Annotated in this window: 100 protein-coding genes, 4 tRNA genes and 1 riboswitch (1 of these 105 running past the window's edge); of the genes, 33 read left to right on the top strand and 71 right to left on the bottom strand. The window is 68.3% G+C overall.

Translation table 11 applies throughout. From position 1 onward, the window contains the following. On the bottom strand, positions 1–646 hold the start of the coding sequence (locus tag KUV62_RS13155; RefSeq protein ID WP_222604165.1) for a TonB-dependent receptor plug domain-containing protein. It extends 1,217 nt beyond the left edge of the window; the window shows 646 of its 1,863 coding nt (coding positions 1–646); it begins with the start codon at positions 644–646; the stop codon falls past the left edge of the window. A 149-nt stretch (positions 647–795) separates the two neighbouring features. Continuing rightward, positions 796–984: riboswitch (cobalamin riboswitch) on the bottom strand. Positions 985–1,676: 692 nt separating this feature from the next. Between KUV62_RS13155 and mraZ the strand changes: the two genes are divergently transcribed. The 7 genes from mraZ to mraY all read left to right on the top strand — a co-directional run bounded on the left by mraZ (position 1,677) and on the right by mraY (position 9,386). Next, positions 1,677–2,186, top strand: coding sequence for a division/cell wall cluster transcriptional repressor MraZ (gene mraZ, locus KUV62_RS13150; RefSeq protein ID WP_222604164.1), 510 nt, complete (start codon positions 1,677–1,679; stop codon positions 2,184–2,186). Position 2,187: 1 nt separating this feature from the next. Next, positions 2,188–3,180, top strand: a complete 993-nt coding sequence (gene rsmH, locus KUV62_RS13145; RefSeq protein WP_222604163.1) for a 16S rRNA (cytosine(1402)-N(4))-methyltransferase RsmH — start codon at positions 2,188–2,190, stop codon at positions 3,178–3,180. Further along, positions 3,180–3,524, top strand: a complete 345-nt coding sequence (locus KUV62_RS13140; RefSeq protein ID WP_222604162.1) for a cell division protein FtsL — start codon at positions 3,180–3,182, stop codon at positions 3,522–3,524. Before rsmH ends, KUV62_RS13140 begins: the two co-directional genes overlap by 1 nt. Next, positions 3,521–5,311 carry a peptidoglycan D,D-transpeptidase FtsI family protein gene (locus KUV62_RS13135; RefSeq protein WP_222604161.1) on the top strand — a complete coding sequence of 597 codons (1,791 nt, stop codon included), beginning with the start codon at positions 3,521–3,523 and terminating at the stop codon, positions 5,309–5,311. Before KUV62_RS13140 ends, KUV62_RS13135 begins: the two co-directional genes overlap by 4 nt. A 64-nt stretch (positions 5,312–5,375) precedes the next feature. Then, complete coding sequence (locus tag KUV62_RS13130; protein ID WP_222604160.1) at positions 5,376–6,860, top strand: UDP-N-acetylmuramoyl-L-alanyl-D-glutamate--2,6-diaminopimelate ligase; 1,485 nt, start codon at positions 5,376–5,378, stop codon at positions 6,858–6,860. After that, a complete protein-coding gene (gene murF / locus KUV62_RS13125) occupies positions 6,857–8,290 on the top strand; it encodes a UDP-N-acetylmuramoyl-tripeptide--D-alanyl-D-alanine ligase (protein ID WP_222604159.1) in 1,434 nt (477 codons plus the stop codon). Before KUV62_RS13130 ends, murF begins: the two co-directional genes overlap by 4 nt. A 13-nt stretch (positions 8,291–8,303) precedes the next feature. Then, on the top strand, positions 8,304–9,386 hold the full coding sequence (gene mraY, locus KUV62_RS13120; protein WP_222604158.1) for a phospho-N-acetylmuramoyl-pentapeptide-transferase: 1,083 nt from the start codon (positions 8,304–8,306) through the stop codon (positions 9,384–9,386). 403 nt (positions 9,387–9,789) lie between these two features. Here the strand turns inward: mraY and katG are convergent, their stop codons facing one another. Continuing rightward, positions 9,790–11,994 (bottom strand): catalase/peroxidase HPI, encoded by a 2,205-nt coding sequence (katG, locus tag KUV62_RS13115; protein WP_222604157.1) that lies wholly within the window; start codon positions 11,992–11,994, stop codon positions 9,790–9,792. A gap of 171 nt (positions 11,995–12,165) precedes the next feature. On the opposite strand from katG, the gene KUV62_RS13110 reads away from it, so the two are divergent. Continuing rightward, positions 12,166–13,110, top strand: coding sequence for a hydrogen peroxide-inducible genes activator (locus KUV62_RS13110; protein WP_222604156.1), 945 nt, complete (start codon positions 12,166–12,168; stop codon positions 13,108–13,110). Between the two features lie 270 nt (positions 13,111–13,380). Here KUV62_RS13110 and KUV62_RS13105 read toward each other — a convergent pair whose 3' ends face one another. Genes KUV62_RS13105 through ectA form a run of 4 tightly spaced genes read right to left on the bottom strand, consistent with a single transcriptional unit; the run spans position 13,381 to position 17,076 of the window. Then, complete coding sequence (locus KUV62_RS13105) at positions 13,381–14,811, bottom strand: aspartate kinase (RefSeq protein ID WP_222604155.1); 1,431 nt, start codon at positions 14,809–14,811, stop codon at positions 13,381–13,383. Positions 14,812–14,814: 3 nt separating this feature from the next. Next, entirely contained in the window at positions 14,815–15,207 is a 393-nt protein-coding gene (locus KUV62_RS13100) for an ectoine synthase (protein WP_222604154.1), read from the bottom strand. A gap of 5 nt (positions 15,208–15,212) precedes the next feature. Further along, positions 15,213–16,487, bottom strand: coding sequence for a diaminobutyrate--2-oxoglutarate transaminase (ectB, locus tag KUV62_RS13095; protein ID WP_222604153.1), 1,275 nt, complete (start codon positions 16,485–16,487; stop codon positions 15,213–15,215). Positions 16,488–16,539: 52 nt separating this feature from the next. Beyond that, the gene (gene ectA, locus KUV62_RS13090; protein ID WP_222604152.1) at positions 16,540–17,076 is read right to left on the bottom strand and encodes a diaminobutyrate acetyltransferase; all 537 of its coding nucleotides are present in this window, start codon (positions 17,074–17,076) and stop codon (positions 16,540–16,542) included. 279 nt (positions 17,077–17,355) lie between these two features. Here ectA and KUV62_RS13085 point away from each other — a divergent pair, with 279 nt between their 5' ends. After that, complete coding sequence (locus KUV62_RS13085) at positions 17,356–17,844, top strand: MarR family winged helix-turn-helix transcriptional regulator (protein WP_222604151.1); 489 nt, start codon at positions 17,356–17,358, stop codon at positions 17,842–17,844. A gap of 12 nt (positions 17,845–17,856) precedes the next feature. On the opposite strand, the gene KUV62_RS13080 is transcribed toward KUV62_RS13085, so the two are convergent. Next, positions 17,857–19,458: a transcriptional regulator gene (locus tag KUV62_RS13080; RefSeq protein WP_222604150.1), complete on the bottom strand. Its 1,602-nt coding sequence runs from the start codon at positions 19,456–19,458 to the stop codon at positions 17,857–17,859. A 450-nt stretch (positions 19,459–19,908) separates the two neighbouring features. On the opposite strand from KUV62_RS13080, the gene KUV62_RS13075 reads away from it, so the two are divergent. Beyond that, positions 19,909–20,742 (top strand): phosphatase PAP2 family protein, encoded by an 834-nt coding sequence (locus KUV62_RS13075; RefSeq protein ID WP_222604149.1) that lies wholly within the window; start codon positions 19,909–19,911, stop codon positions 20,740–20,742. Between the two features lie 99 nt (positions 20,743–20,841). Here KUV62_RS13075 and KUV62_RS13070 read toward each other — a convergent pair whose 3' ends face one another. Next, on the bottom strand, positions 20,842–22,905 hold the full coding sequence (locus tag KUV62_RS13070) for a S8 family serine peptidase (protein WP_222604148.1): 2,064 nt from the start codon (positions 22,903–22,905) through the stop codon (positions 20,842–20,844). Positions 22,906–23,180: 275 nt separating this feature from the next. On the opposite strand from KUV62_RS13070, the gene KUV62_RS13065 reads away from it, so the two are divergent. The 3 genes from KUV62_RS13065 (at position 23,181) to KUV62_RS13055 (ending at position 25,606) form a co-directional block, all read left to right on the top strand. After that, entirely contained in the window at positions 23,181–24,677 is a 1,497-nt protein-coding gene (locus tag KUV62_RS13065) for a bromoperoxidase (protein ID WP_222604147.1), read from the top strand. Positions 24,678–24,761: 84 nt separating this feature from the next. After that, entirely contained in the window at positions 24,762–25,169 is a 408-nt protein-coding gene (locus KUV62_RS13060) for a c-type cytochrome (protein WP_222604146.1), read from the top strand. Between the two features lie 14 nt (positions 25,170–25,183). Next, positions 25,184–25,606, top strand: coding sequence for a L,D-transpeptidase (locus KUV62_RS13055; RefSeq protein ID WP_222604145.1), 423 nt, complete (start codon positions 25,184–25,186; stop codon positions 25,604–25,606). Between the two features lie 10 nt (positions 25,607–25,616). Here the strand turns inward: KUV62_RS13055 and KUV62_RS13050 are convergent, their stop codons facing one another. From KUV62_RS13050 to rlmB, 10 genes are all read right to left on the bottom strand, one after another. Continuing rightward, positions 25,617–26,300, bottom strand: a complete 684-nt coding sequence (locus KUV62_RS13050) for a hypothetical protein (protein ID WP_222604144.1) — start codon at positions 26,298–26,300, stop codon at positions 25,617–25,619. A 54-nt stretch (positions 26,301–26,354) separates the two neighbouring features. Beyond that, positions 26,355–27,059, bottom strand: a complete 705-nt coding sequence (locus KUV62_RS13045; RefSeq protein WP_222604143.1) for a DUF1194 domain-containing protein — start codon at positions 27,057–27,059, stop codon at positions 26,355–26,357. Positions 27,060–27,177: 118 nt separating this feature from the next. Next, positions 27,178–27,831, bottom strand: coding sequence for an adenosylcobinamide amidohydrolase (locus KUV62_RS13040; RefSeq protein ID WP_222604142.1), 654 nt, complete (start codon positions 27,829–27,831; stop codon positions 27,178–27,180). Between the two features lie 525 nt (positions 27,832–28,356). Further along, the gene (parE, locus tag KUV62_RS13035) at positions 28,357–30,315 is read right to left on the bottom strand and encodes a DNA topoisomerase IV subunit B (RefSeq protein WP_222604141.1); all 1,959 of its coding nucleotides are present in this window, start codon (positions 30,313–30,315) and stop codon (positions 28,357–28,359) included. Positions 30,316–30,427: 112 nt separating this feature from the next. Continuing rightward, positions 30,428–30,622 carry a hypothetical protein gene (locus KUV62_RS13030; RefSeq protein WP_261395619.1) on the bottom strand — a complete coding sequence of 65 codons (195 nt, stop codon included), beginning with the start codon at positions 30,620–30,622 and terminating at the stop codon, positions 30,428–30,430. A gap of 213 nt (positions 30,623–30,835) precedes the next feature. After that, on the bottom strand, positions 30,836–31,327 hold the full coding sequence (nusB, locus tag KUV62_RS13025) for a transcription antitermination factor NusB (protein ID WP_222604139.1): 492 nt from the start codon (positions 31,325–31,327) through the stop codon (positions 30,836–30,838). Continuing rightward, positions 31,324–31,875: a 6,7-dimethyl-8-ribityllumazine synthase gene (locus KUV62_RS13020; RefSeq protein ID WP_222604138.1), complete on the bottom strand. Its 552-nt coding sequence runs from the start codon at positions 31,873–31,875 to the stop codon at positions 31,324–31,326. Before KUV62_RS13020 ends, nusB begins: the two co-directional genes overlap by 4 nt. Further along, positions 31,875–32,999 (bottom strand): 3,4-dihydroxy-2-butanone-4-phosphate synthase, encoded by a 1,125-nt coding sequence (ribB, locus tag KUV62_RS13015; RefSeq protein ID WP_222604137.1) that lies wholly within the window; start codon positions 32,997–32,999, stop codon positions 31,875–31,877. The genes KUV62_RS13020 and ribB overlap by 1 nt, the downstream gene beginning before the upstream one ends. Before the next feature lie 284 nt (positions 33,000–33,283). Then, positions 33,284–33,583 carry a hypothetical protein gene (locus KUV62_RS13010; protein ID WP_222604136.1) on the bottom strand — a complete coding sequence of 100 codons (300 nt, stop codon included), beginning with the start codon at positions 33,581–33,583 and terminating at the stop codon, positions 33,284–33,286. A 42-nt stretch (positions 33,584–33,625) separates the two neighbouring features. Beyond that, a complete protein-coding gene (gene rlmB, locus KUV62_RS13005; RefSeq protein WP_222604135.1) occupies positions 33,626–34,414 on the bottom strand; it encodes a 23S rRNA (guanosine(2251)-2'-O)-methyltransferase RlmB in 789 nt (262 codons plus the stop codon). Between the two features lie 130 nt (positions 34,415–34,544). Between rlmB and KUV62_RS13000 the strand changes: the two genes are divergently transcribed. Both KUV62_RS13000 and KUV62_RS22825 read left to right on the top strand, forming a co-directional pair. Continuing rightward, positions 34,545–34,628, top strand: a tRNA-Tyr gene (locus KUV62_RS13000). A gap of 436 nt (positions 34,629–35,064) precedes the next feature. After that, a complete protein-coding gene (locus KUV62_RS22825; RefSeq protein ID WP_222604134.1) occupies positions 35,065–36,660 on the top strand; it encodes a GMC oxidoreductase in 1,596 nt (531 codons plus the stop codon). 4 nt (positions 36,661–36,664) lie between these two features. Here KUV62_RS22825 and KUV62_RS12990 read toward each other — a convergent pair whose 3' ends face one another. After that, on the bottom strand, positions 36,665–36,979 hold the full coding sequence (locus tag KUV62_RS12990; protein WP_222604133.1) for a DUF6476 family protein: 315 nt from the start codon (positions 36,977–36,979) through the stop codon (positions 36,665–36,667). Here KUV62_RS12990 and KUV62_RS12985 point away from each other — a divergent pair. The 4 genes from KUV62_RS12985 (at position 36,978) to phaR (ending at position 40,939) form a co-directional block, all read left to right on the top strand. Then, positions 36,978–38,009 carry an RluA family pseudouridine synthase gene (locus KUV62_RS12985; RefSeq protein ID WP_222604132.1) on the top strand — a complete coding sequence of 344 codons (1,032 nt, stop codon included), beginning with the start codon at positions 36,978–36,980 and terminating at the stop codon, positions 38,007–38,009. The two genes, KUV62_RS12990 and KUV62_RS12985, sit on opposite strands and share 2 nt — an antisense overlap. A gap of 241 nt (positions 38,010–38,250) precedes the next feature. Continuing rightward, positions 38,251–39,147 carry an RNA polymerase sigma factor RpoH gene (rpoH, locus tag KUV62_RS12980; RefSeq protein ID WP_222604333.1) on the top strand — a complete coding sequence of 299 codons (897 nt, stop codon included), beginning with the start codon at positions 38,251–38,253 and terminating at the stop codon, positions 39,145–39,147. Between the two features lie 166 nt (positions 39,148–39,313). Then, positions 39,314–40,285 carry a Gfo/Idh/MocA family protein gene (locus tag KUV62_RS12975; protein WP_222604131.1) on the top strand — a complete coding sequence of 324 codons (972 nt, stop codon included), beginning with the start codon at positions 39,314–39,316 and terminating at the stop codon, positions 40,283–40,285. Between the two features lie 93 nt (positions 40,286–40,378). Then, positions 40,379–40,939 carry a polyhydroxyalkanoate synthesis repressor PhaR gene (gene phaR, locus KUV62_RS12970; RefSeq protein ID WP_222604130.1) on the top strand — a complete coding sequence of 187 codons (561 nt, stop codon included), beginning with the start codon at positions 40,379–40,381 and terminating at the stop codon, positions 40,937–40,939. Positions 40,940–41,039: 100 nt separating this feature from the next. Here phaR and KUV62_RS12965 read toward each other — a convergent pair whose 3' ends face one another. From KUV62_RS12965 to KUV62_RS12885, 17 genes are all read right to left on the bottom strand, one after another. Beyond that, positions 41,040–42,251: a DegT/DnrJ/EryC1/StrS family aminotransferase gene (locus tag KUV62_RS12965; protein ID WP_222604129.1), complete on the bottom strand. Its 1,212-nt coding sequence runs from the start codon at positions 42,249–42,251 to the stop codon at positions 41,040–41,042. A 120-nt stretch (positions 42,252–42,371) separates the two neighbouring features. Further along, positions 42,372–43,673, bottom strand: a complete 1,302-nt coding sequence (locus KUV62_RS12960) for an NAD(P)/FAD-dependent oxidoreductase (protein ID WP_222604128.1) — start codon at positions 43,671–43,673, stop codon at positions 42,372–42,374. A 93-nt stretch (positions 43,674–43,766) separates the two neighbouring features. After that, positions 43,767–45,128, bottom strand: a complete 1,362-nt coding sequence (locus tag KUV62_RS12955) for a glutamine synthetase family protein (RefSeq protein WP_222604127.1) — start codon at positions 45,126–45,128, stop codon at positions 43,767–43,769. Next, entirely contained in the window at positions 45,125–45,805 is a 681-nt protein-coding gene (locus KUV62_RS12950) for a type 1 glutamine amidotransferase (protein ID WP_222604126.1), read from the bottom strand. Before KUV62_RS12950 ends, KUV62_RS12955 begins: the two co-directional genes overlap by 4 nt. 63 nt (positions 45,806–45,868) lie before the next feature. Beyond that, positions 45,869–47,212, bottom strand: a complete 1,344-nt coding sequence (locus tag KUV62_RS12945) for a glutamine synthetase family protein (protein ID WP_222604125.1) — start codon at positions 47,210–47,212, stop codon at positions 45,869–45,871. 108 nt (positions 47,213–47,320) lie between these two features. Beyond that, positions 47,321–47,737 (bottom strand): hypothetical protein, encoded by a 417-nt coding sequence (locus tag KUV62_RS12940; protein ID WP_222604124.1) that lies wholly within the window; start codon positions 47,735–47,737, stop codon positions 47,321–47,323. A 123-nt stretch (positions 47,738–47,860) separates the two neighbouring features. Further along, positions 47,861–48,667, bottom strand: a complete 807-nt coding sequence (locus tag KUV62_RS12935; RefSeq protein WP_222604123.1) for an ABC transporter permease — start codon at positions 48,665–48,667, stop codon at positions 47,861–47,863. A gap of 247 nt (positions 48,668–48,914) precedes the next feature. Beyond that, positions 48,915–49,796, bottom strand: a complete 882-nt coding sequence (locus KUV62_RS12930) for an ABC transporter permease (protein WP_222604122.1) — start codon at positions 49,794–49,796, stop codon at positions 48,915–48,917. Positions 49,797–49,898: 102 nt separating this feature from the next. Beyond that, positions 49,899–50,621: a transporter substrate-binding domain-containing protein gene (locus tag KUV62_RS12925; protein WP_222604121.1), complete on the bottom strand. Its 723-nt coding sequence runs from the start codon at positions 50,619–50,621 to the stop codon at positions 49,899–49,901. A 38-nt stretch (positions 50,622–50,659) separates the two neighbouring features. Further along, the gene (locus tag KUV62_RS12920; protein WP_222604120.1) at positions 50,660–51,436 is read right to left on the bottom strand and encodes an ABC transporter ATP-binding protein; all 777 of its coding nucleotides are present in this window, start codon (positions 51,434–51,436) and stop codon (positions 50,660–50,662) included. A 191-nt stretch (positions 51,437–51,627) separates the two neighbouring features. Next, a complete protein-coding gene (locus KUV62_RS12915; protein ID WP_222604332.1) occupies positions 51,628–52,068 on the bottom strand; it encodes a TerB family tellurite resistance protein in 441 nt (146 codons plus the stop codon). Positions 52,069–52,135: 67 nt separating this feature from the next. Next, entirely contained in the window at positions 52,136–52,579 is a 444-nt protein-coding gene (locus KUV62_RS12910; RefSeq protein WP_222604119.1) for a TerB family tellurite resistance protein, read from the bottom strand. 62 nt (positions 52,580–52,641) lie between these two features. Further along, positions 52,642–53,052 (bottom strand): hypothetical protein, encoded by a 411-nt coding sequence (locus KUV62_RS12905; RefSeq protein WP_261395613.1) that lies wholly within the window; start codon positions 53,050–53,052, stop codon positions 52,642–52,644. Positions 53,053–53,269: 217 nt separating this feature from the next. Then, complete coding sequence (locus KUV62_RS12900) at positions 53,270–53,956, bottom strand: hypothetical protein (RefSeq protein WP_222604117.1); 687 nt, start codon at positions 53,954–53,956, stop codon at positions 53,270–53,272. Positions 53,957–53,989: 33 nt separating this feature from the next. Continuing rightward, positions 53,990–54,775 carry a 23S rRNA (adenine(2030)-N(6))-methyltransferase RlmJ gene (locus KUV62_RS12895; RefSeq protein ID WP_222604116.1) on the bottom strand — a complete coding sequence of 262 codons (786 nt, stop codon included), beginning with the start codon at positions 54,773–54,775 and terminating at the stop codon, positions 53,990–53,992. Next, positions 54,775–55,851: a hypothetical protein gene (locus KUV62_RS12890; protein ID WP_222604115.1), complete on the bottom strand. Its 1,077-nt coding sequence runs from the start codon at positions 55,849–55,851 to the stop codon at positions 54,775–54,777. The genes KUV62_RS12895 and KUV62_RS12890 overlap by 1 nt, the downstream gene beginning before the upstream one ends. A gap of 81 nt (positions 55,852–55,932) precedes the next feature. After that, positions 55,933–56,829 (bottom strand): LysR family transcriptional regulator, encoded by an 897-nt coding sequence (locus KUV62_RS12885; RefSeq protein ID WP_222604114.1) that lies wholly within the window; start codon positions 56,827–56,829, stop codon positions 55,933–55,935. A gap of 161 nt (positions 56,830–56,990) precedes the next feature. Here KUV62_RS12885 and KUV62_RS12880 point away from each other — a divergent pair, with 161 nt between their 5' ends. The 3 genes from KUV62_RS12880 (at position 56,991) to KUV62_RS12870 (ending at position 59,286) form a co-directional block, all read left to right on the top strand. After that, positions 56,991–57,401, top strand: a complete 411-nt coding sequence (locus KUV62_RS12880) for a DoxX family protein (protein WP_222604113.1) — start codon at positions 56,991–56,993, stop codon at positions 57,399–57,401. Between the two features lie 80 nt (positions 57,402–57,481). Then, complete coding sequence (gene ygiD, locus KUV62_RS12875) at positions 57,482–58,303, top strand: 4,5-DOPA dioxygenase extradiol (protein WP_222604112.1); 822 nt, start codon at positions 57,482–57,484, stop codon at positions 58,301–58,303. Positions 58,304–58,326: 23 nt separating this feature from the next. Beyond that, positions 58,327–59,286 carry a glutathione S-transferase family protein gene (locus KUV62_RS12870; RefSeq protein ID WP_222604111.1) on the top strand — a complete coding sequence of 320 codons (960 nt, stop codon included), beginning with the start codon at positions 58,327–58,329 and terminating at the stop codon, positions 59,284–59,286. 240 nt (positions 59,287–59,526) lie between these two features. Here KUV62_RS12870 and KUV62_RS12865 read toward each other — a convergent pair whose 3' ends face one another. From KUV62_RS12865 to KUV62_RS12805, 13 genes are all read right to left on the bottom strand, one after another. Continuing rightward, on the bottom strand, positions 59,527–59,847 hold the full coding sequence (locus KUV62_RS12865) for an antibiotic biosynthesis monooxygenase family protein (RefSeq protein ID WP_222604110.1): 321 nt from the start codon (positions 59,845–59,847) through the stop codon (positions 59,527–59,529). Positions 59,848–59,881: 34 nt separating this feature from the next. Continuing rightward, positions 59,882–60,670: a heme ABC transporter ATP-binding protein gene (locus KUV62_RS12860; protein WP_222604109.1), complete on the bottom strand. Its 789-nt coding sequence runs from the start codon at positions 60,668–60,670 to the stop codon at positions 59,882–59,884. Continuing rightward, on the bottom strand, positions 60,670–61,749 hold the full coding sequence (locus tag KUV62_RS12855) for a FecCD family ABC transporter permease (protein ID WP_222604108.1): 1,080 nt from the start codon (positions 61,747–61,749) through the stop codon (positions 60,670–60,672). The genes KUV62_RS12860 and KUV62_RS12855 overlap by 1 nt, the downstream gene beginning before the upstream one ends. A gap of 4 nt (positions 61,750–61,753) precedes the next feature. Continuing rightward, entirely contained in the window at positions 61,754–62,632 is an 879-nt protein-coding gene (locus KUV62_RS12850; protein WP_222604107.1) for a hemin ABC transporter substrate-binding protein, read from the bottom strand. Further along, on the bottom strand, positions 62,629–63,675 hold the full coding sequence (locus KUV62_RS12845; RefSeq protein WP_222604106.1) for a hemin-degrading factor: 1,047 nt from the start codon (positions 63,673–63,675) through the stop codon (positions 62,629–62,631). Before KUV62_RS12845 ends, KUV62_RS12850 begins: the two co-directional genes overlap by 4 nt. Positions 63,676–63,855: 180 nt before the next feature. Further along, a complete protein-coding gene (locus KUV62_RS12840) occupies positions 63,856–64,971 on the bottom strand; it encodes an energy transducer TonB (RefSeq protein WP_222604105.1) in 1,116 nt (371 codons plus the stop codon). Further along, positions 64,968–65,357 (bottom strand): ExbD/TolR family protein, encoded by a 390-nt coding sequence (locus tag KUV62_RS12835; protein ID WP_222604104.1) that lies wholly within the window; start codon positions 65,355–65,357, stop codon positions 64,968–64,970. Before KUV62_RS12835 ends, KUV62_RS12840 begins: the two co-directional genes overlap by 4 nt. Continuing rightward, a complete protein-coding gene (locus KUV62_RS12830; protein ID WP_222604103.1) occupies positions 65,357–65,752 on the bottom strand; it encodes a biopolymer transporter ExbD in 396 nt (131 codons plus the stop codon). The genes KUV62_RS12835 and KUV62_RS12830 overlap by 1 nt, the downstream gene beginning before the upstream one ends. Next, on the bottom strand, positions 65,745–66,413 hold the full coding sequence (locus KUV62_RS12825) for a MotA/TolQ/ExbB proton channel family protein (RefSeq protein ID WP_222604102.1): 669 nt from the start codon (positions 66,411–66,413) through the stop codon (positions 65,745–65,747). Before KUV62_RS12825 ends, KUV62_RS12830 begins: the two co-directional genes overlap by 8 nt. After that, a complete protein-coding gene (locus tag KUV62_RS12820) occupies positions 66,410–66,853 on the bottom strand; it encodes a hypothetical protein (RefSeq protein ID WP_222604101.1) in 444 nt (147 codons plus the stop codon). The genes KUV62_RS12825 and KUV62_RS12820 overlap by 4 nt, the downstream gene beginning before the upstream one ends. A gap of 321 nt (positions 66,854–67,174) precedes the next feature. Beyond that, positions 67,175–67,249 (bottom strand) — tRNA-Gly (locus KUV62_RS12815). Positions 67,250–67,283: 34 nt separating this feature from the next. Next, positions 67,284–67,358: transfer RNA gene (locus tag KUV62_RS12810), tRNA-Gly, on the bottom strand. Between the two features lie 46 nt (positions 67,359–67,404). Beyond that, positions 67,405–67,479: transfer RNA gene (locus KUV62_RS12805), tRNA-Gly, on the bottom strand. Between the two features lie 175 nt (positions 67,480–67,654). On the opposite strand from KUV62_RS12805, the gene KUV62_RS12800 reads away from it, so the two are divergent. Then, positions 67,655–68,161 carry a DUF4405 domain-containing protein gene (locus tag KUV62_RS12800; RefSeq protein ID WP_222604100.1) on the top strand — a complete coding sequence of 169 codons (507 nt, stop codon included), beginning with the start codon at positions 67,655–67,657 and terminating at the stop codon, positions 68,159–68,161. Between the two features lie 4 nt (positions 68,162–68,165). On the opposite strand, the gene KUV62_RS12795 is transcribed toward KUV62_RS12800, so the two are convergent. Both KUV62_RS12795 and KUV62_RS12790 read right to left on the bottom strand, forming a co-directional pair. Further along, the gene (locus tag KUV62_RS12795; protein WP_222604099.1) at positions 68,166–68,567 is read right to left on the bottom strand and encodes a rhodanese-like domain-containing protein; all 402 of its coding nucleotides are present in this window, start codon (positions 68,565–68,567) and stop codon (positions 68,166–68,168) included. Positions 68,568–68,726: 159 nt separating this feature from the next. Then, positions 68,727–72,170: a pyruvate carboxylase gene (locus KUV62_RS12790; RefSeq protein ID WP_222604098.1), complete on the bottom strand. Its 3,444-nt coding sequence runs from the start codon at positions 72,168–72,170 to the stop codon at positions 68,727–68,729. Between the two features lie 365 nt (positions 72,171–72,535). On the opposite strand from KUV62_RS12790, the gene KUV62_RS12785 reads away from it, so the two are divergent. Further along, positions 72,536–74,986, top strand: coding sequence for an ATP-dependent helicase (locus tag KUV62_RS12785; protein WP_222604097.1), 2,451 nt, complete (start codon positions 72,536–72,538; stop codon positions 74,984–74,986). A 78-nt stretch (positions 74,987–75,064) separates the two neighbouring features. On the opposite strand, the gene KUV62_RS12780 is transcribed toward KUV62_RS12785, so the two are convergent. Further along, positions 75,065–77,818 carry a hypothetical protein gene (locus KUV62_RS12780; protein ID WP_222604096.1) on the bottom strand — a complete coding sequence of 918 codons (2,754 nt, stop codon included), beginning with the start codon at positions 77,816–77,818 and terminating at the stop codon, positions 75,065–75,067. Positions 77,819–77,985: 167 nt separating this feature from the next. Here KUV62_RS12780 and KUV62_RS12775 point away from each other — a divergent pair, with 167 nt between their 5' ends. Further along, a complete protein-coding gene (locus tag KUV62_RS12775; RefSeq protein ID WP_222604095.1) occupies positions 77,986–78,672 on the top strand; it encodes an SIMPL domain-containing protein in 687 nt (228 codons plus the stop codon). A 67-nt stretch (positions 78,673–78,739) separates the two neighbouring features. Here KUV62_RS12775 and KUV62_RS12770 read toward each other — a convergent pair whose 3' ends face one another. The 9 genes from KUV62_RS12770 to metH all read right to left on the bottom strand — a co-directional run bounded on the left by KUV62_RS12770 (position 78,740) and on the right by metH (position 90,986). Beyond that, a complete protein-coding gene (locus KUV62_RS12770) occupies positions 78,740–80,017 on the bottom strand; it encodes an O-acetylhomoserine aminocarboxypropyltransferase/cysteine synthase family protein (RefSeq protein ID WP_222604094.1) in 1,278 nt (425 codons plus the stop codon). Between the two features lie 284 nt (positions 80,018–80,301). Beyond that, the gene (locus KUV62_RS12765) at positions 80,302–81,312 is read right to left on the bottom strand and encodes a hypothetical protein (RefSeq protein WP_222604093.1); all 1,011 of its coding nucleotides are present in this window, start codon (positions 81,310–81,312) and stop codon (positions 80,302–80,304) included. Positions 81,313–81,383: 71 nt separating this feature from the next. Beyond that, positions 81,384–82,076 carry a metal-dependent hydrolase gene (locus tag KUV62_RS12760; protein WP_222604092.1) on the bottom strand — a complete coding sequence of 231 codons (693 nt, stop codon included), beginning with the start codon at positions 82,074–82,076 and terminating at the stop codon, positions 81,384–81,386. Positions 82,077–82,267: 191 nt separating this feature from the next. Further along, complete coding sequence (locus tag KUV62_RS12755; RefSeq protein ID WP_222604330.1) at positions 82,268–82,963, bottom strand: N-acetylmuramoyl-L-alanine amidase; 696 nt, start codon at positions 82,961–82,963, stop codon at positions 82,268–82,270. After that, the gene (locus tag KUV62_RS12750; protein ID WP_222604331.1) at positions 82,924–83,619 is read right to left on the bottom strand and encodes a hypothetical protein; all 696 of its coding nucleotides are present in this window, start codon (positions 83,617–83,619) and stop codon (positions 82,924–82,926) included. The genes KUV62_RS12755 and KUV62_RS12750 overlap by 40 nt, the downstream gene beginning before the upstream one ends. A 31-nt stretch (positions 83,620–83,650) precedes the next feature. Next, positions 83,651–85,138, bottom strand: coding sequence for an Asp-tRNA(Asn)/Glu-tRNA(Gln) amidotransferase subunit GatA (gatA, locus tag KUV62_RS12745; RefSeq protein ID WP_222604091.1), 1,488 nt, complete (start codon positions 85,136–85,138; stop codon positions 83,651–83,653). Continuing rightward, positions 85,135–85,422, bottom strand: a complete 288-nt coding sequence (gene gatC / locus KUV62_RS12740; protein WP_222604090.1) for an Asp-tRNA(Asn)/Glu-tRNA(Gln) amidotransferase subunit GatC — start codon at positions 85,420–85,422, stop codon at positions 85,135–85,137. Before gatC ends, gatA begins: the two co-directional genes overlap by 4 nt. A gap of 304 nt (positions 85,423–85,726) precedes the next feature. Then, positions 85,727–87,118 carry a short-chain fatty acyl-CoA regulator family protein gene (locus KUV62_RS12735; protein ID WP_222604089.1) on the bottom strand — a complete coding sequence of 464 codons (1,392 nt, stop codon included), beginning with the start codon at positions 87,116–87,118 and terminating at the stop codon, positions 85,727–85,729. A gap of 94 nt (positions 87,119–87,212) precedes the next feature. Next, positions 87,213–90,986 carry a methionine synthase gene (gene metH, locus KUV62_RS12730; RefSeq protein WP_222604088.1) on the bottom strand — a complete coding sequence of 1,258 codons (3,774 nt, stop codon included), beginning with the start codon at positions 90,984–90,986 and terminating at the stop codon, positions 87,213–87,215. A 219-nt stretch (positions 90,987–91,205) separates the two neighbouring features. On the opposite strand from metH, the gene KUV62_RS12725 reads away from it, so the two are divergent. From KUV62_RS12725 to KUV62_RS12705, 5 genes are all read left to right on the top strand, one after another. After that, the gene (locus KUV62_RS12725) at positions 91,206–92,105 is read left to right on the top strand and encodes a metal ABC transporter substrate-binding protein (RefSeq protein WP_222604087.1); all 900 of its coding nucleotides are present in this window, start codon (positions 91,206–91,208) and stop codon (positions 92,103–92,105) included. A 23-nt stretch (positions 92,106–92,128) separates the two neighbouring features. Further along, the gene (locus KUV62_RS12720) at positions 92,129–93,043 is read left to right on the top strand and encodes a manganese/iron ABC transporter ATP-binding protein (protein ID WP_261395611.1); all 915 of its coding nucleotides are present in this window, start codon (positions 92,129–92,131) and stop codon (positions 93,041–93,043) included. 214 nt (positions 93,044–93,257) lie between these two features. Then, on the top strand, positions 93,258–94,133 hold the full coding sequence (locus tag KUV62_RS12715; protein WP_222604086.1) for a metal ABC transporter permease: 876 nt from the start codon (positions 93,258–93,260) through the stop codon (positions 94,131–94,133). Further along, a complete protein-coding gene (locus KUV62_RS12710) occupies positions 94,130–94,963 on the top strand; it encodes a metal ABC transporter permease (protein ID WP_222604085.1) in 834 nt (277 codons plus the stop codon). The genes KUV62_RS12715 and KUV62_RS12710 overlap by 4 nt, the downstream gene beginning before the upstream one ends. Before the next feature lie 309 nt (positions 94,964–95,272). Then, positions 95,273–96,040, top strand: coding sequence for a DeoR/GlpR family DNA-binding transcription regulator (locus KUV62_RS12705; protein ID WP_222604084.1), 768 nt, complete (start codon positions 95,273–95,275; stop codon positions 96,038–96,040). Positions 96,041–96,083: 43 nt separating this feature from the next. On the opposite strand, the gene KUV62_RS12700 is transcribed toward KUV62_RS12705, so the two are convergent. The 10 genes from KUV62_RS12700 to KUV62_RS12655 all read right to left on the bottom strand — a co-directional run bounded on the left by KUV62_RS12700 (position 96,084) and on the right by KUV62_RS12655 (position 105,990). Beyond that, a complete protein-coding gene (locus KUV62_RS12700; protein WP_222604083.1) occupies positions 96,084–96,536 on the bottom strand; it encodes a MarR family winged helix-turn-helix transcriptional regulator in 453 nt (150 codons plus the stop codon). An 86-nt stretch (positions 96,537–96,622) separates the two neighbouring features. Beyond that, positions 96,623–97,324, bottom strand: coding sequence for an ABC transporter ATP-binding protein (locus tag KUV62_RS12695; RefSeq protein ID WP_222604082.1), 702 nt, complete (start codon positions 97,322–97,324; stop codon positions 96,623–96,625). Next, positions 97,317–98,087, bottom strand: coding sequence for an ABC transporter ATP-binding protein (locus tag KUV62_RS12690; protein WP_222604081.1), 771 nt, complete (start codon positions 98,085–98,087; stop codon positions 97,317–97,319). Before KUV62_RS12690 ends, KUV62_RS12695 begins: the two co-directional genes overlap by 8 nt. Then, positions 98,087–99,943, bottom strand: a complete 1,857-nt coding sequence (locus tag KUV62_RS12685) for an ABC transporter permease (protein WP_222604080.1) — start codon at positions 99,941–99,943, stop codon at positions 98,087–98,089. Before KUV62_RS12685 ends, KUV62_RS12690 begins: the two co-directional genes overlap by 1 nt. A 204-nt stretch (positions 99,944–100,147) precedes the next feature. Then, a complete protein-coding gene (locus KUV62_RS12680) occupies positions 100,148–101,356 on the bottom strand; it encodes an ABC transporter substrate-binding protein (protein ID WP_222604079.1) in 1,209 nt (402 codons plus the stop codon). Between the two features lie 67 nt (positions 101,357–101,423). Continuing rightward, a complete protein-coding gene (locus KUV62_RS12675; protein ID WP_222604078.1) occupies positions 101,424–102,494 on the bottom strand; it encodes an aromatic ring-hydroxylating dioxygenase subunit alpha in 1,071 nt (356 codons plus the stop codon). Between the two features lie 53 nt (positions 102,495–102,547). Continuing rightward, on the bottom strand, positions 102,548–103,126 hold the full coding sequence (locus KUV62_RS12670; protein ID WP_222604077.1) for an amino acid synthesis family protein: 579 nt from the start codon (positions 103,124–103,126) through the stop codon (positions 102,548–102,550). After that, positions 103,123–103,707 (bottom strand): amino acid synthesis family protein, encoded by a 585-nt coding sequence (locus KUV62_RS12665; RefSeq protein ID WP_222604076.1) that lies wholly within the window; start codon positions 103,705–103,707, stop codon positions 103,123–103,125. The genes KUV62_RS12670 and KUV62_RS12665 overlap by 4 nt, the downstream gene beginning before the upstream one ends. Further along, complete coding sequence (locus KUV62_RS12660; RefSeq protein ID WP_222604075.1) at positions 103,700–104,563, bottom strand: UPF0280 family protein; 864 nt, start codon at positions 104,561–104,563, stop codon at positions 103,700–103,702. The genes KUV62_RS12665 and KUV62_RS12660 overlap by 8 nt, the downstream gene beginning before the upstream one ends. Then, complete coding sequence (locus KUV62_RS12655) at positions 104,560–105,990, bottom strand: 6-hydroxynicotinate reductase (protein ID WP_261395654.1); 1,431 nt, start codon at positions 105,988–105,990, stop codon at positions 104,560–104,562. Before KUV62_RS12655 ends, KUV62_RS12660 begins: the two co-directional genes overlap by 4 nt. A gap of 371 nt (positions 105,991–106,361) precedes the next feature. On the opposite strand from KUV62_RS12655, the gene KUV62_RS12650 reads away from it, so the two are divergent. Genes KUV62_RS12650 through KUV62_RS12640 form a run of 3 tightly spaced genes read left to right on the top strand, consistent with a single transcriptional unit; the run spans position 106,362 to position 112,025 of the window. Then, positions 106,362–107,210 (top strand): FAD binding domain-containing protein, encoded by an 849-nt coding sequence (locus tag KUV62_RS12650; RefSeq protein WP_222604073.1) that lies wholly within the window; start codon positions 106,362–106,364, stop codon positions 107,208–107,210. Continuing rightward, complete coding sequence (locus KUV62_RS12645) at positions 107,200–109,917, top strand: molybdopterin-dependent oxidoreductase (protein ID WP_222604072.1); 2,718 nt, start codon at positions 107,200–107,202, stop codon at positions 109,915–109,917. The genes KUV62_RS12650 and KUV62_RS12645 overlap by 11 nt, the downstream gene beginning before the upstream one ends. A gap of 47 nt (positions 109,918–109,964) precedes the next feature. After that, on the top strand, positions 109,965–112,025 hold the full coding sequence (locus tag KUV62_RS12640; protein WP_222604328.1) for a hydantoinase/oxoprolinase family protein: 2,061 nt from the start codon (positions 109,965–109,967) through the stop codon (positions 112,023–112,025). Positions 112,026–112,248: the final 223 nt, after the last annotated feature.

The following is a 112,248-nucleotide window of genomic DNA, read 5'->3' as shown; positions in this document are numbered from 1 at the left end:
CCTCGTCGTAGCCATCGGCTTCCACGGCGGAGAAACCGTCGGTCACGAAGCGGGTCGCGCTGATCGCAACGCCGGCGCGCTCGGTCGCGGCGCCGTAGCTGAGGGCGGCGCTCTTGGTGTTGTAGGTGCCGGCCTCGGCGGAGAGCCCAACGGTCTGGCCGGGCTCTTCCGGCGCGCGGGCGAGATCGATCGCGACGATCCCCGCCACGGCGTCGGCACCATAGAGCGCCGATTGCGCGCCCTTCAGGAGCTCGACACGGCTGACGCCGCCGGGAAGGATGTTGCCGAAGTTGAAGCCGGTCTGGGTGGCCGAGCTGTCGGTGACCTCGATGCCGTTGATATAGACCGGCGCATAGTAGGAAGGCAGGCCGCGGATGCTGAGCGAGCTGCGGGTGCCGGGGCCGCCATTGCTGATGACGTTGACACCCGGCAGGGTGTCGAGCCTGTCGGCCAGCGTGGTCTCCGCGCTGTCTTCGAGATCGCTCTCGGTGAGCACCGAGACGGAGGTGCCGGTCCGCCCGAGCTCGGAGGGCACGCTGTTAGCGTAGAGCGTCAGCGTCGGCAGCTGGTAATACTCGGCATCCTGCGCGAGGAGCGGGGTGGTGCTCAGAGCCAGCACCGAGGCGGAGGTGAGGACGTGCTTCATCCCTGTCCATCCTTTCCATGTCGGCCCCCGGGGCGCGGGGGCGGCTGTCGTGGTGTTCACGGAAAGGAAGGACCGAGTCCGGCTCCCGTGAACGGTGCAGTTGTCACCACGAACGGAAAGACCGTACCCCGAAGCGCAACCCCGCGCATGGGGAGGGTGATCACCTTGGCAGGTCTCCTGACTTGCGGGTCATCGCGCGACGCGGGCCTTCCCGGGCGTCTTGCCCAGTGGCATATGCCGGTCGCACTCGCCGCTCACAGTTGCGGGGGCAGTCGCGGGTTTGCACCGCGTTCCCTATTCTCCGGACATGGCCCGGAACCGAGGCCCGCTCCGCTTAATGCGGCGCGACCCACCGCACAAGTGCTTCCTTGGTGCCATCCCCGGCGGGCGTGGTTTCGGCACCTCATGGGATTGGATGGCACCTGCCATGGGATTGCATGGAACTGATTTGGGAAATACTGCCTCCGCGCGGCTCCAAACGCGAAGCCGCGCCGAATTGACGGGCGATTCACCGGGTTTTCGGGCGTCGAATCTGGGTGATCGTGGGGATGCCTAAAAAACTGTATCGCGCAACAAAACAAATATGGGATTTTGCGGCCCGTGACATCTTCACGACAGCGTGACTACATATAGTTGCGTGCAGGTTCCCGCTCACCACATGTTTGTGAGTTTTGGCAAAACGGGCCCCTACATCTTGTTTTCCACAGGGGGTGTGGACAAGAACTTGTGTCGGGGTGCGAAATTCCCCGTTGCCTCCCATGAAATCCCATGTCATACCTTTAACCACGATGAGGGACGGGACAGAGGGCAAACAACAAAGCCCCGGCAAACACCCAAAACAATAAAAGAGCAGGTTCATACAGGCACCCGCCCTCATCGAAACACAGAGATCCGGCGCGCGAGCGAGCAGACATCCCCCCAGGTGGCGCGCGCAGCTGGACCAGCCCGCAAAGCGGGTCAAGGCGGCGGGTTGATCGGTGGCAGCAGATCAACCCGCCGTATTTCGTTTCAGGGGGCGAGAGTAGGGACAGTGGGCCGCAGGCTTAGGTTCAGAGGCGAAAGTCGGCACAAGGTCGACAGCAAGGGTAGGGTGTCCATCCCGGCCTCTTTTCGCCGTGTGCTCGAAGCCGGTGACCCGGACTGGACCGAAGGTCTCAACCCCAATTTCGTGATCGTCTATGGCGACCAGCGCCGCAAGTATCTCGAATGCTTCACCATCCAGGAAATCGAGGCCATCGAGGACCGCATCAGCAACATGAAGCGGGGCTCGCGCAAGCGGCGCCTGCTCGAGCGGCTGATCTCCGGCCAGTCGGTGACGTCGAGCGTTGACGACACCGGGCGGATCGTGATTCCTGTCAAGCTGCGCGAAAAGATCGCGCTCGAGAACGAAGCGCAGTTCATCGGCACCGTCGACACGTTCCAGATCTGGGAGCCCGCGGCCTACGAGGCCGATCTCGAGGAGACCGAGGACGAACTGGCCGATTTCGACGGCGACCCGCTGGAACTGCTCGATGAAGACGACGAGGACGAGGAGATCTGAGATGGCACCTGCGGCGGATCACGATAACGGCGCGCCGCATGTTCCGGTTCTCCTGCGGCCTCTGCTCGAGGCCGTGGCGCCGGTTAGCGGCACCTGGGTCGACGGCACCTTCGGGGCAGGGGGCTATTCCCGCGGCCTGCTCGACGCCGGCGCCGACAAGGTCATCGGCATCGACCGCGATCCGCTGGCGCACCAGATGGCGCAGGAGTGGATCGGCACCTATGGCGGCCGGCTCGAGCTGGTCGAGGGCAATTTTGCCGACATGGACAAGGTTGTCACCGGCGCCGATGGCGTGGTGCTGGACCTTGGTGTGTCGTCGATGCAGCTCGACATCGCCGAACGTGGCTTCTCCTTCATGAAGGACGGCCCGCTCGACATGCGCATGGAGCAGTCGGGCGAGAGCGCCGCCGATCTGGTTAAGCGGCTCGACGAGACGGCGCTGGCCGATGTTCTCTATACCTACGGCGAAGAGCGCGCCTCACGCCGCATCGCCCGCGCCATCGTCAAGGCCCGCGACCAGGAGCCGATCGAGACCACCGCGCGTCTCTCGGCCATCGTCGAGGCCTGCCTGCCGCGCCCCAAGCCCGGTCAGTCGCACCCCGCCACCCGCAGCTTCCAGGCGCTGCGCATCGCGGTGAATGACGAGTATGGCGCGCTCTGGCGCGGGCTTATGGCCGCCGAGCGCGCGCTGAAGCCCGGCGGCTGGCTCTGCGTCGTCACCTTCCACTCGGTCGAGGACCGCATGGTCAAGCGCTTCTTCCAGGCGCGCTCGGGCAAGCTCAACACGGTGAGCCGCTACGCCCCCGTGACCGAAACCGAGGATCCGCAATTCGTCCTCGTCACCCGCAAGGCCGTCGGCCCGGACGACGAGGAACTGGCCGCCAATCCGCGCGCCCGCTCGGCGCGGCTCCGGATCGGCAAGCGCACCGACGCCGCCGCCGGCGAGATTGGCGCGGACAAGCTCAACATGCCTCAGCTCAAGGGGAAACGCTGATGCGAACGCTGCTCTACGTGACCACGTTCCTCGGCCTGATCGGCCTCGCCTTCTGGGCCTATCGCGAGAATTACGACACCAAGGAAGCGCTCGACACTGTCGACCAGCTGCACCGCAACATCGCCGACGCCCGCGCAAGGCTGGCGATCCTCAAGGCGGAGTGGGCCTATCTCAACCGCCCCGACCGGCTGCGTGACCTGGCCGAGATCAACTTCCAGCGGCTCGAGCTGCTGCCGATGCGGCCCGACCAGTTCGGCCGCGTCGACCAGGTCGCCTACCCGGTGATCCAGCCGCTGGTGGTGACTGAGCCGATCGACGTCTCGAGCGCGGGGCTGACGCAATGACCCGCACGCCGCTTCGTCCGCTCGCCCGCATCCTCGAAGCCCGCCAGAAGGGCGAGAACCCCGACGCCATCGAGCGCGAGAACCTGCGCATCCGCCACGAGCAGATGCGCGACAAGGCCCGCGTGCGCGCCGAGGGCCGCCTGCTGGTGATGAGCGTGATGTTCCTGGTGGCGTTCGGCGTCGTCGGCGCCCGCATGGGCCTGCTCGCCGCCTCCGAGCCGGCCGAGCCTCGCGCCCATGCCAGCGGCGCCTCGATCATCGCCAGCCGCGTCGACATCACCGACCGCCACGGCCGCATCCTCGCGACCAACATGGAGACCCATTCGCTCTACGCCCATCCGCAGCAGATGATCGAACCGCTGCGCGCCGCGAAGGAGCTGAAGGCGATCTTCCCGGATCTCGACGAAGAGCGCATGGTGAAGGATTTTACCGACGAGAAGCGCAAGTTTCTCTGGGTGAAGAAGAAAATCAGCCCCGAGCAGATGCAGGCGGTGCATGATATCGGCGAGCCGGGCCTGCTCTTCGGCCCGCGCGAGATGCGGCTCTATCCCAATGGTGCGCTGGCCTCGCACATCCTCGGCGGCTCGAGCTTCGGGCGCGAGGGCGTGGCCTCGGCCGAGGTGATCGGCACCGCCGGCATCGAGAAGTTCTTCGACGAGGAGCTGCGCGATCCGGCCCGCGCCGGCGCGCCACTCGAGCTGTCCATCGACCTCAGCGTGCAGGCGGCCTCGGAGCGTGTGCTCGACGCCGGCATGCGGCTCTTGAACGCCAAGGGCGCGGCCTCGGTGCTGATGGACGTACATACAGGCGAGGTCATCGCGCTGGCCTCGCTGCCCGATTTCGATCCCAACGATCGCCCGCGCCCGCCCACCAAGGGCAGCCCGTCGGACAGCCCGCTGTTCAACCGCGCGGTGCAGGGGGTCTACGAGCTCGGCTCGACCTTCAAGATCTTCGCCGCGGCGCAGGCGATGGAGCTGGGCCTCGTCGGGCCGCAGACGGTCATCGACACGCGTCCGCCCTTCAAGGTCGGCGGCCACCGCATCGGTGAATTCGAGGGCCACAATTACGGTGAGATCCCGGTCGAGGAGATCATCATCAAGTCGTCGAACCGCGGCACCGGCAAGATGGCGCTGGCCATCGGCATCGAGCGCCAGCAGGACTTCCTCAAGAAGCTCGGTTTCTTCGAGCCGACCCCGCTTGAGATCGTCGAGGCGGCGGGCGGCAAGCCACTGCTGCCGGCCCGCTGGACTGATCTGTCCTCGGTGACAATCTCCTACGGCCACGGCCTCTCCTCCTCGCCGCTGCACCTCGCGGCGGCCTATTCGGCGATCGCCAATGGCGGCACGCTGGTGAAGCCGACGCTGCTCAAGCAGCAGGGCGCCCAGTTCGGCGAGCGGGTGATGTCGCAGAGCGTCGCCGCGGCCTCGCGCGACATGCTGCGCAAGGTGGTGAGCAGCGGCACGGCGAGCTTCGGCGAGGTGCCGGGCTACCATGTCGGCGGCAAGACCGGCACCGCTGACAAGCCGCGCGAGCAGGGTGGCGGCTATTACAAGGACAAGGTCATCGCCACCTTCGCCGCGATGTTCCCGGCGCATGATCCGAAATACGTGCTGATCGTGACCCTCGACGAGCCGGTCGAAACCTCGGGCTCGAAGCCGCGCCGCACCGCCGGCTGGACCGCCGTGCCGGTGGCCGCCGAGATGATCGGCAGGATCGCGCCGCTTCTGGGCTTGCGTCCGGAATACGATATGGGAGAAGTGGCAGAGGTCACGCTGATCCGGCAGTGACGCCGCCCAAGGCCCCTGCCGGTTCCGGATCTGCGCAAACCAAGAATACGCATCGGGGGCAGATATGAGCGCTGAGGAAAAGAGCCTGTCGGATCTCGGCCTGACGGCGCGCGGCGGCCGCGAGGCCCGGGTCACGGGCATCTCGGTCGACAGTCGCGCGGTGATGCCGGGCCATCTCTTCGCGGCGATGCCGGGCACCAAGATCCACGGTGCGAGTTTCATCGAGACAGCACTGGCGCAGGGCGCCGTGGCGGTGCTGACCGATGCCGAGGGCGCCCGCCTTGCCGAGGCGGCGCTGGCCGAGAGCGACGCGGCGCTGGTTATCGCGGCCGAGCCGCGCGCCGCGCTGGCCTACGCCTGCGCACTGTTCTTCGGCGCCCAGCCCGCGACGATGGTCGCCGTCACGGGCACCAACGGCAAGACCAGCGTGGCTAGCTTCGTGCGCCGTCTCTGGCAGGAGCTGGGCTTCCGTGCCGTCAATCTCGGCACCACCGGGGTCGAGGGCGACTGGCAGGCGCCGCTGCGCCACACCACTCCCGAGCCGATCACCCTCCACAAGGCGCTTGCCGACGCGGCGGGGGCCGGCGTCGATCATGCGGCGATGGAGGCGTCCTCGCACGGGCTCGACCAGCGCCGCCTCGACGGCGTCCAGCTGGTGGCCGCGGGCTTCACCAACTTCACCCAGGATCACCTCGATTATCACGCCGATTTCGAGGAATATTTCGCCGCCAAGGCCGGGCTCTTCGCCCGGGTGCTGCCGGAAGATGGTACTGCCGTGGTCAATATCGACGACGCTCGCGGCATCGACATGCTCGCCATCGCCCGCGCCCGCGGGCAGGAGGTCCTGACGGTCGGCGAGAGCGAGGGCGCCGACCTGCGCCTGCTCGGCCAGCGTTTTGACGCCACCGGGCAGGAGCTGCGGCTGAGCTGGCACGGCGTGGTCGAGCAGCTGCGCCTCAACCTGATCGGCGGCTTCCAGGGGCAGAACGCGCTGGTTGCGGCGGGGCTCGTGATTGCCTGCGGCGCTGAGGCCGAAGACGTGTTCCGCGCGCTGCCCCGGCTCGAGACGGTGCATGGCCGGATGCAGCTCGCCGCCACCCGCGACAGCGGCGCGGCGGTCTATGTCGATTACGCCCACACGCCGGACGCGGTGGCCACCGCGATCAAGGCGCTGCGCCCGCATGTCATGGGCCGTCTCATTGCCATCATCGGCGCCGGCGGCGACCGCGATGCCGGCAAGCGCCCACTGATGGGCCGCGCCGCGGCCGAGAATGCCGACCTGGTCATCGTCACCGACGACAACCCGCGCTCCGAGGACCCCGCGGCGATCCGCGCGCAGGTGCTCGCGGGGGCGCCCGAGGCCACCGAGGTGGGCGATCGCGCCGAGGCGATCCTGCGCGGCGTCGATCTGCTGCAGCCGGGCGACGCGCTGCTGGTCTGCGGCAAGGGCCACGAGACCGGCCAGATCGTCGGCGATACGGTCTACCCGTTCGACGATGTCGAGCAGGCCAGCGTGGCCGTGGCCGCACTAGACGGGAGGGGCCTGTGACACTCTGGACGGCACAGGACGCCGCCGCCGCCACCGGCGGCACGGTCGCGGGCGACTGGGAGGCCAATGGCGTCTCGATCGACACCCGCACCATCGCCAGGGGCGATCTCTTCGTGGCGCTGAAGGCGGCGCGGGACGGGCATGATTTCGTGGCGCAGGCGCTCGAGAACGGCGCGAGCGCCGCTCTGGTGAGCCGCATCCCCGAGCGCGTCGACCCGGCCAAGCTGCTGATCGTCGACGACGTGCAGACCGGGCTCGAGGCGCTTGGACAGGCGGCGCGGGCGCGCACCCGGGCAAAGGTCGTGGCGGTGACCGGCTCGGTCGGCAAGACCTCGACCAAGGAGATGCTGCGCGTGGTGCTCGGCGCGCAGGGCAGCGTCCACGCTGCCGAGAAGAGCTACAACAACCACTGGGGCGTGCCGCTGACGCTGGCGCGGATGCCGGCGGATGTGGATTTCGCGGTCATCGAGATCGGCATGAACCACCCCGGCGAGATCGCGCCGCTGTCGCGCATGGCGCGGCCCGACGTGGCGATGATCACCATCGTGGCGCCGGCCCACCTTGCCGCCTTCGAGAGCCTCGAGGGCATCGCCCGCGAGAAGGGCGCGATCTTCGAGGGGCTCGAGCCCGGCGGCACCGCCGTGGTGAACGGCGACCTGACGGTCTCGTCGCTGCTGATCGAGATGGCCGAGGCGAAGGCGCAGCACGTGATCACCTTCGGCGAGGCCGAGGGCAATCACCACCGCGTCACCCATGTCGATGTCGGCGACACCACCACCGTGGCGCAGGGCCGGGCCTGGCGCTCGCCGGTGCTCTACAAGGTGGCGGTGCCGGGGCGGCATTTCGCGGTCAACGGTATGGGCGTGCTGGCGGTGGCGCATGCGCTGGGGCTCGACCGGGCGCTGGCGGTGACCGCGCTGGGGCAGTGGACGGCGGGCGCCGGGCGCGGCCTGCGCGAGACCATCCTGCTCGACCCGGTGGAGACCCATCTCTCGCTCGAGTTGATCGACGATGCCTACAACGCCAACCCGGCCTCGCTGGCCGCCTCGCTCGAGGTGCTCGCGAGCGCCAAGACCCGCGACGGGGTGGGGCGCGTGGCGCATGGTCGGCGCATCGCCTATCTCGGCGACATGAAGGAGCTCGGCGCCACCGAGGCGGCGCTGCACCGCGCCGTGGCGGATCTGCCGGCGATGGGGGAGATCGATCTCGTGCATTGCGTCGGGCCGCTGATGCGCAATCTCTGGCAGGCGCTGCCGCAGCAGAAGCGCGGCCACTGGACCGAGACCGCCGACGGCATGGCGGCGCGGGTGCGGCACGATATGGATGCGGGGGATGTCGTGCTGGTGAAGGGCTCGCTCTCCACCGGGCTGGGACGCGTGGTTGACGCGATCCGGCGCATGGGCGTATCCCCCGCGGGCGGCAACGGGTAACGAGGACCACAGCATGCTCTACTGGCTCACCGAACTGAGCGACGGCGGCGATCTGTTCAACCTGTTTCGCTACATCACGTTCCGCGCCGGCGGCGCCTTCCTGACGGCGCTGATCTTCGGCTTCATCTTCGGACGGCCGCTGATCGATGTGCTGCGCAAGCGGCAGGGCAAGGGGCAGCCGATCCGCGATGACGGCCCCGAGGGGCATTTCGTCAAGGCCGGCACACCGACCATGGGCGGTCTGCTGATCGTCGGCGCGCTGCTGACCTCGACGCTGCTCTGGGCCCGGCTCGACAATCCCTTCGTGTGGATGGTGCTCTTCGTGACCATGGGCTACGCCGCCATCGGCTTCGCCGACGATTATGCCAAGGTGGCCAAGCAGAACACCGCAGGTGTCTCGGGCAAGGTGCGGCTTTTGCTGGGCTTTCTCATCGCCGGCCTGGCGGCGGGCTGGGCGGCGTGGTTCCACCCGGCGGAGCTCACCGGGCAGCTCGCCTTCCCGGTGTTCAAGAACGCGCTGCTCGATCTCGGCATCTTCTTCGTGCCGTTCGCGATGATCGTCATCGTCGGTGCCGCCAACGCGGTGAACCTGACCGACGGGCTCGACGGGCTGGCCATCATGCCGGTGATGATCGCCGCCGGCACGCTCGGCATCATCGCCTACGCGGTGGGCCGCACCGACTTCACCGAGTATCTCGACGTTCACTACGTTCCCGGCACCGGCGAGATCCTGATTTTCTGCGCCGGGCTGATCGGCGGTGGTCTCGGATTCCTGTGGTACAACGCGCCGCCCGCGGCGGTGTTCATGGGCGACACCGGCTCGCTGGCGCTCGGCGGCGCTCTGGGCGCGATCGCGGTGGCCACCAAGCACGAGATCGTGCTGGCCATCGTCGGCGGCCTCTTCGTGGTCGAGGCGCTCTCGGTGATCATCCAGGTGTTCTACTTCAAGCGCACCGGCAAACGGGTCTTCCTGATGGCGCCGATCCACCATCACTACGAGAAGAAGGGCTGGGCGGAGCCGCAGATCGTGATCCGCTTCTGGATCATCTCGCTGATCCTCGCCCTGATCGGCCTCGCCACCCTGAAGCTGCGCTGATCTCGCGGCGCGCGGCCCGAGGGCCACGCACAGGCTGCGTCGCCCGGGGGCAGGCCCCCGGTCTCCACGGCTCTGGCCGACCTGACGCCCTTGCCGTGAACCCGCGCCTGCGGCACGGTCCGGCCTGCCTCCGGCGGGAGTATTTCTGACGAAGAGAAGACGGGGCGCGGCGCTGCTGTCTTCTCTGGTTTCAAAATACCTCGGGGGTGAATTGGCGCATCGCGCCAAGAGGGGGCAGCGCCCCCTGCACGCCGTCAAAGAGCCGCGGCGCGTCGCATTTCCGGGAGCCGAGAGCAAAGAAAAACCCCGCCGGCACGCGAGGTGCGGCGGGGTCTGCAGGTCCCGTGAGTGGCAATGCCGGACCCGTCGCAGGGCGGCGAACCGCCCTGCAAAATGCTGGTGCTTACGCCGCGACGTCGAAGCGGTCGGCGTTCATCACCTTGGTCCAGGCGGCCACGAAGTCGTTGACGAACTTCCCGGCATTGTCGTCCTGGGCGTAGACCTCGGCATAGGCGCGCAGGATCGAGTTCGAGCCGAACACCAGGTCGACGCGGGAGGCGGTGTACTTGACCTCGCCCGACTTGCGGTCGCGGATCTCGTAGCTGCCACCGGCCACCGGCAGCCACTGGTAGGCCATGTCGGTGAGCACGTCGAAGAAGTCGGTGGTCAGGGCGCCAGCGCGCTCGGTGAACACGCCGAGCTTGCTGCCGCCGTAGTTGGTTCCGATGGCGCGCATGCCGCCCACCAGCACGGTCATTTCCGCCGCCGTCAGGCCCATCAGCTGGGCGCGGTCGAGCAGCATCTCTTCCGGGCTGACCACGTAGTCGGTCTTCTGGAAGTTGCGGAACCCGTCGGCCAGCGGCTCGAGCGGCTCGAAGCTGTCGGCGTCGGTCATCTCTTGGGTCGCATCGCCGCGGCCCGGGGTGAACGGCACCTCGAGATCGACGCCCGCGGCCTTCGCCGCCTGCTCGACACCGAGGTTGCCGGCCAGCACGATCACGTCGGCGATCGAGGCACCGGTCTCGGCCGCGATCGGCTCGAGCTTGGCCAGCACCGCGGCGAGGCGCTCGGGCTCGTTGCCGACCCAGTCCTTCTGCGGGGCCAGGCGGATGCGGGCACCGTTGGCACCGCCGCGCATGTCGGAGCCGCGATAGGTCCGCGCGCTATCCCAGGCGGTGGAGACCATGTCGGCGACCGAGAGGCCGGCCTCGGCGATCTTCGCCTTGACGGCGGCGACGTCGTAGGAGGTCGAGCCGGCGGGCACCGGATCCTGCCAGATCAGGTCTTCCTGCGGCACGTCCGGACCGACCCAGCGCGCCTTCGGGCCCATGTCGCGGTGGGTCAGCTTGAACCAGGCGCGGGCGAAGGTCTCTTCGAAATACTTCGGGTCGGCCATGAACTTCTGGCAGATCTCGTTGTAGATTGGGTCGACCTTCATCGCCATGTCGGCATCGGTCATGATCGGCATGGTCTTGATCGAGGGATCCTCGACATCGGCCGGCATGTCCTCTTCCTTGATGTCGACCGGCATCCACTGGCTGGCGCCGGCGGGCGATTTCTTCAGCTCCCACTCGTGACCGAAGAGCATCTCGAACCAGCCCATGTCGAACTTGGTGGGGTTGGTGGTCCAGGCGCCCTCGATGCCGGACACCACGGTGTCACGGCCAACGCCGCGGCCCTTGGTGTTCATCCAGCCGATGCCCTGGTACTCGGGTCCGGCGGCCTCGGGCTCGGGCGAGAGATCATCCGCGCTGCCATTGCCGTGGCACTTGCCGATGGTGTGGCCGCCGGCGGTCAGCGCCGCGGTTTCCTCATCGTTCATCGCCATGCGGGCGAAGGTCTCGCGCACCTGGTCCGCGGTCTTCTGCGGATCGGAGACGCCGTTGACGCCCTCCGGGTTCACATAGATCAGACCCATCTGCACGGCTGCGAGCGGGTTCTCCATGGTGTCGGGCTTGGAGACTTCCTCGTAGCGGGTGTCGGACGGCGCGAGCCACTCCTTCTCGGAGCCCCAGTAGGTGTCCTTCTCGGGGTGCCAGATATCCTCGCGGCCGAAGGCGAAGCCATAGGTCTTCAGCCCGGCGACCTCGTAGGCGATGGTGCCCGACAGGATCATCAGGTCGGCCCAGGAGATCTTGTTGCCGTATTTCTTCTTGATCGGCCACAGCAGGCGGCGGCCCTTGTCGGTGTTGACGTTGTCGGGCCAGCTGTTGAGCGGCGCGAAGCGCTGGTTGCCGGTGCCGCCACCGCCACGGCCGTCGGACAGGCGATAGGAGCCCGCGGCGTGCCATGCCACGCGGGCGAACATCCCGACATAGGAGCCCCAGTCGGCCGGCCACCACTCCTGGCTGTCATTCATCAGCTGGCGCAGGTCGTCCTTCAGGGCCTCCACGTCGAGCGTTTTGAGCTCTTCTTGGTAGTCGAAATCCGGACCCATCGGGTTGGTCTTGAGATCGTGCTGGTGCAGGATGTCGAGGTTGAGCGCATTCGGCCACCAGTCCATCACGGTGGTGCCGAGCGCGGTCAGGCTGCCATGCATCACCGGGCACTTGCCGCCGCTGCCGCGGGTGCTTTCGTTGAGGTCGCCTTCGACTGTATGTCCGTCCATGATGTCCTCCAGGGGCTTTCTTGTTGGTCGATATGGGGCTCGGGGCGGCCGATTGCGCGGGTCGCGATGACCCGGCCGCGCGCGGCGTTTCCCTGTTTGCTAGAATCGTTCTAGCAAAGCCGCACCATAAAGCCCAATTGCATTTTCTTAAGCATCCGATAAGAGGGGCTTATGGCAAATATCTCGATGAAACACCTGCGCTACTTCGATGCGCTGGCGCGGCTCGGCCATTTCGGACGCGCGGCCGAGATCTGCGCGATCAGCCAGCCGGCGCTGTCGATGCAGATCCGCGAGCTCGAGGATCTGATCGGGGCGCCCCTGGTCGAGCGGGGCGCCCGGCAGATCCGGCTGACCTCGCTGGGAGAGGAATTCGCCGCCCGCACCGGCGAGATCCTGCGCTCGGTCGATGACCTTGCCGATCTGGCGCGCGCCGCGCAGGGGCCGTTGGTGGGCCGGCTGCGGATCGGCGTGATCCCGACGGTGGCGCCGTACCTGCTGCCCAAGGTGATCACCACGCTGGCGCAGGAATATCCCGGGCTCGACCTGCGCCCGCGGGAGGCTGTGACGAAGACGCTGATCCAGGATCTGCACGAGGCCAAGCTCGACACCGCCATCGTGGCGCTGCCGATCTCGGAGCCGGGGCTCGAGGAGGTGGCGCTGTTCGACGAGGAGTTCGTGCTGGTGCGCGGGCCCGCGGAGGCCAACAAGCCGGTGCCGGATCCGAGCATCCTGCACGAGATGCGCTTGCTGTTGCTCGAGGAGGGGCACTGCTTCCGCGATCAGGCGCTGTCCTATTGCAAGCTCTCGCCCTCGGTCACGCGCGACCTGATGGAGGGCAGCTCGCTCTCGACGCTGGTGCAGATGGTGGGCGCTGGGATCGGCATCACGCTGATCCCGGAGATGGCGCTGCCGATCGAGACCCGCTCGGCGCAGGTTTCGCTGGCGCGGTTGCCGCAGCCAGCGCCGGTGCGGACCATCGGCATGGCCTGGCGCAAGTCGACGCCGCTGGGGGAGCAGTTGTCGCGGATCTCCGAGATCGTCCGCAGCGTCGGCTGCGAGGCGACCGAGACCGCGGCGCAGTTACCCGCGAGCGCTGCGGCAGGTGACGCGGGCTGAAGGCGCCGGGCGCGAGTGGCGCCTCAATGCGAAGGGAAAGGGGGCGCTGCCCCCTCTTGGCGCTGCGCGCCAATTCACCCCCGAGGTATTTTGAAACCGGAGAAGACGGCAGCACAGCGCCCCTGGCTTCTCTTCGTCAAAAATACTCCCGCCGGAGGCAGGCCGTCCGGTGCCGTTCGCGGAGGTCCCGGAGAAAGGCGAAGCGGGCCGGGCAAAAGAAAACCGCCCCACGCGGAGCGGGGCGGTCAGTCTGCCTTACGATGCCGCGTCTCAGGCGGCTTTGCGCATTTCCGGCTTGTCCTGCGCCTCAATGAAGGTCTTGTGCAGGGCCTTGATCACCGGCTTCAGGATGTCGCGCTCCATGATGAACTGCACGTCCACGTTGCGCGGGCCCTGGCTCGCGCCGATGGCCTCGAGCCCCTCCTCGGCGATCGCCACGAGGCCGCGTTGCAGGCAGGACAGCCCGCTGAGATCGCGGCCGATGACCGAGGCCATCGACAGGGTGCGCGACGAGATCCTTGCGGAAGGGTAGAGCTTCTCGAGATCCTTCTCCACGCGGCGCATCGATTTCAGCGAGGCATCCACGTAGTGGGTGATGGTGTTGGCGTTCGACACCTTCGACACGATGCGCACGTCGTGCCGCGTCAGCACGTCGAGGATCGATGCGTCGTAGCCCTTCACGCCGACCATGTCCTGTTCGAACAGCTCCAGCGCGATGATGTCGAGGCCGGTGACGATCTCTACCGCCGAGCTCTCCGCCGGTTGATCGTCGATCAGCGTGCCAGGATCCTTCGGCTCGAAGGCGTTGGTCACGCGCAACGGCACATCGGCCTGGCGCAGGGTCTTGGCGGCTTTCGGATGGATCGCCTCCATGCCCATGTTCGACAGCTGATCGGCCACGTCGTAATTGGTGCGGCCGAGCTTGCGCACGGCGTCTTGGCCGACGAGGTTGGGATCCGCCGAGGAGAGGTGAAACTCCTTGTGGATGATCGCCTCGCGCGCCCCCGTGAGGGCGGCGAGATGCGAGAAGGTGACCTCGGAATAGCCGCGGTCGAACTCGCGCATCAGGCCTTCCTTGCACTGGGCATAGCCGGTGACGATCGGCATCTCGGTCATTGGGTCGACGCCATCTAGGGCGCCGAGGATGCGTTGCTCGAGATCGACGTCGCCATCGCCGCGCCAGCCGCTGAGATCCACCAGCCGGGCATCGACGCCGGCGCGCTGCAGCATCAGCACCGTGACATAGGCCGAGTGCGCCTCGCCGAGACCGGAAAGCAGCTCGCGGGTCTGCAGCATGTGTTCGGACAGGCGGAAGTGGCCGTAGGAGCAGACGCGGGCGAGATCGATCAGGCAGTTGCGCGCGCCGTCGATGCGGGTGCGCACGAAATCGGTCGCCTGCTGGATGTCGGCCGGGTGCTCGAGGATCGAGCTGTGCGCCTCGATCATCGCGTTGGCAACGCGGTTCAGCGCGTCGTGCCAGCCGTGGGTGTTGTCGCTCTCGGCGAACTGCCCGTAGACGCCCGGCTCGCCGGTCTTCTTGTGCTCGAGCAGCAAGTTGGTGATGCCGCCGAAGGCGGAGACCACGAAGATACGGCCATAAAGCTCGGCACCTTCGCGACCGCCGATCAGCAGCGTGTCGCGCAGTTCGTCGAGGCGGGACATGGATGTCCCGCCAATCTTTTCAACCGTATGATGGGCCATGGCTTACGCCACCTCCTCGGCCGGCGCGTAGGAGCCGTCTTCACGGTGCACTTCGTTGCCGGTGACCGGCGGGTTGAAGCAGCAGGCCATGTGAAGCTCTTCTTCGGCGCGCAGGATATGCTTGTCGTGCAGGTTCAGCGCATACATCACACCGGGCTTAATCTCGTGCGTCTCGCCGGTGGCGATGTCGGTGATCGAGCCCTTGCCCTTCATGCAATAGACGCTCTCGAAGTGGTGCTTGTAGTGGAACGTGTGCTCCGAGCCGGCTTCGAGAATAGTGATGTGGAACGAGAAGCCCATGCCGTCCTGCGCCAGCAGCATCCGGGTGGAGGTCCACTTGGCGTCGGCCACGTGCTTGTCGGTGTTTTTCAGGTCGTTGAAGTCACGAACGATCATGTCGGTTACTCCGCTGCAATCTTGCTTGTTTCGGTGAGGGCGGCACGGGTGACGTCGCGCAGGATCTCGAACCCTTTCGCGAACTGCTCTTCCGTGGTGGTCAGCGGTGCGAGCACCTTGACCACCTCGTCATGCGCGCCCGAGGTCTCGATGATGAGGCCGCGTTTGAAGGCTTCGGCACAGATGTCGCCGGCGAGATCACCGTTGCCCACGTCGACGCCGCGCATCAGGCCGCGGCCCTTGAGGCGGGCGCCATCGATCATGTCGGCGATCGAGGTCAGGCCGATCTCGACGATCCGCGCCTTCTTCTGGATCTCCTGCTGGAAGGCGTCGTCCTTCCAAAACTTCTCCAGCGCCACGCGGGCGGTGACGAAGGCGTGGGTGTTGCCGCGGAAGGTGCCGTTGTGCTCGGCAGGCTTCCAGACGTCGAGCTCCGGCTTCACCAGCAGGGCGGCGAAGGGCAGGCCCATGCCCGAAAGCGATTTCGCCAGCGGGATGAGATCCGGCTCGATGCCGAAGTCTTCAAAGGAGAAGAACGTGCCGGTGCGGCCGATGCCGGCCTGGATGTCGTCGGCAATGAGCAGCGCGCCGTGCTTCTTGGCGAGCTTGGCGATGCCCTGCATCCATTCCTTGGAGGCAGCATTCAGACCGCCTTCGCCCTGAACCGGCTCCACGAGGAAGGCGGCGGGGGCGTCGAGGCCCGAGGACGGGTTGTCGAGCATCCACTCGATCTGTTTCAGCGTGTCCACGCCGTCGCCGAAGGCGCCGTCATAGGGCATGTGGGTGACGCCCTGCAGCGGCATCGATCCACCGTCGCGCTTGCCGGAATTGCCGGTCGCGGCGAGGGCGCCCATGGTCATGCCGTGGAAGCCGTTGGTGAAGGCCACGATGTTGTGGCGGCCGGTGGTCTTGCGCGCGAGCTTCATCGCCGCCTCGACGGCGTTGGTGCCGGTCGGGCCGACCATCATCACCTTGTGGTCCATACCGCGTGGGGCGAGGATGATCTCCTCGAAGGCGGTCAGGAAGGCTTCCTTCTGGTCGGTGTGCATGTCGAGACCGTGGGTCACGCCGTCGTTCGAGATGTGCTCGATCAGCGCGGCCTTCATGTCGGGATCGTTGTGTCCGTAGTTGAGCGACGAGCAGCCGGCGAGAAAGTCGATATACTCGCGCCCTTCGGCGTCGGTGAGGATCGAGCCGCTGGCCTTCACGAAGCTCGTCGGAAAACTACGGCAGTAGGAGCGCGCTTCGCTTTCGCGGCGCGTGTAGATATCGCGTGTCATGAGATGTCCTTTCGGGACTTCTGAAATCAGGGAAGATCGACGGTCGGACGGATCAGGCGGCGGCAGCCAGCTCGGTATCCATCTCCGGCAGGGTGATCGTCACCATGTGCTCGGTGTCGTGACGACCGTCGAAGTGAACGTCTTTTTCGTAGTGGGGCTCGTCGATCAGCTCGCCGCCGATGGAGCGGGCGAAGCTGCGGAACAGGCCCCAGGACGCGTCATTGTCTTCGGTGATGGTGGTCTTGAGGGCGACCGCATTGCTGCATTCCTCGCGCTCGACGAGGTGTGTCAGCATCTTGCGGCCAAGGCCCAGACCGCGCGCCTTCGGGCTCACGGCGACCTGCCAGACGAAATAGGCGTCCTTGTTGGGGATCATGTGACCCGAGATCCAGCCGACGACATCGCCGTCGAGCTCGGCCACAACGCAGGTGTCACGGAAGTGCTCCGCTTGAACGAGGTTGCAGTACATCGAGTTCTCGTCGAGCGGCTTGCACGCGCGCACGAGCTCCCAGATGGCGGCGCCATCGGTGGCCTCGGGCTTGCGGAGCAGGAGGTTGTCCTGCTTGGACGTGAAGCTGTCTTTCGGCATCGGGTCAGGTCCCTCTCGGTTGCTTTGAAAGGTAAACTAAGAGACTCGTCGGAAAGTTTCAACCGCCTAAGCATTTTTTCGGGGAAAACTTCCTATATTATGTAAAACCAATAAAATACAGTGCTTTGCGCATGGGTGTTGAAAGCTGATCGCGAAGCATTATCCTTAGGAGCCTGAAGATTTCGCGGGAGATGCTTAGCCGATTGAAGTATCCTCCTGTTTCATGCAACAAAGGGCCATTCCTCAATTCTGCCCCCAAATCTGCGAGGCGTGGGTCCGATGGATCGAACGGATGACAGCTTGATTGCCCTGCGGCGAATTCTGAGAGCCACCGAGCTTTACGAACGCGACCTGGCGAGCGCCGCCGGGGTCACGCCGGCGAAGCTGCGCGTGATGCAGATCGTGCAGATGAAGGGCGGCACCACCACACCCAAGGCGCTGGCGACCCAGATGGGCGTGAGCCAGGCCACCATCACCGGGCTGGTCGACAAGCTGGTGAAGGACGGCATGGTCAAGCGTGCCCAGTCCAGTATGGACCGGCGTCAGATCAACGTCGTGCTGAGCGAGAAGGGTGAGGCGACGCTCGACCGCGCGCCCGACGCCCTGCAACAGCGCTTCGTGCGCGAGTTCGAGCGGCTCGAGGATTGGGAGCAGGCGCAGCTCTTGTCATCGCTCGAGCGCGTCGCCGCCATGCTGGATGCCCGCGACATCGACGCCTCGCCGGTGCTGACCGTCGGTGCGCTCGATCACGACAAGCGCGCCAACTGAGCCCACGCGCCCTCAGAGCAGGGCGCGGATCGGTTCGAGCAGACCCTTGTTGCGCAGGGTGCGCACCGGGTAGTTCTCATCGTTGATGATCTGATCGATAGAGAAGCCCGGCTCGATCTTGCCGAGCTTCACTGCCGTGGCCTGCGCCTTGTCGAGCTGGCCATCGAGCGCGTAGAGCGCCAACAGGTGCCGATGCGCCGGGCGCGACAGGGGCGCGGCGCGGGCCGCCGCTTCGCCGGCCTCGATGGCTTCCTGCGGGCGATTGCAGGCGATGGCGATGATGCAGTGCCCCATGTCCCACCATTGTTTGAACGGCGAGCTGCGCGCGATGGCGCGGGCCCGGGCCGAGGCGTCGAAGGCCGAGGCAACGTCGCCCTTCAGCATGTTGGCCTCGGCCAGGGATTTCCACGCGAAGGCCGAGGCCGGGTTGCGGTTGACCGCGGTGTCGGCCAGCTCGAAGGCGCCGGCCGCGTCGCGCTGCGCGGTGCCGCGGACCTTCGAGATCAGCGCGTGGACCAGCGCGTTGTCCTCCGAAGCCTCCATCGCGCGATAGTTCAGCGCGATGGCCTCCTCGCGCAGCGCATCGCGGTCTTCTTCGAGGAGTTCGAGGAGCTGGATCATCCGCACCATGCTGCTCCAGGCGAGGTAGATGCCGTTTGGGTCGAGCTCATAGGCCTGCTTGAGCAGCGAATGCGCCTCGCGCAGCGCGTCGCGCTCGAAGCTGAACATGCGATACATGCTGAGACGCGACAGCGCCGTGGCGCGGCTCTCGGGGCGGTTGGTGTCGAGCACCTGCGGCAGCTTCCCGATGATGCAGTCCGCCGCCTCGAAGACCAGCTTGGCGACGATCTCGTCGCTGCGCAGGATCGCCTCGAGCTGGCTGACCGCCTGCATCTTGGAATAGAGGATGCGTCCGCTCGGCACGTGCAGCCCCTTGACGAAGAGGGTATGGCCGTCGCTGGTCTTGAGGATGTCGCAGGTGAGGGAGATGTCGCTCATCGGCAGTTCGGCCGGGTGGTCGGGATCGTTGGCCTGCCGCCAGGCGCGGATCTGCTCGGCGATGTTCTCGCCGATCTGGTTGGCGAGGATGTCGGCCATGATGTTGGCGCCATCCTCGGCCGGCGCCGCCGAGCGGCAATGGATCAGCACCCCCTTGGCCAGCTTCGGCTCGGCCTGAGACAGCCGCGCCTGCAGGTCGGCGCGTTCCATGCGCAGCCATTCCTCGAACTCGGGATCGCGCGCGTCGAGCCCCTCAAGCAGCTCGCTGCGCTGGTCGAAGGGCAGCCCTTCATCGCGCAGGTCGACCGCGATGCCGGTTTGGGCGAGCGCGACGGTGCTGCGGTCGGCGACGAGGATGCCCGCATGCGGCCCGAGAGCGCTGCGCAGCTTGCTGAGCGCCTGCCGGAGATTGGCGCTGGCCTGCTCCGGGCCGAACTGGCTCCACAGCTTGTCTTCGAGCCAGCGGCGCGTGCGCGACATCTCGGGCGACAGCGCCAGCAGGGCCAGAAGTGCCTGGTTCTTGGCGCCTTTCGGGGTCAGGCAGCTGCCATCCGCGGCCTCCACGCGAAGAGGGCCGAGCACCGAAATCCGTATCTGGGTTGCAGTGTCGCGCATCGGGCCATCCAGCCATCGAAACAAAGATTGCCCGTGAGCGTAGCACCGCCTCACTAATCCGGCAACGGGCGTGAATTGTCCGTGAATCGCTCGCGCCACAGGCACAAGGCTTTGACGCATGGCCGGTATTTCTGTCACCCTGAGAAAAATCGTTTTGAGCGCGAATTCTGATTTGTTTTTCTCGGGGGGACACTGGGAATGCCGGTTTATGGGCACGAGGGCCATGAAGGCCACGAAGGACATGAGGGTCACGAAGGCCACGAGGGACACGAAGGGCATGAGGGCCACGAAGGGGGTGCGGGCTCGTCGGCCCTGAGTGCGGCCCTGGGAAGCGCGCGCGACGGCACCGTCGGGTATTGGAATGGGCTGCCGAGCCGCGTTTCCCGGGTCGAGGGCCGCGATACCTGGGATGCGATCAAGGCGCTTGGCACGGCGCCGCGACGGGCGGTGATGGATCAGGCGATCCAGAGCCTCTACGGCGTGCAGTTCGGAAGCAGCGAAAAGGCCAACACGACCGGCGAGGTGAGTTTCCAGGGCGAGACACTGGTGTCGCTGACGCGCCCGACCATCGATGTGCTCGAGAAAAAGCAGCTCGGCTACCTGCGCGCCGCGGCGGATCTGCGCTACGACCGGCTGTCAGAGATCCGTGTCGAGACCAGCAACATCCAGTCGTTTTTCGCCAGTGTCAGCTACATGTCGTCCGCCGCCACCAAGTGGCAGCTGGCGCTGACCCAGGCGGTGTTTCGGCTCTGCACCCATATCGAGATGCCGGTGAAGCTCGGCTTCGACGTGCCGCGCCCGATCACGCTGGCCTATCAGGTGCAGCCGATCATCCAGACACCGGGCCACGGGGCCTGGCCGAGCGGCCACGCCACCGAGAGCTTCGCCGCCGCCACGCTGCTCAGCCGGCTGTGCTACAACGAGTCCGAGCCGCTCGTGCCGCGTGACCTGATCGCCAAGCAGACGCCGTTCTACCGGCAGGCCGAGCGCATCGCCATCAACCGGACCGTCGCGGGGGTGCATTACCCGACCGACAGCATGGCCGGCGCGGTGCTCGGGGTGAGCATGGCCGAAGCGTTGGTCAACCTGCTCGACGGGCGCGAGGAGACCACCGCCCGCAGCTTCGACGGCAGCGCCTACGCGGGCGATTTCAACCTTGCGGTGATGTCGGAGGAGATCGGCAAGGACTCGGGCGTGATCCGCGAGACGACGATCAAGATCGATCCGTCGGTGGTGCCCGATTGGCTGCGCAAGATGTGGCAGAAGGCCCTGATCGGAGGATGACGCGTGTTTAACCAGTGGGGCCGCGGTTGCGGCCTGTGTTTGGTGAGTGGTCGGGGCCCGATGGCCCCGGCCCATTTCTTTGCGCCGCGGGCCGCCGGCTCAGGTGGTTACCACGTGGCTGCCGAGCCGCGCCCGGTCGGCCTCGGCGACCGGCGTCAGGGTGACCCGTGCGGTATTGAAATCGCTCAGATGCGGCGTCGTCGCGTTGGCGACAAGCTGCGGCGCCGAGAGCGCCAGCGCGCGGCTCAGCCGACCGGCGGCGGCGCTGGTGCCATTGAGGAACCGCGTGCTGCCGCTCAGCGTGCCGCAGCCCTTGACCCCGCCGCGCAGGAAGCTGCGGTCGGCGATGGTCGAGACCGTCGGGCCGGGCACCGACCACGACGCGCCTTCGCCGCAGTAATCCGACGGCGGCAGCCGGTCTTGCTGCAGGTCGCGGCGCACCGCGCCAACATGGAACACCTGCCGAGTCAGCGCCGTCGCCAGCGCATTGTGGCTACCGGCATACTTGAGCGCGCTGTCCGGGGTGAGCTGGGTGTAATCGTAGAATTCCGCGTTCCAGCCATAGCCCTCGGGGCTCTCGAAATAGCTCTGCCGGGCGCCGGCGCGATAGCCCACGAGGCTGTCGTCGCGCTGCACCTGCAGCTCGAGCGTCAGCGCCGCGTTGCCGTGGTAGCGCAGGTCGAGGCGCCAGGCGCCCGACGGCACCAGCGGCTCGAGATCGCAGGAGGCGGTGGGGCCGAGGGCCAGCAGGTAGAAGGCGGGTTGCACGGTCTCCGGGTCGAGCCGGTGCTCTGGCACGTGGTAGATGCGCGCCACCACCTGATCGCCCTTGGTCAGGTTGCGGATCTCGCCGGGCTGCATCGCGCAGAGACCGGAGGCGAGCCCGTCGGGGGTCGTCAGTCCGACCTCGAGCGCCGCAAGCGGCTGTCCCGGTTCGGCGCGCAGCTCGATATAGCTCTCGGTGCGGTCGCCGGGCTGGACGCGCCAGTCGATGCCGCTGTCGGTGGCGCTACGGGCCTTGGTGGCGGGGTAGGAGAGGCCGGCCACCAGCCGCTTGCGGTAATCGTTGCCGAAGGACCAGACCACGCGCACCGGCTGCCCCTTGACCTGCTCCCAGAACCGCGCCTCGCGGGCGACCTGGTACTCGGCGAAGCGCGTGCCGTCCTTGGGCCCGGCCAGCATGCCCAGCGACAGGTTGATGATCACCGGGGCCTGCGGATCCATGACCTCGGCCCGGCGCAGCACCCAGCGCACCGCGTCGACGAGATAGCTCTCGAACTTGGTGCCGGAGGTGTCGGCGATGGCCTGCGGCGGAAGCTGGACGCCGAGCAGCGGCCAGTCGCGGGCGGGATCGGCCGCGTCGTCGGGCTCGCAGCCGGCGGCAAGATCGAGCACATGGGTGCCGTGGCTGGTGCCGAAATCGGTCGAGCGGCGCGCATCGGCCCGCGCCAGGCGGGCGTTGATCGCGGTGTATTCGCCGGTCTCGTTCAGCCCTTCGCGCGCCAGCAGCGCATCGATCTGCCGGCGCTCGAGCACCTCTCCGAGACAGGCGCTGTGATCGCGCTTGCCGGCCCGCTCCAGCGCTTGAAGCCAGATCGCCTCGAAGCGCGTGCGCAGGTGGCCGGCGTCCCGGGCATGCCGCGCCTTGCAGAACCGGGCGTTGAGGAAGCCGATGCCGTCGTCGATCACCGCGACGATCGGCTGGCCCTTGCGCGCGGTATCGTCCGCATCGCTCGCCGCCACAAGCTCCTCCGCCGCGGCGGCGTAGCTGGCAGCGCTCGGGTCGAGCGCCACCGGCGTGCCGTCGTCGAGCACCTCGAAGAGATCGTCATAGGCATCGCCGGGCGTGCCGAGGGCGCGGTAGATCGGGTATTCGTCGGGCAGGCCGGCATCGGGGTCGGGCGTGTGACAGCGTCGGCGCAGCCCTCTCAGCTCGAAGGGCTCCATCAGCAGCGGCGACTCGGCATCCTCGACCAGCGCCTTCAGCCGCTCGCGCTGCCGCAGCGCCGAGTCTGCGCCGTCGCCGTCGCGCAGGCGCACGAAGAGCGGCTCGAAGACATCGCTGCCGACCGGCGGCTCACGGCGCTGCCGCATCATCCAGGAAAAATCCACGTAGGGATCGTGAAACGCGGAGATTTCGGGGGCGTGCCACGTGAGCGTCATGAACGGATCCTCGCGAAAGACTTTAAAACTATAAGGGTAGCAAAGCCGAGCCCCGCCAATGCGTCAAGCGAGCGGGCAGGGCGGGGCGGGGGTTTTGCGCAATATTCACGCGCTGATCGGATGTGCGTCTTTGCGTTCGTTAGGGAATTCCCGCGAGACTCACGCGGAAATCGCGGAACAATCACGCTGCATTCACGCGTGCCGGTCACATTGTCCCTACGTCACGTCATCCAAGACGGCCCGCAGAAAGGCCGTCAGAGACAGGGAACACCGCCATGAGCAACGGGAACGAACATCAACCGAACGGCCTGCGCATCATCGATGGCGGCCTTCGTCCCGGCGCGGCGGCCAATGTGCAGCTCCAGCTCCCGACGGCGCCGCGCATGGGGCCGGCCGAGCTCGCGGCGGAACTGGCTGAGCTCTACGCGATGGCGCTTGTTCGTGATCTGCCGTTCGCGCTGATGCAGGATCCCCATTGCGAGATCTGGATCGACGCGAGCACCCGGTTCACGCTTCACGAGTTGCTTTGCGAGCTGCGCTCGCTGAGCTGGTTTAACGATCAGGCCCTCCCCGTTCCCGGGCCTGTGGAGACGGTCCTTTGCTCCCGGGCCGTCTGCGGGGACGCTGACCATCGCCGCACCCTGCGGTTGAATGGCGATGGTCAGCTGACCCTTCGCAGCCTGTTTCGCGGCGTCGTGGCGCATCGCGGTCCGACGATCCGCCTGTCGACCCTGCACGCCACCGATCACCGCAGCCCGTCCGAGACCGAGCCCTGCAGCGCGCCCGAGGCCGATGCCCCGATGTCGCGCTGGCTCGATTACATCGAGCGCTGCTCGGGTGCATCGCTGGCCGCGCCGGCGCCGGGCGATCCGCAGCCCGAGGCGCTGATCACCCCGCGCGCGCTGGCCGAGCGGCTGCACGGCAGCCATCCTTGCCGGATCTATTTCAACGCCGCGCTGCGCCTGCTGGCGCGGCAGGCACCCCTCGATCCCGGTCTCGAGGGCATCGCCCCCTCGGCGCGGGTTTCGGCCCAGACGCTGCTGTCGATGATGGCCGATTGCGCCGAGCGGGCCTTCACCGCGGCGATGCGGATGCAGGGCCGGGCCGACCGGCTGAGCCGGCCCGGCGTGACCGCGGCGCGGATCACGGCGCTGTTGGCCAGCGAGGACCAGCCCTGCGGATCGGACGGCGACATCGCCGCCTGCGCCGAGGAACTCGCGGGCAAGACGCCGCAGCTCCTGCACTGGGTCGACCGGATGAACCGGGCGCAGGGCCGGACGGCTCGCGGCCGCAGCGATCTTCACCTTCCCTCCCTGCGGGCCGACCTGCCGCCACACCGGGCCGATCATGTCGCCAAGGTGGTGGTGGCCGGCGCGCTCTCGACGCTGCTCAAGGCGGTGTTCGACAGCCGCCGCCACGCCCGGCTGCGCATGGTCGGAAGCTCGGGCAGCGGCATCGATATCGGTGCCGAGGCCGACCGGCTTGCGGGCGACGTGGCGCTGGCGCGCTCGGTGACCGGCAGCGCCTACCAGGCCGAGAATTTCAACGATCTGCGGCTCGGCGAAGCGATCGCCTGTCAGGTCCTACGTAGCCGCTTCGAGGCGCAGGGGCAGGGGCTGTCGATGGGCTTCACCAATTTCGACGGCCGCCTCGTCGACCTCGCGGTGCATGCGCATGGCGGCTCGGGTCACGCCACCTTCCGGCTCGACGGCCGTCTCGCGCCCTGGCCGATGGAGGCCAGCCGCAACGCCAGCCACCTCGCGGTGGTCTGAGCATCGGCCGGGCGGCTTGACCCGTATCAAGGCGTGGCCTCCTGCGGGGTGAGAGACTGCCCGGCATAGCAAGGGGAGAGTCTCATGCGACGCATCATCATCACAACTCTGGCGCTTGCCGCGCTCGGCGCGGCGGCTGCGGCGCAGGATGCCGATATCGGCCGCGGGCTCTATCACACCCATTGCGCCACCTGCCACGGGCTGGAAGGGCGGGGCGACGGTCCGATGGCCGGGGTGCTGCTGATCAAGCCGGTCAACCTGACCGAGCTCTCGGCGGCCAATGGCGGGGCCTTCCCGCTCGAGCGCATCGTCAAGCGCATCGACGGCCGCGATCCTCTGGTCAGTCACGGCTCTCCGATGCCGGTCTATGGCGATTTCTTCGAGGGCGTGTTCGACGTCCCGATCAAGACGCCCGCCGGGCAGCCGGTGCTGACCTCGGGGCCGGTGGTCGATCTGGTGACCTACCTGCGCGAGATCCAGAAGCCGGACTGATGGGGAGGACCGAGATGCGCGCCTTGGCCGGGCTGCTCGTTCTGGCGCTCGCGATGCTCGCCGTCCCGGCGGGCGCGCAGGAATTGCGGATCGAGATCGATCTCTCCGAGCAGGAGATGACGGTGGTCGAGGGTGGCCTCGCCACGCATGTCTGGCCGGTCTCCACCGCGCGGGCCGGCAAGTGCACCCCGCTTGGCACCTTCACGCCCTACCGGCTCGAGCGGATGCATTATTCGACCCTCTACGACAACGCGCCGATGCCGTGGTCGATCTTCTTCAGCGGCAATTACGCGATCCACGGCACGACGGCGGTCGACCGGCTGGGTACCCCGGCCTCCGCGGGCTGCGTGCGGCTCGAACCGGGCAACGCCCGGCTGCTGTTCGACGCCGTGCAGGAGACCGGCTTCGAGCAGACGCGGATCGTCATCACTCCCTGAGCGGCGTCGCTCAGCGGCAGATGCCCTCGGGCTGGATGCCGCGCCACGGCACCAGCACCTCGGGATCGTCCAGCACCGCCTCGAGCCCGGCGACCGGCATCTCGGCCGAAATCATCTCGCGCAGCCGCGCGGTGCGCGGCGCGTCCGGGTCGAGCACGTGGCAGCAGACATATTCCTCGACGATGGCGCCCTGCTGCTCGAAGCCGTGATCGAGGAACCGGGCGCTGTTCTCGGGATCGAACAGGTAGGGATCCTCGGAGACGCGATGCTCGCGCGCGGCCTTCAGCGGCGAATAGCCGGTGCGGGCGCGGTTCTCCCACTGCCAGACATGGGTGGCCTCATGCGCCAGCAGCATCGCGTCGGCCAGGTCGATGCGCTCGGGATAATCGGGCACGAAATCCTCGCGGTAGAGATCCTCGCGGTAGAACACGTGGCGGAACAGGGTCATCGCGCCGGGCGAAACGGTGACGGTCTCGCCGCGCGAGGGCGGCCACATGCGCTCCATGCAAGTCAGCCGCGGGCGGATCGGGCGCTGGTAGGTGATCTGCCCGGCCCAGAGCCCGTCATGGAAGCGGATGCGCTCGCCGTCGAAGCCGGGCCCCTGCATGGCGGTCAGGAACGAGACCTCGTTCTCGGTCAGGGGACGGCCGCAGGCGGCGATCAGGAGGCACAGGGAGAAAACCAGGATACGCATGGGCCGATAGGGGCAGAGGCTGGGGGCGGGCGCAAGCGCCGTTTCACAAGGGGCTCACTCGGCGGCGGCGTGGCGCTTTTCGACCATGCCGGAGGAGGAGATCTCGAGGATCAGCTTGCGCTTCACCGCTTCGGCAAAGCTGGTGCGGTCCTCGGCGGTGACCACGAAGGCGCCGAGCCCGCCAATGATGCGCTGCTCGTAGATCGCCTCGAGCCCGCCCTGCGCGCGGCCCGGATCGTCAGGGCGCAGGATCGGCAGGGCGTTGATGGTGATGCCCTTCGCGAGCACCGCGTCGCGGGCCTGCTCGATGGGCGGGCCGGACCAGTTTCCGGCGCTGTCGCCGGAGAAGTCGATCACCTTGCGCCAGCCGTCGATGTCATTGGCCTCGATCTGCCGCGCCGCCTCGAGCAGCGCCGAGCCGATGGCGTTGCGCCCGAATGCCATGCGCGGGGTGGTCAGGAGCTGGTCGGCGAACTCCTGTGCGTCCTCGGCATCGCGGATGCGCATCCATTTCACCACCTGCCCCTGATGCGCGGCCCACTCCATGTAGGTCACCGCGATCTCGCCATAGGCGGTGTTGGCGATGGCGGCGAGCACCGCCGGGTCGGTCATCGCCTGCGCGTAGCCCTCGCGCTGGAACATCAACTCATCGGGCGAGATCGAGCCGGAGCTGTCGGCCAGCAGCACCAGCTCGAGATCGGTGTCCTGTGCGAGCGCCGGGGCGGCGAGCAGCGAGAGGGCGAGGGCGAGGCGGCGCATGGGCGTGGCTCCATCGTGGCGATGGGGTGAGGCTAGCCTCGCGCGGGCAGTTTCGCGAAGCGTTGCCTGCGGCGCCTGACGCAGATGTGAGCGAGTCGCTTGCGCAGTGCCGCGCGGCTCACCAGCCTGCCGCGTCGCGCTGCCAGTCCTGCACCGCGGCGAGGGTCGCATCATAGACGGCGCGGCCAAGCGCGTGGCCTGCGGCGGTGTGCTTGCCGGCGAAGGCGGCGGAGCCCGCGGGGGCGGCCACGGCGATGCAGTCGGTGCCGGTCCCGGTGGCGGGCCCGGTGGGCAGCAGCGTGCCCGCGTCGAGCACGGCGGCGGTGCGGGCCTCGGCCACGAGGCTCAGCGCCTCGATGAGGGCGGTCTGGCCGAGCGGGCACGAGAGGCGCAGCGCGATGTTGATGGTGCCCCAGTCCTTCGCCGGTTGCAGCCAGGTCTGCGGCAGGCGGCTGCCGATGCGCTCGGCATTCGACAGGCCGGCGGTGACCACGGCGGTGGCGGTGACGCCGCCTTCGGTGGCCTCGGCGGTGCGGTGGGCCTCGAGCTTGCGCGAGGTCAGGAAACAGACGGCGTCGGTGGCCCTGCGGTCCTCGAGCTGGGCTTCGAGCCAGGCGATGGCGTCGAGATCCTCCGACAGGTCGGCATTGCGCACCTCGCGCCACAGGATGCGGCGCGCCTCGACCAGCCCGCCATTATGTGGCGCGAAGCTGAGGACCTGGTGTGGCTGGCAGAGATCGAAGGTCAGCCAGGGCGGGGAGAGGGTGAGCATGGGCGGCCCGAGTGGTTTCAGGCCTTTTTGAAACCTGTCGAGCCCGCGGGTGCAAGCCTCGATCCTCACGCCTGCGCGGAATCAAGGCCGAAGGCCGCCGCGCCATCGCCGGCCCGCCCCCCGGGCTGGCGATTTGGTGAGGCCTGATGCCGCGTGTCGAGGTCTTTCGGACGTGGCCGGGATAAATCGAGAGGATCGGAGGTTGCATCGCCATCCCGCGGGCCGGCGATGGCGCGGCGGCGTCGAAGGCGGTTCACTGGCTTTCGCACTAGCAAAACAGGTCATCTCCATCACGGTCGATCGATCATCGCCCCTGCGCGGAATCAAGGCCGCAGGCCGCCGCGCATCGCCGGACCGCCCGCACGGGCCGGCGATTTGGTAAGTCTTGGTGCCGCGTGTCGAGGTCTTTCGGACTTGGCCGGGATAAATCGAGAGGATCCACGCCTGGGCGCCGCCCCGCGGTCCGGCGATGCGCGGCGGCGCCCAGGCGGTTCGCGGGGAAACTGGCCGGGCAGTCAGGCCCGCTCACACATCCAGCTCTTCAACGAACCGGGCGTTTTCCTGGATGTACTGGAAGCGCAGCTCCGGCTTCTTGCCCATCAGGCGCTCGACCAGATCGCCGGTCTCGCCGGGCTCGTCCTCGTCGATGGTCACGCGGATCAGCTTGCGCGTCGCCGGATCCATCGTGGTCTCTTTCAGGTCCTTGGCATCCATCTCGCCCAGACCCTTGAATCGCTGCACGTCGATCTTGCCCTTGCCGCCAAGGCCCTTCTTCAGCATCTCCTCCTTCTCGGCATCGTCGGCGACATAGATCCGCCGCGCGCCCTGGGTCAGCCGGTAGAGCGGCGGGCAGGCCATGTAGAGGTGGCCCTGGTCGATCAACGGCCGCATCTGGGTGTAGAAGAAGGTCATCAACAGCGCCGCGATATGGGCGCCGTCGACATCGGCGTCGGTCATGATGATGATCTTGTCGTAGCGCAGATCGTCGATGTTGAACTTGGTCCCGAGCCCGACGCCGAGCGCCTCGCAGAGATCACGGATCTCGGCGTTGGAGCTGAGCTTGTTCGAGGCCGCGCCCAGCACGTTGAGGATCTTGCCCTTGAGCGGCAGCAGCGCCTGGGTCTCGCGGAAGCGCGCGCCCTTGGCCGAGCCGCCGGCCGAGTCGCCCTCGACGATGAACAGCTCGGTGCCCTCGCGGTTCTTGGCGGTGCAGTCGGTGAGCTTGCCCGGCAGGCGCAGTTTCTTGGTGGCCGACTTGCGCGCGGTCTCCTTCTCCTGACGGCGGCGCAGGCGCTCCTCGGCGCGCAGCACGAGGAAATCGAGGATCGCCCCGGCGGACTTGGTGTCGGCGGCGAGCCAGTTGTCGAAATGGTCGCGCACCGCGCCCTCGACGAGGCGCTGCGCCTCGGTGGTGGCAAGGCGGTCCTTGGTCTGGCCGACGAATTCCGGCTCGCGGATGAAGCACGACACCAGCGCGCAGCCGCCGGTGAGCAGGTCGTCGCGGGTGATCTGGCTGGCCTTGCGGTTGTTGACCAGCTCGCCATAGGCGCGGATGCCCTTGAGGATCGCCGACCAGAAGCCGGCCTCGTGGGTGCCGCCCTCGGGGGTGGGGACGGTGTTACAGTAGGACTGGATGAAGCCGTCGCGCGAGGGCGTCCAGTTGATCGCCCATTCGACTTTGCCGGGCGTGCTGAACTTCTCCTTGAAGTCGACGGTGCCCGAGAACGGCTTCTCGGAATAGGTCGAGGAGGCGCCCAGCGTCTCGGTCAGGTAATCGGCAAGGCCGCCGGGGAAGTGGAAGGTGGCCTCGGTCGGGGTTTCGTTGTCGTCGATGGCGGATTTCCAGCGGATCTCGACGCCCGAGAACAGGTAGGCCTTGGAGCGCACCATCTTGAACAGCCGCGCCGGCTTGAAGCGGTGATGGCCGAAGATCTCCTCGTCGGCATGGAAGGTCACCGTGGTGCCGCGCCGGTTCGGCGCCGCGCCGACCTTCTCCACCCCGCCTAGCGGGATGCCGCGCGAGAAGCGCTGCTCGAACAGCTCCTTGTTGCGCGCCACCTGCACGACCATCGAATCCGACAGCGCGTTGACCACCGAGGCGCCGACCCCGTGCAGGCCGCCCGAGGTCTCGTAGGCGTCGCCGGAAAACTTGCCGCCCGCGTGCAGGGTGCAGAGGATCACCTCGAGCGCCGACTTGCCCGGGAACTTGGGGTGCGGATCGATCGGGATGCCGCGGCCGTTGTCGCGGATGGTGATGGCGTAGTCGGCGTGCAGTTCGACCTCGATGCGGTTGGCGTGGCCGGCAACGGCCTCGTCCATCGAGTTGTCGAGCACCTCGGCCACCATGTGATGCAGCGCCCGCTCGTCTGTGCCGCCGATATACATGCCCGGCCGCTTGCGGACCGGCTCGAGCCCCTCGAGGACCTCGATGGAGGAGGCGTCGTATTCGGGGGTATCGGTTGCGGCGAGAAGATCGTCGGCCATGGTGCGCTGCTCGTTCTGATCGTTGATTGGCAGGGATTATGGCAGAGCGGAACAGCCGCGAAAAGGGTCCGCGCGGCGTCGGCCCCCACGATCATGGGGGAAAGCCTGTGGATTACGCCGGATCTTGTGGCGCGAGCTGCGCCCAGTGCTCGCCCATGGCGACGATGCAGGAGGTGCCGGAGGCGTAGGCGATGACCATGGTCCAGTCGCCCTGCGCATCGGTCCAGAGCTCGACCACCTCCTCGGGATTGCGCAGCCCGGTCGACGAAAGCGTGGCGCCGTAGCGCTTTGCGAGGCGTTCGGTCATCTGGGGTGCCGGTTCGCAGAGCACCTCGGCAATCGGCGAGGCTGCGAGGGCAGGGGCCGGGAGCAGGACGGGAATCAGGGCGAGGATGCGCATACCCGGAAGTGTAACAGAGGTATGACAGGGAGCTGCGCGAAAATCGCGCAAGCGGCTGCGCGCGGCGGAGCGGCCGCGCGGCGGGGTCATGGGGCAGGGGCAGGCGTCACCGCCCGGGGCTCAGAACGCCTCGGGGCGTGCCTCGCGGGCCATGTGATCGAGCACGGCGTTGACGAAGCGCGGCTCGCGGCCCTCGGGGAAGAACGCGGCGGCCACCTCGACATATTCCGAGATCACCACCTTGGGCGGGGTGTCGCTGTCGACGAGCTCGGCGCCGGCGGCGCGGAACAGCGCCCGCAGGGTCGGGTCGATACGGGCGATCGGCCACTTGGCGACCAGCGCGCGGTCGGTCATCTGGTCGATCCTGGCCTGCCAGTTGACCGCCGACGAGGTGATCTTGCCGAACAGCGTCACGTCGCCCTCGAGCATCTCGACGCCTTCCTCGATCTCGGCGCCGAAGCGGTAATCGACGAATTCGCGCTGCACCTTCTCGACGGTCACGTCCCCCGCTTCCATCTGGTACAGGGCCTGCACCGCGTAGAGCCGCGAGGCGGATTTCATCCGCCGCTTCTGATTGCCCGAGAGGGCCGGGGGGGTGTCCGGGGTGGTCATGCGCTGTCGTTTCCTCGTGAGGCGCCCGCGATCTGATACTCGTCGCGGGACGGGACGAATCCCACCCCCTTGCGGGCGCCGCCCCACCTACGGGCCAGCGCGATCAGATGCAAGGCCGCAGCGGCGGCGCCGCCGCCCTTGTTCTGGCCCGCCGCCTCGGCCCGGGCCCAGGCCTGATCGTAGTTCTCGACCGTGAGGATTCCGTTGCCGATGCACAGGCCCTGAAGCCCCAGCAGCGTCAGCCCGCGCGAGCTGTCGTTGCAGACGGTGTCGTAATGGGTGGTCTCGCCGCGGATCACGCAGCCGAGCGCCACGTAGCCGTCGAAGTTCGACATGCGCTCGGCGATGCCGATGGCCGAGGGCACCTCGAGTGCGCCCGGCACCTCGATCACCTCGTGAAAGCCGCCCGCCGCCTCGATCTCGGCGGTGGCGCCGGCGACCAGCTGCTCGGCGATCTGCTTGTAATAGGGCGCCACCACGATGAGGATCTTGACCGGCTTGTCGAATTCCGGACGCGGCAGGGTGTAATGCTCTTCGTTCGAGGCCATCAGGCGTCTCCGATCTTGCGGGTGCCGACGATCTCGAGCCCGTAGGCATCGAGCCCCACTACCTTGGGGGTCGGCGAATTGGTCAACAGCACCAGCTTCGACAGGCCGAGCGACGACAGGATCTGCGCGCCGAGCCCGTACTGGCGCAGCGTCTTGGGCGAGCTGCCTTCCTCGGGATCGAGCTTCATCGCGGTGTCGCGCAGCAGCACGACCACGCCGCGGCCTTCCTCGGCCACGGTGGTCATGGCGTCGCGGAACTCGTTGGCGCGGCCGGCATGGCCGGTGCCGGCGATGTCGAGCATCGGGTCGAGCGCGTGCATCCGCACGAGCACCGGCTCGTCGGTGGTGAGGTCGCCTTTGGAGAGCACGATGTGCTCATCGCCATGGGTGGTGTCGGAGTAGATCCGCATGTCCCACTCGCCGCCGAACTCGGAGGTGACGGTCTGCGAGCGCTCGACGCGCACCAGATTGTCGTGGCGGCGGCGATAGGCGATCAGGTCGGAGATCGTGCCGATCTTGAGCCCGTGCTTCTGCGCGAAGGAGACCAACTCGGGCAGGCGCGACATCGAGCCGTCCTCGTTCATGATCTCGCAGATCACCCCGGCGGAATTGAGCCCGGCAAGGCGCGACACGTCGACCGCCGCCTCGGTATGGCCGGCGCGCACCAGCACGCCGCCCGACCTGGCGCGCAGCGGGAAGACATGGCCCGGGGTCGCAATGTCGGCGGCGCCCTTGGAGGCGTCGATCGCCACGGCGATGGTGCGGGCGCGGTCGGCGGCGGAGATGCCCGTGGTGACGCCCTCGCGCGCCTCGATCGAGATCGTAAAGGCGGTCTCGTGGCGCGAGGAATTGTTGGTCGACATCAGTTCGAGCCCGAGCTGGTCACAGCGCTCGGCGGACATCGACAGGCAGATCAGGCCGCGCCCGTGGGTGGCCATGAAGTTGATCGCGTCGGGGGTGGCCCATTGCGCCGGGATCACCAGATCGCCCTCGTTCTCGCGATCCTCGTGGTCGACCAGGATGAACATGCGCCCGTTGCGCGCATCTTCGATGATCTCCTCGATCGGGGAGATTGCATCCTTCCAGTCCGATTCGACCGGGCCGGGGCTTTCGAAATCCGCCATCTCGTCACCTTCTGTCTGGTCCCTGCCAGATAAGAGATGCGGGGCAAAATGGCTAGGGCAGTTTTGCGGAGAGATAGGAAGGGGCGCTGCCCCTCTGCCGCCCGCGGGGCGGCATTCACCCCGAGGTATTTGTGGAACCAGAGAAGATGCGTGGGAGGCGCTTTGGGGGCGGCGCGAGTTGAGGCGGCAGAGGGGCGCTGCCCCTCTGCCGCCCGGGGCGGCATTCACCCCGAGGTATTTTTCAACCAGAGAAGATGCCGGGGAGGCGCGGGGGGCGGTGCAGGTCAGTCGAAGATGTCGTCGAGCAGGTCGAAGAGGCCCTTGGCCGCCTTCTTTCCGAGGCTCTTCTTCCGGCGTTTCTTCGGGGCCTTGCGCAGGGCCTTGGCGCGTTTCTTCGCCTCGGTCTCGGAGGAGGTCGGGCGGTGGCGCGGCGCGTCGCGGTCGACGGCCTCGGGGCGCAGCTGCTTGAGCTCGTGCAACGGCGCGCCGCAGGAGCCGCAGGCGAGCTCGTGCCGGCCGGGCGCGAGGACGAGCGCGGCGCGGGTGCCGCAATAGCTGCAGGTGGCGATCTTGGTGCTGGGCATCGGCTCGATATGGGCGCGGCAGGCGCGCCCGGCAAGGTCAGGTCATGTCAGGCCGGGGCGGGCGGCGTAGAGCGCCACGGCGGCGGCGTTGGAGACGTTGAGCGAGCCGAAGCCGCCGGCGAAATCGATGCGCACCAGCCTGTCGACCGTGGTCTTGGTCTTCTCCCGCAGCCCCGGCCCCTCGGCGCCGAGCACCAGCGCCACCGGGCGGTCGCGCATGCCTTCGAGCGCCTGCTCGATGCTGACTTCGGCCTCGCCGTCGAGCCCCAGCACCAGGTAGCCCATCTCCTGCAGGGCGCGGATGCTGTCGGCAAGGTTGCGCTCGCGCAGGTAGGGCTGGCGCTCGAGCGCGCCCGAGGCGGTCTTGGCCAGCGCGCCGGTTTCGGGGGCGGAATGGTGCTGCACGCCGATCACCGCCTGCGCGCCGAACACTTCCGCCGAGCGCAGGATGGCGCCCACGTTATGCGGATCGCTCACTCGGTCGAGCAGCACCAGACGCGGCGGGCGGTCATCGTCGCGCAGGGCGACATCGGCCAGTCGGCCCCAGTCGAGCGGCTTGACCTCAAGCGCAGCGCCCTGGTGCACCGATTGCGGATCGAGCGGCGCGCCGAACTTGCGCGGGTCGTGGATCTCGGGCGTGACGCCGGCCTCGGCCACCGCGTCGGCGAGCTTGGCCTCGGCATTGGGAGTGAGGATCAGCCGCAGCTTTTCGCGCCGGGGATTGAGCAGCGCATCGCGCACCGCGTGCAGGCCGAAGAGCCACACCGTCTCGGCGGCGCGGGCCTTTTTCGCCTGTTCCTTCTCGACCACCCATTTCGGTTTCTTGACCATCTCGCGCCTCTCTTCCTGCGGTCCCGTTCCCTTGCCTTTCCCTTGTCTCCGCCGCAAGGGATTTTCCTGTTGACGCCGGTTTGCGCCTTTTGTAGTCAGCGCCACACGCCGGCGGCGCCGGTGAGAAAGTGGGCGACAGGCCGCAAGGTGTGGCAGGGGACTGTAACTCCCTCGCGGAGACGCACGCTAGGTTCGATTCCTAGGTCGCCCACCACTTTCTCCTCCAGAAAACCTCCCGAGACTTACTATTTTTTCAGCGATCGGCGCGCTTTTGGCCGGCTGGTGCGGTCGCGTTCTGCGCGCTTGGCCGAGACGCTTCGGGCGCGCAGCCTGCGATGGCCTGACCGCAAGCCTCGGCTCGCGGCGACTCGGCGCCGGGAAAACCGGCAGACGGCGCTCGCATGCGGGCGGCTTGTATCTTTTTGCGAGATAAGTGTTGTGACGTTACACGCATAGCGACAGTATTGCTGGTCGAGAGGCCTGCGATTTCGCGCCCTCGCGTAGGGGCTGCGCGGCGGGAAGGTGTGCCACGGGTCCGCGCTTGCCGAGTGCACGCCAGGCCGCTGCCGCGACCGGGGTGGGCCGGGCCGACAGACTGAAACGCGCCCGCGCTGCCTTGCCGCGGGCGAGACGGCCGGAAGGATGCCCGGGTGATCGAAGACCTCGCTGACAGGGGACAGCCCGGCGACACGCGCGACATCACGCGGCACTGCGACGTGGTGGTGATCGGGGCCGGCACGCTCGGCCTGCCCACGACGGCGTTGCTGGCGCGCGAGGCCGGGAAGCGGGTGATCTGTCTCGAATCCGGCGGCGAACAGCAACAATCAGAGACCCATCCGCTCAATGCCATCGACGGGGCGAGCCGGGGCTATCGCGGGGCCGCGCATGGCCGGTTCCGCTGCCTTGGCGGTACGTCGAGCCGCTGGGGCGCGACGCTGATCCCGTTCCAGCAGGCCGATCTCGAGGGGGCGGGCTGGCCGTTGCGCCTGAACGAGCTCACGCCGCATCTTCCGGCGGCGGAGCGATTCTTCGGGCTCGATCACAGCGCCTATGACGCGTCCGATCTGCCGGTCGCGCTGGGGCCGACCCATGTCGCTAGGCTGGCGAAGATGCCGTCCTTCCGTCACCGCAACGTCGCGCATCTCGTCGGCGACGAGCTGCGGCAGTCGCGCCGGGCCGAGGTCTGGCTCAACGCCACGGTGATCGGGCTCGACGCGGATGCCGGCGGCGCCGGCGTGCAGGTCCGGGCGCGGGCACCGGAGGGGCAGACGCTGACGGTCAGCGCGCCCCGGCTGATCATCGCCGCGGGCGCGATCGAGACGACGCGGCTGGCGCTGCTGCTGGATCGCGGCTGCGACGGCGAGATCCGCCGGACGAGCCCGGATCTGGGGCGCTTTTTCACCGATCACATCTCGCTGCCCGTCGCCGATATCGAGCCGCTGAACCGGGCGGCGCTGAACCGCATCGTCGGCTATCGCTTCGGCGCGTCTGGCAGCATGCGCAACCTGCGCTTCGAGCTGGCGCCGCAGAGCGCAGCGCGGCGCGAGGCGCCTCCGAACTTCGCCTATGTCGGTTTCGAGCCGCCGCGAACCGGCGGGTTCGAGGCGCTGCACGGGCTGTTCAAGAGTGTCCAGATAGGGCAATTGCCCCCTGCGCGTGTCGTGGGGGAGGGGCTGCGGCACCTGCCCTGGCTGATCCGTGCGGCCTGGTGGCGGCTGGCCTACAAGCGGCTGCTCTATCCCTCCGAGGTGCCGCTGCAGGCCTATATCGTCGCCGAACAGCGCGCGGACCGGGGCAATCGAATCAGCCTGAGCGAGACCCGCCGCGACCAGTACGGCGTGCCTCTGCCGGTGCTCGACTGGAGGCTCGCCGATGCCGATTACGATGGGCTGGAGCGCGCGGCGGCGCTGCTCGAAGAGACCTGGACCGGCAGCGGGCTGGCGCGGCTCGGGCGCTTCCGGCGCCGACCGGTCGGCCGCGCCACAGCGCGACCTGCGGACAATTACCATCCCACCGGCAGCACCCGGATGGGGCGGGATGCGTCCTGCGGGGTGGTGGACCGCGATCTGCGGCTGTTTGCCAGACCGCAGGTGCAGCTGCTCGCGACCTCGGTGCTGCCCACCGGCGGCGGCGCCAATCCGACGCTGATGGCCTTCCTGCTGGCGCTGCGCTGCGTCGAACAACATGCGCAGGCCCAGCCCCACGGGCGCAAGACCGGCGCGGCCCGCAGCGCGGCGGCGCGATGAGCCTCTAGCGCCGCGGCGCGATGGCGATGCGCTGGCGGATCTCGCCGGTCGCGCGGTCGAAGATCAGGATCTCGTCGTCGGCCGTCACGACGGCATACCAGTCGCTGCCTTGCGTGTACGCAGTGGCGCTGGCGCCATCGGGCAGCGTGATGATCTCGGGCAATGGCGCGCGGGTGGTGCGGTACTGGATGACAATCATCGCGAGGATCGCTAGAAGCCCGGCGATCATCACGCCCGTCAGCACGGTGACCAGCAGGCGCAGGAAGCGCAGGTTGGCCGGCTCGGGCAGCTGCTCGTCGGGATCGGGAGTCTGGGACATGGACAAGGCCTTGCGCGTCATCATCGGGGAAGCCCCGCCTGCGCGCCTTGATAAGGCGCTGGCGCGCGATGTGCCAGAGGCAGCGGCGCTGTCGCGGACCCGGCTTGCCAAGCTCATCGCCGAGGGCGCGGTCACGCGCGGCGGCGAGGTGCTGAGCGACCCCAAAGCCAAGGTCGCCGAGGGCGACGAGATCACCATCACCATGCCGCAGGCCGAGGACAGCCACATCGGCCCCGAGGACATCCCGCTCGACATCGTCTGGGAGGACGAGGACCTTGTCGTGGTCAACAAGCCCGCCGGAATGGTGGTGCACCCGGCGCCGGGCACGCCGACGGGCACCCTGGTCAATGCGTTGCTGCACCATTTCGGCGGCAGGCTCTCGGGCGTCGGCGGCGTGGCGCGGCCCGGCATCGTGCACCGCATTGACAAGGACACCAGCGGGCTTCTGGTGGTGGCCAAGTCGGACCGGGCGCATCACGGGCTCGCGGCGCAGTTCGAGGCGCACAGCGCCGACCGCGCCTACCGGGCGATCTGCTACGGCGTGCCCAACCAGGGCGATCCGCGGCTGCTGGGCACGCGTGGCGTCTCGGTGGAGCCGGGCGGGGTGCTGTGCATCCAGTCGGGGCTGGCCCGGCACAAGACCGACCGGCAGCGGCAGGCGGTGTATTTCGACGGGCAGGGGCGGCACGCGGTGACCCGTGCGCGGGTGCTCGAGAGCTTCGGCATGCCGCCCGCCATGGCGCTGCTCGAATGCCGGCTCGAAACCGGGCGGACGCACCAGATTCGCGTCCACATGGCCCATGCCGGGCACGGTCTGGTCGGCGATCCGGTCTATGGCGGGCGCCGCAAACCGCCGGTGAAGGCGATCGGAGAGGCGGCTGCCGCGGCGGTCGCGCGGTTCGACCGGCAGGCGCTGCACGCGGCCGAGCTCGGCTTCGAGCATCCCGCCAGCGGCGAGCGCCTGCGCTTCGAGGCGCCGCTCCCCGCCGACATGCAAGCCCTGCTCGAGGTGCTGCGTACCGTCGAGTGACGCGATTGTGTGTGCCTATGCGCACACAATCCTCGCCATCTGGGCCGTTTACGTGCGCCCTGCACATATGTCATCAAATTCCCAACCGCGTGAGCGCGGCATTTTGGCGGACCCGTCCGACGGAAAGCTGCGTTAACGTCGTATCAACGTCTCAAGGTGACACACCTTGCAAACCAGTGGTGGCGCTCCCATATGGGATGTTAAGCCCCGTAACATTGGAGGAACCGGGCACGTGAGCAACGTGAGCAAATATGCCAATCTGCCGGCACCGTCCCCAGAGGCGGGCCTGAGCCGCTATCTGTCCGAAATCCGGAAGTTCCCGCTTCTGGAGCCTGAAGAAGAATACATGCTGGCCAAGCGCTGGGTCGAGGATCAGGACGCCGAGTCGGCACACAAGCTGGTCACCAGCCACCTGCGCCTCGCGGCCAAGATTGCCATGGGCTACCGGGGTTACGGCCTGCCGCAGGCCGAAGTCATCTCGGAGGCCAATGTCGGCCTGATGCAGGCGGTCAAGCGCTTCGACCCCGAGAAGGGCTTCCGTCTGGCGACCTACGCGATGTGGTGGATCCGCGCCTCAATCCAGGAATATATCCTGCGCTCGTGGTCGCTGGTGAAACTCGGCACGACCAGCGCGCAGAAGAAGCTGTTCTTCAACCTGCGCAAGGCCAAGAGCCGCATCGGCGCACTCGAGGATGGCGATCTGCGCCCCGAGCACGTGGAAAAGATCGCCACCGATCTCGGCGTCTCGGAAGACGAGGTCATCTCGATGAACCGGCGCCTGTCGGGCGGCGACGCCTCGCTCAATGCCACCGTCGGCAGCGATGACGAGAGCTCGATGCAGTGGCAGGATTGGCTCGAGGACGAGAGCGCCGACCAGGCTGGCGATTACGCCGAGCGCAACGAGCTCGAGGCACGCCGCACCCTGCTGGCCGAGGCGATGGATGTGCTCAACGAGCGCGAGCGCGACATTCTCACCCAGCGCCGCCTGGCCGAACAGCCGGTGACGCTGGAGGAACTCTCGGGCGTCTACGATGTCAGCCGCGAGCGCATCCGCCAGATCGAGGTCCGCGCCTTCGAGAAGCTGCAGAAGCGCATGCGTGACCTCGCGCAGGAGCAGGGCATGCTGGCCAGCGCCTGATCCGACACTCTGTTCTTTAAATGGTGCCGCGCCCGTCTTCTCCGGAAGGCGGGCGTTTTCTATTGGCAGGATTTTCCGCCAGGATTTTCAAGCGGCGCCCTGAGCTCCGGGTTGCGCGCGCGCCGCGTAGCGCTACCGTCGGAGTGGACGAAGAAGGAGCATCACGATGGCCGATCACCTGCGCTGGGGCATCCTGGGTGCCGCGAACTTTGCGCGTCAGCACATGGCGCCCGCGATCCACGCGGCGCGCGGCGGGGCGCTCTCGGCCATCGCCACCTCCTCGCCCGAGAAGGCCGCGCCCTTTGCCACCTTCGCTCCGGGCCTGCGGATCTTCTCGGACTACGACGCGCTGCTGGCCGATCCCGAGATCGACGCGGTCTACATTCCGTTGCCCAACGCACTGCATGTCGCGTGGAGCGAGAAGGCCGCCGAGGCCGGCAAGCACGTGCTCTGCGAGAAGCCCATCGCGATGGAGGCCGTCGGCATCGACCGGCTGATCGCGGCCCGCGACCGCACCGGCAAGCTGATTGCCGAGGCCTGGATGATCGCGCATCACCCGCAATTCGCCAAGGCGCGCGCGCTGATCCAAGATGGCGCGCTGGGCAAGTTGGTGCGCATCGACTCGACCCACAGCTTCTTCAACGACGATCTCGACAACATCCGCAACCGCCCCGAGACCGGCGGCGGCGCGCTTGGCGATATCGGCATCTACGCCTTCGGCTCGATCCGGCTGATCACCGGGCAGGAGCCCGAGCAACTGCTCGCGGTCGAGACCGACTGGACCAACGGCATCGATGCCACCACCCACATCATGGTCCGCTTCCCGGAGTTTCTCTACACCGGGCGGGTTTCGATGCGGGCGGCCCCCTGGCAGGAGATCGTGGTGCATGGCGAGCGCGCGGTGATGCGCCTGCCGGTGCCGTTCAACGTTCAGGTCTTCGGGCAGGCCTCGCTCGAGCTGCACCGTCCGGGCGGCCATGTCGAGACCTGGCGCTGGCCGGCCGAGAACCACTACGTTCTGCAGGTCGAGGCGTTCAACCAGGCGGTGATGGAACAGGCCGATTGGCCGTTGCCGCTGGAATTCTCGCGCGGCACGCAGGCCTGGATCGACCAAATCCTCGCGGCGGCACGGAGCTGACCTCCGGCTTCGTGCTTGCACGCAAAGGCTTTTCTTTTTTTCTGCGCTCGCATAGGCTTTCGCTGCAACGCTGCATGCCAGGGAGGGCACCGAGTGGCCGACACGGAAAAACCGCTGCTGATCAAGCGCTATGCCAGCCGGCGTCTCTACAACACCGAGACCAGCGATTACGTCACGCTGGAGGACATCGCGGGCTTCATCCGCGATGGGCGCGACGTGCAGATCGTCGACCTGAAGTCCGGTGATGACCTGACCCGGCAATACCTGCTGCAGATCGTCGCCGAGCACGAGAGCCGCGGCGAGAGCGTGCTGCCGATCAACGTGCTCACCGATCTGGTGCGCAGCTACACCACGCAGGCGACCTCGGCGGTGCCGCAGTTTCTTGCCGCCTCCTTCGAGATGTTCCGCGACAGCCAGTCGAAATGGGCCGAGAGCATGAGCTCCAACCCGATGATGCCGAAGATCCCCGGCCTCGAGGCGATGCAGGCCCAGCAGGAAGCGTTCCTGAAGGCGATGACCGGCAACATGAGCAAGCAATGGTCCGGCCCCGAAGCCGAGGGCGAGCAGCCGGCCAAGGGCGAAGAGGAAGACCTCGACGCCATCAAGAAGCAGCTGGCCGAGCTGCAGAGCAAGCTCTCCAAGATGAACAAGTGAGCCGTGCCCCTCGGGGCGCCGGGCTCCGGCGATAACGAAAGACGGGCGGGGAATTCCCCGCCCGTTTCGCGTTCGTGAGTGGTCTTGGTCGTGAGTGGTCTCAGGTGCCGTAGGCGCGGGTCTCGCCCATCACCGCCTCGGCGGCATTGACGAGGATATCGGCCACCTGGGCGCAGTCCTCGAGCGTCAGCCGCGCCGGCAGGCGGGTGTCGCAGGCGCGCTCGAGCATGGCGCGGGTCTGCGGCAGCTCGGGGATCTCGCGCAGGAACTGCCAGTTCCAGAAGGCTCGGGCATTGTCGGAGGACAGGCCGAAGACTTGCACCTTGACGCCCATCTCGGCGGCGGTCTCGGCGAAGGCGCGCATCTCCTCGCGGTCCATGTTGACAAGGTTGAACTGCAGCGAATCCGGCGCGCGCTCCTCGCGGGCGAGCTTGGCCGGCACCTCGATCCAAGGGCTCATCCCAATGCGGGCGGCGACGAAATCATGGTTGCGACGGCCATCTTCGACCCGGCGCGCCACGTGAGGCAGCTGCGGGCGGATCACCGCGGCGGAGAGGTTCGACATGCGCAGATTGTAGAGCGGCAGCCGGTTCTGCCAGCGTGCAAAGGCCTGTTCGAGATCGGCGCGGTTGTCGCCGCGGGCCATGTGCTTTTGCCAGTTGTGCTCGTAGGCGCCCGACAGGATCACCGCCTGCGCTACCACGTCGGCATCGTCGGTGATCAGGATGCCGCCCTCGCCGGCATTGACCAGCTTGTAGCTCTGGAACGAGAAGCAGCCGATCTTGCCGATGGTGCCGATGTTGCGCCCGCCCCAGACCGTGCCGAGGCTGTGCGCCGCGTCTTCCACGACCGGGATGCCGCGCGCATCGCAAAGCGCCATGATCGCGTCCATGTCGGAGGTGTGGCCGCGCATGTGGCTGATGATGACAGCCTGTACGCCGCCGAGCTTGGCCTCGAAATCGGCCATGTCGATGCGGTAGTTGTCGCCAACCTCGCAGAGCACCGGCACGCAGTCGGCATGGACGATGGCCGAGGGCACGGCGGCGAAGGTGAAGCCGGGGATCATCACCCGCGAGTCGCGGGGCAGGCCGAGCGCCTTCAGCGACAGGAACAGCGCCGCCGAGCAGCTCGACACCGCCAGCGCGTATTTCGCGCCCAGCATCGCGGCAAACTCGCGCTCGAGCAGCGCCACCGGCGCATCCTCGGGGGCGGTGTAGCGGAACAGGTCTCCGGAGTGCAGGAGCCGGTCGATCTCGGCGCGGGCTTCCGCGGGGATCGGCTCTGCATCGTGCATGTTGGGCAAGCTGCTCATATTTCAAAATCCTGAATGTCGTATTCTGGAAATCTTAAACACCAGTTCTGTGACAGCCAAGTGAAAACCGCCCCCCGGGGGGAGCGGTCTGCGTGCTGGTCGTTGCGGAAAGGTCGCGGTTCAGAGCCCGATGCGGTCGCGCAGCGCGAACCAGGTCATCGCGAGCGTCAGCAGCGGGGTGCGGAAGGCGGGCCCGCCGGGGAAGGGCGGGACGGGCAGGGCGGCCATGGCGTCAAAGCCCTGCGACTGGCCGCGCACCGCCTCGGCCAGCAGCCGTCCGGCATGCACGGCGGTGCCGACACCGTGGCCGGAATAGCCCGAGGCGCTGAGCACGTTGGGCGCCAGCCGCGCCAGGAAGGGCAGGCGCTTCATGGTGATGCCGAGCGTGCCGCCCCAAGCATAGTCGAGCCGCACGTCCTCGAGCTGCGGGAAGATCTCCAGCATCGGCTTGCGCACCTTGGCCTTGATGTCGGCGGGGAATTTATAGCCATAGCTCTCGCCGCCGCCGAACAGCAGCCGCCCGTCATGGCTGAGCCGGAAGTAGTTGACCACGTGGCGCGAGTCCGCCACCGCGATGTCGCGGGTCAGCACCTCCGCGGTGCGCGCGCCCAGCGGCTCGGTGGCGGCGATGAAATTGTTGATCGGCATGACCCGCCGCGCCACCCGCGGCTGCAGCTTGCCGAGATAGCCGTTGCCGGCATAGATCACGTGGTCAGCGCGCACCGAGCCGCGCTCGCAGCGCACCACGCAGTCCGCACCCTCCTGCACGCCCGTCACGAAGCTCTGCTCGAAGATCCGCGCGCCGGCCCCGGCGGCGGCCTTTGCCAGCCCCTGCGAGAAGCGCAGCGGATGCAGATGCGCGGCCCCCATGTCGACCACGCCGCCGCAATAGTCGGACGAGGGGCAGATGGCGCGGAAGCTCTCGGCATCGTGGCGCTCGATTCCATACCCATAATGCACGCCCATGTGCTCCGCGTACTCGTGCAGATGCTGCACCTCGCCGGGCCGCGAGCCGCACCACGCCACGCCGTCGCGCAGGTGGCAGTCGATGCCATGCTTCGCGATCAGCTCGCGCACCAGGTCCTTGGCCTCCTCGCCCAGATCCCAGTACTTGCGCGCGTCCTCGCGCCCGAGCATCTCCTCGAGCGTCAGCTGGTCCTGCCGCTGGCCCGAGCCCAGCTGCCCGCCATTGCGCCCCGAGGCGCCAAAGCCCACGCGGTGCGCCTCGAGCAGCACCACGTCGAGCCCGGCCTCTGCCATGTGCAGCGCCGCCGAGAGCCCGGTGAACCCCGCCCCGATGATGCAGACATCCGCCCGCGTCTCGCCCTCGAGCGCCGGGAAGGCCCCGAGATCCATCGCGGTGGCGGCATACCAGCTCTCCGGGTAGTGCCCCCGGCGGTCATTGGAAAACAGCAGGTCCACAAGCCAGCCCTTCTCTTCGTCAAAAATACCCCGGGGTGAATTGGCGCGCAGCGCCAAGAGGGGCAGCGCCCCTCCCGCCCCCGGCCAAGAGGCTCAGACGTTGAGCAGCAGGTGCTCCCGCTCCCACGGGCTGATCACCGAGAGGAACTCCTCGTATTCCGCCCGCTTCACGATCGAGTAGACCCGGGCGAAATCCGGCCCCATGACCTGGTGCAGCGCCTCGGCCTCGTCCCAGAGCTCGAGCGCCGAGCCGAGCACGCGCGGGATATCACCCTCGCCCTCGTAGGCGTCGCCGCGGAACTGCTTCGACGGGCGGCGCTCTTCCATCAGACCGAGATAGCCGCAGGCCAGCGAGGCGGCGATGCCGAGATAGGGGTTGCAGTCCATCCCCGCGAGCCGGTTCTCGACGCGGCGGCTCTCCGGCCCCGAGAGCGGGATGCGGATGCCGGTGGTGCGGTTGTCGCGGCCCCATTCGAGGTTGATCGGGGCGGCGTGGTCGCGCACGTAACGGCGGTAGGAATTGACGTAGGGCGCCATCACCGCCACCGCCGCCGGCAGGTGGGTCTGCAGCCCGCCGATGAAGTGGTAGAAGGCATCGGTCTCGCCGCCCTGGGGCCCCGAGAAGATGTTGCGCCCGGTCTCCTTGTCCATCACCGAGTGGTGGATGTGCATGGCCGAGCCCGGCTCGTCGGCGATCGGCTTGGCCATGAAAGTGGCGAAGCAATCGTGCCGCAGCGCCGCCTCGCGGATCAGCCGCTTGAAGTAGAACACCTCGTCGGCGAGCTTGACCGGATCGCCATGGCGGAGGTTGATCTCGAGCTGGCCGGCACCGCCTTCCTGGGTGATGCCGTCGATCTCGAAACCCTGCGCCTCGGCGAAATCGTAGATGTCGTCGATCACCGGGCCGAACTCGTCGACCGCGGTCATCGAATAGGCCTGGCGCGCCGCGGCGGGGCGGCCCGAGCGGCCCATCATCGGCTCGATGTCCTTGGCCGGGTCGAGGTTGCGGGCGACGATGAAGAACTCCATCTCCGGCGCCACGATCGGCTCCCAGCCCTGCTCCTCGTAGAGCTTCACCACCCGCTTCAACACGTTGCGCGGTGCATACTCGATCGGATCACCGTGCCGGTCATAGGCATCGTGGATAATCTGCAGCGTCCAGTCCCCGGTCCAGGGCGCGGCGCTGGCCGTGCTCATGTCGGGCTTCAGGATCATGTCGCGCTCGATGAAGCCTTCCTCGCCGGCGGCCTCGCCCCATTCCCCGGTGATGGTCTGGAAAAAGATCGAGTCGGGCAGGTGGAAATAGGCCTGCCGGGCGAATTTCGACGCCGGCACCGCCTTGCCGCGGGCGATGCCCGGCAGGTCGGAGATGATGCACTCGACCTCGTCGAGCCTGCGGCCCTCGAGATAGGCGGCGGCGGCTTCGGGCAGGTTGGCGGTCCACTCAGAACTCATAGCCGCTTCTCCTTGAAGAACCGCGCGAATTGCGCGCCGATTTCGCCGCTGTCGAGCGGCATCTCGAGCTTGGTCTTGGCGTCGTCGATCAGCTCGGCCGGGACCACGCCCGGGGCGCGGTGCTGGATCAGGCTGTCGACGTAGTTGCGGCGGAACTCGGGGTGCGGCTGCACCGTGTAGGCGTGGCCGGGATAGAGGATCGCGGCGTTGCGGCACTTCTCCGATGAGGCCACCACCTCGGCCCCGGGCGGCAGCTCGGTGACCTGGTCCTGGTGCCAGGCGTTCACCAGCCGCGTGCTGTCGGGATACTTGTAGAGCGTCGGCCCGATGACCCAGCCCTTGTCGGATTTCTCGACCTTGCCGCCAAGCGCCTGCGCGATGATCTGGTGCCCGAAGCAGACCCCGATCAGGGGCTTGCCGGCGGCGTGGATCGCCCGGATCAGCTCTTCGAGCGGGGCCATCCAGGGGTGATCCTCGTAGGCGCCGTGGCGCGAGCCGGTGATCAGCCAGCCATCGGCCTCCTCAGGGCCCTCGGGGAAGTCGCCATTGACCACCTTCCAGGTCTCGAAGGCGAAGCCGTGCCCGTCGAGCAGGGCGTGAAATTGCGTGTCGTAGTCCCCGACTTCCTCGAGGATCACGTCCGGGACGAGCCCGGGTTGCAGAATGCCGATTTTCATGAAGCACCGATGTCGTTTGTGGGCCGGAGGGTAGTCCTGCCGCCCGGGGGCGGCAAGAGGTGCTCAGACGGTGTCGAGATAGATTTCGACCTGCTCGGCCGGCGAGAGCTCGGACATGAAATGCAGCTCCTGGCGCTTGGTCAGCAGCAGGTTGCGGATCAGCCCCTCGGGCAGGATGCGCGGCATCACCGTGCTCGCCTCAAAGGCGTCCATCGCCTTCTCCCAGCTGCCCGGGATCAGCGGCAGGTCCTGCGCATAGGCGTTGCCGGTGATCGGCGCGGGCGGCTCGGTGCCGTCCTCGATGCCGTTCAGCGCCGCGCCTAGCAGGGTGGCAAGGAGCAGGTAGGGGTTCACGTCGCCGCCCGCCACGCGATGCTCGATGCGCCGGCCCTTGGGGCTGCCGCCGGGGATGCGGATCGCCGAGGTGCGGTTCTCATAGGCCCAGGAGATGCCGCAGGGCGCGTGGTTCTCCGGCACCAGCCGGTCGTAGCTGTTGCCGTGCGGGGCGAAGATCAGCGTGCTGTCATGCATCGCCTCCATCAGCCCGCCCACCGCGTGGCGCATCTTGTCGGTGCCCTTGGGGCCGCCATCGTCGAAGATGTTGTTGCCGTCCTCGTCGAGCACCGAGAAGTGCACATGCATGCCGGAGCCCGGGTAATCCTCGTAGGGTTTCGCCATGAAGGAGGCGGCAAAGCCGTGGCGCCGGGCCAGACCGCGGACCAGCATCTTGAAGAACCACGCATCGTCGGCGGCGCGCAGCGCGTCGGGCTGGTGCATGAGGTTGAGCTCGAACTGCCCGAGACCGGCCTCCGAGATCGCCGTGTCGGCGGGGATGTCCATGTCCTCGCAGGCGTCGTAGAGATCGGTGAAGAAGATGTCGAAGGCGTCGAGCGCCCGGATCGACATCACCTCCGCCGCCTTGCGGCGCTTCTGCGAGCGCGGCGAGAGCGGCACCTGCAGCGACTTGCCGCTGTCATCAATCAGGAAGAACTCGAGCTCGATCGCCACCACCGGGGTGAGGCCGAGCTTGCGGTAGCGCCTGAGCACCGCCGCGAGCGCGTGGCGCGGGTCGCCGTCGAAGGGGCGGCCATCCTCGCGATACATCCAGATCGGCAGGAGCGCGGTGGGTGCCTCGAGCCAGGGCATCGGCACGAAGCCGCGCTCGGTCGGATAGAGCACGCCGTCGCGGTCGCCGGTCTCGAAGACCAGCGGGCTTTCGTCGATATCCTCGCCCCAGATGTCGAGATTGAGCACCGAGAGCGGGAAGCGGGTGCCGTCCTCGACCACCTTGTCGGCGAAGCGCGCGGGCACACGCTTGCCGCGTGGTTGTCCGTTGAGGTCGCTTGCAGCCACACGGATGGTGCGGACCTGCGGGTTCTTGCGCAGCCAGCTTTTGGGGTCGTTCATGGGTCACCGTAGAATTTGATCAAATTCTGGATAACGTGCCGCGCGGGGGGCTGGCAAGGAAAATCCCGGCGACTTCGCGTCGCTTGTGGGCAGGCGCCGGAAAGCTGCTCAGCGGATCGTCACCGGCAGCAGGAACCCCACGGTCTCGCCGGCGTCGCGGTCGTTGCCCATCAGGTAGACCCGGAGGGTGTAATCGCCACTCTCGGGCAGCACGATCGTCGCCTCGCGCCCCTCGTTCTGGCCGAGGAAGATGGCCTCGTAGGTGGCGCCGGGCGGCATGACATTGAAATAGATCGTACCATCGCCATTGGTGCCGTCGACCGTGATGCTGGCCTCGAGGGTCTGGCCCTCCGAGGCGCCGAGCAGGTAGTCGACATAGTCATGCCCGGTGACAGTGCCGCTGATCGTGGCGCCGGAGCGTCCCGCCTCGAACTGCACCCGCGATTGCTCCTGCGCGGCCGTCGGTGCGGCGCTGAACTCCGCGGCGAGCGCGAGTGCGATGACGGTGGTGATGCGTGTCGGCATGGGTCCCTCCTCCGATACCGGATGCGGGGCGACCTGCCGTTGCGGGCGCCGCCCGCGCGCCCATCCTGCACCGGGAGCGGCGAGCGGCCAAGCCTTTTCGCTCAATGCTTTTTCGACTGAGGCTCAGCGCAGCAGGTTGGGGCGGTATCTCACCTTCGAGCGCCGCGCCTGCGGCAAATGCCGGTTGAGGCGGCGATTGATCGCCCCGAAGAGCCAGATGATCAGCAGCGTCAGCACGATGAAATAGCCGGCGAGGATCGGGTAGGCCACGAAGGGGTTGAAGGTCTTGTCGGCGAAGTAATTGGCGTAATAGAGCGCGTCGCCGCGCTGCTGAAAGGCCGGGAAACCCGAGAAGAACACCAGCGTGGTGGCGTGGAACAGGAAGATCGCCTCGTTGGTATAGGCGGGCCATGCCAGCCGCAGCATGGTTGGCCAGACGATGCGCCGAAAGCGCGGCCAGCCCGAGAAGCCGTAGGCGTCGGCAGCCTCGACATCGCCCTTCGGCACCGAGAGCAGCGCGCCGTAGAAGATCTCGCCGCTATAGGCGGCGGTGTTGAAGAACAGCACCACCAGCGCCCCGAGCCAGGCCGAGGAGAAGGGCGCGAAGACCGGCGCCACCGACTTGAGGCTCAGGAACAGGAAATAGGCAAAGAAGAATTGGATGAAGAGCGGCGAGCCGCGGAACAGGAAGATGAACCATTCCGAGAGCTTGCGGGGCAGCCAGTGGCGCGAGGCCTTGCCCACCGCCAGCGCGGTGGCGAGGAAGAACCCCGAGACCAGCGCCACGACGCCGAAATAGACGTTCCAGATCATCCCCGAGCCGATCAGCACCGCCTGCTTGCAAAGGGTGAAATCGTCCCGCGGCAACAGCCGCTCGCCGATCCCCAGCGAGCGCAGCCCGTAATCCGCCACCACGTCCCAGCAGCTCATGCCCGGCCTCCCGTCGCAATCGCCCGCATCTTCTTCTGGCCGAAAATATCCCGGGGGAGTCCGCGCCCGCGCGGACGGGGGCAGCGCCCCCGAAGATCCCGCCCGGCGCCACCCGACGCCACCGTCAGCGCCCGGCCACCGCGCTCACTCCCGAGCGCCCACCGCTTCTCTGGTTCGAAAATACCTCGGGGGAGTCCGTGCTTGCACGGACGGGGGCGGCGCCCCCAAACAGCGCTCGTCCCACGCATCACGCCGCCTTCCTCTGCGCTTCGCCACCCACCGTCGCCTGGCCGTGGGTGAGCCGCGCCATCAGTTTCGCCAGCGCGATCTCCGAGATCCTGGTGAACAGCAGGTAGAACACCAGCAGCCCGAGGAAGTACCACACCCGCCAGTCGGCATGCGGATAGTCCGAGAACCGCGCCGTCTTGGCGCCGCCGAGCTCGCGGGCCCAGTAGACGATGTCCTCGACGCCGAGCAGGAACAGCAGCGGCGTGGCCTTGATCAGCACCATCCACAGGTTCGATAGCCCCGGCAACGCATAGACCCACATCTGCGGGATGAGGATGCGCCAGAAGGTCTGGCGATGGGTCATGCCATAGGCCTCGGCGGTCTCAAGCTGGGCATGTGGCACCGCGCGCATGGCGCCGTAGAGCACGTTGGCGGCGAAGGCGCCGAACACGATCGAGAAGGTCAGCACCGCCAGCGAGAAGCCGTAGACCTCGTGCCAGACCTGCGGCGCGGTCGAGAGCGGCAGCTTGGCGGCGTCGCAGACGATGAAATCCGAGCCCTGCCGGATCGGATCGGTCCAGTCGGGGCATTTCACCTTGTGTCGCAGGTACTCGAAGCCCTGGTCGAGCGCGATCACGAAGAACAGGAAGAACACGATGTCCGGCACGCCGCGCACCATCGCGATGTAGAGCTTGCCGAGCCAGCTCAGCGGCGCGAAGCGCGCGCGGGCCGCGGCGGCGCCGGCGAAGCCGAAGCCGAGCGCCACCGGCGCGGTGATCGCGAGCAGCAGCAGCACCGTCCCGAAGGAGGCGTAGAACAGCATCAGTTTGCCGGTGGTGAAGTAGCAGGCAAACCACGCCGGGGTCGACAGGACCGAGGGGTCGGTGCAGAAGGAAAACATGCGGGTCCGGGTCAGGGGCGCCGGAACGGCGCGTCGCGGGGCGGGGCTGGGTGGGGTCGGAGACGCGGGTCGACCCGCGCCTCCGATGTCAGATCAGGGCGATCAGTAGGTGTCGGTGCCTTCGCCGAACCACTTGATCAGCAGCTCGTTGAGCGAGCCGTCTTCCTTCATCGAGGTGATCGCCGCGTCGAAGGTATCCTTCAGCTCGCCGTCGCTCTCGCGGATGCCCATGCCGGTGCCGCGGCCGAGGGTCACGGTCTCGCCGACGAACATCAGCTCGCCGCCGGATTCCTCGACGATCGGCGTCAGGTAGTCGGTGTCGAAGAACACCGCGTCGGCCTCGCCGTTGCGCAGCGCCGAGATGATCTCGTCGGCGGTGGCGAATTCGAGCAGCGTGGCGCCGCTTTCCGAGATGTAGCCCGACTGCAGCGTCGAGGTCTGCGCCGCAACCACGCCGTCGAGCGGCGCATCTTCGGTCAGCGCCACGTAGGACGAGGTCGCCGGCGGGATGTAATCCTGGGTGAAGTCGATCACCTCTTCGCGCTCGTCGTTGATCGACATGCCGGCGATGATGGTGTCGTAGTTGCCCGACACGAGGTTGGGGATGATCGAATCCCACTCGTTGGTGACCCACTCGCAGGTCAGCTCGGCACGGGCGCAGAGCTCGTCGCCGAGATCGCGCTCGAAGCCGTCGACCTCACCGTCATCGTTGATGAAGTTGTACGGAGGGTAGGCGCCCTCGGTGCCCATGCGCACGACGTCCTGGGCCAGCGCCATCGAGGCGGTCAGGGCCAGCGCGGCGGTGCCGAGAAGGATTTTCTTCATTTCATTGCTCCCTTGGTTGGTCTTCTGGACCCGGCCGGTCAGGCGTGGGTCGTGGATTTGAGGAACCCGCGCAGGCGCTCGGATTTCGGCGCGCCGAACAGCGTCTCGGGCGGGCCCTGTTCCTCGATCAGGCCCTGGTGCAGGAACACCACGTGATCGCTCACGTCATGGGCCATCTTCATGTCATGGGTCACGATGATCATCGTGCGCCCCTCGGCGGCGAGGTCCTTGATGACCTTGACCACCTCCTGTTCGAGCTCCGGGTCGAGCGCCGAGGTCGGCTCGTCGAAGAGCAACGCCTCGGGCTCCATGCAGAGCGCGCGGGCGATGGCGGCGCGCTGCTGCTGGCCGCCGGAAAGCTGCGCCGGGTAGGCATCCCACTTGTCGCCGATGCCGACCTTCTCGAGATAGCCCCGGGCGGCTTTCTCGACCGAGGCGCGGTCGCGCGCCAGCACGGTGACGGGGGCCTCCATGACGTTTTGCAGGATCGTCATGTGGGCCCAGAGATTGAATTGCTGGAACACCATCGACAGGTTTGTGCGGATGCGCAGCACCTGCTTGGGATCGGCGGGGCGGCGGTGATGGCCCTCGCCCTTCCAGACCACCGGCTCGCCCTTGAACAGGATCTCGCCCTTCTGGCTGTCCTCGAGGAGGTTGCAGCAGCGCAGCAGCGTGGATTTGCCGGAGCCCGACGAGCCGATCAGCGAAACCACGTCGCCGCGATGGGCGGTGACATCGACGCCCTTGAGCACCTCGAGGCTGCCATAGGCCTTGTGCAGGTTGCGGATCTCGATGACGGGCGTTGGATTTGGCAAGCCTGACCTCTGGCGGCGGTTTCGATCAGGGGGGAGGATGGGCGCAAACAGCCGCCCTTTGCAATGCGCAAAACGCGACCAAAGGCGGGGTTATCGCCGCGTCAATCGGCAAATGCCTTGTTTCGAGGCGCCGCCTTGCGCAGGGGCTGGGCGGGCGGCAGGCTCTCAGGGTTGAAAGCTTCGGCGCTGGATCAGCTTCCGCGTTCAACCCGCTGCCGGGCAAGGGCGGAATCGCGATCATTGATGCCGAGCAGGTTCGAGACCAGCCGCAGCAGCGCGTCTTCCTCGGCGTCGCGCACCCCGTCGGCGAGCACCACCTGCCAGAGCGCCTCGATGACGCCGATGCGGTGATCGTAATCGACCGCGTCCTTGATGGCGCGGGTGAAGCGCACGGTGTCGGGGGCCTCTGCCTCGAGCGCCTCGCCCTCGCTGCGCAGCTTGGCGGCCTCGAAGGGCGACAGCCCGTAGCGGGCGACGTTGATGCGGTCGATGCGCTCGCGCTCGCTCTCGTCATAGGTCTCGTCGGCGCGGGCGACACGCACGAGCAGGGCGGTCAGCGCCAGCCGTGCGTCTGCGTCAGGGAGGGGTTGCGGGCCGGGCTCGACGAGCCGCTTGAGGAAATCTGCGAACATGGACATCGATATAGCGCCGGTTGCCGGATCGGGAAAGAGAGGCTCTCGCCCGCGTGAGCGGGGGCCGTCAGGGGATGACGGCGGAGGCGCGGGCCTCCTCTGAATCGGCGCGCTCGAGCCCGAGATGATCCTCGATCAGCTCGACCAGCGCGGTCTCGTCGGCATCGCTGATGCCGTCGACCTCGGCCAGCTTCCACATCGCCTCGACCGCGGCGCGGCGGTGTTCGTAATCGACGCCGTCGCGGATGCGGGCGGCCATCTCCTCGATGCCGGGCATCTCGAAGGCCAGCCGCTCGCACTCCGCCCGCATCTTGGCGGCCTGCAGCGGCTTGAGGTTGTAGGCCTCGGCGAGGATGCGGTCGATCTGCTCGACCTCCTCGAAGAGATAGGTGTGATCGGCGATCGCCACCTTCACCAAGAGCGCGCCCATGGCATGGGCGGCGTCGAGCTCGTGCAGCGGCTTGGCCGGCGCTGCGCGGTGGTGAAAGAACGATTTCAGTCGCTCGAACATGGGGCCCTCCTGCGTCGTCCGCCCAGTGTGCCAGCGCGACACGACCGGCAACAGGGGATTCGTCAGCCCGCCCGCACAGAGGCCGGGTTTGTTGCGGAATGAGCGCCAAGAAACAGCTGCGAGAGGGCCTCGAGCTGCGGGTCCTGCGGTGGCCCGAGCGCCAGCAGCACGTGGTGCAGGCTCAGGGCGAAGCGCTGCCGGTCGCTAAGGCCCACCGCGTTCTGCAGGATCTCGGCGAAGCTGGCACAGTCCGGCGCCACCGCCTCGACCCGCTCGCAGGCCTCGCGCATCTCCGAGGCCTCGCGCGCGGTCAGATCGTAGCACTGTGCAAGCACCGCTTCGAACGTGGCGGGGTCGGCGAAGAGCCCGGCATGCTCGGTGCGCGCGGCGCGCAGCAGCAGCGCCCCCAGCGCCAGCGGGGCGTCGCCGGGATCGAAGGGCGCCGCGAAGGGCGAGGCCAGCCAGAATCTCAAGTTGCGTCCCAAGCTGGCCGCTCCCGGGGCTTGGTGTCGGTCGGTGCAGACGGCAGGTGTTGCATCGCGATCCTTTCTCATGGCGCGCCGCAACAAACTGGGGCAGGAGGGGCCAATCGGCAATGCCTGTGATGCGACAGGCGGCAGCGCGACCTCTTGGGTTGTGCGACTGCCTTCCGGGAGGGCAGCGACGCTCCGCCGAACCGGATCGGGGCCGTCATCCCCGCCGCTCCGGGGCCGGCAGCGGCCGCGCGCCCATCAATTCGTGGAACTCGAAGCGGAGATTGTCGATTCCCAGCCCCTCGGGATCCGCATTCTCGACGGTGAAGCCAGCGATGTCGGGCAGGGCGCCCCGGCGCAGCAGGGTCAGCGTGCCGGTATCGCGGTCGACCTGCTTGCGCAGGCTGTGGATCGGCGCGCCGCTGCGGTCGAAGAACACCAGCGTCACCGTGCCGCCCTCGCCGCCGCGGATGTCGAGCGCCAGCGCCGGCTGGTCGCGGTCGAAGAGCACCGCGATGGCGCCTTCGCCCACCGCGCCGGCATCGGGAAAGCCGCGCGGCCCGTGGCCCTTGAGCACGTTGTCGCCCCAGAGGCTGATGGTGCCGAGATTGCTGCCCTCCTCGCCGGGCAGCAGCGTCAGCGGCGGCAGCGGACGGCCGACGAGATGGTCGTGCCCGGTGTCGATCTCGAGCAGTTGGCCGAGGAAGCGCTCGCCGAAGCGCGCGCCCTTGCCGTCGATCACCCCCGACAGCGCCCGCCCGACGCCGTAGCCCGAGGGGAAGCTCTGGAAATCGATGATCCGGGTGAAATCGAGGCTGTCCGGCGGGACCTCGCAGATCGGGTCCTCGCAGGCCAGCGCCGGGGCGGCGCAGACAAGGCAGAGAAGGCGGACAAGCCAGCGCATGACGCGCAGGCTACACCCCTTTCGGTGTTTCGCTCAGCGCTTTTTCGCCCCTCGGAAGAGCCGGTCGAGCCGTTTTGCCTCCTCCTGCATCCCCCAGGGCGGGTTGATCACGAACATGCCCGAGCCGACCATGCGATGGCCCTCGCGGATCGGCGGGAAGCGCAGCTCGTGGCGCAGCGCGCCCGGATGATCGCGCTCGAGCGCCGCGACCATGGGCGCGTGCAGGTTCGAGGTCAGGATCGGGTACCAGAGTGCGAGGATCCCGACATTCCATTTCTTCGCGACCTTGGCGAAGAACTTCGGGATGCGCTCGTAATCCTGCTTCACCTCGTAGGAGGGATCGACCAGCAGCACGCCGCGGCGCGGCTCGGGCGGGCAGAGGCTCTGGGCGAGCTCGAACCCGTCCTGCTGGTGGATCGCCACGTTGGGGGCGCGCAGCGCGCTGCGCAGGGCGGCGTGCTCCTGCGGGTGCAGCTCGGCGAGGTGAAGGCGATCTTGCTCGCGCAGCAGGGTGCGGGCGATGAGCGGTGAACCGGGATAGGCGCTCGGGCCGTGTTCCGCGCGGATCTTCGCCAGCGCGCGGGCATAGGGATGCGCCTTCGGCAGCGCCGCGGCCAGTGCGCCGATGCCCTGTTGCGCCTCGCCGGTCTTGATCGCCTCGGCGGCGGAAAGATCGTAGAGCCCGCGCCCGGCGTGGGTCTCGATATAGCTGAGCGGCTTGTCCTTCTGGGTGAGGTAGTCGAGCATCCACGCCAGAAGCGCATGCTTCTGCACGTCGGCGAGGTTTCCGGCGTGATACAGGTGCTGGTAGGACAGCATCAGCGGCCTCCGAACAGGGAACGGATGCGGGCCAGCGGGCCGGTCTCGGCCCTGGCCCGGCGAGCGATTTCGTCAAGCAGGGCCTGCTTGCGCGCGGCATCGACGGTGCAGATCTGCGCCACGTCGCGCAGCGCCGCATGGCGCGCCTCGGCCTCCTCGCGCGGCATTGCGGGCGCGCCGATTTCAGGGAAGCGCAGACCGTGGGTCTCGGCCAGCCAGTCGAGATCGGTGCAGCGCGCCTCGATCACCTCGCGCAGTCCGGGCAGCAGCCGCGGCTTGCGCTGCCCCGGCACCACGGCATCCGCATGCCGCACCAGCCACTTGTAGCGCTGCGGGCGGCGGTCGTAATGGCGGTGCGGCGCACGGATCTGGCCGCGGAAATACTGTTGCAGGACCTCCATCGCCTCCGGGCTCACGGTCTCGTTCTCGTCATCGGGGCCGCGGCGCAGGGCGGCGGGGTCGATCATCGGCAGGTCACGGGCGATGAAATCGGTCACCACGTCGCCGCCCTCTAGTGCGTCGCGCGCGAAGCGTCGGACCTCGATCGGGCCGGGGCCGTGCTGCCCCCAGGGTTCGAGCGTGTCGCGGAAGCGGCTGGCGGAGGGCAACTCGAACTCCGGGCGCTTCTTGAGATCCTGCTGCGCGGCGGAAAGGAAATAGGAGGCCGGCGCGCGCAGGTAGGCCATGACGCGGACGTCGTCGAAATGCGGCGCGAGCGCGGCGTTCATCCGCGCGAAGGCCTCGGGCGGGTAGGGGCGGAACTGGTTCTCGCAGCTCAGGATGACCAGCGTCGGCTGCACGGCCTCGATGCGCTCCTGCAGCCGAGCCCAAAGCCGGGCGCCATCGTTGCGGGCCTTCTCCATCTCGCGGTCGGCATCCTGGTAGGCGGGCAGGTTCTGCTTCGGCAGATCGGTGAGGAAGGCGAAGATCTGCTGGTGATTGGCGTGGCCGTCGGCCTCGGCCACCACCACCCCGGCCTGCTCGAGCGGCGCGCGGCTGACATCGAGCATGCGCTGGATCGCGGTCGAGCCGGTCTTGCCGTGGCCGATATGGATCAGGAGTTGCGGTTTGGTCATCTGGTCGGTCCCTCGTTGCCGCCTGTCTAGAGCATCGCCGCCGCCGACGCCATCGCCCCCGAGCGCCGCGACGCGCGCGGCTCAGCCGAGGCCGTTGCGACGCGCATCCTCGACCGCGAAGTCGATCAGTGCCCGGACCTTGCGAGGCAGGGTGCGGCCTTCGAGCCAGACCGCGCTGATCGCCCGGGTCGGGCTGTCATAGTTTTCGAGCACCGGCACCAGCCGCCCGGTTTCGACATCGTCCCCGAGCACGAAGGTCGGGCAGAAGGCTATGCCCTGACCGGCGACGGCGAGGTCGCGCGCCACCTGTGCGCTGTTGACCCGGAAGCGCGAGGGCACGTCCACGGCGATCTCGGCGCCATCAAGGCTGAACGCCCATTGCCCGGGCTCGGCGCGGTTGGTGTCGGCGATGCAGGCATGGGCGGCGAGATCCGCCGGGCTCTCGGGTGTGCCGTTGCGGGCGAGGTAGTCGGGGCTCGCCACCACGAGGCTGCGCAACGCCCCGAGCCGGCGCCGCTTCAGCGAGGTGACCGCGCCCTCACCGACGCGGAAGGCAAGGTCGATGCCCTCGCTGGCCAGATCGACATAGGCGTCGGTCAGGCGCAGGTCGACGACCAGCGCCTCATGCGGCGCGGCGAAGCGGGCCAGCATGCCCTGCACGTATTTCTCGCCGAAGGTCACCGGCGCCGAGATCCGCAGCGTGCCGGTGAAGCCGCGCCCGTCCTCGGTCACCTCGGCCAGCATCTCGTCGAGATCGTCGAGCAGGGCGGGGGCGCGCGCCAGCAGCGCCTCGCCCGAGGCGGTGACGCCGACCCGCCGGGTGGTGCGGCTCAGCAGGCGCACACCGAGACGGGCCTCGAGCTCGGCCACGTATTTCGAGGTCAGCCGGTTGGAGATCCCCATGCGCTCGGCGGCGGCGGTGAAGGAGCCGGTCTCGGCGGTGAAGACGAAGGCGCGCAGCCCGTCGATCAGGTCCATGCGAACATTCCGAACATTGTGTGGAAGGTCATTCCACATCATCGCCATTTCATTCCGGAGGCGCAAGGCGCATCTTGCGGCTATCGAAACACACCAGACCACGGCCGGCGCGGCCCGCAAAGACCCCGGCGCCCGCGGCAGGACAACAAGGACCAGATCCTATGACCAATGCAAAGACAGTCGCTTACGGCGCGCTCCTCATGCGGGCCACCACCGGGGCCCTCTTCGTTGCCCACGGGCTCACCAAGCTCCTCGTCTTCACCCCGGCCGGCACCGCAGGCTTCTTCGAGAGCCTCGGCCTGCCGGGCTGGCTCGGCATCGCCACCATGCTGTTCGAGATCGGGGGCGGGCTCGCGCTGATCCTCGGTATCGCGACGCGCCTCGTGGCGCTGGTCTCGGTGCCGGTGCTGCTGGGCGCCGCGATCGCCGCCCACTGGGCCAACGGCTTCGGCTGGTCCAACGCAGGCGGCGGCTGGGAATACCCGGTGATGTGGGCCGCGATGATGGCGGCGCTTGCCCTGATCGGCGACGGCGCCCACGCGCTCTGGCCGCTCGGCCGCCGCAACGCCTGATCCATCCGGTTTCATCCGGTCGCCGCGCGCAAACGCGGGCGCGGCGGCCGCCCCGACACTGCCTGCCAAGGAGACATGCCATGAGCATCTCGCAACAACTGCAAAAGCTGAAGGACGGCCTGCGCGCCTCCGACCGCATGCCGGTGGTCTTTCTCGGCCACGGCAGCCCGATGAACGCCATCGAGGACAACGCCTATTCCCGCAGCTGGGCCCAGCTCGGCCGCAACCTGCCGCGCCCGCAGGCCATCCTCGTGGTCTCGGCGCACTGGATGACCAAGGGCTCGACTCTGGTCAACGTCACCGCGCGGCCCGAGACGATCCACGATTTCTACGGCTTCCCGCAGGAGCTCTTCCGGGAGCAATACCCGGCGCCCGGCGCGCCGGAACTGGCCGCCGAGGTGGTTTCGATCCTCGCCAGCCACCATGCCGAGGGCGACGACACCTGGGGGCTCGATCACGGCGCGTGGTCGGTGCTGAAATTCCTCTATCCCGACGCCGACGTGCCGGTGTTCCAGCTTTCCATCGACATGAAGGCCGATCTCGCCGAGCACGTCGCCATCGGCCAGGCCCTGCGCGGGCTGCGCGACCGCGGCGTGCTGATCCTGGGATCGGGCAACGTGGTGCACAACCTACGCGCCCTGCGCTGGGGTGGCGGCGCGGCGCATGACTGGGCCGAGGAATTCGACAGCTTCTTCGCCGAGCGGCTGGAGCAGGGCGACCTGCGCGCGCTCACCGATCGCGCCGGCATGGGCCAGCTCTTCCGCATGGCGCATCCCAGCGTCGATCACTACCTGCCCTCGCTCACCGTGGCCGGCGCCGCCGACGCGCGCGACACGCTTCTTTTCATGAACGATGCCATCGACCTCGGTTCGGTCTCGATGCGCAGCTTCATCTACTACTGACCGCTCCCGAAAGGAGACCCGACATGCTTGTGAACGGAACATGGACCAAGGATTGGCAGCCGGTGCAGAAGGCCGACGAGAAGGGCCGCTTTGTGCGCCAGGTCTCGTCCTTCCGCAACTGGATCACCACGGATGGCAGCGCCGGCCCCACCGGCGAGGGCGGCTTTCCCGCCGAGGCCGGGCGCTATCGGCTCTACGTGGCCTATATCTGCCCCTGGGCCTCGCGTACCCTGATGGCGCGGGCGCTGAAGGGCCTGGAAGAGATCATCCCGGTCACCGTGGTGAACCCGACGATGACCGATCAGGGCTGGCGCTTCGGCGGCTATGACGGTTCCGACGAGGACCCGCTCTTCGGCTCCGACTACATGCACCAGCTCTACGCCCGCGCCGATCCCGAGTTCACCGGACGCGCCACGGTGCCGGTGCTCTGGGACATGAAGCGCAATGTCATGGTCAACAACGAGAGCGCCGATATCGTGCGCATGTTCGACACCGCCTTCGAGGAGCTGGTGCCCTCGGATCTGCGGCTCTACCCGGACGATCTCGCCGAGCAGATCGACGCGCTCAATCCGCGGATCTACGACCTGCTCAACAACGGCGTCTACAAGGCCGGCTTCGCCTCCTCGCAGGCGGCCTATGACGAGGCGGTCGAGGGCGTCTTCGCGATGCTCGACGAGCTCGAGGGGCGGCTGGAAGGCGACTATCTCTTCGGTGACCGTCTCACCGAGACCGACCTGCGCACCTTCGTGACGCTGATCCGCTTCGATGCCGCCTATCACGGGCTGTTCAAGACCAACCGCCGGCAGATCGCCGACTATCCCCGGCTCTCGGCCTACATGGAGCGGATCCTCGGTCTGCCGGGGGTGCGGGGCACGGTGAACATGGACCACATCACCCGTGGCTACTACTCGATCAAGGCGCTGAACCCGACCGGGATCCGGCCCGTGGGGCCGGGGCATGTCGAGGCATTGCTGCGCGGGTAATCGGCTTGGCCGGGGCGGGGCGCTTGAGGGGCGTGCCGCTTCTGGCTGATGCCGGGCCGTGAGGGGCCAGCCCCTCACACTCCCCGGAGTATTTTTGACGAAGAGAAGACAGGGGCGCGGATGGCGCGGCAGTCTTCCAGGGGCCGCCGCGCATTTTGCTGTCCGGCGGGGCCGGTGTGGTTTGGCGCTGCCGCGGTCTTGTCGGAAGGCGGACGCCGCGTGTCAGGCGGGGGTGCGGGATCAGGCGGGCATGGCGATCTTCTGGATTGCGGTGAACCCCTCGAAGCGCGGGGCGCCGCTATGCAGCTTGCGGGTCTCGCCGGCGCGGGCATGGGCGGCGCGGAAGCTGTCGCTGCGGGTCCAGGCGCGGAAATGCCCTTCGGTCTCCCAGACCGTGTGCGAGGCGTAGAGGATCGCGCCGTCTTCCTCGGGGCCCTTGAGCATGTGGAACTCCTTGAAGCCGGGGTTCTCGTGCAGCTTGCTGTCGCGGCCGAGCCAGAGCGCCTCGAAATCGGCGGCGTTTTCCAGCGGCACGGTGAAGCGGTTCATCGCGAGATACATTGTTGGTCCTCTCTTGGGGTCATGTCTTGGGGCGTCATTCCGCCGCGAGCCGCGCGGCGTGAGGGAGCAGGAACGGGGTGCCGGGCGGCGGCGCAGCGCCGACGCGAAGCTGGCAGCCATAGGCGCGGGAGAGCGTATCAGAGGTCATCACCTCGGTCACGCGCCCCGCCGCCAGCACCTGGCCGCGCGACAGCAGGGCGATGTGGTCGGCGAACATCGCGGTGAGGTTGAGATCATGCATCACAGCCACCACGCCGCCACCGGCATCGGCGAAATCGCGGGCGATCTGCATGACCTCGAGCTGATGCGCGATGTCGAGCGCCGAGACCGGCTCGTCGAGAAACAGCCAGCGCGGGGCGCCGGCCTCGCTGGGCGCGCCGACCTGCGCCAGCACGCGGGCGAGCTGGGCGCGCTGCTGCTCGCCGCCCGAGAGCGACTGGTAGGGGCGCGCGGCGTGATGGGCGAGGTCGACCCGGGCCAGCGCCTGCAGCGCGGCGCGCGATTGCCCGGCGGCGCGGCCGCGGGAGAGGCCGATCTCGACCACCTCGAGCACCGTGAAGGGGAAGGCCAGCGCGGAGGCCTGGGGCAGCACGCCGCGCATCGCCGCGAGCTCCCACGGTTGCAGGAGGGCGATGTCGTGACCGTTGAGCGTGACGCGGCCCGTGTAGGGCAGGTCGCCGGTCATGGCGCGCAGCAGCGTGGTCTTGCCGGAGCCATTGGGGCCGCAGATCGCGGTGAGCTGGCCGGGTTCGGCGGTGACGCTGACGCCCTGCAGGATCTCGCTGCGCGCCAAACGGACGGTGATGTCATGGGCTTCCAGCATCACAGGTCCACCGCGCCGCGCTGCCGCAGCAGGATCCACAGGAAGACCGGCGCGCCGAGAACAGCCGTCACGATGCCGATGGGCAGCTCGGCAGGGGCCACCACGCTGCGCGAGATCATGTCGGCGCCGACCAGCAGCGACGCGCCCAGCAGCGCCGCGTTGGGCAAGAGCGCGCGGTGGTCGGGGCCGGAGGCGAGGCGCAGCAGGTGTGGCACCACGATGCCGATGAAGCCGATGCCGCCGGAGACCGCGACCGCGGCGCCGGTGGCGGCGGCGACGCAGAGGATGGCGAGGCGCTTCATGCGCTGCACCGGGATGCCGATATGAGCGGCGGTGGCCTCGCCGAGCGCCAGCGCGTTGAGGGCGCGGCCGAGCAGCATGGCGCCTGCCATCGCGATCAGCAGGATCGGCAGCGCCGCGGCGAGCTTGGTCCAGCTAGCGCCCGCCAGCGAGCCCAGGCCCCAGAAGGTCAGGTCGCGCAGCTGGGTGTCGTCGGCCAGGTAGACCAGCACGCCCGAGACCGCGCCGGAGAGCGCCGCCAGCGCGATACCGGCGAGCAGCATGGTGGCCACCGAGGTCTGGCCGCGGCGGGTGGCGACGCGGTAGAGCAGCAGCGTGCTGATCCAGCCGCCGAGGAAGGCGGCGAGCGGGACGAGATGCGCCCCCGCTATCCCCAGCAGAGCCGGTGGCAACAGGCTTCCGAGCACGATGGCGAGAATGGCGCCGAGCCCGGCGCCGGCGCTGACGCCGACGATGCCGGGATCGGCCAGCGGGTTGCGGAACAGCCCCTGCATCACCGCCCCCGAGACCGCCAGCGCCGCGCCCACCGCCAGACCCATGACCAGCCGGGGCAGGCGGATGTCGAGCAGCACGACCCTTTCCATGCGCGTGAGCTCCTCGCCGCTAACGAGGCTCCTCGCCACGTCGATGAGCTGCACGCCGGTGGCGCCGACGGTGAGGCTGGTCAGCGCGACAGCGACCAGCAGCAGCGCCAGCCACAGGGTCAGGCGGCGGGCGCGGGCGAGGCGGTCGGGCGGCGCGGGGGCGTCGAGCGCTGCGGGATCGGTGAGCGCGACCATCGGCCTACTCGCCGTAGAGCGCGGCGGAGAGCTCGGCCACCGCCGCGCCGGTGCGGGGGCCGAAGCCCAGCAGCTTGAGCCCGTCGATCTTGATCAGCGCGCCGGTCTCGGCGGCGGGGGTGACGGCCAGTGCGGGCAGCGCGAAGAGTTCCTCGGCGCTGGCGCCGTGATCGCCGGAGCGGTCCATCATCAGGATGACGTCGGGCGCGCTCGCAGTGGCGGCCTCGTCCGAGAGCGGCTTGTAACCCGAGACGCCTTCGAGCGCGTTGACCCCGCCGGCCAGCTCGATAATCGCGGCGGCGCCGGTGTCGTCGCCCGCGCCCATCAGACGGCCGCCCTGCGCCGAGAGCACGAAGAGCACGCGCTTGGGCGCTCCGGCGTGTTTTGCGGCGCGGGCGGAGGCGGCCTCGATCTCGTCCGCGACCGTCTTGGCCAGCGCCTCGGCTGCCTCCGTGGCGTCGAGCGCTTCGCCCACGGCGCGGATCTTGGCGGCGACACCCTCGGCGGAGAACCCGCCGGGCACGGTGATGAAGGGAATCGCGGCTTCCTCGAGCACGGCGAGCGTCTCGGGCGGGCCGGCGCCTTCCTCGGAGACGATCAGGTCGGGCCCGACGGAGAGCACACCTTCGGGCGAGAGCGACCGCATGTAGCCGACATCGGGAAGCGCGGTGGCCTCGGGCGGGTAGGTCGAGGTGGTGTCGCGGGCGACCAGGCGGTGTTCCTGCCCGAGCGCGTAGACGATCTCGGTCACCGAGCCGCCGATGGCCAGCGTGTCGGCCTCGCCACGGGCGGCCTCGGCCGGGCTCAGCACGGCGCCAAGGGCCCCGAGGGCGAGATAGACCAGCGAGCTGGCGGCGATGGCAGAGAAGGAACGGCGTCTCATGCGGGCACACCCTCGCGGGCCGGCAGCGCCTCGACGATCTCGCGCCAGGCGGGGCGGTGGTCGTTGCCCTCCTTGCCGATGGCGAAGCACTGGAAGATCAGCCCGCCCTCGGCATCGAACCCCTCGACAGAGAGCGCCGGTCCGCGCTGGGTCGGCTTCTCGACGGCCCAGAGCTCGGCGACCTTGTCGCGGCGCAGGTGGAGATTGAAGCCCGGGTCCATGATGTTCTGCCACGGACCCATCGGCTTGAGGTTGTGGATCGGGCCGGAATGGATCTGGATGCAGCCGCGATTGCCGACGAAGAGCATGATCCCGGTCTCGCGGTCGCGCGCCGCCTCGAGCATGGTGTCGACCGCCATCGGGTTGAGCGCCCGCACGAAGGGCGCGCCGGCGATGCGGTAGGCGCCGAGCCGGTTCATCCTGAGCTTCGAGCACAGGCGAAGGAACTGGTGCGTGTCGGTGAGCCGGGCCCATTCCTTGCGCAGGATCTCGAGCTTCGACGGGTCGGACTTCGCCGCCTCGACCGGTTCGCGCGGGCGAACCTCGAGCCGGTCGGAGTTGTCGCCGGTGGCCAGCGTCTCCTTCAGGGCGGTCCAGCCGGCGAGGTCGGAGCCCTCGCGCAGGTGGATCTTGTGCACCGCGTCGCCCGCGGCGTCGAAGACCTGCAGGCTGCGCCGCAGCCCGTGTTCGGCCTCCTGCTCGACGAGGAAGCCATGCACCCAATGCCTGGGGAAGATGCGCAGGTCGATGGCCTCGTTCAGCACCATTGAGGCATGCGGGCCGGAATGGTAATTGCCGTATCGCCCGACTTTCTCATGCACCGCGGCCTCGACGCGGGTCAGCGCCATGACCTCGCCGAGCGTCTCGGCGGCGGGCATCAGCAGGTCGGGATCGGCGCTGATCCGGGTGACGCCGTGGCCGGTCTGCGCGGCGAGGAGCTGCGCCTCGGAGATGGTCAGGCGCTCGGCGAGGTCGCGGCTGCGGGTCTTGCGGTTCTCGGCCAGCGCGGCGCGGATCTCGGACGGGGTGGTGGTGTCGCTCATGGGGCAGTCCAGTCTCTTGGTCGTGTTCTGACAAGTGACGGCTGGCGCGGGAGCTGGCGGTCTTTCTTGAGTAAAATACTCAGACAGGTGGCCGCCTGCAAGCGGCAATGATCGAAGGGGCGCGCGGGCGGATGGGGGCGCCGCGACCATCGCCGTGGTGCGGGACGGTCGCGGCGGCGCTCAGCGCGCCTTGATCTCGATCGAGTAGTTGCGCCGGGCGCCGGGCGGCGGGGCCGGGAAGGGGGCGGCGCGCTGCACCACCTGAAGCGCCGCGCGGTCGAGCGCCGCCGAGCCGGAGCTCCGCGCCAGCGACACGCCCGAGAGACCGCCGCTGCCGGCGATGCTGAACGCGACGACGGCGGCCCCGCGCGCGTTCATCCGCGGCCGCGAGACGCGGCTGAGCTTGCGCATCACCTGCCCGGGATAGTTGCTCGCGGCGGCGTTGCCGGAGCTGTCCGCGCGTCCACCGGCGCCGCTGCGGCTGGCCGTCGCGGCCTCGTTGCCCTGTTCCTGACCGGCGCGGGCGTTGCGTTCGGCATTGCCCTGTTGCGTCGGGCGCGGCTGTGCCTGCCGGCGCTCGGGCTCCGGTTCGGCGCGGCGCTGCGGCTGCGGTGCCGGCTTCGGCTTGCGCAGGCTGTCGGGGCGCTCGACCGGCCGCAGCGAGCTGGCCAGCGCGGTCTCGGGCACCTCTTCTTCCTCGGTTGCCTCTTCGGGCTCGGTCGGCTCGGGCGCCTCGGCCTCGACGGTTTCGACCTCGGGCGCCTCGGCCTCGCTGGGCTCAGCCTGGACAGGCTCGTCCGGGACGACCGGCTCTGCGGCCTCGGCCTCGGCCTCGGGCTCGGGCTCGATGAGCTCTGGCGGTTCTGGTTGGTTCGGCTCCGGCGGCGCCAGCGCCGCGACCACGTCCCGCGATTCTGCGGCGGTGAGCGGCGGAGCGGGGGCGACCGGCGTGCTCGGGGCCTCGGCGGGGGCGACGGGCGCAGGCTCGGTACGCGCCGCCTGCAGCGGCTCGACCGGCTCGGCCTGCAGCGGTTCAGTGGTCTCGGTCGGCGTCTCGGGCGGCTGCACCGGCGCCTCCAGCGGTTCGACCTCGGTCAGATCCTCCGGCGGTACGGCGCTCAGGGAGCCCGCCGCCATATCGGCAAAGCTCGATCCCAGAGCGGCCTCCCCGGCCGGACCGCTGCCCTCGATCTCGACAGCCGGGTCCTGCGCCATCAGCGCCAGCGCCAGCGCGCCGTGCGCGCTGCCGGCGAGCAACACGGCGAGGAACTTGGCGGATCTCGAGCGGGCGATCATTCCAGCCCCCGTTCGCTGACGATCATCACGCGCCCGGCGCCGCCGTTGCGCAGGCTGCGGGCCAGATCGACCAGTTCGGCCGCGGGGAGGTCGCGGTCCGGCACCAGCCGGACGGTCTCGAGCGCGGCCTCGTCGAGGGTCGCCAGAAAGCTCTCGGCGCTTGCGATGTCGCTGCCGCGGTGACTGAGCCGGCCATCGGGATGCACCACCAGCGCATCGGGCGGCGGCGTGTTGCCCTCGAGATCGTCGGTGCTCACGAGCTTCAGGCCCGGATCGAGGGGCTGCGACAGAGTGCCGGCGACGAGGAAGAAGATCAGCATCAGGAAGACGATGTTGATCAGCGCGATGGTCGGCTCGCGCTCGGATTTGGGGCGGCGGGCGCGCATCAGGAGGCTCCCAGAATGGTTGGCGCGAAGCCCGGGACGCCGCGCAGCACGACCAGCAGGTCGGTCAGGCGCTGGGCGCTCACGTCGGGCTGCATTGCCACGAGCAATTGCCGAACCCCGTCGTCGTCGCTGCCGGCGCGGGCCTCGGCCAGCGCCGCGGCAAGCTCTTCGAGGGCGATCTCGGTGGCGTTGAGCTCGGCGGTCTCGGCGCCGAGGCGCAGGAACAGCGGCGGCTGACGCGGCGTGTCCGAAGCCGCGCCCGATCCGGCGGCGGTCAGCTCGACCTCGGAAAACCGGGTGAAGGTCGAGGTCAGCATGAAGAACAGCAGCAGCAGGAAGATAACGTCTATGAGCGACGTCATCGAAAGCCTGCGTCTGCGGCGGGCCTTACGCATGGGCGTAGCTGCCCTGTGCTGCGGTCTCGGCCCCGACATGGGTGCCCGAGGGCGACTGGATGCTGCGCAGGGATTTCTCCGCCAGCACGCGCTCCGCCTCCATGCGGGTCTCGAGCCAGCTCAGCACCACCGAGGTTGGCATCGCCACGGCGAGGCCGACGGCGGTGGTCAGAAGCGCCACCCAGATGCCGCCTGCGAGGATCGAGGGATCGACCTGCGAGCCCGCATCCTGCAGCGCCTGGAAGGCCGAGATCATGCCCAGAACGGTGCCGAACAGCCCCATCAGCGGCGACAGCTGCGCCACAGAGTCGAGGAAGCGGAAGCCGCTTTCGAGCTTGGCGAAGCGGGTCTCGGCCTCGGCGTCGAGCCGGGCGGTGTCGCAGCGCCCGGTCATCGCCAGTTCTACCACCGGCTTGAGATAGCTCTTGGAGCGCGCAAGCTCGCGCCGGGCCACGGCCTCGTCACCGGAATCCCAGGCCTCGACCGCGTGGCGCAGCGCCTTGTGGCGCCCGACGCCGGCGGCGCGGAATTGCCAGAGCTTGTAGAGGATCACCGCAAGGGTGACGATCGACACCGCGATCAGAAGCAGCACCACCGGACCGCCGAGCTCGTAGATCTCGAGCAGCGCTCCGCGCAGGTTGGTCAGCAGCTGGTCCATCATCCCATCATCTCCACATCGGTGCGACTGGTGAGGCCGAGCCCCTCGATACAGGCCGAGGCGCCGAGCTCACCGGCCTCGCAGGTGCTGGCGCCGTTGATCAGGATCTGGCCCAGCCCGTCGCATTGCAGCCCCGGCACCACGAACTGGCGCAGCCGCGGCTTGCCGGCCGGCAGGGTGCCGAAATCGAACAGGGTCAGGCGCTCGACCTGGCCGGTGGTGTCGAACAGAACGGTCTCGTAGACCACCTTGTCGATCGCGGTGGGATGGCCGTTCCGTGCGAGAAAGCTGAGCTTGCAGCCGGTCTCCACCTGCTCCTGCGCGTTGAGCTCGAGGGTCAGGGCGGGCGCGCTGTCCTGGGCGGCGAGCGGGCCGGCGAGGCCGAGCGCCAGCGCCACGGCGAGAGAGGTGGGGGTTCGAGCAGTTAACACCAGCGACTCCATGATACATCTGAAAGCAAGGAACGGCTGACAGCGCCATTGCGGGCGCGAGCTTGCCACCTGTTGGTCGCGAGAGTCACCACAAAGCCGAATGGATGACAATACCTTATAAACTTTATCAACTATTCTTGGGGCCGCTCTCGCGGCCTATCAGGCGGGGACGGGCGCAGGTCTTCCGGCCCGCTGCGGCCTGACTGCAGGGGCCAGATGCGCGGCGCAGACGGCCGACCTCGCAAGCAGGGCCGGGGCGTGACGGCCACTGCCAGACGGCGAAGAGCTGGCGTCGGCTGACAGCTGTCGATCATCGAAGGAAGAGAAGGAAATTGGAGCGGGCGAGGCGATTCGAACGCCCGACCCTTACCTTGGCAAGGTAATGCTCTACCCCTGAGCTACGCCCGCTCGGCGCGGCGGATCTCTCCGCCTTGGGTCGGTCTGGAGCGGGCGAGGCGATTCGAACGCCCGACCCTTACCTTGGCAAGGTAATGCTCTACCCCTGAGCTACGCCCGCTTATCAGACCGTTCGCCGGGTGACCCCGGCCGGGTAAGCCACCATCTGGAGCGGGCGAGGCGATTCGAACGCCCGACCCTTACCTTGGCAAGGTAATGCTCTACCCCTGAGCTACGCCCGCCCCCTTGGTGGTGGAGGCGATTTAGAGTCTCCCGCGCCGGTCTGCAAGAGAAAAAACTCATCTTTCTCATCGAAACCGGCGACGGGCGCCGCGCCGCTCGGCGTTTGACAGAAAGTCGCGCCGTGAAGGCGGTGCGGCGCCTGTTCAATTTCAGCATGTTCCAGAGCCATACGCCATGTCACAGCTTCTCAACCGCACCGCCACCCCGCTCGTCACCGGCCTGTTCCTCGTCTCGCTGGTCTCGGGAATCGCCCTGTTCTTCCACTGGGCGCCCGCCACCTTCCACGGCATGCACGAATGGCTCAGCATGGTGCTGATCCTGCCCTTCGCGCTGCATCTGTGGAAGAACTGGCGCCCGATGAGCGCCTACCTGCGCAAGCCGGCCTTCCCGGTGGCGATGCTCGCCTCGCTGGCGGCGGCGCTGGCCTTCGTGATCCCCGACGCGTCTAGCACCGCCGGAGGCGGCCGCCCGCCGCAATTCGCCGTCGCCCAGCAGATGCTGGACGGCTCGCTGAGCACCGTGGCGCCGGTGCTCGGCGAAACCCCCGAAGAGCTCGGCGCGGCACTGGGCGCGGCAGGCTTCACCGTCAGCGATCCGGCGCAGAGCCTGTCGGACATCGCCACCGCCTCCGGCCAGTCCGCCGAGGCGATGCTGGCGCTGCTCGCCGCCCAGGGCAGCTGAGCTCTCAGTCCTGCGGGGCAGGGCGCTCCACCGGCCCGCCCTGCGCCACCCAGTCGGTGAACCCGTCGCGCAGGTGGGCTGCGTCGAAGCCCATGTCCTGCAGCATCGCCACCGCCAGCGCCGAGCGCCACCCGCTGGCGCAATGGAACAGGTAGCGCTTGCCCTCTTGGGCAAACACCTCGCGGTGATAGGGGCTCTCGGGATCGACCCAGAATTCCAGCATGCCGCGCGGCGCATGCACCGAGCCCGGAATATAGCCGCTGCGCTGGCGCTCGCGCACATCGCGGATGTCGACGATCACCAGGTCCGCATCGCCAAGCTGCGCGATCGCCGCCGCGGTCTCGACCTCCGGAATCCGCGACCGCGCCTCCGCCACCAGCGCCGCCGCACTCACCTTCAAAGCCATGGCCTCTCCTCCCAGGCGCTCCCCCGGATCTTCTCTGGTTCGAAAATACCTCGGGGGTGAATTGGCGCGCAGCGCCAAGAGGGGGCAGCGTCCCCTCCCGCCCGCGCCACAAGAGCGAAGCCCGGGCAGGGGCGCCAGGGCCCCCACCCGGACCCGCGATCACTCCAGCTCGATCAGCAGGTCCTTGGCGTCGATCTGGCCGCCGGGCTGCACGTGCACGGCCTTCACCGTGGCGTCGCGCTCGGCATGCAGGCCGGTCTCCATCTTCATCGCCTCGATGGTCAGCAGCAGGTCGCCTTCCTTGACCTGCGCCCCCGCCTGCACCGCGACCGAGGCCACCACGCCGGGCATCGGCGCGCCGATGTGGTTGGGGTTCCCGGTCTCCGCCTTGGGGCGCGCGGTCGAGCTCGCCTTCGCCTTGCGGTCGGGCACCCGCACCGTGCGCGGCTGGCCGTTCAGCTCGAAGAACACCCGCACCTCGCCGTCGTCCTGGGTCTCGCCCACGGTGATCAGCCGGATCTCGAGGGTCTTGCCCGGATCGATCTCGGCGGTGATCTGCTCCTCCGGCGCCATGCCGTAGAAATAGGTCATCGTCGGCAGCACCCGGACGGGGCCGTATTCCTCGTGACGCGCCACGTAGTCGGTGAAGACCTTGGGATACATCAGGTAGCCGTTGAAATCCTCGTCGTCGAACTCGACATCGGGGAACTTGTCCTGCAGCTCCTTGCGCAGCGCCGCGAAATCCGCCGGCGGGAGGTGCTTGCCCGGGCGCTCGGTGTTCGGCGCCTCGCCCTTCAGCACCTTCTTGACGATGCCCTCGGGAAAGCCGCCCGGCGGTTGGCCGAGATTGCCGCGCATCATGTCGATCACCGAGTCGGGGAAGCTCACGTCGCTCTTCGGATCCTCGACCTGCGCGCGGGTCAGCCCCTGGCTCACCATCATCAGCGCCATGTCGCCGACCACCTTCGAGGACGGCGTCACCTTGACGATGTCGCCGAACATCATGTTGACGTCGGCATAGGTCTTGGCGACCTCGTGCCAGCGCTCCTCGAGCCCGAGCGAGCGGGCCTGCGCCTTGAGGTTGGTGAACTGGCCGCCCGGCATCTCGTGGAGGTAGACCTCCGAGGCCGGGGCCTGCAGGCCGCTTTCAAAGGCGGCATACTGCCCGCGCACCGCTTCCCAGTAGTTCGAGATCTCGCGGATCACGTCGACATCGAGCCCGGTGTCGCGCTCGGTGTGGCGCAGCGCCTCGACCACCGAGCCGAGCGTCGGTTGCGAGGTGTTGCCCGAGAGCGCGTCCATCGCCGCGTCGACCGCGTCGACCCCGGCCCGCGCCGCCTCGAGGATGGTGGCGATGCCGGCGCCCGAGGTGTCGTGGGTGTGGAAGTGGATCGGCAGGCCGACCTCCTCCTTCAGCGCCTTGACCAGCGGGCCGGCGGCGGAGGGCTTGAGCAGCCCTGCCATGTCCTTCAGCCCCAGCACATGCGCGCCGGCGTCCTTCAGGGATTTGCCCATCTCGACATAGTACTTGAGGTCATACTTGGCGCGGTCGGGATCGAGGATGTCGCCGGTGTAGCAGATCGTGCCCTCGCAGATCTTGCCGCTGTCGATCACCGCGTCCATCGCCACGCGCATGTTCTCGACCCAGTTCAGGCTGTCGAACACCCGGAACACGTCGACGCCGCTTTCGGCGGCCTGCGCCACGAAGCTCTGCACCACGTTGTCGGGGTAATTGGTGTAGCCCACGCCGTTGGAGGCGCGCAGCAGCATCTGCGTCATGACGTTGGGCATCTTGGCGCGGATGTCTCGCAGGCGCTGCCACGGGCATTCCTGCAGGAAGCGGTAGGCCACGTCGAAGGTCGCGCCGCCCCAGCACTCCACCGAGAACAGCCCCGACATGTTGGCGGCATAGGCCGGCGCCACCTTGATCATGTCGAGCGAGCGCATCCGGGTCGCCAGCAGCGACTGGTGACCGTCGCGCATGGTGGTGTCGGTGATCAGCAGCTGCTTCTGCGCCGCCATCCAATCGGCCACCGCCTGCGCGCCCTTCTCCTCGAGCAGGGTGCGGGTGCCCGGGGGCGTCACCTCGACGCGGCGCTCCGGCGGGCGCGCGGGCTTGAGCTCGGCGGCGGGGCGGGCGCGGCCCTGCACCTCGGGGTGACCGTTCACCGTGATGTCGGCGATGTAGGTCAGCACCTTGGTGCCGCGGTCGCGGCGCTTCTTGAAGTCGAAGAGCTCTGGCGTCGTGTCGATGAACTTGGTGGTGTACTGGTTGTTGAGGAAGGTCGGGTGCTTCAGCAGGTTGATGACGAAGTCGATATTCGTGCTCACCCCGCGGATGCGGAACTCGCGCAGGGCGCGGTCCATGCGCTTGATCGCCTTCTCGGGCGTCGGAGCCTTGGCCGTCACCTTCACCAAGAGCGAGTCGTAGTAGCGGGTGATGACGCCGCCCGCGTAGGCGGTGCCGCCGTCGAGGCGGATGCCCATGCCGGTGGCCGAGCGATAGGCCGAGATGCGGCCGTAATCGGGGATGAAATTGTTGGTCGGATCCTCGGTGGTGATCCGGGTCTGCAGCGCGTGGCCGGTGAGCTTCACATCATATTGCGAGGCCTTGCCGGTGGCCTCGGCGAGGCTCTTGCCCTCGGCGATCATGATCTGCGCCTGCACGATGTCGATGCCGGTGACCTCCTCGGTCACCGTGTGCTCGACCTGCACCCGCGGGTTCACCTCGATGAAGTAGAACTTGCCGGTCTCCATATCCATCAGGAACTCGACGGTGCCGGCGCATTCGTAGTTCACATGGGCACAGATCTTGCGGCCGAGCTCGCAGAGCTCCTCGCGCTGCGCCTCGGAGAGATAGGGGGCGGGGGCGCGCTCGACGACCTTCTGGTTGCGGCGCTGCACCGAACAGTCGCGCTCGTAGAGATGGTAGATATTGCCCTGCTTGTCGCCGAGGATCTGCACCTCGACGTGGCGGGCGCGGGTGATCATCTTCTCGAGATAGCCCTCGCCATTGCCGAAGGCGGCCTCGGCCTCGCGGCGCCCTTCGAGCACCTTTTCCTTCAGCTCCTTGGCGCTCTCGATCGGGCGCATGCCGCGCCCGCCGCCGCCCCAGCTCGCCTTGAGCATGAGCGGGTAGCCGATCTCCTCGGCCTCCTTGGCAATGGCGTCGAAATCGTCGCCCAGCACCTCGGTGGCGGGGATCACCGGCACGCCGGCCTGGATCGCCACCTTGCGGGCGCTGGCCTTGTCGCCAAGCGCGCGCATGGTCTCGGCCTTGGGGCCGATGAAGGTGATGCCCGCCTCTGCGCAGGCATCGACGAAATCCGGGTTCTCGGAGAGCAGGCCGTAGCCCGGGTGAATCGCATCGGCGCCGGATTCCTTGGCGACGCGGATGATCTCGGGGATGCTCAGGTAGGCCGCGACCGGGCCCAGGCCCTCGCCGATGCGATAGGCCTCGTCGGCCTTGAAGCGGTGAAGTCCGAGTTTGTCCTCTTCGGCATAGACGGCGACGGTCTTCTTACCCATCTCGTTGGCCGCCCGCATGATGCGGATGGCGATCTCGCCGCGATTCGCGATCAGGATCTTTTGGAATTCGGACATACTTTAACTTCCTCCTTAGGGTCTCTCTCCAGACCATCGGCGAGATAGAACGCGATGCCGCGTTGCAGCGCAAGGTGGCTTTGCAAATTAAACATGTAGCTCAGATATCTTTGCAAAGATCGGCTGGCAGAGACCGAATATTCGCGATTTCCGGCAGGCAGCGTCTTTGCGCTGGCGAAAAAACTTGCGCTGACCGAGGCGATTGCGGCCTCGGGTGCGTCCGGGGGGGCGCATCTGTCGCGGGGCAGGCCGGGGGCGGGGCGCTTCCACGACGCGCACGGATGTCGGTGGGTGCAAAAGATTGGTGAGAACATTGCGCGAACGCCGTCTTTCCATCCCGTGCGGCAACCGCTAGATTGGCGGCCATGAGCAGTTTCGATGACATGGACGCCTTCGAAGGCGCTTCGCTGTCCGCGCGCGCCATGGCCGCGCGCCCGGCGCCCTATCTCGACGACCTGAACCCGGCACAGCGCGAGGCGGTGGAACGGCTCGACGGGCCGGTGCTGATGCTCGCCGGCGCCGGCACCGGCAAGACCAAGGCGCTGACCTCGCGCATCGTGCACCTGCTGGTCAGCGGCAAGGCGCGACCCAACGAGATCCTCGCGGTGACCTTCACCAACAAGGCCGCGCGCGAGATGAAGAACCGGGTGGGGCGGATGCTCGGCCAGCAGATCGAGGGCATGCCGTGGCTCGGCACCTTCCATGCCATCTGCGTCAAGCTCCTGCGCCGTCACGCCGAGCTCGCGGGGCTCAAGTCGAACTTCACCATCCTCGACACCGACGACCAGATCCGCCTGCTCAAGCAGCTGCTCTCGGCCAACAATATCGATGAAAAGCGCTGGCCAGCGCGGCAGCTCTCGGGGCTGATCGACCACTGGAAAAACCGCGCCTGGACGCCTGCCAAGGTGCCCGCCTCCGAGGCCTCGGCTTTCAACCACCGCGGCACCGAGCTCTACGAGCAGTACCAGACCCGCCTGCGCGAGCTCAACGCCTGCGATTTCGGCGACCTGCTGCTGCACGTGGTGACGATCTTCCAGGCCCATCCCGACATTCTCGAGCAATACCAGCGCTGGTTCCGCTACATCCTCGTCGACGAGTACCAGGACACCAACGTGGCGCAGTATCTCTGGCTGCGGCTGCTGGCGGGCGGGCACAAGAACATCTGTTGCGTCGGCGATGACGACCAGTCGATCTATGGCTGGCGCGGTGCCGAAGTCGGCAACATCCTGCGCTTCGAGAAGGATTTTCCCGGCGCCCACGTGGTCCGGCTGGAGCAGAACTACCGCTCGACGGCGCATATCCTCGCCGCCGCCTCCGGCGTCATCCGGGGCAATGAGGGCCGGCTCGGCAAGGAGCTCTGGACCGCCGCCGAGGGTGGCGAGAAGGTCCGCCTGATCGGCCATTGGGACGGCGAGGAAGAGGCGCGCTGGATCGGCGAGGAGATCGAGTCGCTGCAGAAGGGCACCCGCGGGCTCGATCCGAAATCGCTCGACGACATGGCCATCCTCGTGCGCGCCTCGCACCAGATGCGCGCCTTCGAGGACCGCTTCCTGACCATCGGTCTGCCGTATCGCGTGATCGGCGGCCCGCGCTTCTACGAGCGCATGGAAATCCGCGATGCCATGGCCTATTTCCGCCTCGTGGTCTCGCCCGATGACGATCTCGCCTTCGAGCGCATCGTCAACACTCCCAAGCGCGGCCTTGGCGACAAGGCGCAGCAGCTGATCCAGCACACCGCGCGCGAGTTCGGCGTTTCGCTGCTCGACGGCGCCCGCATCGCGGTCGACGAGGGGCGGATCAAGGGCAAGGGCGGCGGCCACCTGCGCCAGCTCTGCGAGAACCTCGCCCGCTGGCGCGAGACCATGCTCGGCCCGGTGCTGCGCCCCGGAGAGCTGGCCGATGACGGCATCGAGGACGCGGTGATCGACAACGAGGAGCCGCTGACCGTGGGCGAGACCCGGCGCGGCGCGCCGCGGATGACCCACATGGAGCTCGCCGAGATGATCCTCGACGAGAGCGGCTACACCGCCATGTGGCAGAACGACAAGACGCCCGAGGCGCCGGGCCGGCTCGAGAACCTCAAGGAACTCGTCAAGGCGCTGGAGCAGTTCGAGAACCTGCAGGGCTTCCTCGAGCACGTGGCGCTGATCATGGACAACGAGACCGAGGAGAGCGGCGCCAAGGTCTCGATCATGACCCTGCACGCTGCCAAGGGGCTCGAGTTCCCGGTGGTATTCCTCCCGGGCTGGGAAGACGGGCTGTTTCCGTCGCAGCGCTCGATGGACGAGAGCGGCCAGAAGGGGCTCGAGGAAGAGCGCCGGCTGGCTTACGTGGGCATCACCCGCGCCGAGGAGCTCTGCACGATCTCGTTCGCGGGCAACCGCCGGGTCTTCGGCCAGTGGCAGAGCGCGCTGCCCTCGCGCTTCATCGACGAGCTGCCCGAGCAGCATGTCGAGGTGCTGACCCCGCCGGGGCTCTACGGCGGCGGCTTCGGCGCCGCGGCACCCTATGGCGCCGGCTCGGGGCTCGAGAGCCGTGCGGCCGAGGCCAACGTCTACAATTCTCCGGGCTGGAAGCGGCTGCAGGAGCGCTCGGGCCAGCGCCCGGTGAGCCAGCCACGCGAGAGCCGCAACACGGTGATCGACCTGCAGGCGGTCTCGGCCTTCGAGACCGGGCAGCGGGTGTTCCACCAGAAGTTCGGCTACGGCGCGGTGATCGGCATCGAGGGCGACAAGCTCGAGATCGATTTCGAGAAGGCCGGTGTGAAGAAGGTCGTGGCGCGCTTCGTGCACGCCGAAAACGACGTGCCCTTCTAGGGCCTGCGCTGCGAAGATCGCGGCGCATCTCCCGGAAATGAAACAGGGTTTGCCGCGGGCGGAATGACCGCCCGGGCCTCAGCCGCGCGGCATCCGCAAGACGATGTTGCGCCCGCTCTTGGTGAGCCGCAGCTCGTCCTCGCCGATCGCGGCCACGCGGCCGCCATCGAGACGGTCACCGACCTTGACGTTCTGCAGCCGCCCGTTCGACAGCCGCACCAGCGCACGCCGGTTCGAGGCGCTGCCGAAGACGCCGATCAGGTTCATGTCACGCAGATTGATCTGGTTCGCGGTGGTCGCCTCGCGGGCCACGTTGGCATTCTGTGGCACGCGCGGGCCGGGCTGCACGCGCACCGGCGCTGCTGTGGCGGTCTGGGTCTGCTGCGGCGCGCGGCGCGCCGCCTGCTGCACCAGGCTCGACATGTTGCCGGGGCGGGTCTGCGGCTCGAGCGAGCTGGCCACTGCCTGCGCGGTGCCGCTCGGCACTTCGGGCGCCTCGAGCGCCTCCTCCACCGCTGTCGCGATGTCCTCGGACACCGGCGCGACCAGCGTCTCGCGGGCCGCCTCGGCCTGGACGCTGACGCTCTCGGGGCGCAGCACCGGGCGCATGTCGGCGAGCTCGGAGCGCGAGATACCGCCAAGGCTCGCGCGCTCGGTCTGTTCGATCAGGTCTTCCGGCCGATCCTGCGGACGCACCGCGCGCAGCGCGTCGGCGGCGGCAAGGGCTGCGCTGTCCTGCGGCGTCTCGGCCTCTCCGGCCTCCGGGGCGTCCTCGGCGGCCTCGCGCAGCGGCGGGCGCTGCGGCGGCGGGCCGGTGAAGACGCGATGCCCGTCGGGCGAGATCGCGCCCTCGGGAGTGGCCCGGACCAGCCCGCGCGGATCGAGGTCGAAGCGCTCGTCGGGGCCGGGCGGCAAGCGCATCGGTTCGAGCGCGATATCGTCGTTGAGGCCCGGCGCCGCGGGCAGGGCGATGGCGTCGAACTGTCCCACCGCCGGGTCGACAGAGGAGATGTAGAGATCGTCGACATCGCTGCCACCGGGCATGCGTGGCGCCGTCGGCGCGGCCTGCCAGATGCCGGTCGCGGCGTAGCGGGTGGCGGCCTCGTCGGGCGAGAGCGGCTCCGCCGAGGGCAGGGCCGGCTCCGGCGCGGCGGTCTCGTCGATCGTCACGGGCGCAGGCGCGGCCTCTATCTCCGGCGCAGTCTCCGCCTCGGGGGCTTCCGGCGCGGGGGCGGGCGTGAGCGCAGCGGTGTCGAGAACCGCCTCGGGCCCGATCTCCGGCTCCGCATCGGCAAGCTCCTCTGCCGCCTCGCCCTCGGGCAGGGTCTCCGCGATGGTGGTCGGCGCGGCGTCGCGGCGGAACAGGCCCGAGATGCCCTCGTCGAGGAAGACCGACGCCCAGGCGGCGACCGCGGCGAGGAACAGCAGAAGCGCCGCCGTCAGCATGAGGCCGAGGAAGCGCGGCTTGCCGCCGATCTCCTGGCCGCGTGCGCCGAAGACGGTCATCCGCCGGCGTTCCTCTTCCGGATCGACCGCAGCTGCGGCGGCGAGCTGTGCCGTCGCAGGCCCCGGATCGGTGCCGGCGTTGCGGCGCATGGCGGCGACCTGCAGCGCATCCTTGCGGGGGGCGGCCGGGCCGGGATCGGCCGGCTCCGGTGCCGGTGCAGCCGCCGCTTTCTTATTCTTCCGCAGGGGCTTGGAGGCCGTTCCTCCCGCGGTGGGCGCCTTCTTTCCGGGGGCTTTTGCCGCGCTGTCGGGCGCGGCCTCAGCGCGCAGTTGCGGGGTGCGGCCGGGGCCGCCGTCGGCAGCGGCGGTCAGCGACGGGGCCGCCGCAGGGGACGGGGCTTCGCGGCTGGCCCGTATGCTCGAGAAGCTCGGCGCGCCGGGTCTTTGTGCCGGTCCGGGCGCCGCCGGCGCGACCGGCACCGTGCTGCGCGGCTCGGGCAGGGGCGGCGCCTCGACGGGCGTTCTTGCCCCGCCACCGGGGCCGAACGTGCCGCCGCCGAAGCTGGCGGTCTCCTCCTGCGGCGCGTCGGCCTCGGTCTCGGCTCGATCGGCAGGCACCTCATTCGCCTCGGAGGAAGCGCTCGCAGGCATGGGCTCAGGCTCCGCCTCCGCCGAAATTGCCGCTTCGGGCTGCGCCTGCTGAGGCTCTGCCTCTGCCGGAGTCTCCTCCGCATCGATATCCGTCGCCACCGGCGGCGTCGCGACAAGCTCGGCCACGTCGGCAGCTCCATCGGCCTCTGACTCGGGCGCAGGCTGCGGCCGCCGCGCGGCGCCAGCCCAAGGCGCTTCTGCCGTTGCCGGGACGACCTTGATCGGGGTCTTGAGCCGCTCCGGCGCCGCGCCGGTCCAGCCCGATGCCGCGCCGAAGGAGACGGCCCCCTCGAACGCCTCGTCGCCGGGGATGGCGGTGAAGGCCACCGGCACGAAGCCATGCGCCCGCACGAAGCTCTCGGCCTCGTCGAGCGTCTCCTGCGCGACGGCGGCTGCCAGCAGCCGGTCATCGCGCCGCGACCAGTCATAGCTCAGCTCGTCGACCGCGTAGGGCGTGGCACCGTCGAGCGCGGCGCGCACGGCGTTTGCGCCGGCGTCATCGTCACCGCCGGGGTCGGCAAGGTCGAGATAGCGGATCTGCTCGTTCGGCAACACCAGCAGCACCTGCGCGCCATCGGCGGCAAGCGCCTCGGCGCGCTCGCGCAGGGCGGTGAGCTTTGTCTCGAGCGCCGCGTCCTCGAAGGCCAGCTGCTCGATCTGCATCCAGCCCGAGACCGACCGCCTGAGAAGAGCGATGCCGTCGAAGGACAGGGAAAGCGCGAAATTCGGTACCATGTCCGGTGTCTACCACTGCTCGGCTGTTGATGGGAGTCTGCTGCCCCGCGATGACAGAGTATAGCAGCCTTCCGCCGAGCGGAAGAAAGCTTGCAACGCAGAGCCTTGCGACACGCCGCCCGGAGCCCGATGTTGACGATATCTTTACCAATCCCGAGGAGGATCCCATGCGTCGTCTCGCCCTTGTCACCGCCTGCACGCTCTTGCTGTCGGCCGGCGCCGCCTTCGCGCAGGACAGCGCGCTGAAACTGACCGTCACCGGCGAGGGGGAAGCCGTCGCCGTGCCCGACATGGCCACCGTGAGCCTCGGTGTCAGCGTCGAAAATGCCGATCCCGGCACCGCGATGAACGAGGCCTCCGAGGTCGCGGCAGCGATTCTCGCCCGGCTCGACGCGATGGGCATCGCCGCGCGCGACCGGCAGACCTCGGATGTCGGGCTCCAGCCGATCTGGAGCAACTACGATTCCGAGCGCGCGCGCGAGATCACCGGCTACGAGGCATCGAACCGGCTGACCGTACGGGTGCGCGATCTCGACCAGCTCGGCGCGGTGCTGGGCGCGGTGACCGAGGATGGCGCCAACCGGCTCTCGGGGCTGAGCTTCGGCCTGCAGGATCCCGACCCGGTGACCGAAGCCGCGCGGCGCGACGCGGTGGCCGACGCGATGGAGCGGGCGCGGGTGCTGGCCGAGGCGGCCGGCGTCACGCTGGGGCCGGTGCTGTCGATCTCGGAATCGGGCGGTGGCTACGCGCCGCCGATGCCGATGATGGAGGCGCGGGTTGCCTCCGCGCCGGTCGCCGCGGGCGAAACCACGGTCGGCGCCCGCGTCACCATGGTGTTCGAGATCGCCGAGTAGGTCCAAGACGATTAAGGGGGCGCCGCGGCGCCCCCCACAAAGTCGGCTCCTTGCAGGCCGGGCCGGCTCATCCGGCCTGTGCCAGCGCCTGCTCGAGATCAGCGATCAGGTCCTCGGGATCCTCGATGCCGATCGAGATCCGCACCACGTTCGGCGCAGCCCCGGCGGCGATCTGCTGCTCCTCGCTGAGCTGGCGGTGGGTGGTCGAGGCGGAGTGGATCACCAGGCTGCGGGCATCGCCAAGATTGGCCACGTGGCTGAAGATCTGCAGCGCGTCGACGAACTTGATGCAGCTCTCGTAGCCGCCCTTCAGCGCGATGGTGAACAGTCCGCCGGCGCCGTTGGGGCAGATCTTGGCAACCCGGTCATTGTAGGGCGAGGAGGGCAGTCCGGCATAGGTGACGCGCTCCACCGCCGGGTGGTTCTCGAGCCAGGAGGCCACGCGCATGGCGTTTTCCACGTGCTTCTGCATCCGCAGGCTCAGGGTCTCGATGCCCATCAGCGTGTAATGCGCGCCCTGCGGGTTCATCGTCATGCCAAGATCGCGCAGGCCGACGGCGATGGAGTGGAAGGTGAAGGCGAGCGAACCGAAGGTCTCGTGGAACTTGAGCCCATGATAGGCCGGCTCGGGATCCGAGAGCGAGGGGAACTTGCCCGAGGCAGACCAGTCGAAACGCCCCGAGTCGACGACCGCGCCGCCGGTCACCGTGCCGTTGCCGGTCAGGTACTTGGTCAGCGAATGCACCACCAGCGTGGCGCCGTGCTCGATCGGACGGCAGAGATAGGGCGTCGCCGAGGTGTTGTCGACGATCAGCGGCAGCCCGGCCTTGTCGGCGATGGCGGCGATGGCGTCGAGATCGGTGATGTAGCCGCCGGGATTGGCGATGCTCTCGCAGAACACCGCGCGGGTGTTGTCGTCTATGGCTGCCTCGACGGCGCCGAGATCATCGAAATCGACGAATTTGCACGACCAGCCGAAGCGCTTGATGGTCTGGCTGAACTGCGTGATCGTTCCGCCATAAGCCCTTGTGGAAGCAACGATATTCAGCCCCGGACCCATCAGCGGGAAGAGCGCCATGATCTGCGCCGCGTGGCCCGAGGAGCAGCACACCGCCCCGGCGCCGCCCTCGAGCGTCGCGACCCGTTCCTGCAGGGCGGCAACCGTCGGGTTGGTGAGGCGCGAATAGATGTAGCCCACCTCCTGCAGGTTGAAGAGCGCCGCGGCGTGGTCGGCGTCGCGGAAGACATAGGCGGTGGTCTGGTAGATCGGTGTCTGCCGCGCCCCGGTGGCCGGGTCGGGCCGGGCGCCCGCGTGCACCTGCAGCGTGTCGAAGCCGTGTGTCATGAAATCCTCCCTTATGAACCCTCGCCCATAGGCGTAGGCCATTGCAGGGCGCCCCACAATATCCACGGCGCCGTTCCTTCGAAATCGACCCGCGCGACGCCCCTCCACCCGCGCCGCCCTCTGTCTTCTCTGGTTCGACAAATACCTCGGGGGTGAATTGGCGCACAGAGCGCCAAGAGGGGGCTGGCCCCCCCCCGGACGCTCTCAAACGCGCCTCCGCCAGCCCTGAGGCGCGGCCTCCACCAGAGAGCCTCCGCCCGACGCCGCCCAGCCGACACGCCGCCTCAGCGCATCCAGAAGCCTTCCCGTTTCAGCCGGTTGCGAAAGCCTTGCTCGCGCCGGGGCAGGTTCTCGCGATCAAAGAGCGCCCGGGCCTTGCGGCCGCGGCCCTGGTAGACCATGCGCCGCATCGGCTCATATTGCTTGAGGATGCGCTTGACCCGGTTCGGGGCCGCGATCTCCTCGAGCCAGTCCACCACCGTGTCGCTCTCGCGGGCATAGAGCAGCGGCAGGGTGCGGTAGTGGCAGCTCACCGTGCCGTCGATCAGCCCGTCCGGCAGCGTGTCGCGGCCGCCGCCGAACGCGTGGATCACCAGCGGCAGCGCCACCTGGTCGAGCCAGGGGTCGAGGCTCTGGCAGACCAGCTCGGGCGGTGGATCATCGCGGATCTCGAGCGCGTAATCGAGGAAGCGCTGGCCGAAGCGGCGCGGGCAGGGGCCGAAGAAGAACCCGGCGTTGAAGTAGAGATGGCGCTGCCAGTACTCGTCGGGCCAGCCGAGGTCGAGCGAGCTCTCGAAATCGAGCCCGAAGCGATCGTAGAGCGCCTTCCAGGTCTCGCTGTAGCCCGGCCCGTAGAGCTCGATCTGCGGCCAGGTGCCCTCGCGGCGAAGCGAGGCGCTGGGGCGTGAGAAGTCGAACGGCACCCGCGCCAGGTCGTCGAGCATCAGCGTGTCGCTGTCGAAGAACACGAAGGGTTCGCCCTCGGGCAGCGCCAGCAGCGCCTCGATCTTGTTGCCATAGGGATAGGCGGCGCCGAAATGCCGGCTCTCGAAGGGCAGGATCCGGGCGCCATGGGCCTCGAGCAGGGCGCGCAGCTCGGGGTCGTCGATGCGCGGGTCGAGCGGCCAGAGATCGCCCGGCTGCGGCTCGGCGACATGCAGCGTCGCGTGGCGCGCCGGCGTGGTGAGCGCGAAGGAAAGCGCGAAGAGAAGGGCCTCGTATTGCAGCCGTCCGGCCTGGCCCACGATCATCACGTTGACCGGGCCCGTGCCCTCGCTTTCGTCCTTGCCTGTCATGCCGCTGCGCGCACCCCACCTGTTTTGCCTGCACTATAGGCGGGGCGGGGCGCGCCGGGAAGCGGCCGCGATCAGAGTTCGATCGCCTCGAGCACCTGCGGCTCGATGACCTGCACGCCGGGCAGGCCGGCGGCGAGCGTCTCTGCGGATTGCTCGAGCGCCGGGAAGGTGCGGTAATGCATCGGGACCACGGTCTTGAAGTCGAAATAGGTCTTCGCCGCCCAGGCCGCCATTTCCATGTCCATGGTGTAGTAGCCGCCGGCGCTGAGGATTCCGATATCGGGTTTGTAATAGGCACCGATCCACGACATGTCGGCCATGATCGTGGTGTCGCCCGAGAAGTAGATCGTCTTGCCCTCGCCACGGATGACGAAGCCGGTCTCCATGCCGGTGTAGCGCGACACGCCGTCGATCTCCATCGACGAGCTGTGCGAGGCCGGAACCATGCTCACGGAGACCTCGCCGAAGCTGATGGTGCCGCCCTTGTTGAAGGCATGGCCCGCCACCGCGCCCTGCGACTCGAGAAGCCCGATCAGTTCGAAGATCCCGGAAACCGGCAGGTCGTTGTCCTTCGACAGCGCCACCACGTCATTGGTGTGGTCGAAATGGCCATGCGTCATCAGGATCTGGGTGGCCCCGTCGAGCGCCTCTGCGATGCGGTCGTCGGGCATCATCGGGTTGCCGGTGACCCAGGGGTCGATCAGCAGCACCTGGTCCTCGATCTCGATGCGGAAACTGCCATGTCCAAGCCAAATGAGTTTCATCAATCCATCCTCTTTTGAAAGCGTCCGACCGGAGCCTAGCGCAGGATGTCGGGGGGTAAAGGGGGCCAGCCCCCTCTTGGCCTGCGGCCAATTCACCCCCGAGGTATTTTTGAACCAAAGAAGCGCAGCCCCTGTCTTCTCTTCGTCAAAAATACTCCCGCCGACACGGCGCTTCAGAACAGGGCGCGGGATCAGGCGGCGGGGTAGCGGGCGGCAAGACCGGCCATGAGGCTGCGGTCGGTGTCGTCGAGCGGGCCCCGTGCGCCGGGGCGGAAACGATCGCGGAAGGCGGCGAGCAGGGCGTCGTGGCCATCGGCACCGACGCGGTAGCCGAAGCGGTGTGCGTCGGCGTGGAAGTCGCCGGGCGTGCCGGGGAGGGCAGTGATGGCGAGGCCGCGCCTGGCAAGGCGGGCCCAGTCGAAGCGCGGGCCCGGGTCGATCTTGCGCCCCGGGGTCATGTCGGAATGGCCGATCACCCGGTCCGGGGCGATCGACCAGCGCCGAAGGATTCCGGCGAGCAGGTCTTCCAGCGCCGCCATCTGCGGCTCGGGGAAGGGTTCGGAGCCGGTATTGGCGATCTCGATGCCGATCGAGCGCGAGTTCACCTCCGCGACGCTGCCCCAGGCGCCGAGCCCGGCGTGCCAGGCGCGCATGTCCTCGCGCACCAGCTGCCAGACGGTGCCGTACCGGCCGATCACGTAATGCGCCGAGACGCCGGCCTCCGGGTTGCAGAGCCAGTCGCGCGCGCCCTCGGCGCTTGCCATCGCGGTGTAGTGCAGGACGACCATATCCGGCGCCGCGCCGTCACGGCGCGGGCCGAAATTGTCACTCGGGTGCCAGAGCGGCGTCAGCCGCCGCGCGCCGCGCGGAACGGCGCGGGGTCCCAGGCACAGGCGAAGCCGTCGCCATCGGGGTCGAGCCCCTTGCGGTCGCGCTGCGGGCCGCCCATCGACAGGAAGGCCTCCTGCGCGAGGTCGGAGGAACTGTAGGCGCCGCAGGCGCGCGGCACCGGGTTGCCGTCATAGCGACCGGAGCGGTCGTAGAGCGGCACCCCCTTGGGGTTGGTGGTCTGCAGCGCGTAGGCCACGATATTGGGGGCGCTGCTGTTCGGGCGCGGCGGCAGGTCGGTCGGCGCGATGACCTGGTACTGCGCCCGGTTCTGGGCGATCAGCGCGGCGTCGTCCTCGATGTCGCGCTGGGCCGAGACCGCATCGAAATTGTTCTCGTTGGAGATCCCGTCGGCGCCGGTGACCACCTCCGGTGCGGCGTTCTGCGGCGAGGCCTGCACCGGCGCGACGCCGGAATTCTGCGCCGCGGCCGCGGCTGCGGCCTCGGACTCGAGATCGCCGCCATCCAGCGAGCGGCTCTCCACCGGGGTGGGCGCCTGCACCGAGACGGTGCCATCGGCCTGCGCCTGGACCTGGCGCTGCGCGTAGGTCTGGTAGTCGTCGAAGCCGACGCCGGCGCCACTGTCGGGCACCGAGCTGCCGGTGCAGGCGGACAGCGCAATTGCTGCCACGCCAAGAATGAAAGCCGATCTCATCATCTTGCCCGTCACCTTTGTTGCGGTGCTGTTACCACCATTTCGCGGGCTTCTCCACGAAGCCGGCGGCGCGCTCGAGCGCATAGGCGGTATTCAGCAGATCCCCTTCTTCCCACGGCCGCCCGATCAGTTGCAGCCCCAGCGGCAGACCCTGCTTGTCCAGGCCCGCCGGAACGCTAACGCCCGGAAGCCCGGCAAGGTTCACCGTCACGGTGAAGACGTCGTTGAGATACATCTGCACCGGATCGGCGTCTTTCATCTCGCCGAGGCCGAAGGCCGAGGACGGCGTGGCCGGGGTCAGGATCGCGTCGACGCCCTGCGCGAAGACATCCTCGAAATCCTTCTTGATCAGGCTGCGGACCTTGCGGGCGCGGTTGTAATAGGCATCGTAGAAGCCCGCCGACAGCACGTAGGTGCCGACCATGACGCGGCGCTGCACCTCCGGGCCGAAGCCCTCGGCGCGGGTCTTCTCGTACATGTCGTTGATGCCCTCGCCGGCGGCGAGCGTGGCGCGGTGGCCGTACCGCACGCCGTCATAGCGGGCGAGGTTCGACGAGGCCTCGGCGGGCGCGATCACGTAATAGGCGGGCAGGGCGTACTTGGTGTTCGGAAGCGAGATGTCGACGATCTTCGCGCCGGCATCGGCCAGCATGTCGCGGCCTTTGGCCCAGAGTGCCTCGATCTCCTCGGGCATGCCGTCCATGTGGTATTCGCGCGGAATGCCGATGGTCTTGCCCTTGATGTCGCCAGTCAGCATGGCCTCGAAATCCGGCACGGGCAGGTCGGCGGAGGTCGAGTCCTTGGGGTCGTGGCCGCACATCGCCTGCAGCAGGATGGCGGCGTCGCGCACGTCCTTGGTCATCGGGCCGGCCTGGTCGAGCGAGCTGGCAAAGGCGATGATGCCCCAGCGCGAGCAGCGCCCGTAGGTCGGCTTGATGCCGGTGATGCCGGTGAAGGCGGCGGGCTGGCGGATCGAGCCGCCGGTGTCGGTGCCGGTGGCGGCGAGGCAGAGATCCGCCGCGACCGCTGCCGCCGAGCCGCCGGACGAGCCGCCGGGGGTCAGCTGAGTGTCGTCATTGCCGCGGCGCCACGGGTTGACCGCGTTGCCGTAGCAGGAGGTCTCGTTCGACGAGCCCATGGCGAACTCGTCCATGTTGAGCTTGCCGAGCATCACCGCGCCGGCGTCGAAGAGCTGGCTGGTGACGGTGGATTCGTATTCGGGCTTGAAGCCCTCGAGGATGCGCGAGGCGGCCTGCGAGGCGACGCCCTTCGTGCAGAACAGGTCCTTGATCCCCATCGGGATGCCGCACATCGACGGCGCGTCGCCGGCCTTGATGCGGGCATCGGCGGCTTTCGCCTGCTCGATGGCGATCTCGGGGGTCTTGTGGACATAGGCATTGAGCGCGTCGGCGCCCTCGATGGCGCTGAGGCAGGCTTCGGTCAGCTCGACCGAGGTCACGTCTCCGGCGCGCAGCGCGTCGCGCGCCTCGGCCACCTTCATCTTCGTCAGATCGCTCATTCCACCACCTTCGGCACGGCAAAGAATCCCTCGCGGGCATCGGGGGCATTGGACAGGATCTTGTCCTGCTGGTTGCCATCGGTCACGCCATCCTGCCGGCGCTTGAGGCGCATCGGGGTGACGGAGACCATCGGCTCGACGCCGTCCACGTCGACCTCGTTGAGCTGTTCGATGAACTCGAGGATGTTCGAGAATTCCTGTGCCAGCGCCGGAAGCTGGTCGTCCTCGACCCGGATCCGGGCGAGCTTGGCCACACGGGCGGCGGTGTCGGTGTCGATCGACATCGGGAGGCTCCCCTGTCTGCAAATGTCCGCAAAACTTTCGCCCGCTTTACCGCCGCAGCCGCGCCGCCGCAAGCGCCCGCGCCGGATGCCGGGCGTCTGGGGGGCAAATCTTGCGCGCAATGTCCGGATCAGCACCCGGCCGCGGCGGACGGCCTGCCTCCGGCGGGAGTATTTTTGACGAAGAGAAGCCAGGGGCGCGGCGCTCCTGTCTTCTCTGGTTTCCAAATACCTCGGGGGAGGCCGCGGCACGCGGGCGGGGGCAGCGCCCCCATGCCCCGCTGGGCAGGCGGTGTGACGGGGGGCGTTACTCGAGGGAGTAGGGCAGCACGTCGCGGCGTTCGGGACGAATGGAAAGGCGCTTTTCCAACGGGGGCACCGAGCGCTGGTGGCAATCGGTGCGCTCGCAGATCCGGCAGGAAATGCCGATCGGCTCGAAGGCGCCGTCGCGGGCGAGGTCGAGCCCGTCGGCATAGACCATCGCGCCCGCGTGCTTGACCTCGCAGCCGAGCGCCATGGCGTAGCGCCGCACCGGCGCGCCGAAATGGCCGCCGCGCTTGGTGACGTCGCGCGCCAGCAGCACGTAGCGCACCCCGTCCGGGGTCTCGGCCAACTGGCGCAGGAAGCGGCCCGGCGTCTCGAAGGCGCGGTGGACGTTCCACAGGGGGCAAGCGCCGCCGAAGCGGGCGAATTGCAGCCGCGTCGCCGAGTGGCGCTTGGTGATGGTGCCGGCCTGGTCGACGCGGGCAAAGAAGAACGGGATGCCCTTGGCGCCGGGCCGCTGCAGGGTCGAGAGACGGTGCGCCACCTGCTCGATCGAGGCGCCGAAGCGCGAGGCCAGCAGCTCGAGATCGTGGCGCGTCTCCTGTGCGGCGGCGAGAAAGGCGCCGTAGGGCATCATCGCGGCTCCGGCGAAGTAGTTGGCGAGGCCGAGCTTGGCGATGGCGCGGGCCGCCTCGGACTGGAAGCGGGCGAGATCGAGCGTCGCTTCCAGCAGGTCGTTCTGGCGCAGCAGCGCCACCTGCACCAGCAACTGGAAATTCTGCGTCTCCGGCGGCACCAGGTTCGACAGGGTCAGAAGCTTGCGCTCGGCGTCATAGGCGCGCAGCGTGCTGGTCTTCGCGGTCTCCACCGCCACGCCGCGCTCGCGCAGGCGAGCCACCAGCGCGCCGCGCAAATCGCCCTTGAGCATGTTGGCGAAATGCTCCGCCGCTCGGTCGACCGCGTCGATGTAATTGTCGCAGTAGTGGAAGAAATCGCGCACCTCCTCCCAGGGGCTCGGCTGCAGCTGCGCATCCTCGCGTCCCAGCGCCTCGTCGAGCGAGGCGAGGCGCTCGTGGGTCTGGCGATAGGCGCGGTGCAGCTCGAGGAAGGCGCGCGCCAGTGCCGGCGCGTTCGAGGCGGTGAGGCGCAGGTCGGCCAGCGGCGGGGCCTCGCCGAAGATCGGGTCGGCCAGCGCCTCGCGCATGTCGGAGACCAGCCGCTCGCTGTCGCCCTGGCCGAGCTCGGTCACGTCGAAGCCGAATTCCTGCGCCAGCGCCAGCACCACCGTGGTCGAGACCGGGCGGTTGTTGTTCTCCATCTGGTTCAGGTAGGGCAGGGAGATCCCGAGCTTGCCGGCGAAATCCTTCTGCGTCAGCCCGAGCCGGCCGCGCAGATCGCGCAGCTTGGCCCCGGCATAGAGCTTGCGTGTGGCCATTGCTCCCCCTCCCACGATCTTTGCAGCTTAGCGCATTTTGGAGCGATAGTTTGCAAATTTCGCGGGCGGGGTCCAGTCTTGCCTGTCGCTGCGCCTATTCCGCCGCCACTGAGGCGCCGCCGCCCGGCACGTAGTTGAGGATCGGCGCGAGCCAGCGCTCGACCTCCTCGACCGACATGCCCTTGCGGGCGGCATAGTCCTGCACCTGGTCGCGCTCGACCTTGGCGACGCCGAAGTAGTAGCTCTCCGGGTGGCCGATATAGAGCCCCGAGACCGAGGAGCCGGGCCACATGGCGTAGCTCTCCGTGAGCTCCACGCCGGTGGCGTTGGTGGCGTCGAGCAGCTCGAAGAGCGTGGTCTTCTCGGTGTGGTCGGGCTGCGCCGGGTAGCCGGGGGCGGGGCGGATGCCGGCGTATTTCTCGGCGATCAGCTCGGCATTGTCGAACGCCTCGTCGGGCGCATAGCCCCAGAACTCCTTGCGCACCCGCTCGTGCAGGCGCTCGGCCATGGCCTCGGCAAAGCGGTCGGCCAGCGCCTTGACCATGATCGACGAGTAATCGTCGTGCTTTGCCTCGAAACCCTTGGCGATGCGCTCTTCCTCGATGCCGGCGGTCACCACGAAGCCGCCGACGTGATCGGGGCGGCCCTCGGGCGCCACGAAATCCGACAGCGCCACGTTGGGCCGGTCGCCGCGCTTGGCGGTCTGCTGGCGCAGGGTGAAGAAGGTGGCGAGCTCCTCGGCGCGCTCCTCGCTCTTGTAGAGGCGGATGTCGTCGCCCACGGCATTGGCCGGCCAGAAGCCCAACACGGCGCGCGGGTTGAACCACTTCTCGGCAATGATCTTCTCGAGCATCGCCTGCGCGTCGGCAAAGAGGGCGCGGGCGGCCTCGCCCTGCTTTTCGTCATCGAGGATCTTGGGATAGACGCCCTTCATCTCCCAGGTCTGGAAGAACGGCGTCCAGTCGATGTAGCGCGCCAGTTCGGCCAGATCCCAGTCCTCGACCACCCTGGTGCCGAGGAAGGACGGCGCAGGGGCGTGGTTGCCGAAATCGAGCTTCAGCGCGTTGGCGCGGGCCTGCTCGACCGAGATGCGCTTCTTGGCGAGCTCGGCGCGGGCGTGCTTCTCGGCCACATCGGCGTATTCGCTCTGGATGTTGGCGACATAGTCGGGCTTCTGCGTCGAGGACAGCAGCGAGGACACCACGCTCACCGCGCGGCTGGCATCGGTGACGTAGACCGCCTGACCCTTGCCGTAGCGCGGGTGGATCTTCACGGCCGTGTGAACCCGCGAGGTGGTCGCACCGCCGATCAGGAGCGGGATGTCAAAGCCCTCGCGCTCCATCTCGGAGGCCACGTGCACCATCTCGTCGAGCGAGGGGGTGATGAGCCCCGAGAGGCCGATCACGTCGACATTCTGCTCCTTCGCGGTGGCGAGGATCTTTTCCGCCGGGACCATGACGCCGAGGTCGATGATCTCGTAATTGTTGCAGGCCAGAACGACGCCGACGATGTTCTTGCCGATATCGTGCACATCGCCCTTCACCGTCGCCATCAGCACCTTGCCGGCGGCCTCGCGCTCGGTGCCGCCGCTGAGGCGCTTTTCCTCTTCCATGTAGGGCAGCAGCACGGCGACCGCCTGCTTCATCACCCGGGCCGACTTGACCACCTGCGGCAGGAACATCTTGCCGGCGCCGAAGAGGTCGCCCACCACGTTCATGCCCGCCATCAAGGGCCCCTCGATGACGTGCAGCGGGCGCTCGGCGGATTGCCGGGCCTCCTCGGTGTCGGCTTCGATGAACTCGGTGATGCCGTTGACCAGCGCGTGCTCGAGCCGCTTCTCCACCGGCAGCTCGCGCCACGACATGTCCTTCTCGCGGCCCTTGGCGCCGCCCTGACCGCGATAGCGCTCGGCGATGTCGAGCATGTTCTCGGTGGCGGTGCCGCCATTGGCCGGGGTGCGGTTCAGCACCACGTCCTCGCAGGCTTCGCGCAGGTCGGGGTCGATCTGGTCATAGACCGCGAGCTGGCCGGCGTTGACGATGCCCATGTCCATGCCGTTCTGGATGGCGTGGTAGAGGAACACCGCGTGCATCGCCTCGCGCACCGGCTCGTTGCCGCGGAACGAGAAGGACAGGTTCGAGACCCCGCCCGAGATATGCACATGCGGGCAGTCGGTGGTGATGCGGCGGGTGGCTTCGATGAAGTCGACGCCGTAATTGTCGTGCTCCTCGATGCCGGTGGCGACGGCGAACACGTTCGGGTCGAAGATGATATCCTCGGGCGGGAAACCGACCTTCTCGGTCAGCAGCTTGTAGGCGCGGGTGCAGATCTCGACCTTGCGGTCCTCGGTGTCGGCCTGTCCGACCTCGTCGAAGGCCATGACGATGACCGCTGCGCCATAGCGGCGGCAGAGCGTCGCCTGCTCGAGGAATGTCTCCTCGCCCTCCTTCATCGAGATCGAGTTGACCACCGGCTTGCCCTGCACGCATTTCAGGCCCGCCTCGATGATCTCCCACTTGGAGCTGTCGATCATGATCGGCACGCGGGCGATATCGGGCTCGGCGGCGATCAGGTTGAGGAACTCGACCATCGCCTGCTGGCTGTCGATCAGGCCCTCGTCCATGTTGATGTCGATGATCTGCGCACCCGCCTCGACCTGATCGCGCGCCACGTCGAGCGCGGTGGCGTAATCGGCATTGGTGATCAGCTTGCGGAACTTGGCCGAGCCCGTGACATTGGTGCGCTCGCCCACGTTCACGAAAGGGATGTCGGCGGTCAGGGTGAAGGGCTCGAGCCCCGAGAGCTTCATCAGCGGTTTGTGCTCGGGAATCTCGCGCGGCGCACAGCCCTCGACCGCCTGCGCAACGGCGCGGATATGCTCGTAGGTCGAGCCGCAGCAGCCGCCCACCACGTTGAGCAGCCCGTCCCTCGCGAAGCCCGCGATCAGCTCGGCCATCTCCTCGGGGGTCTGATCGTATTCGCCCATCTCGTTGGGCAGGCCGGCATTGGGATAGGCGCAGACCAGCGTGTCGGCGGTGGCGGCGATCTCGGCGAGGTGCGGGCGCATGGCATCGGCCCCGAGCGCGCAGTTGAGCCCGATCGACCACGGCTGCGCGTGGCGCACCGAGTGCCAGAAGGCGGTGGGCGTCTGGCCCGAGAGGGTGCGGCCCGAGAGGTCGGTGATGGTGCCCGAGATCATCACCGGGAGGCGGGTGCCGGTCTCGGCGAAGACCTCCTCGCAGGCGAAGATCGCGGCCTTGGCGTTGAGCGTGTCGAAGATGGTCTCGATCAGCACCATGTCGATGCCGCCCTCGATCAGCCCGCGCAGCTGCTGGCCATAGGCGATGCGCAGGTCGTCGAAGGTCACCGCGCGGTAGCCGGGGTTGTTGACGTCCGGGCTGATCGAGGCGGTGCGGTTGGTCGGCCCGAGCGCGCCGGCCACGAAACGGGCACGGCCGTCCTCGGCCTCGGCCCGGTCCATCGCCTCACGGGCCAGCCTTGCGCCCGCGACGTTGAGATCGAACACCGCCGCTTCCATGGCGTAATCGGCCTGCGCGATGGTGGTCGAGGAGAAGGTGTTGGTCTCGACGATATCGGCCCCGGCCATGGCGTAGTTGTAGTGGATCTCCTCGATGATCTCGGGGGCCGAGAGGTTGAGGATATCGTTGTTGCCCTGCTGCGCATCGCTACGCCCCTCGGGCAGGTAGCGCGCCACCGCGGTTTCGCCGGCGCCGTCGAAGATCGAGGGATCGAGCTTCAGCTTCTGGATCTGCGTGCCCATGGCGCCGTCGAGGATTAGGATGCGCTCGCGGGCGGCGGCCTCGAGGCGGTCGAAGACGGGAGAACGGGTCGGGGCGGTGCTGGACATGGGATTGCGGCTTTCCGGGCTGTTTGGCGGCCTACCTATATGCTGGGCCAAGCTAAGGCCAATTCATAATGGTCAAGGGGATCATGAGGTGCGTTCACATTGTGGGCGCGCAGGGGCCGCCCTCTCGGTTTTGCGATCCATTCTCATTTGCATCATTGACAATTGCGAATGGCTCGCATTTACATCCCCTCAAGGACCGATTTCAGGGAAGGGCCCGACATGCTGAACCGCTCGATCCGGCTGGCGGCCGCCTCCGTCCTGGCGCTCACCGTGGCGCAGGCGGCGCAGGCCGAGGACAAGCTCAAGGTTGTCACCACCTTCACGGTGCTGGCCGACATGGCACAGAACGTGGCGGGCGACGCGGCGGAGGTGGTCTCGATCACCAAGCCCGGCGCCGAGATCCACGGCTACGAGCCGACCCCGCGCGACATCGTCGGCGCCCATGATGCCGATCTGATCCTGTGGAACGGGCTGAACCTCGAGCTCTGGTTCGAGCAGTTCCTGCGCAATCTCGGCGATCTGCCCTCGGCGACGCTCAGCGATGGCATCGAACCGATCGCGATCTCCAAGGGCGCCTATGAGGGCAAGGCTAACCCGCATGCCTGGATGGGGCTCGACAATGCGCAGGTCTATGTCGACAACATCGCCGCCGCGCTGAGCGCGCAGGATCCTGACAACGCCGGGACCTATGCCGCCAACGCGGAGCGCTACAAGCAAGAGCTGCGCGACACGCTCGAGCCGTTGCGCGCCCGCATTGCCGAGATCCCGGAAGACAAGCGCTGGCTGGTGACCTGCGAGGGCGCGTTCAGCTACCTCGCCCGCGATTTCGGCATGAAGGAGCTCTATCTCTGGCCGATGAACGCCGACCAGACCGGCACGCCGCAGCAGGTTAGGGCGGTGATCGACGGGGTCAGGACGCATGAAATTCCGGCAGTGTTCTGCGAAAGCACGGTCAACACCGCCCCCGCCGAGCAGGTCGCGCGCGAAACCGGTGCCAGCTATGGCGGTGTGCTCTATGTCGATAGTCTGAGCGATCCGGATGGCCCGGTGCCGAGCTATCTCGATCTGCTGCGCGTCACCTCCGAGACCATCGCGGACGGGCTCGGCGCCGCGAACTGACCGAAGGACCGAAAGGCATCCCCATGCGCGACCGCCAGACCGCCAACGCCCCGAGCCTCGATCCCGCCAACTCATCCGTTGACGAGGCCGGCGGCGGCATCCGGGCCCGTGACGTGACGGTGACCTATCGCAACGGCCACACCGCCCTGCGCCGCGCCAGCTTCGAGATCCCGCGCGGCACGGTGACCGCGCTGGTGGGGGTGAACGGCGCCGGAAAATCCACGCTGTTCAAGGCCATCATGGGCTTCGTGCCGGCGGCGGCGGGCGAGATCACCCTTCTGGGCATTAGCGTGCGCGACGCGCTCAAGCGCAACCTCGTGGCCTATGTGCCGCAATCGGAAGAGGTCGACTGGTCGTTCCCGGTTCTGGTCGAGGACGTGGTGATGATGGGGCGCTACGGCCATATGGGCTTTCTGCGCCGCCCCCGGCGCGCCGATCACGCGGCCGTCGCCGAGGCGCTGGCCCGCGTCAACATGCAGGAGTTCCGCCATCGCCAGATCGGCGAGCTCTCGGGCGGGCAGCGCAAGCGGGTGTTCCTCGCCCGCGCGCTGGCGCAGGAGGGGCAGGTGATCCTGCTCGACGAGCCGTTCACCGGGGTCGACGTCAAGACCGAGGAGCAGATCATCGCGCTGCTGCGCGAGCTGCGCGAGGAGGGACGGGTGATGCTGGTCTCGACGCACAATCTCGGCTCGGTGCCCGAGTTCTGCGACCGCACGGTGCTGGTCAAGGGCACGGTGCTGGCCCACGGCCCCACCGCCACGACCTTCACCCGCGCCAATCTCGAGGCGGCCTTCGGCGGCGTGCTGCGCCACTTCACGCTGGGCGGCGACGCGCTGCACAACGATGACGACGCCCGCCGCGTCACCATCTTCTCCGACGACGAGCGCCCGCTGGTGCAATATGGCGACGAGCTGCGGACCCGGGAGGAGGGCAAATGAGCCGCCGTCCGGACACCGCGCAGCGCAGCCGCCGGATGCCCCGTGAGCAGGGGCGGCGGCTAGCAGGGATGCGTCTCGCGCCCCCGAGGTGCCCGTGCATGGCCGCTCCGACGCGCAAGGTCGGTAAGGGGCGACGGCTGGCAGCAATGCCTCTGGTGCGCCCGACCTTCCCTTGCATGGCCGAGCTGACGCGCACGCGCAGGGAGGGGCTGCGATGAGCGTGCTTCTCGAGCCCTTCGCCTATGGCTACATGACCAACGCCATGTGGGTCTCGGCGCTGGTCGGCGGGGTCTGCGCCTTCCTCTCCTCCTACCTGATGCTCAAGGGTTGGTCGCTGATCGGCGACGCGCTCTCGCATGCCGTCGTGCCCGGCGTTGCGGGCGCCTACATGCTGGGGCTGCCCTTCGCGCTGGGCGCCTTCCTCTCCGGCGGGCTCGCGGCCGGGGCGATGTTGTTCCTATCGGGGCGCTCGGGGCTGAAGATCGACGTGGTGATAGGGCTGATCTTCACGAGCTTCTTCGGGCTCGGGCTATTCATGGTCTCGGTCAACCCGGTGGCTGTCTCGATCCAGACCATCACCATGGGCAACATCCTCGCCATCACGCCGGGCGATACGCTGCAGCTGGTGCTGATCGGGGCGATCTCGCTCGCTGTGCTGCTGGCAAAGTGGAAGGACCTGATGGTCGTGTTCTTCGACGAGAACCACGCCCAGAGCATCGGCCTGCGGCCGGGGCTCCTGAAGGCGGTGTTCTTCACCCTGCTCTCGGCCTCGGTGGTGGCGGCGATGCAGACCGTGGGGGCCTTCCTCGTCATCGCCATGGTGGTGACGCCGGGGGCGACCGCCTATCTGCTCTGTGACCGCTTCCCGCGGCTCATCCTGCTCTCGGTCAGCATCGGCGCGCTCACCAGCTTCATCGGAGCCTACCTGAGCTATTTCCTCGACGGTGCGACCGGCGGCGTCATCGTGGTGCTGCAGACGCTGATCTTCCTCGCGGCCTTCGTCTTCGCCCCCAAGCACGGCCTGCTCGCCGCCCGCCGCAAGGCGCGGCTGGCCCTGCGCGAGGACGGGGTCGGGGAGGGCGCGGCATGAGCGAGCTGCTGCTGCCCTTCCAGTTCCCCTTCATGCAGAACGCCTTCCTGATCTGCGTCCTCGTCGCGATCCCCACGGCGCTGCTGTCGTGCTTTCTCGTGCTCAAGGGCTGGGCGTTGATGGGCGACGCCATCAGCCACGCCATCCTGCCCGGGGTGGTGCTGGCCTATATCGCCGGGTTGCCGCTCATCGTCGGGGCCTTTGGGGCGGGGATGCTGACCGCCACCGCGACTGGCTTTCTGGCCCAGAACAGCCGGGTCAAGCAGGACACGGTGATGGGCGTGGTGTTCTCGGGCATGTTCGGGCTGGGCATCGTTCTCTACACGCAGGTCTCGACCGACGTGCATCTCGATCACATCCTCTTCGGCAACATGCTGGGCGTGGGCCCGGCCGATCTCTGGACCGCCGGCAGCATCTCGCTGCTGGTCACGCTGGGGCTGCTGCTGAGCTGGAAGGACCTCGTTCTGCACGCCTTCGATCCGGCGCAGGCGCGGGCCTCGGGGCTGCGCGTGGGTTGGCTGCATTACGGGCTGCTGACCGCGCTGTCGCTGACCATCGTGGCCACGCTGACCGCCACCGGGCTGATCCTCGCGGTGGGGTTGCTGATCGCGCCGGGGGCCATCGGCTTCCTCGTCAGTCGGCGCTTCCCGACGATGATGCTGGTGGCGAGCCTCGCCTGCCTGCTGTCGATGCTGGCGGGCACCTATGCCAGCTTCTTCCTCGACAGCGCTCCGGCGCCGACCATCATCCTGATCCTCACGACGCTCTTCGTGGTGGCCTTCCTGCGCCGCAGCCTGCTGACCCGCCGGGCCTCGCGGGCCGGCGGCTGAGCGGGCAGAGCGGGGCAGGGGCTGAGGAGCACGACCAAGCTCGGCGATCCGGGACGCGCGAGGGAGGGTCGGGCTCCGGGGCGCTGATCCGGGACCGGGATCTGCGACGCACGGGTGCGGGTATGGCACTGAGGCGCGCGACCAACGACAGGGATCCGGGACCCACAGACAGGGGGGGGCTGCCAAAGATGCATGGCCCGGCGCGACCGGGTGCCGCGCCGGTCAGGGTTGAATGACGCGCGCCGCTCTGCTTGGATTGCGGCACCAATCGGCGCCGCGCGGTGCGGCGCCACACAAGGCCAGAACCGCATGTCTCGCAAGAAGGATACGCGCCAGAGGGCGATCCTCGATCAGTTGGCGATCTCGCCGACGATGCGGGTGGGGCGGCTGGCCGAGACCCTCGACGTCACCACCGAAACCATTCGCCGCGATCTCGAGGAGCTCGCCGCACAGGGCATGATCGCGCGCACCTATGGCGGCGCGATGCTGCGCCAGCCGGTGGAGCCGGCGCTGTCGGAGCGCCATCTCGAGCTGGTGGAGGAGCGCGGCGCGATCGCGCAGGCGGCGCTGTCCTACCTCGCCGAGGCGCGGGTGATCATGCTGGGCTCGGGGGCAACCACGACCCAGCTCGCCAAGTTCATCGCCATTGAGATGCACGGCATCACGGTGATCGCGCACAGCGTCAGCGTGGCCTCGGCGCTGAGCCTCAACCCGACGATCCAGGTGGTGATGGCGCCCGGTATCTACCATGCGGGCGAGGGCGCGATGCACGGCGCGCAGGCGGTGCGCTTCCTGTCGGATTACAGCGCCGACTGGTCGGTGACCGGGGCCAGCGCCATGTCGCCCCTCGGGCCGTCGGATGCGCTGATCGACGCGGCGGACGTCTACGCCACGATGCTGCGCCAGAGCGCGCGGCACATGGTGGTGGCGGATCACTCGAAATTCGACCGCATGGCCACCGCGCGCTACGCCGACTGGGGCGAGATCGACGTGCTGGTGAGCGATGCCCGCCCGCAAGGGCCGCTGCGCCGGGCGCTGGTGGCGGGCGAGGTCGAGGTCAAGCTGGCAAAGGTCTGAGCGGCGCTTTCCGGGGCCGGGGCCCGGCGCGCAGGTTCGCCCGTCACTCCCCGCCGAGCTTCTTCAGCAGCCGCAGCAGCGTCTCCTTCTCGCGCTCGCGCAGCGGCGCCAGCGTCTCGGCGCTCACCGCGATGGCGGCATCCACCGCCTCGTCGATCAGCGCCACGCCATCGGCGGTCAGCGAGACGAGATGGCGGCGGCGGTCCACCGGGTCGGGCGCGGTCTGGAGCAGGCCACGCGCGATCAGCCGGTCGACCACGCCCTTGGTCGTCGCGCCGTCCATCGCCACCGAGCGCCCCAGCAGGTTCTGCGAGGTCGGACCGTCCTCGGCCAACCGGTGCATCACCGAGAACTGCGTCGGCGTCAGCTTGCCGGGCACGCTCTCGGCGAAGATGGTGGAGTTGCGCTGATAGGCCTTGCGGAGCAGGAAGCCGATCTGTTCGTCGAGCACGTAGCCATGTTCGGCGCTGGTGCGGGCTTTGGGCGTGTCTTGCAAGAACTCGGACCTCCTGTCGGGCGCCCCAACCTTACGAAACACGCGCCCTTCTGCCAATGCTGCAGTGCAGTATAGGCGCTTGTGGCTCAGACGGAAAGATAGGCGTCGCGGATCTCGGGATGGGCTTCCAACTCCTTGAAACTGCCGTCAAACTTCTTCTCGCCGCCCTCGATGATGATGGCCCGGTCGGCCACCGCGCGGGCGAAGTGCAGGTTCTGCTCAGAGATCATCACCGTCAGCCCCTCGGCCTTGAGCTTGAGGATCGTCGCCGCCATCTGCTCGACGATCACCGGGGCGATGCCCTCGGAGGGCTCATCGAGCAAGAGCAGCGAGGGATTGCCCATCAGCGTGCGCGCGATGGTCAGCATCTGCTGCTCTCCGCCCGACATGTGCTTGCCGCGGTTGGCGCGGCGCTCTTCGAGGTTGGGGAAGATCTCGAAGAGCTGTTCGATGGTCCAGTGCGGCGCGTCGTGGCGCCTGGGCTGGCGCCCGACCTCGAGGTTCTCGAGCACCGTCAGGTCGGTGAAGATGCGCCGATCCTCGGGCACGTAGCCGATGCCGTCCTTGGCGACCCGGAAGGCGGGGGCGCCGACGAGGTTCTCGCCCTGGAACACAACATGTCCCTGCTTCGGGCGCACCAGCTGCATCACCGATTTCATCGTAGTGGACTTGCCGGCGCCGTTGCGGCCCAGAAGCGCCACCACCTCGCCGCGCCGGACCTCAAAGCTGAGGTCGTTGAGGATATGGGCCTTGCCGTAATAGCTGTGGATGCGCTCGACGCTAAGCATGGGACTCCTCCTTGAAGAGCGTCCCGCCGCCCAGATAGACCTCCTGGACCTGCGGGTTGTTGCGCACCGCGGTGGCGTCGCCATCGGCGATCAGCTCGCCGCGGTTCAGCACCATGATGTGGTGGGAATGGGCAAAGACCACGTCCATGTCGTGCTCGGTGAACAGCACCGAGACGCCCTGATCGCGGACGATATCGGCCACCAGCTGCATCAGCTCGACGCGGGCGGTGGGGGCCATGCCGGCGGTGGGCTCGTCCATCAAGAGAAGGCGCGGGCGGTGGCAGAGCGCGATGGCCAGCTCGAGCCGCTTGAGATCGCCATAGGCGAGGATCGAGCAGGGCCGGTCGGCCTGATCCTGCATCGACACGGTCTCGAGGAACTCGAAGGCCTCCTCGCGGTAGAGCTTCCACGCCCGCGGCCCGATCGAGAAGATCTTGCGATGGTGGCTCATCAGCGCCATCTGCACGTTCTCGATCACCGTCATCGACTGGTAGGTGCCGGTGATCTGGAAGGTCCGGCCGACGCCGCGGCGCCAGATGTCGCGCGGTTTGTGGCCGGTGATCTTCTCGCCCTCGAAGAACACGTCGCCCTCGGTCGGCTTGAGCTGCCCCATCAGCATGTTGAAGCAGGTCGACTTGCCGGCGCCGTTGGGGCCGATCAGCGCCTTCAGCTCGCCCTTGGCGACGCTGAAGGACACGCCGTTGACCGCGAGAAAGCCGTCATAGCTTTTCTTCAGGTTTTCGACTCGCAGGATCTCGGACATCAGACCGTCTCCTCATCGGTGTGGCGGATGCGGCGCCAGAGGGTGCGCAGGGTGCCGACGATGCCTTCCGGCATCACGATCACCACGGCGATGATCACCAGACCCAGCAGCAGGCGCCAGTATTCGAGGCGGGTGAGCCAGTCTTCGACCACGGTCATGAAGCCCGCGCCGACAACGCCGCCGGCAAGCGTCTTCACGCCGCCGAGGAAAACCACGATCAGCGCGTCGAAACTCTTGGCGATCTCGAGCTCGGTGGGGAAGACCGAGCCCTTGGCGAAGACGAAGATGCCGCCCGCGAGACCGGCCATGGCGCCGGCGAGTGCGAAGGCCGCGAATTGCACGCGCTTGACGTCGATGCCGGTGGCCTCGGCTTGCCGTGCGCTGTCGCGTCCGGCGCGCAGGGCGTAGCCGAAGGGGGAATGGATGACATGGCGCAGGAACAGAATGCCGCCGACGCCGAGGATCAGGGCGAAGTAGTAATAGGTCTCGGTGCCCGAGAGCCAGTCGGAGGGCCAGATATTGACGAGGCCGTCATCGCCGCGGGTCACGGCGCGCCACTGGAAGGCGAGGCTCCAGACCAGCTGGCTGAAGGCCAGCGTCAGCATGGCGAAATAGACCCCGGTGAGGCGGATGCAGAACCAGCCGATGCCGAGCGCCAAGAGGCCCGCCGCGAGCGGCGCGAAGAGGAACGCCAGCTCCATCGGGGTGTCGGTATGGAACACCAGCAGCGCCGCGGCATAGGCACCGCCGCCGAAGAAGGCGGCGTGGCCAAAGCTCACCAGCCCGCCGGAGCCGAGGATGAAATGCAGCGAGGCGGCGAAGAGCGCGAAGATCACCATGTCGATGGTCAGGATCAGCATGAACTGGTCGACGAAGAGCGGCAGCAGCGCGAGGCCCAGCAGCAGCGCCGCGACCAGCGCCTGACCCACGGGGCCATAGGGGCGGATGGGCGTCTCCGGTGCGCCGACCTGTCCGTGCTCGCCGGCGACTTCTTCGCGGCCCAGAAGGCCGTAGGGGCGGATGATCAGCACCACGGCCATGACCACGAACATCAGCACCAGAGTCGATTGCGGCAGGTAGGTGACGCCGAAGACGTTGAGCACCGAGATCAGCACCGAGGCAATGAAGGCGCCGGGCAGCGAGCCCATGCCGCCGATCACCACCACCACGAAGACCGCGCCGATGATGTTGAAATCCATCAGGAGGTCGGCGCCGCCCTTGGGCAGCTGCAGCGCGCCGCCCCAGCCGGCCAGCGCCGAGCCGAGCGCGAAGACGCCGGTGAAGAGCCAGGCCTGGTTGACGCCGAGCGCGCCGACCATCTCGCGGTCCTGCGTGGCGGCGCGGACCAGCACGCCGAGCCGGGTCTTGGTGATGAGATACCAGAGCGCGAAGAGGATGAAGGGGGTGATGGCGATCAGGATGATGTCGTATTTCGGCACCGGCTCGCCGAAGATCCGCCAGACGCCGCGCAGGCCGGGGGCGCGCGGTCCGAGCCGGTCTTCGGCGCCCCAGATCATCAGCGCCAGGTCCTGGATCACGAGGATCACGCCGAAGGTGGCGACGAGCTGGAACAGCTCCGGCGCCCTGTAGATCGGCCGCAGCACCACCATCTCGACGATGGCGCCGATCAGCCCGACGGCGATGCCGGTGAGCAGGATGGCGCCCCAGAAGCCCACCGCGCCGGGCAGGATCTCCATCAGGTAGATGCCGATGAAGGCGCCGAGCATGTAGAACGAGCCATGCGCGAAGTTGACGATCCGGGTGACGCCGAAGATCAGCGACAGCCCGGAGGCGACGAGGAACAGGGCCGCCGCGTTGGCGAGACCCGTCAGGAACTGGGCGAGGAAGAAGGCCATGGTCCGGGTGGTGCTTTCCTGTCAGGCGTGCGGGGGCCGTTCGTGGCGGGCGCATGGAAGCCGTGCGCTGCCCCGCGGTCGGGTGCGGATGAGGCAGGGGGGAGGGGCGCTGCCCCTCTTGGCCCGTAGGGCCAATTCACCCCGGAGTATTTGTCGACGTAAAGAAGCAGGGGGCGCGCGGCGAGGCGGGCGCCCCCGGCCCGGTCACTCGGCCGGACGCATGGCGGTGATCTCTTCGTCCGAGGGCATGTAGGGGGCCGGGTCCTTGTATTCCCAGTCCACCATCACGCCCTTGCCATCCTCGAGCGCCGTGGTGCCGACCCAGGCGCCGAGCGTCGACTGGTTGTCGATCTCGCGGTAGGTCAGCGCGCCGATGGGGGTGTCTTCGATGGTGAGCCCCTCGAAGGCTGCGACCAGCGCCTCGGTGTCGGTGGCGCCGGCGGCCTCGATGGCGGCGGCGATCGACTGCGCGGTCATGTAGCCCACGAGGCTGCCGATCTTCGGGGTCTCGCCGGTGGCCTCGGTATAGGCGTCGACGAAGGTCTTGCCCGGGGTGCCATCTTCGAGCGCGTACCAGGGGAAGCCGGTGACGAACCAGCCCTCGGGAGCCTCGTCGCCGAGCGGCTCGAGATATTCCGGCTCGCCGGTCAGCAGGCCGTAAACGTTGCGGCCGTCGAACAGGCCACGGTCGCCGCCTTCCCGCACCAGCTTGGCAAGGTCGGTGCCGAAGGTGACGTTATAGATCGCGTCGGGCTTGGCGCGCTCGATGGCCTGCACCTCGGCGCCGGCGTCGATCTTGAACAGCGCCGGCCATTGCTCGGCGACGAACTCGACCTCGGGCTTCAGGCGCTTGAGGTTTTCCTTGAAGGCCTCGACCGCGTCCTGCCCGTAGGCGTAGTTGGGCGCGATGGTGGCATATTTGATCGCGTCGGTCTTGGCGGCCTCCTCGGCCAGCATCGCGGCCTGGACCCAGGTCGAGGCGCGCAGGCGGAAGGTGTAGGGGTTGCCCGACTTCCACACCAGGCTGTCGGCCAGCGGTTCGGCGGCGAGGTAGAGGTAGCCCTTCTCGGCGGCGAAGCTCGACAGCGCCAGGCCCACGTGGCTGAGGATCGTGCCGGTCAGCATCACCGCGCCGTCGCGGGTCATCAGCTCCTCGGCGATCTTCACCGCCTCGGCCGGGTCGCCCTGGTCATCGCGGAAGATGAACTCGAGATCCTTGCCCAGCACGCCGCCGTCTTCGTTGATCTCCGACAGCGCCAGCTCGATGCCCATCTTGTAGGGCTCGGCGAAGGCGGCCATGCGCTTGTAGTGGTTGATCTCGCCGACCTTGATGGTCTCTTGCGCGAAGCCCGCGGCGGGCGCCAGGGCCATGGCGGCGGCCGTGGCGAGCACGGTGCGTCTCAGAAAGTTCATGGGGATATACTCTCCTGTTGGTGGTGTTGCCCTAGCGGCAACTTTTGGTATCCCGGTCTTACGCCGGTTAATCGTGGTAAACAAACGCCGGTGAGGGATCGGCGGCAAGGTCTTCCGTGCGTTCCAGTTCCAGAAGTTCGTTGATGCGCTTGCGATAGACAAGGGGGCCCTTGTCGATGGCGATGCGGATCGGGCGGCGCTTCTGCGGGCGCATCTCCTCTTCCTGCACCGCCTCGAGGATTTCCTTGTCCTCGTCGAAGGCCTTGCGGAACATCGCGTCCATGCGCTCGGCCGCCTCAGGATCGTCGGTGGCGGTGTTGCGCAGGTGCATCCAGCGGTCGATCGTGTAGGTCTCGGTGACCGGGGTCATGAAGTGCAGTGCGAAAATGCGCACGCCCTGGCCACGGTCTTCCTCGGCGCATTTCTTCTCGGTCTCGATGGAGCCGAAATCGATGACGGCGGTGCACGGCGTGTAGAGATAGTAGTAATGCCAGCGGTCGACATTGCCGGTGAAGCCGCCGAAGGCCTTGAAGAAGCCGATCGGCTCGGCATCGCGGATCCAGCGCCAGGCGACGATGGCCTCGCCCTCGGTCTGGACATGCACCGGCACGTTCTCGGAGGCCGCATTGCCCAGCGTGGTCGGGTGCACGAAGCTCACATGCGCCGGGTCGACGAGGTTTTCGGCCACGTTAAGATAGTTCGACTTGAGGTGCAGCGCGTCGCCGTGATGGGCGGCCCAGGCCGGGTCGGAGAACTCGGGCATGTCGAAGACCTTGCTCTCGTCGGCCTTCTCGGCGTCGCCCATCCAGATCCAGACGATGCCATGCTTCTCGGCGATGGGGTAGGCCTCGACATAGGCCGATTTCGGCAGGTTGGTCTGGCCGGGGACGCGCACGCAGGCGCCGGAGCAGTCGAAGGTCAGGCCGTGGTAGCCGCATTGCACCGTGTCACCGATGCGCTTGCCCTTGGAGAGCGGCAGCAGGCGGTGCGGGCAGCGATCCTCGAGCGCGGCGACGGTGCCGTCGGATTTGCGAAACATCACCACGTGCTCGCCGAGGATCGTGAAGCGGCGAAGCGCGTCGTCGATTTCCGTCGACCAGCCAGCGACATACCAGGCGTTCTTCACGAAATTCGTCATCGTCGTTCTCCCTTGCAGCCTCGCTTGGTTCGTCAGCGAATTCTCGGTTTCGTTCAGCGCAGCCCGTCGCCGCCCTCGATCTCGTCGTGTCTCAACCCGCCGACGCGCGGCAGCGGTCGTCCGGTCTGTTGCAGCGCCACCGCCACCACGATCTCGCGCGGGCGCGGGGCGTCGGGCAGCCGCAGGCGCATGGCGTCGAAATGGCTGCGCACATAGGCGGCATCCTTGTGGCCGAGCGGCACGTCGAGGATCTCGCCGGCGCGGCCGATGGCCTTGGAGGACGGCACCAGCGCCTTGCCGCCGCCGATCACCGCGCGCAAAGGCGCGCCGAGCTTCGGGTGCAGCAGCGCGGCGGCGTGTTCGAGCTCACCGAGCTCGCCCACCAGCGCGGCCTTGCCATAGCCCTCGATCTCGCCCGCGGCGCAGCCGAGCGCGGAGAGCGCCTCTTCGCCCAGGAGTGTGCCCAGCTCCGCGCCGGTCTCGATCAGCTCGGAGAGATCCTCGGCATAGGCCCCAGCGAAGGGGTTCTCGATCACCGCGGCGGCGAGCGCCCGGCGGGCAGGCGGCGCGACCGCCTGGCCCATCTCGGAGCGGGTCTCCTCGACCAGCGTGATGATCTTGCGCAGCTTCAACGGAGACCGTCCTCGCCCTTGACCTGATCCTTGGTGAGGCCGCCGATGCGGGCGTGGATGCGGCCCGCGGTGGTCATCACCAGCACCAGCGCGATCTCGTTGGGCCGCGGCGCGTCAGGCACGCCCACTTCGACGGCGTCATAGTGGGTGCGGACGTAGGAGGCATTGGTGTGGGTCACCGGCACGTCGAGCCGGGTGCCTGCCGCGCCGACCTTCTTGGTCGAGGGCACGATGGCCATGCTCTTCTCGATGGCGTCGCGCATGGCGTAGCCGCCGGGCACGTGCCAGAGCGCGCCGTGCTCGATCTCGCCGTTGACGCCGACGATGGCGCCCTTGCCGTAGCCTTCCACCGCGCTCGCGTCACCGCCGAGCGCGTCGATGCACATCTTGGCCATCTCGGCGCCGAGCGGCTCGAGATCCTTCATGAAGGGCAGGATGTCTTCGACATAGCCGCCGGCATAGGGGTTCTCGATCACCGCGATGGCGGCGGCGCGCTTCTGCGGCGCCTCGGGGGCGGGGCCGCCCTCGTGGAAGATGGTTTCGACCTGGACCAGCGTCTTGCGGACCTTCACCTCAGGCATATTCAGGCTCCTCCTGGGAAATGGCATCGCCGAGGGCCGTGCGCTCGCCGGCCAGCGCGAGGCAGGCGGCGCGGATCAGGCCGCGGCGGATGTAGTCTTGGGCCAGCGCGTGCCCGGCGTCCAGCGCTTGGCGGGCGTCCTGGGGCGTGAGCGGGCCGACATCGGTGGTGACGAGGCGCGGGCCGAGATCGCTGTCGGGGGCGAGATCCTGGGCAGGCGCGCGCGAGATGGCGGGGTGGCCGGGCAGGTCGACGGCATTGGCGATGAGCGTGGCGGCGACATCGGCGGATGCCGCGTCGCGGGCCAGCACGGTGACCGCGTCGGCGATGCCAAGCGACTGCGAGCGCCCGCGCCAGCCGCTGGTGGCGACGCCGCCGATGTCGTCGGCGGGGCCGATGATGGCGCGACCGCCGGGGGCGCGGATGATCGGGTCTTCGCAGATCGCCAGCCGCAGCGGGGTCTGCCGTGTCCAGAGCGCGATATCGCCACCGTTGTTCACATGGGCACTGTCGAGCCCGTGGCCCGGCGTCAGCATCGCGGCCAGCACGTGATCGGCGACCGCGCCCGCCACCGCCGCCATCGGCGTGACGAAGTTCTCCGCGAACGGTGCGCTGGCGGCCACCATGCGCCGCGCCACCGGACCGGCGGGTAGGGCGCCCTGCGCGGCGCGCAGGCGGGGCAGCTCTTCGCAGAGCGTGGAGAGCACCGGCGCGAAGGCGTCGTGGGCGCGGCGCAGCGCGGCCTCCCGCGCCTCGGCTGGGCCCTTCGCGGTCACGATCAGGTCGATAGGGCCGTGGGTCAGCCGCATCCGCCCGTCGCGGGCCATCTGCATGCCGGGTCCCTCGCGAAAACTCATTTCAAGGGCTCCTTGCCGACCGGCCAGGGTGCGCCGCTCTTGCGGCCCTCGGAGCGCTGACCCGACAGGCGGTGATCGCTCTGGCGCGGGTGGATGCCCTTGAGCGCATCCTCGAGCGGCATGACGTAGTCCATGTGGCCGCCAAGCGCCTGGTAATCGGCGCGCGACATGGTGAACTCGATGGGTGCGACCAGCGCGGGGGTCGGCACGTAGCCGAAGGCGTTCTTCGGCATCTGCGTCACGTCCGACATGAAGGTGATGCCGCCACCCGGCCACATCATGACCGGCGCGCCGCCGCAGGTCACGCGGGTCAGCCGCGATTGCACCGAGCGGGTCAGCGAGACCGGGTTCTCGGTCACGCCCGAGCGCAGCGAGCCGCCGGCACCGGCCATGAAAAGCACCGAGGCCATCGAGGGCTCGCAGTTTTCCTCGATGCGCTGGACGGAGGGCAGCAGGCGCTCCGGCATCTCCTTCTGCACCGGCACGAGATCGTCGTTGAGCTCGTAATAGGCGGCGTGTTCTCCGGTGGTCGAGACCATGAGGATCGAGAGGCCTGACCAGGCCTCGGGCTTCCATTTGTCAAGGATCGCCAGCGGATCGCTGAGATCGGTGCCGCCCCAGCCGGTGCCCGGCTCGGCGACCTGGAAATAGCGCCCCGGGGTCGAGCGGCGGCCCTTGATCTTGATGCCGGTGGGCTTCCAGCCGATGACCTTGCCGGCCTGGTGCTCCGACATGACGCCGGTGATGTGGTCGTCGACCACCACCACCTCGTCGACCAGCCCCTTCCACTGCGCCGCGAACATGCCGACCGTGGCCGAGCCGCAGCCGACGCGCATGCGCTCCTCGGCCTGACCGTTGACCACCGGGGCCTGGCCGGCGGTGATCTCGAGCTCGGCGCCATCGTCGATCGAGAGCTGCACGCTTTCGCCATTGCAGAGCGCCAGCAGGGCGGAGCAGGTGGCGCGGCCCTCCTTTTTCGAGCCGCCGGTGAGGTGGTTCACGCCGCCGAGCGAGAGCATCTGCGAGCCGTATTCCGAGGTCGTCACGTGGCCGATGATCTCACCCTCGGCGCGCACCCAGGCGCATTCGGAGCCAAGGTGGCGGTCGGTGTCGATCTTCACCTTGGCGCCGCAATAGGAAAAGATCCCCTCGGTCACCACGGTGATCATGTCGGCATCGGCGGCCTTGGAGGCGACGATGAACGGCGCGGGTTTGTAATCGGGATAGGTGGTGCCGGAGCCGACGGCGGTCAGGAAGGCCTCGTCGCCCGAGACGATGTCGCCATCCCACTCGCGCTCTAGGAAGGGCACCAGCGCCACGTCCTCGCGGTTTTCCAGGATGGTCAGCGGGTCGAGCCGCACCAGCTCGCCGCCCTCGTTGGCGTAGCGGTCGCAGGCCCCGGCGCGGCCCTCGGCGATGTAGCACATCACCGGGCAGGCATCGCAGCGAATCTTCTCGGGCTTGTCCGCGCTGCCGCGTTTTACCGGGGGCGTCTCAACCGTCACGTGCGGGCTCCTTGGCTGGCCTGGTGGCGTCTGTCGGGGGTAATTCGTTTGTATACGAACGCATGGCCCCGGCCGGTCTGTCAAGCGGCTTGGTGTGGCAGCGCAGGCCGAGATGGACCTGTGTCGCGTTTTTCAGCATTCTGCCAGATGCGGGCAACCGGCGCGATGATGGCGATTGACAGACTTCCGAAACCGCCCCTACGCTCGCTCTCAAATCGTTCGCATACGAATGAAGTGCGGCGGAGAAGGCGGCGCAGACCGACCAACCCAGCGACCAGCAAGGAGAAAGCCCAATGCCACTGCATCGCCCCGAATCGCTCGACGCCGCGCTCGAGCTTCTGCAGGGCGGACGGGCGGTCGCCCTAGGTGGCGGCACCGATCTCTACCCGGCGCTGCGGGATGGCGCGCCGCCGCCGGAGATGGTCGACCTGACCCGAATCGCCGGGCTGCGCGGCATCACCGCGGTCGAGGGCGGCTGGCGCATCGGCGGCGCAACGACCTGGACGCAGGTCGTGAAGGCCGAGCTGCCGCCGCTCTTCGACGGGCTGAAGGCCGCGGCGCGCGAGGTCGGCTCGGTGCAGATCCAGAATGCCGGTACCGTGGCGGGCAATCTCTGCAACGCCTCTCCGGCGGCGGATGGCGTGCCGGCGCTGCTGGCGCTCGAGGCGCAGGTCGAGCTTGCGGGGCAGGGCGGCACCCGCCGGATGGCTCTGGGCGAGTTCATCACCGGCCCGCGCGCGACGGCGCTGAAGCAAGGCGAGATCCTCTCGGCGCTCTTCATCCCCGAGGCTCCGGGCCGTGGTGCCTTTCTCAAGCTCGGCGCGCGGCGCTATCTGGTGATCTCCATCGCCATGGTCGCCGCCGTGGTCGAGATGGAGGGCGACCGGATCAAGAGTGCCCGCGTCGCCGTCGGGGCCTGCTCCCCGGTAGCGCGGCGGCTCACCGCGCTGGAGGCCGCGCTTGCGGGGGCGACCCTCGAGGCCGCCGAGCAGAACGTACTCAGCTATGATTTCCCCGAACTCAGCCCCATCGACGATGTGCGCGCCCGCGCAACCTACCGCCGCGAGGCGGTGGCCACGCTGGTCGCCCGCGCCATCGCCGAGGCGGCCACGCCCAAGAAGGAGGTGACCCATGTCGCTTGATGCGCCGCAGGGCCATATCGGCTTCACCCTCAACGGCTCCGAGATCACTGTGCCCGCCGACGCGACCGCGCGCCTTTCCGAGGTGCTGCGCGAGGTGGCAGGCGCGCGCGACGTCAAGGTCGGCTGCAATGCCGGCGATTGCGGCGCCTGCACCGTGCTGCTCGACGGCGCGCCGGTCTGCGCCTGCATGATCGCCGCCGGGCAGGCGCAGGGCTGCGAGATCGAGACGCAGGCGGGGCTCGTCTCAGGCGACCGCGATGCCGAGCGGCTGGCGCAGAGCTTCCAGCGCCATCAGGCGGCGCAATGCGGCATCTGCACGCCGGGCATGATGGTCTCGGCGGTGGCGCTGCTGCGCTCGGGCGAACAGCTCACCGAAGAGAGCGTGTCGGACGCGCTGGGCGGCGTGCTCTGCCGCTGCACCGGCTATCGCAAGATCATCGCCGCGGTGCTCGACGCCTCCACCGCCCAGCCGCTTGCGGAAGGCGGCGTCGGTGCGCCCATCGCAAGGCTCGACGGCTGGCCGAAGGTCAACGGCACCGAGCGCTTCGGCGATGACGTGGCGCCGGCGGATGCGCTCACCGTGCAGGTGATCCGCTCGCCGTTCCACCGCGCGGGGTTCCGCTTTGGCGATCTCGAGACCTTCCGGGAGGAGAACGGCCTCGCCCTGGTCCTCACCGCCGCCGATATCCCCGGCGAGAACCGTTTCGGCGTGATCCCCGGATTCGAGGACCAGCCGGTCTTTGCCGAAGGTGAAACCCGCTTCAAGGGCGAGGCGGTGGCCGCCGTGGTGGGCCTGCCCGAGGCGCTGGCGGGGATGGAGCCGTTTCCCGTCGCGTGGGAAGAGCTGGCGTCTGTTCTGACCCCGGAGGGCGCCGACAAGGCGGCGCTGCTGCATGAGGACCGCGCCGACAACGTCATGTGCCGCGGCTACGTGGCGCGCGGCGATGCGGCCGAGGCGATGAGCAAGGCCGCGCATGTGGTCTCGGGGGCGTTCTCCACCGGCTTCATCGAGCATGGCTATATCGAGCCCGAGGCCGCCTCGGCCCGGCGCGTCGGCGACCGCATCGAGATCCAGTGCTGCACGCAGGCGCCGTTCATGAACCGCGACGGCATCGCCGGCATCATGGGGCTGGCGCCGGAACAGGTGCGCATCCTGCCCACCGCGACCGGCGGCGGCTTCGGCTCCAAGCTCGACCTCACCGCGCAGCCCTACGTGGCGCTGGCGGCGTGGGTTCTCAAGCGCCCGGTCCGCATCGCCTATACCCGCGCCGAATCCATCACGACCTCGACCAAACGGCACCCCTCCGAGGTGCGCATGGAGATCGGCACCGATGCCGAGGGGCGCGTCACCGCGGTGCGCTTCGACGGCACTTTCAACACCGGCGCCTATGCCAGCTGGGGGCCCACGGTGGCCAACCGCGTGCCGATCCACGCCTCCGGCCCCTACAAGACCCCGAATTACGAGGCGAGAAGCGCCGGCATCCACACCAACACCGCCCCCGCCGGCGCCTTCCGCGGCTTCGGCGTGCCGCAATCGGCGGTGGCGCAGGAGCAGCTCTACGACCTGCTGGCCGAGAAGCTCGGCATGGACCGTCTCGCCTTCCGGCGCCTGAATTGCCTCTGCAATGGCGATCCGACCGTGACCGGGCAGGTCTTCGAGACCGGCATGGGCATCGACGCCTGCTTCGACGCGCTGAAGCCCCACTGGGACACCGCGCTGGCCGAGGCCGAGGCCTTCAACGCCACGAGCCAGACGAAGAAACGCGGCGTCGGCATCGCGGCGGGCTGGTATGGCTGCGGCAACACCTCAATGTCGAACCCCTCGACGATCCGCGCCGGCATCACGCCCGAGGGAGAGCTGTGCCTGCATCAGGGCGCGGTGGATATCGGGCAGGGCGCCAACACCGTCATCACCCAGATCTTCGCCGAGGCGCTCGGCGTGCCGGTCGGTCAGATCACCATCCTCGGCCCCGATACCGACATCACCCCCGATGCCGGCAAGACCTCGGCCAGCCGCCAGACCTATATCTCGGGCAATGCGGCCCGGCTCTGCGGCGCGGCGCTGCGAGCGCAGATCCTGCGGCTCGGCAACGTCTCCGAGGCGGCGACCATCACGCTCGAGGAAGGCGGCATCACGCTCTCGGATGCAGGGACGCAGGTGCGTGTCGAGCTCGAGCCCGACGTGGGCTACGCCATCGAGGCGGTCGAGAGCTACGACCCGCCGACCTCGCCGCTGGATGAGAACGGGCAGGGCGATCCCTACGCCGTCTTCGGAACGGCCGCCCAGCTCTGCGAGCTTGAGGTCGACACCGCGCTCGGCACCGTCCAGCTGCTGCGCTTCGTCGCCGCCCATGATGTCGGCCGCGCCATCAACCCGCTGCTGGTCGAGGGCCAGATCGAGGGCGGCGTGGCGCAGGGCATCGGGCTTGCGCTGATGGAGGAGTTCCTGCCCGGCCGCACCGAGAACCTGCACGATTACCTCATCCCCACCATCGGCGACGTGCCCCCGATCGAGAGCCTGATCATCGAGAGCGGCGACGCCCACGGCCCCTACGGCGCCAAGGGGCTGGGCGAGCACTGCCTGATCCCCACCGCGCCGGCGGTGCTCAACGCCATCGCGCATGCCACCGGCGCCCGCGTCCACCACCTCCCCGCCACGCCCGACACGGTGCGCGCGGCGATCCTCGCCGCCGGGACGGGCGCGTGATGCTCGACCACAAGACCCCGGCAGCCGCCGCAGGAAAGGCCCCCGAGATGACCGACAAGACCCTCACCGGCAGCTTCGCCGGGATCGACGTGGGCGGCACCTTCACCGACCTGGTGTTTTACGACAGCAAGGCGAAAGCCGTGAAGCTCGCCAAGGTGCCGACCACGCTCGACAACCAGTCGAAGGGGGTGCTGGCGGCGCTCGATGCGGCGGAGGTCGATGCCGCGGCGCTCGATCTCATCGTGCACGGCACCACCACCACCACCAACGCAGTGCTCGAGCGTCAGCTCTGCAAGACCGGGCTCGTCACCACGCTGGGCTTCCGAGACGTGCTCGAGCTCGGCCGCCGCACCCGCCCGCATGCCTACGGCATGACCGGCCAGTTCCGCCCGATCATCCCGCGCGACCTGCGCCTCGAGATCCCCGAGCGCATGCTGGCGGACGGCTCGGAATACGCCCCCCTCGACGAAGGCGCTCTGCGCGCCGCGCTTCAAGAGCTTCTCGAGAAGGGCTGCGAGGCGCTGGTGATCCATTTCCTGCACGCCTATGCCAACCCGGCCCACGAGATCCGCGCCGGCGAGATCGCCCGCGAGGTCTGGCCCAATGGCAACATCACGCTGGGCCACGCGCTGATCTCGGAGAGCCGCGAGTTCGAGCGCGGCGTGACCGCGGCGGTCAACGCCTCGGTGCAGCCGCTGCTGCGGCGCTATGTCGAACGGCTGGCCGACCGGCTGTCGGAGCGCGGCTACGATCGCGATCTGCTGGTGATGAACGGCAATGGCGGCATGGTCTCGGCCCGGGTGGTCGCCGAGGAGGCCGCCAAGACGGTGATGTCGGGCCCGGCCTCCGGCGTCATGGCCGCCGCCTATACCGGGCGCCGCGCCGGCATCCCCGACCTTCTGACCTATGACATGGGCGGCACCTCGACGGATGTGGCGATGATCCGCGGCGCCGATCCGGCGGTCTCGCACGAGATCGAGATCGAGTATGCCATGCCGATCCACGTGCCGATGGTCGACGTGCGCACCGTGGGAGCGGGCGGCGGCTCGATCGCGCGGGTCGACGCGGCGGGGCTGCTGCAGGTGGGCCCCGAGAGCGCCGGCTCGGTGCCGGGGCCGATCTGCTATGGCAAGGGGGGCCTCGAGCCCACCATCTCGGATGCCAACATGGCGCTGGGCCGGATGGACCCGGGCAAGCTCAACACGATCTCCGGCGATGTCTCGCTCGAGACCATCCGCGCCGCCTTCCAGTCGCGCCTCGGCGACGCGCTGGGGCTGGACGCCACCGAGTCGGCAGCGGCGGTGCTGCGCATCGCCACGGCCAAGATGGCCGACGCGGTGCGCATGGTGTCGATCTCGCTCGGCGAGGATCCGCGTGATTTCGCCCTCTTCGCCTTCGGCGGGGCCGGGCCGCTGCACGCCTGTGCCATCGCTCGCGAGCTCGGCGTACCGCGGGTGCTGGTGCCGGCGCGGCCCGGCATCACCAACGCGCTGGGCTGCGTGGTGGCCGACCTGCGCCACGATTACGTCGCCACGGTGAACCAGCCCTTGGATGCCTGCGACATGGACGAGGTCCACGCGCTCTTCGACCGCCAGGTCGAGGAGGGCCGCGCCGCCATCGGCCGCGAGCGGGTGGAGATCGCGGAGGAGAAGATCTCCTTCTCGGTGGAGATGCGCTTCATCGGCCAGACCCACCTGCTGCGCGTGCCGCTGCCCTCCGCGACGCCCACGCGCGAAGAATTGCAGGCGCTGTTCGAGGAGGCCTATTTCAAGCGCTTCCAGGTCAAGCTGCCGGAAATCCGCCCAGCGCTGGTCAACGTCAACACCTCCGTCATCGGCCGCCGCCCCGAGATCGACCTCTCGGCGCTGATCGACCCGGCGGGCCGCAAGGCCACGCTGGAGGAGGCTCGCACCGGCACCCGCCCGGTCTTCTTCGACGCCTGGATCGACACCCCGATCTACTGGCGCGATCACCTGCCGGCGGACGCAACGCTCTCCGGTCCCGCCATCGTCGAGCAGATGGACTGCACCCTGGTGCTCGAGCCCGGCGATGTGGCCACGCAGGATGCCGACGGCAATCTCATCGTGACCGTGGGGCCGCGCGCATGACGTGCGGCATCACGCGCTCCGGCGCCGGAGTGGGGGGGGCACACCCCGCACCCTGGGCTCCGCCCGCGTCTGGGCGAAACTATCCCCCGGACGCTTTCCGGGACGCCCATCCACCCTCCGTGGAGTATTTGCAACGTAAAGAAGCCGGGAGCGGCGCCCCTGTCTTCTCTTCGTCAAAAATACTCCCGCCGGAGGCATCCGCCCTCTCCGCCCTTGCTGTCTT

Origin of the sequence: Salipiger bermudensis (assembly GCF_019801965.1) — a bacterium.
GTDB lineage: Bacteria > Pseudomonadota > Alphaproteobacteria > Rhodobacterales > Rhodobacteraceae > Salipiger > Salipiger bermudensis_A.
This window is presented reverse-complemented; position numbering and strand designations above follow the sequence as displayed.

Coding starts and splice junctions, on each gene's coding strand:
- KUV62_RS12725 (WP_222604087.1), top strand. CDS start 91,206: ATGCTGAACCGCTCGATCCGGCTGGCGGCCGCCTCCGTCCTGGCGCTC.
- KUV62_RS13045 (WP_222604143.1), bottom strand. CDS start 27,059: ATGCGCCGCCTCGCCCTCGCCCTCTCGCTGCTCGCCGCCCCGGCGCTC.
- KUV62_RS13065 (WP_222604147.1), top strand. CDS start 23,181: ATGAGCAACGGGAACGAACATCAACCGAACGGCCTGCGCATCATCGAT.
- ectA (WP_222604152.1), bottom strand. CDS start 17,076: ATGCCGAAAGACAGCTTCACGTCCAAGCAGGACAACCTCCTGCTCCGC.
- KUV62_RS12775 (WP_222604095.1), top strand. CDS start 77,986: ATGCGTCGTCTCGCCCTTGTCACCGCCTGCACGCTCTTGCTGTCGGCC.
- KUV62_RS12990 (WP_222604133.1), bottom strand. CDS start 36,979: ATGTCCCAGACTCCCGATCCCGACGAGCAGCTGCCCGAGCCGGCCAAC.
- KUV62_RS12720 (WP_261395611.1), top strand. CDS start 92,129: ATGCGCGACCGCCAGACCGCCAACGCCCCGAGCCTCGATCCCGCCAAC.
- KUV62_RS12650 (WP_222604073.1), top strand. CDS start 106,362: ATGCCACTGCATCGCCCCGAATCGCTCGACGCCGCGCTCGAGCTTCTG.
- KUV62_RS13110 (WP_222604156.1), top strand. CDS start 12,166: ATGGCAAATATCTCGATGAAACACCTGCGCTACTTCGATGCGCTGGCG.
- KUV62_RS12930 (WP_222604122.1), bottom strand. CDS start 49,796: ATGTTTTCCTTCTGCACCGACCCCTCGGTCCTGTCGACCCCGGCGTGG.
- KUV62_RS12945 (WP_222604125.1), bottom strand. CDS start 47,212: ATGAACGACCCCAAAAGCTGGCTGCGCAAGAACCCGCAGGTCCGCACC.
- gatC (WP_222604090.1), bottom strand. CDS start 85,422: ATGTCGATCGACACCGACACCGCCGCCCGTGTGGCCAAGCTCGCCCGG.
- KUV62_RS12845 (WP_222604106.1), bottom strand. CDS start 63,675: ATGAGCGACACCACCACCCCGTCCGAGATCCGCGCCGCGCTGGCCGAG.
- KUV62_RS12675 (WP_222604078.1), bottom strand. CDS start 102,494: ATGACGAATTTCGTGAAGAACGCCTGGTATGTCGCTGGCTGGTCGACG.
- KUV62_RS12760 (WP_222604092.1), bottom strand. CDS start 82,076: ATGAAACTCATTTGGCTTGGACATGGCAGTTTCCGCATCGAGATCGAG.
- KUV62_RS12950 (WP_222604126.1), bottom strand. CDS start 45,805: ATGAAAATCGGCATTCTGCAACCCGGGCTCGTCCCGGACGTGATCCTC.
- KUV62_RS13060 (WP_222604146.1), top strand. CDS start 24,762: ATGCGACGCATCATCATCACAACTCTGGCGCTTGCCGCGCTCGGCGCG.
- KUV62_RS12900 (WP_222604117.1), bottom strand. CDS start 53,956: ATGCGCTGGCTTGTCCGCCTTCTCTGCCTTGTCTGCGCCGCCCCGGCG.
- KUV62_RS13040 (WP_222604142.1), bottom strand. CDS start 27,831: ATGCTCACCCTCTCCCCGCCCTGGCTGACCTTCGATCTCTGCCAGCCA.
- KUV62_RS13055 (WP_222604145.1), top strand. CDS start 25,184: ATGCGCGCCTTGGCCGGGCTGCTCGTTCTGGCGCTCGCGATGCTCGCC.
- KUV62_RS13020 (WP_222604138.1), bottom strand. CDS start 31,875: ATGGCCTCGAACGAAGAGCATTACACCCTGCCGCGTCCGGAATTCGAC.
- KUV62_RS12955 (WP_222604127.1), bottom strand. CDS start 45,128: ATGAGTTCTGAGTGGACCGCCAACCTGCCCGAAGCCGCCGCCGCCTAT.
- KUV62_RS12915 (WP_222604332.1), bottom strand. CDS start 52,068: ATGTTCGCAGATTTCCTCAAGCGGCTCGTCGAGCCCGGCCCGCAACCC.
- rlmB (WP_222604135.1), bottom strand. CDS start 34,414: ATGGTCAAGAAACCGAAATGGGTGGTCGAGAAGGAACAGGCGAAAAAG.
- KUV62_RS12710 (WP_222604085.1), top strand. CDS start 94,130: ATGAGCGAGCTGCTGCTGCCCTTCCAGTTCCCCTTCATGCAGAACGCC.
- KUV62_RS12785 (WP_222604097.1), top strand. CDS start 72,536: ATGAGCAGTTTCGATGACATGGACGCCTTCGAAGGCGCTTCGCTGTCC.
- KUV62_RS12840 (WP_222604105.1), bottom strand. CDS start 64,971: ATGATCGCCCGCTCGAGATCCGCCAAGTTCCTCGCCGTGTTGCTCGCC.
- KUV62_RS12975 (WP_222604131.1), top strand. CDS start 39,314: ATGGCCGATCACCTGCGCTGGGGCATCCTGGGTGCCGCGAACTTTGCG.
- mraY (WP_222604158.1), top strand. CDS start 8,304: ATGCTCTACTGGCTCACCGAACTGAGCGACGGCGGCGATCTGTTCAAC.
- KUV62_RS12640 (WP_222604328.1), top strand. CDS start 109,965: ATGACCGACAAGACCCTCACCGGCAGCTTCGCCGGGATCGACGTGGGC.
- KUV62_RS13070 (WP_222604148.1), bottom strand. CDS start 22,905: ATGACGCTCACGTGGCACGCCCCCGAAATCTCCGCGTTTCACGATCCC.
- KUV62_RS12940 (WP_222604124.1), bottom strand. CDS start 47,737: ATGCCGACACGCATCACCACCGTCATCGCACTCGCGCTCGCCGCGGAG.
- rsmH (WP_222604163.1), top strand. CDS start 2,188: ATGGCACCTGCGGCGGATCACGATAACGGCGCGCCGCATGTTCCGGTT.
- KUV62_RS12965 (WP_222604129.1), bottom strand. CDS start 42,251: ATGAGCAGCTTGCCCAACATGCACGATGCAGAGCCGATCCCCGCGGAA.
- KUV62_RS13140 (WP_222604162.1), top strand. CDS start 3,180: ATGCGAACGCTGCTCTACGTGACCACGTTCCTCGGCCTGATCGGCCTC.
- KUV62_RS13135 (WP_222604161.1), top strand. CDS start 3,521: ATGACCCGCACGCCGCTTCGTCCGCTCGCCCGCATCCTCGAAGCCCGC.
- KUV62_RS13130 (WP_222604160.1), top strand. CDS start 5,376: ATGAGCGCTGAGGAAAAGAGCCTGTCGGATCTCGGCCTGACGGCGCGC.
- KUV62_RS13100 (WP_222604154.1), bottom strand. CDS start 15,207: ATGATCGTTCGTGACTTCAACGACCTGAAAAACACCGACAAGCACGTG.
- nusB (WP_222604139.1), bottom strand. CDS start 31,327: ATGACCACCCCGGACACCCCCCCGGCCCTCTCGGGCAATCAGAAGCGG.
- KUV62_RS12865 (WP_222604110.1), bottom strand. CDS start 59,847: ATGTATCTCGCGATGAACCGCTTCACCGTGCCGCTGGAAAACGCCGCC.
- KUV62_RS12695 (WP_222604082.1), bottom strand. CDS start 97,324: ATGCTTAGCGTCGAGCGCATCCACAGCTATTACGGCAAGGCCCATATC.
- KUV62_RS13050 (WP_222604144.1), bottom strand. CDS start 26,300: ATGCGTATCCTGGTTTTCTCCCTGTGCCTCCTGATCGCCGCCTGCGGC.
- KUV62_RS12645 (WP_222604072.1), top strand. CDS start 107,200: ATGTCGCTTGATGCGCCGCAGGGCCATATCGGCTTCACCCTCAACGGC.
- KUV62_RS12800 (WP_222604100.1), top strand. CDS start 67,655: ATGTCACAGCTTCTCAACCGCACCGCCACCCCGCTCGTCACCGGCCTG.
- KUV62_RS12860 (WP_222604109.1), bottom strand. CDS start 60,670: ATGCTGGAAGCCCATGACATCACCGTCCGTTTGGCGCGCAGCGAGATC.
- KUV62_RS12705 (WP_222604084.1), top strand. CDS start 95,273: ATGTCTCGCAAGAAGGATACGCGCCAGAGGGCGATCCTCGATCAGTTG.
- KUV62_RS13085 (WP_222604151.1), top strand. CDS start 17,356: ATGGATCGAACGGATGACAGCTTGATTGCCCTGCGGCGAATTCTGAGA.
- ygiD (WP_222604112.1), top strand. CDS start 57,482: ATGAGCATCTCGCAACAACTGCAAAAGCTGAAGGACGGCCTGCGCGCC.
- KUV62_RS12870 (WP_222604111.1), top strand. CDS start 58,327: ATGCTTGTGAACGGAACATGGACCAAGGATTGGCAGCCGGTGCAGAAG.
- parE (WP_222604141.1), bottom strand. CDS start 30,315: ATGGCCGACGATCTTCTCGCCGCAACCGATACCCCCGAATACGACGCC.
- KUV62_RS13080 (WP_222604150.1), bottom strand. CDS start 19,458: ATGCGCGACACTGCAACCCAGATACGGATTTCGGTGCTCGGCCCTCTT.
- metH (WP_222604088.1), bottom strand. CDS start 90,986: ATGTCCAGCACCGCCCCGACCCGTTCTCCCGTCTTCGACCGCCTCGAG.
- KUV62_RS12690 (WP_222604081.1), bottom strand. CDS start 98,087: ATGTCCGAGATCCTGCGAGTCGAAAACCTGAAGAAAAGCTATGACGGC.
- KUV62_RS12880 (WP_222604113.1), top strand. CDS start 56,991: ATGACCAATGCAAAGACAGTCGCTTACGGCGCGCTCCTCATGCGGGCC.
- KUV62_RS12885 (WP_222604114.1), bottom strand. CDS start 56,829: ATGGACCTGATCGACGGGCTGCGCGCCTTCGTCTTCACCGCCGAGACC.
- KUV62_RS12890 (WP_222604115.1), bottom strand. CDS start 55,851: ATGACCAAACCGCAACTCCTGATCCATATCGGCCACGGCAAGACCGGC.
- KUV62_RS12685 (WP_222604080.1), bottom strand. CDS start 99,943: ATGGCCTTCTTCCTCGCCCAGTTCCTGACGGGTCTCGCCAACGCGGCG.
- KUV62_RS12715 (WP_222604086.1), top strand. CDS start 93,258: ATGAGCGTGCTTCTCGAGCCCTTCGCCTATGGCTACATGACCAACGCC.
- KUV62_RS12680 (WP_222604079.1), bottom strand. CDS start 101,356: ATGAACTTTCTGAGACGCACCGTGCTCGCCACGGCCGCCGCCATGGCC.
- KUV62_RS12825 (WP_222604102.1), bottom strand. CDS start 66,413: ATGATGGACCAGCTGCTGACCAACCTGCGCGGAGCGCTGCTCGAGATC.
- KUV62_RS12750 (WP_222604331.1), bottom strand. CDS start 83,619: ATGAGATCGGCTTTCATTCTTGGCGTGGCAGCAATTGCGCTGTCCGCC.
- KUV62_RS12985 (WP_222604132.1), top strand. CDS start 36,978: ATGGACAAGGCCTTGCGCGTCATCATCGGGGAAGCCCCGCCTGCGCGC.
- KUV62_RS12795 (WP_222604099.1), bottom strand. CDS start 68,567: ATGGCTTTGAAGGTGAGTGCGGCGGCGCTGGTGGCGGAGGCGCGGTCG.
- katG (WP_222604157.1), bottom strand. CDS start 11,994: ATGGACGGACATACAGTCGAAGGCGACCTCAACGAAAGCACCCGCGGC.
- KUV62_RS12925 (WP_222604121.1), bottom strand. CDS start 50,621: ATGAAGAAAATCCTTCTCGGCACCGCCGCGCTGGCCCTGACCGCCTCG.
- KUV62_RS13075 (WP_222604149.1), top strand. CDS start 19,909: ATGGATCAGGCGATCCAGAGCCTCTACGGCGTGCAGTTCGGAAGCAGC.
- KUV62_RS13030 (WP_261395619.1), bottom strand. CDS start 30,622: ATGACCGAACGCCTCGCAAAGCGCTACGGCGCCACGCTTTCGTCGACC.
- ectB (WP_222604153.1), bottom strand. CDS start 16,487: ATGACACGCGATATCTACACGCGCCGCGAAAGCGAAGCGCGCTCCTAC.
- KUV62_RS12780 (WP_222604096.1), bottom strand. CDS start 77,818: ATGGTACCGAATTTCGCGCTTTCCCTGTCCTTCGACGGCATCGCTCTT.
- gatA (WP_222604091.1), bottom strand. CDS start 85,138: ATGAGCGATCTGACGAAGATGAAGGTGGCCGAGGCGCGCGACGCGCTG.
- KUV62_RS12830 (WP_222604103.1), bottom strand. CDS start 65,752: ATGCGTAAGGCCCGCCGCAGACGCAGGCTTTCGATGACGTCGCTCATA.
- KUV62_RS12655 (WP_261395654.1), bottom strand. CDS start 105,990: ATGTGCTACATCGCCGAGGGCCGCGCCGGGGCCTGCGACCGCTACGCC.
- KUV62_RS12835 (WP_222604104.1), bottom strand. CDS start 65,357: ATGCGCGCCCGCCGCCCCAAATCCGAGCGCGAGCCGACCATCGCGCTG.
- ribB (WP_222604137.1), bottom strand. CDS start 32,999: ATGGCGGATTTCGAAAGCCCCGGCCCGGTCGAATCGGACTGGAAGGAT.
- KUV62_RS12895 (WP_222604116.1), bottom strand. CDS start 54,775: ATGCTGTCCTACCAGCACCTGTATCACGCCGGAAACCTCGCCGACGTG.
- KUV62_RS13010 (WP_222604136.1), bottom strand. CDS start 33,583: ATGCCCAGCACCAAGATCGCCACCTGCAGCTATTGCGGCACCCGCGCC.
- KUV62_RS12820 (WP_222604101.1), bottom strand. CDS start 66,853: ATGGAGTCGCTGGTGTTAACTGCTCGAACCCCCACCTCTCTCGCCGTG.
- KUV62_RS12665 (WP_222604076.1), bottom strand. CDS start 103,707: ATGCCTGAGGTGAAGGTCCGCAAGACGCTGGTCCAGGTCGAAACCATC.
- KUV62_RS12735 (WP_222604089.1), bottom strand. CDS start 87,118: ATGGCCACACGCAAGCTCTATGCCGGGGCCAAGCTGCGCGATCTGCGC.
- KUV62_RS12910 (WP_222604119.1), bottom strand. CDS start 52,579: ATGTTCGAGCGACTGAAATCGTTCTTTCACCACCGCGCAGCGCCGGCC.
- KUV62_RS12770 (WP_222604094.1), bottom strand. CDS start 80,017: ATGACACACGGCTTCGACACGCTGCAGGTGCACGCGGGCGCCCGGCCC.
- KUV62_RS12935 (WP_222604123.1), bottom strand. CDS start 48,667: ATGAGCTGCTGGGACGTGGTGGCGGATTACGGGCTGCGCTCGCTGGGG.
- KUV62_RS12850 (WP_222604107.1), bottom strand. CDS start 62,632: ATGAGACGCCGTTCCTTCTCTGCCATCGCCGCCAGCTCGCTGGTCTAT.
- KUV62_RS12790 (WP_222604098.1), bottom strand. CDS start 72,170: ATGTCCGAATTCCAAAAGATCCTGATCGCGAATCGCGGCGAGATCGCC.
- KUV62_RS12765 (WP_222604093.1), bottom strand. CDS start 81,312: ATGACAGGCAAGGACGAAAGCGAGGGCACGGGCCCGGTCAACGTGATG.
- KUV62_RS12660 (WP_222604075.1), bottom strand. CDS start 104,563: ATGAGTTTTCGCGAGGGACCCGGCATGCAGATGGCCCGCGACGGGCGG.
- KUV62_RS12855 (WP_222604108.1), bottom strand. CDS start 61,749: ATGGTCGCGCTCACCGATCCCGCAGCGCTCGACGCCCCCGCGCCGCCC.
- KUV62_RS13105 (WP_222604155.1), bottom strand. CDS start 14,811: ATGGCCCATCATACGGTTGAAAAGATTGGCGGGACATCCATGTCCCGC.